We start from the raw sequence: 115,343 nt of genomic DNA, 5'->3' as shown, positions 1-115,343 counted from the left end.
CATCCGAATAAAATACCGATAAAAGCTGTTCAGCGTCTTCTCATACTTTTGTAGCTCTCCTTTATCATCCAAAGCATGGCCATCTTTCAAGTAATGTAGAAACTGCATTAGGGACGGAGAGGCTAATGATATGGCTTCTTGAACAACAGCTTCTTGGGATGCCAACTTTAATCGACGAGTTATTTCCTCCAAAGTAAGCTGGCTGTCCACATTTTGATCCGAAAACACCTGAAAATATCGGTCTAGCGGTAGTAATGGAGCTCTGATTAGAAAAAAATCACATGCACTAAACCATCTTTCATCCCGATCTCTCACTTCATTATGTAGTTTATGCGCATCAGTGTAATGCAGTTGTCTCTTCACAACTGACCACCTCCAAGTTTTTAGGAAATATATTCAACTTGTAACCGATTCCATGACATGTTACCAGAATTTTTGGATGACTTGGATCATCTTCTATTTTCTCTCTCAATTTTCGGATGTGCACATACACCGTATTAGACGTAGTAAAAGCATCCACTCCCCAGACTCTGTCTATAATGTGATCAATCGTAGAAGCACACTCTTTTGTAGTAAGAAGATACATTAATAATCGGAATTCCATCATAGTCAGCATATGCTCATGCCCTTGCTTCCAAATAACCTTTCCAGTAGGATCAAAAATGACATTGGGTGATAAACTAATAGCCTGCTGTTCTCTTTCCATTCCATATTCAGATGAAGCCATTGAAAACAATTGTTTGAGGAGATCCAATTGCCGTTGATCATCACTATGATAGGAAAGAAAGATAAATGGAACCGTAAATTTTTCTTTAATGCTGTGCCAGTAAGACAAGTCCTCTAGCGTTACATGATCCTGATTCAAAGCTACACCGATACACTGCTCATCAATCTCCGGTAGAGCCTGGTAAAGCGAATCATAAAACATGATTCGAATGTTTTCTGGAGTGCTTAAAGTCTCAAAAAAATGCTTAATCTTCCTAAAAGATGATATAACCATAAATTTTTGTTTCATCTAATCCCCCCAAAACCAATGCTTCAGATAAAGCAATAAGGTAGCACCCTTAAGAAATTAGAAACAATTCACTCCATCTCCCTGAATATTTAAGATGTTCTTTCCCAATTCCATAGTCCAGCAAACTTAACGCAATCCCTGTTGCTCCTTGCAGTATTCCTACATTATGAACATGAGTTGTCCCCTCCAAATCCTGGTATCCAAATGGGAGCTCTTCATCGTATAAATTTACTAACTTTAAAGCTATCTGATCGGCAAAGCGTAACGCTGCTAGATTATCGGTTAAGTTATAGAATCTATGAGCTATATGAAGCAAACCAGCCAACCCGTGACAGAAAGTAGGGGATAGCGCATTTAGTAGCTCATCATCTAAGCAAAATATGGATTCCATAGCTTTTTCCGCTATCTTTTTCCATTCTTCATTACTGCACTCAATTCCTGCTCTGAGTAATGTCAAAGCTATTCCAAAGGTTCCATGACACCAGCCTTCAATTTCTCTCATCCCTACTTTTTTCACTCTCTTGTTCATTGAAGGCGCTTGAGAGTTTACAGGCCAATACCAGCCATATTGATCCTCCTGAATTTGAATAAGCAAAAAATCGGCTATATGTTTTATAGCCTCTTGTAATCCTTCAACTTTGATCTTTTTTTGTAGGGCAGTGACAAGCAGTGCAAGTATTCCGGTGATACCGTGCGCCAAACCTAGATGGATTGAAGCCGAATCTTCCCTTGACGACAAATGTATATATTCAGGTATAAAGTGCGTAATGGTATCTAATAATTGACGGGACAGATCACACATCGTGTTGTCTTCAGTAACCTCCAGTGTGTATCTGCCCACTCCAAGCAGTCCATTGATGATATCCATTTGGGTACTGAACTCTGTAGTTGTACCAATTACAGGTAAATCTCCCCACTTTACTTCAATATACTTATTAAGCTGAGAGATTAGTTTGTTATAATTAGCTCTGTTATTGGAAGCTAACAATATGCCATAAGCTACTCCGGTTGTTCCATAATAAAGAGAAATACGAGGCAATAATAATAGAGAGTTAGCATCTAAGTACCGTAACTGACTATGCACATGCTCTGCCCAATTTTGATCAGGCTCCAGGTAACCCCATTCAGACAACAGCACTAACACACCCGGAATTCCATCGGCAAGCGAGCTAGGATTCCAAGGGGACTTTCCACGTGAAGGTGAAAGGTTGTTTGTATGATTAACTATCTTTTCTGTATATGATAGGTCTATTAGCTTTTGTGCTATATACTTACTGATTTCAACTGATCTCCCCTTCAAATCTTCAGCCATAGATCCTTCCCTCATTTTCATAACTGGAAAAGACACGGTTATAGAAACCGTGCCTTTTTTCCATGTATTTTCGTTATTAACACGTTTTGCAGAAGGTAAGACTAACTTGACAATTCAAAGTACCTGTTGCACATGAAGGAGTACAGATAAGACCACTGGCTGGTTGAACCCCTTTTGGAGCAACCTCATTTTTGGCTACTTGCAAGTCCAGATCAAATTGATTTTTCATCTTGTTACCTCCTTTTATTTTTTACAATTTTATTGTAAGTTATATAATCTTAACTAGACTTTATATATTTCTTACATTTATCTTAATTTCAACGAGTACATTTAAGATAAACCTTTATTACTTTTTAGTATTTTTAAGGACAGCACACTAGATTTTAGTGACAATATAATGAGGGAAAAAATAATGGAGGCTTTCATATGAAAATTGATAGTTTTGTTATACAACAATCCGACCAAGTTCGTGCAAGAGATATTAGTAAAAAAATTGCTTTACGTCTGTGCGAGCCCGAATCCGTCTATTCAGCAGTCCATTCGGAACACAATGTTTCGCCAGAAACAAAGTACCACCCATGGGGAGAAACCTCACTTTCGCATGGTTATCCTGGTAACATTCATTTACTATCGCAATGGCGTGCTACAGACCTTTCGTATGATTGGAATAGAGCCACACATTTAAATATGGCTCAGATCCAATCCTCACTTGCTATAATTGGTCTTGACGACCTCTCTCTTTACAGTGGCTGGGCAGGCATCGCTGCGTCCGTAAGAGAGGCTTCTAATTATGGAGAATACTACAGCAATTTTTTACAGCAAATACATCAATGGATGATGCCTCTAACAGAGCAATGGCTTCAGTCGAACACAGAACAATTAAGCCTTCACGAAGGTATGCCCATGCAATCCTTTGACACCATTTCGGGAGCTTCCGGGATTGGAAGATATATTTTGATGAACTCAACCGATCCTATTTGTACTCCTCTTGTTGAGCCAATTCTTCAATTTCTTACTGATCTTACACATCCCATACATATTCACAATCATTATGTCCCAGGGTGGTACTCCCCACAAAAGTTTCAATTTTTAGATCGGGATAAACGTAACTATCCTCTGGGCAATTTCAATTGTGGAATGGCACATGGCATTCCTGGACCGTTGGCTTTATTATCTGTAGCTTATAGTTCTGGAATTGAAGTAAAAGGCCAATATCAAGCGATTGAAACCATTACGGAATGGTTGCTTAAGTATAAATATGAGGATGAATATGGTAGCTACTGGCCTCATATTGTTCCATTTGAAGCTGAAACAGGCTCTCTACGGTTTGATTTGGAACGAGCAAGAGAAGCATGGTGCTACGGTACACCCGGCATCACCTGTTCCCTATTTCTTGCCGGAAAGGCTCTCCATAATGTGGAACTGCAAAAATTAGCTGTGAAAGCTTGTGTCGGTGCAATCTCCTATGAGATAGCTAAGCGGGAAATGGACTCTTCTGCACTCTGTCACGGTCTTGCCGGATTACTTACCATCTCTTGGCGAATGTGGCGTCACAGTAAAGAGCCTGCATTTCTCCCGCTTATTCAACAGTTAACGAATTGTCTGCTTGATCGCTTTCAAATGGATAGCCCACTTGGATATCTAGACCCCGAGCCAAGGTCAGATGGCTCTTTGACTTGGCTGACAAAAGCAGGCATGCTTGAAGGCGTTGCTGGGATTGCAGCTGCTTTATTAAGTGTTTCTGAGAACAAAGAGATCGGTTGGGATTACATCCTCATGCTATCCTAACTACAACCAGTCCCTATTCACAAACATCTTTCTCCCACCATACAGATAGGCTAAAAACGTAAAAATGACAATCAATCCGAGACTGTAAGGCTCAACTCTGGGTGCATAACTCGCTGTTTGCGGCATCATAATATAATAAGGGATCGTAAAAGGAAACCACGCACCTATGGAAGAATGAAAGCCTGTTATGACAATATTAGGAACCACACAACAAATAGACATTCCCAAAGAAGCTCCAAAATTCCGAATTTTTATCGAGAGGATAAGCTGTAATGCTGCCAGGGGAAAAATCCCGAGCCACCCTCCCAAGCCGGTAGAAAGAACGACAGACCAAGGGATTTCTCCTGGAGCACCTGCTATATTTCCACTTACAAAATAGCCTACTATAAATATAAGCTGATCAAGACCCAGTATGAGAATGAGCAATATATATTTTGCATAATAAATTTGCTGACGAGGATACGGGCTGCTTAATAAAATCTTCCATCCCCCATCCCGATGCTCATACGCACACAAAAGAGAAGCGATAATTCCACAATAGAGCGGATAAAAAAACATAGAGTGAAATTGCGCTGAATACGTATATAAAGTTAACCAGCTGGGCGAAAAAAACTGCTTCAAATCGTTCAGCTCCAGGACTCCCATTAAAGAATTTATGACCGCATCTAATATAATGAGAATCCATACCATGATCCATTGAAGCTTTATCGTCTCTACGCGTAAAATAGAGCCCATGTATCTTCTCCTCTCTATTTGAATTCATGCTTGGTAAACTGTAATGTACCAAATCCCGTAAAGATGACTCCCGCACTTAAAGCAACGATTACCCAAATCATGTGTTCCTTCATCAGAGGACTTGATAGTGCAGGGTACGACCAAGGCAATATTTTAATCCACAGAATACTTGTGCGTGCCAAAAACAAGCTTGCAATAGAACCGAATATACCAAACGCTAATGGGAATGCCTGATTAGTGAAAAGCGTAGACAGCCAAAGTTGAATTGCAAGTACTGGTAGGGTAGCCAAGCTTGCATTAATCGGCTGTAACAGCATGATCCGCCAAGGAATGGGTTCGCTTGTATATAACACCCAGATGAGGCTCATACCTGCTACAGTGATCAAGGCAGTACCCAACTGCAGAATCACGATCCATACGATTTTGGATAAATAGATATAGCTTCTGGGAACAGGCATGGCCATAAGCTGCTTCCATGTTTGAGTATCATGCTCTGTACCGGCCATAATGCTCGCCAAAAGTGTACCGCCAAGCAGCATCACAAACGAAAGGAACATAAACATAACGGCAAAACCAGCATAGACACCTCCTGGTCCTTGCCGAAAGTAAAGATACCATTCCACGGCAGTCATGCCTGTAAGTACACACCCCTGTATAAGAGGAATCCACCAGCATATTTTCTTCAGCTTAAGACCCTCTGCCTTTATAACCCGGAGTATCATAAGCTTCGCTCCTTACCTGTCAGTTCCAGGAATATCTCCTCCAAGGTTTTTTTCTTCTCTGTGACCCGATAAATGGGATGATTGTGTTCCACAAGCACCTTGATCATCTCCGAAGATTGTTGCCGATCTACAATAGGAGTCACGACCTCATTTTGTTCAATCGATTCAGCTCCGGCCGTCCAACCATACTGAATCAGTGCACCGGCAGCCAGAACAGGATCTGGGGTTTCAATGAATAATTGAGGCTTGCTTTTGGCGGTGAGTTCCTTCATCGTTCCCTGGAAAATCATTTCACCCTGATTAATAATTCCTACATAGGTTGCAATCTGCTCAATTTCGCTTAATAAATGACTCGAAACCAGTACCGTCATTCCGTAAGCGCCAGGAAGGCTCATAATTAACTCCCGAATTTCCTGAATACCAGACGGGTCCAAACCATTCGTCGGTTCATCAAGTATCAATAATTTGGGGTTCGCAATAAGCGCCATAGCAATCCCCAGTCTTTGTCGCATCCCCAAGGAATATCCCTTTACCGGACGATACGCATCCTTGCTTAATCTCACTAAATCCAGCACTTCATGAATTCTTCGGGTCGGAAGTCCACGCATGGTTGTGACGATTTCCAAATTTCGATATGCAGATAAATGGGCATAATAGGCAGGTGATTCAACCAAGGAGCCAACATCCTTCAATATTTCCATACGCTGATCCTTTAGCTTTTTCCCGAAAATCTCAATTTCTCCAGATGTGGACTTAATCAGCCCAAGCAGCATACGAATCGTGGTTGTTTTACCCGCCCCATTAGGTCCTAAAAATCCATAAATCTGCTGTCCGGGTACCTGGAGATTTATTCGTTTTACAAATTCCCGTTTTCCAAAACGCCTAGTTAGCTGCTGTGTATGTATTACATATTCAGACATTTCCTGATCTCCTCTCGACTTCTAATACTGAATCTTAAGTTACATACAGTTTACTGAAGTAAAGTAAACATCAGGTAAACAGTCTCTAAACAACAGGCAAAAAAATCGAGCAAACTCCAAAATGTGAGGTTAGATGTTAAAAAGTTAGATGTTTAGCGGCAGTGAAATCTCCATCCTTGTACCCGCTTTACTGCCTGGAAGGATATGAAGTGTTCCGTTATGCGCTTCAATAAAGCTTTTGGCAATAGGTATTCCATGCCCTTGGGAGTGAGATACCTGCATGAACTTATTGGGATTCATTCCTATTCCGTCATCTTCGATAGAAATATGAAGCTTATCGTTCGCTTTGTTTACTTCCATGGAAACGTGTGTACCTGGAGGATTATGAATGATTGCGTTAATCAAAAAATTCTGCAGCGCTCTGCCTAATAACTTGCTATCGAAGGACATAATACAAGCAGCCTCCATGGACGTAAAAGAAAATTCGTATGGCTCGGCTGAAGGATGGTTAGCAATATCTATGACCGCACTACGGAGAAACTCTACAATGTCCTCCTTCTCCAATTGGATTGGCAATGGACTTTCTTTAAGCTGCATAGAAGCATTCAAATCCTGAATCAACTGCTTCATTTCAGTCACTTTCTCACTGATACTCATACTAAAGCTTCTTCTTTCTTCATCAGACCAGTCATACTCTTGAGCAGTCAGCATGGCCGCATATCCCTCAATATAAGATAATGGTGTTTTGAGATCATGGCTTACACCTGCTACCCACTGCTGTTTTCGTTTCTCTATTTCCACTCTCTCTTCCTCATTGCTGCGCAATTGAGCCGATAAGATGCTCATTTGTTCAAAAACTTCTTTATACAATTGATACGGAGGTTTATAACTATTTTTCTGATTCTTTTTGCCCTCCGGCAGTTCCAGTTCACTTAGCGGCGCTTGGAATTCCCCCGTCGCAATATTTCCAATCCATTTAATTACATACACCAAAGGTTTGCCTATATACCATCCGTAGGCAGCTATGAACACAACACTCTGCACGATACCAAGTCCTGTCCAGAATAGATCAATATTTATATTTTGAGATGCTCCAAATATACTTTTTATAAAAATATATAAGATCGTGCAAATAACAAAACATAGGACATAGGCCAGTACAAAGCATAACGTTACTTTCATAAAACGAAAGGACATCTTAACCAGAGAGTTCATTCTTGCTCCTCCATCTTGACTGACATCATCATTTTATAACCAAGTCCTCTTACATTGATTAAAAATTGGGGGTGCTTGGGATCAGGTTCAATTTTTTTCCGCAAACGGGAGATATGAATCACTACAGTCTTCTCATCACCCAAGTAGGCCTCGCTCCATATCGCCTCGTAAAGCTGCCGTACACTGAAAATACGATTAGGATGCTTGCACAAAAATACCAGCAGTAGCCATTCACGTGCCGGACACTCGACCTGCTTGTCCTTCACAAACAACACACCGGATTCCAGTTCCAGTCGGAAATATCCAAAATCTAAAGTTCGTAAGGTCGGTTTCATGGCCACTGTCGAAACTTTCCGATATTTCATTCGAGCCTTCATACGGGCAACGACTTCCAGTGGGTTAAACGGTTTGGTAATATAGTCATCCCCTCCGATACCAAACCCCATTAATTTGTCTAGGTCTGTATCCCTTGCCGTCAAAAAAAGAATAGGGGCATCCGTATATAGGCGCATTTGGCGACATACCTCAAACCCATCGTTATCAGGCAGCATAACATCAAGTACAATCACATCCACATGCGATTCCATCACGACTTGCAGCGCTTCCCGACCTGTTGCAGCATGCTTGACTTGAAGGAACCCTTCTTTTTTTAACACCGTTGTCAGCATATCCCGCAGTCCCTGCTCATCGTCTACTATAAGTACTGCAATTTCTTCCATAACCCAAGGTTCTCCATTCTTTTTTTACATTTTTTACTTTCATTATAAAAGCAAACGGGCAGAATTTAAATCGAGTTCCATCACATATCGTTCATCCCCGTGAATATACTTAATAACCAACAAGGCCAAACTGTGCCGTGTATCCACTTGGGGGGTGCCTAATAATGCCGGAACCACGCCAGCCATATTCATTCGTCGTATCCCGCGAAGATTGGTCGCTGCATCGCAAAGGGTACCAGGACCAGCAACGTCATCAGCAGAAGGTCAAAGATGTCATTAAGCAAAATCTACCCGATCTGATAACGGAAGAAAATATTATTATGTCGGACGGTCAACAGATTATTAAAGTGCCGATTCGCAGTCTGGATGAATATCGCTTCATTTATAACTATCAAAAGCAAAAGCATGTAGGCCAAGGGGATGGAGATAGTCAGGTGGGGGATGTCATCGGACGTGATCCTGCCTCCCAGAAGCCTGGTAAAGGTGAGAAAGCCGGCGACCAGCCGGGACACGATATTATGGAAACGGAAGTCAGCATAGAAGAACTGGAAGATATGCTGTTCGAGGAAATGGAATTACCGAATTTACAGCAAAAAGATAAGGATCAAATTGAGGTTGAATCTATCCTGTTCAATGATATACGTAAAAAAGGCATGCAAGCGAACATTGACAAGAAACGAACCATTCTCGAAAATCTGCGCCGCAACGCCCGTGAGGGGAAACCGGGCATTCATCATATTAGTCCGGACGATCTTCGCTACAAAACATGGGAAGAGAAGACTATTCCCCAATCCAACGCGGTGATTATAGCCATGATGGACACATCAGGCTCGATGGGCTCATTTGAAAAATATTGCGCTCGTAGCTTCTTTTTCTGGATGACCCGCTTTTTGCGCCGTCAGTATGAAAAGGTGGAAATTGTCTTTCTCGCGCATCATACCGAGGCTAAAGAGGTTACGGAGGAAGAATTTTTTACCCGCGGAGAAAGTGGCGGCACGATCTGCTCTTCGGCTTATCTGAAAGCACTAGAGATTATCGACAAACGATATCCTCCTTCCAGCTACAATATATATCCCTTCCATTTCTCGGATGGCGATAACCTGACCTCGGACAATGAGCGGTGTGTGAAGCTAATCGAGGAACTTATAAAGCGAAGCAATATGTTCGGCTATGGAGAAGTGAATCAATATAATCGTAGCAGCACGCTGATGTCAGCCTACAAGAATATTAAAAAGGATCAGTTTATGTACTATGTCATCAAGGAAAAAGGTGAGGTATACCAAGCCTTACGTACCTTTTTTCGCAAACGGGAAGGGGGAACGGTGGGATGAGCACCGACCAGAAGGAGCTAGAATATGCGATATCAGAAATTATGGAGATTGCAGATGGATTCGGGCTCGACTACTACCCGATGCGGTATGAGATTTGTCCGGCGGATATTGTATACACGTTCGGAGCCTATGGTATGCCCACGCGATTCAGCCACTGGAGTTTTGGAAAAACGTTTCACAAGATGAAAATGCAGTACGATTTTGGATTGAGCAAAATCTATGAGCTGGTCATTAACTCCAATCCCTGCTATGCCTTCCTGCTGGAAGGAAATTCTTTGGTGCAGAATAAACTGATTGTCGCCCATGTACTGGCACACTGTGATTTTTTCAAACACAACGCCCGCTTTTCAGCTTCTAATCGCAATATGGTGGAGAGTATGTCGGCCACAGCAGATCGAATCAACAGCTATGAAATGGAATACGGTTCAAAGGCTGTGGAATCCTTCATTGACTCTGTACTGGCGATACAAGAGCATGTGGATCCACAGATCATCAAACCAAGGCATCTGGATAAGCAACGCTACATGGAGCTCAAAATTCGGGAGCAGAAAGAACCTGGAAAACGCCAGCGTCCCCCTGGGCCTTACGATGATCTGTGGTCACTGGACACAGTGAAGCAGCATGATCCCGCCGAGACCGAGGGCATCAAGGTACGCAAGTTTCCACCGGAACCTGAAAAAGATATCGTCTGGTTTATTCAGGAATTCTCGGAGGTGCTGGAGGACTGGCAACGGGATATTATGACGATGCTACGGGACGAAATGCTGTATTTCTGGCCCCAAATGGAGACCAAAATCATGAATGAAGGCTGGGCCTCCTATTGGCACCAGCGAATTGTAAGGGAACTGGATTTGACCGGGGAGGAAACCGTTGAATTTGCGATGCTGAACGCTTCTGTCGTACAGCCTTCCAAGCAAAGCCTGAACCCGTACTATTTGGGGCTGAAAATATTTGAGGATATTGAAAAACGATGGGATAACCCAACCCGTGAGGAACAAGAGCGACAAGGACGCAAACCAGGCGAGGGTCGAGCTAAAATGTTCGAGGTACGAGAATTCGACTCGGACACCTCTTTTATACGCAATTACATGACCAAAAAACTGACAGAGGATTTGGATCTGTACGTGTTTGAGAAACGGGGACCCGATTGGAAAATTACCGATAAATCCTGGGAAAACATACGGGATCAGCTCGTGTTTTCACGTGTGAATGGAGGCTCCCCTTATATCGTCGTCGAGGATGGAGATTACCTGCATACGGGCGAGTTGAAGCTCAAGCACCAGTACGAAGGCATTGAGCTGGATTTAAAATATATGGAGCGCACACTTCCGTATGTGTATCAGCTGTGGGGGCGCACCGTTCATTTGGAAACATTGATTGAGGGTAAGCTCGCCTTATTCTCATATGACGGTAAAAAACATCATCGCAAGTTTGTATAGATATATAAAATCAATAGCCATCCTAATTTAAAAAGGTGCATTCCGAAAAAACGGATATGCACCTTTTTACTACTTACTTAATAACAGCTCTAAGCAATCACCATTTCTTACGGACTGGATGGACATATTTTTCCAGAAACTACTTCCTCTTAAATTCGACGATGTAGCTTTGATTGAGCTGTTTTCCACCTTCCGAAATGTTCTGGTACATGGATAAAAACCGGGCGGATGGGCTCCATATCGTTGGGCTGTCATAGGATTGGATATCGGTCGTAACCGGAGTGGTTTTACCCGTGGACTGGTCAAACACATACAGCCCTCTCATGCCTTGCTGATCCTCATCATAAATGGAAAAAGCAAGCTTGGACCCGTCACTGGACCAGCTTCCACGACTCATTAAAGTACCTTGACCGACGATTCCTTTCTCTTTGCCCTGTTCATCCAAAATGATCATACGGGCTGGTTCGGATGTATTCCATTTCCGCTTTTCAATGGCAATAGACTTACCGTCAGGCGACACGGCAAAGGACATGGCACCCTCTGCAATGGTCACAGCCTGAGGATGATTGAGGGTGAACCGATTCAGCACCGGATACCCTTGTTTATCACTGCCTGTATAAAATATGGCGTTACCCACTTTTTCGACATGAGACATCAATTCAGAGCGATTCGGATCTTGAAAACTCAATTCTTCAGCCTTGCCGTCCAGACCAATCAGCTGGATTTTACCATCCGGTGTGCCTGTAATGAGGTCATTCTCATCGCTCCAGCTCACTTCGTTAGTCATATCCAGCTTGCCAATCGATGTAATCTTACCACTGCTTAGTTCCAAAATGTAGCCCTGGATATCATATTTGCTGCTGGTGCTACCTTCAGTAAAAAAGACATGGCGCTGATCCGGTGATACCACAGCAAGTAACTGTGGAGCCTTACGACCTGGTGTTAAAATCCGCTCCTTGTTTGTCTCTACATTATGAATCCACAGCTGGGTTTTACGCTCGACAATCAGCTCTTCGTCGCTCAGCCAAGACCTCGCGTAGACATCCCCCAGCCTGTCGATAGACGATACCACCAGCTCGTCCGTTACTTGCTTCTGGGCTGTATCTGTGTCAATCACAGTAAGCTGTTGGCCCGGTTTCATACCGAATGCTGGATTTGTCTCTTCTGCGCTCTTCATGCCGCAACCGCTGAACAATCCCCCGGCGATTAAGCCGGTCATGAGCACCCCCGTGGCTTTCTGACTGAAAACTCTGGTACGGGAACCTTCGCGATGAGAGAAGCCGTTTTTATGCCTATAGCTGTCTATGTTTTTCTTTATCATGTACAACGGCCTCCTTGTTAACGATACCCCCAGTTTAATGCCAGAACATCTCATGAATACATCGAATTGTTTCCAAGTTGTAAACAAGACATCATTCTATCTAGTCCTGTGCTAACAATCGGCCGTTTACAGGAAGCTATCGTGAACCAAGAGGGGGAGTCTAAGCGAAAATTCATTACCACTTTCATTCGTATGGCCGTTGTCATTTTCCAACCCACTATGATCTGAAGCTGTAAGCTGCAACTCTCCCCCCATGCGCTCCGCCAGTCTGCGCGCCAGAGGAAGACCGAGTCCCGTACCGCTGTCCTGACGAGATCGATCACGACTTAAGGTAGCGAACGGCTCAAAAATCATGTTCCATTGCTCCCTGGGAATCCATGGACCGGAATTACGTATATACACCATCACAGTGTCCTGTTCTACCCGATTCGATAACGTAATCCATCCACCGTCCCGATTGTACTTCACTGCATTATCTAGCAAATTCAATACAATATGCATCAGATGCTTAGGGTCTCCCCACACCTGGGCAGGAACAGTATCTATCGAAAAATTCAGTCTACGCGCTGCCGCTCTTCCTCGAATACGACTCCCTGCATCTTCCAGTAACGAATGCAGTTCCACAGCCTCCGTATGCAATTCAAAATCATATTTATCCAGCACAGATAGCCGCAGCGAGTCCTCGACAAGCTCGTACAACCGTTTTGTTTCCTTACTGATGCTTTCTCTCGCTTCACGCACCAGTTCAGGATCATCCCCATACATATCCAGTAAATCAGCATAAGCTTGAATAGAGGTTAATGGGGTCTTTAGTTCATGGCTTATATTTCCAATAAAAGATTTTTGCTGCTGCTCCAGCTCTCTCAAACGCTGAACCGCTTCTTCCAGCCGGAGCTTTTCGTTTTCCAGCGCGGTAATGCTCTCCCGGATCACATGACTCATCTGGAGCATTCCTTCATCCAGTCTTCCCAGCTCATCCTGCCGCCGCAGCAGTCTGGCTTCCGGATAATGCCCTGCCGATATCTGTTCGGAAGCACGAGTCAGTCGTCCGATGTCCCTCGTCTGGCGGCTGACATAGCCTAAACCCAAAATAAAGCTCAATACCAGCACCGCACCCCCCGTCCATAAAAACAAGTGGGCAATGGCCCCGTAGAACTGCTGCTGTGCTTCTGTTGAGCTGTGAAGCTGTACCACTCCCAGTAAGCCGTCTGGACCTTGAAGCGGAGCCAAATAAGTGATTGCGCTTCCTTCCGTAATATACGCAATTTTGCCTTGGATCGCATAGGAGAGCGCCTGGCTGACATCTGTTCTAAAAGCCAGCGGTAGAGAATTGCCAACCTCATGCCCCTGACCATCATATAAAATAACACGCATATTACTGGATACGCCCAGTTCCACTGCGAGCCCAGGTGCCTGCTTCTTCATAAAGTCTTCCGGTGATTGGCGCACTCCCAACAGGTAAGACTGTTTTACACGCATTTCTACAATTTCGGCCTGACGCTTTAAGCTGCGTTCCATTTGATCTGTCTGGTTAGCGCGAATACCAGTAAGCACGAGCCAGCTCAGCACACCGACAGTAAACAGCAGCAAAGCCGCCAGTACCAGCGGAAATTTCCAACGCAGGCTCAAGCCTGTAGGTTTGCGTTTGCGCTTCTGTTGGTCGGTGGACCGCAAGCTTCCTTGCTGATGGAGTGAATGATGTTCGTTCACGTTATTTTCTCTGCCTTATAGCCGATACCATACACGGTCTGCAATATCGCCTGGTGTGGCTCAAGCTTCTTGCGCAAACGCTGGATATGAATATCCACCGTACGCGTTCCGCCCACATAATCGAAGCTCCATACCTGCTCCAGCAGCTCGTCCCGTGTATATACCCTCCCGGCATGAGACACCAACAGCGCCAGCACATCAAACTCCTTGGGGGTCAGATCCAGCGCTATGGCTCCAAGTTCAGCTGTTCGGCTGGACGGACGTACCCGTAATGGGCCGAGGACCACTTCTGTTCCTTCCGGGGCAGGCGCTCCTTCTCGCTCCAGTCTCCGTACCAATGCTTTAATACGAGCGAGCAGCTCCCTCAGGTCAAACGGTTTGCTCATAAAATCGTCCGCACCCAGCTCCAGCCCGAGTACCTTATCAACGATATCGTTTTTGGCCGTCAGCAGTAAAATACCGATGCCCTTCCGATTTTCCAGACGGCGGCACACCTCATATCCACCCAGTTTGGGCATCATCACATCCAGTATGAGCACATCTGGATGGAACAAACGCACTTTTTCCAAGGCGTCCTCCCCGTCAACGGCGGTTTCCACCAAAAAACCCTCTCGCTTTAATGCATAAGCCAGCGCATTTCGAATGCTCGCCTCATCGTCCGCTATCAGTACTTTTTTATCCATGTCCTGCCCTCCCTGCATAAAAAAACACTCCAGCTACCTATGTTCTCGCAAATAATAATGAATCAGACATGTATGGCATATAAACTGCTCACGTGGATCGTTAAGATCAAAATCCGTCATATCACGTATTCGTTCCAATCTGTATTTTACTGAGTTGCGATGTATAAAAAGATAATTGGCTGTATCTACCAGACTACCTCTGTTTTCCAAATAATAAAATAACGTTTTGAGTAAGTCACTGCCATGTGAGCGATCATATTGCTGAAGTCTCCCCAGCTTGCGTTCAAATACATTTGAAAATTCCTCTTTGTCCATCGCTTCTCCAAGCATATAATGCATCTCTATATCGCTGTATTTACATACACGTTGATCAGGATACAGCCGCTGGGCTACAGTAATGGCACGACGTGCTTCATTGTAGCTTTGCAGCAGCTCCCATAACTTTTTGGCACTTCCGATGCCTACATAATAATCGGCGGTCCCCCAGGCCTTCTCAGTCGACCAGTTTTTCAGCGTATCACTCCAGGACATTTCCTGATCAGAGCCAGGTACGTTCTGGTAATCATTCGGCTGAAGAGTCGGCAGAAATAATATCGCCCGATTTGAACGAAACTCAATATGAGACACCACACGCCGTCGGGTCGATTCCATACTCAGTAGCCCAGAAAGAATCTCTTCTGGCGGAGCCGCAGCACTTTCCAGTACAGCCACCTCCCAGTCATATTCCGGATTGAATCCCAATTGACGGCCTCTCCGCTCAACCTCATGCCGCAACGGCAACGGAGGTGTCATTAGCTCATCTATAAAGTTCCCCCGTAGTCGGCTTTCCGTATCTTCTACTGCCTTTTCACGCATGAGTTCCAACGCCATCACCAGCCGTGCCTGCTCAATACCAACCTGCTCCATATCATCCAGCTCATTGCGGGCAATGACCAACTTGGCAACTGTACGTTTATCTACGCTAATGGGAAAATGACGAGCATCTTGTACCATCGTCCAATCCCATTCTTGTGGTGAAGTGACAATGGCTTGACCTCCATTATCAATCAAAGCAACCGGAGCTTTAAAAAGCTCTGCTATATTATCGCTTACAGCCTGTATGCCACTGTTCTCCAGCACCATCGTCGTTAACGTTCGATAGATTTCTTCCGAACGTCGCAGCAGCTCTGCCTGTCGGTTCAACACCATATCCATGACACGCTGCGTAATATCCGTATAGGGAATATCGGCTGGAATCTCAATCACAGGAAGGCCGCAGGCATTGCTTTCTTCCAGCGCACTGTGGGGAATTCCCGTGAGAAAGCGGGTAGGCTTGATCACAAGCGCCGCCGCTCCGCCCTGATGCAGTAATTGAATAATTTGGCACAATACCTCAGGCTCATGACGGATCGAATAAGCCGTTGTCATCAACAATACACCTTCCCGGACCCAGCCTTTCAGGTCAGGGACTTCCATAATGTCAATAAACCGGACAACCCGGCTTAGCCCCTGTTCTCCGCTTAATACCTTCGCCTCCTTCAACACGGGTATTGCCATGAGCTCTTGAACTGTTACACCCGGTATTTTCATAAAGACAGACCACCCTGCTATTTATTTTGCAAAATCCTTACTTCATCTAATTTTCAGGATAGTGTACCAAAAAAGTGTACAAAACAAAACCTTTTACCGCTTGGTCAAGTCTATCCACACCAGCCCATTCCTATCTTTAGGAGCTCAATGGAACCTAAATAAACCGCCTTTCTAAAGAAGGCGGTTTATTCCAATATTGAACTATTTATGATGAAGTTTAAGATTATCCTGCCTGTGCCCCGTCACGAAGCAACTGCTAGCGTAACGAAACGGCTGCACCCAACGCCACAATCGGATCAATAGCCCGAATACCCAGTGTACGCTCCAGCTCTGGCGCAAAGTTCATCGTTACAAAACCTGTGCAGGCAAGTACGATTACCTCAGCTCCCTTCTCCTGAAGCCGCAACGCTGCTGCCATAGCCGCCTCTTTACCTTGTGGAGTGTTCAAGTCCAGTGTCGTCTGCACACCTATGGGACGCTCTGTACCGATATAGGAATTGCCCAAAATGTGGCGAATCAGCGGCGGAGCCTCCTCCAAAATGGTCAACACGCCTACACGGCTGGCCGATGTCAGAGCCAAGAGTGCCGCACAAGACCCCGCCCCGTATACAGGTACAGATACAGCTTGACGAGTTTCCTCTAGCGCCGGATCAGCCGCGCAGCTAATACCGATAGACGTACAGCCTTGTTCAACGAGTTGTTGCGCCGCAAGCACAATTTTAGGCACCGCTTCCCGGTCTGTGATATCATCGTAGATTCCTTTCGGCTGATCAGGGATACATACACTGGTGACAGGCAGCCCGTAGCGCTGCTCAATGACCCGGCCGTGAAGGTCGATAGCTGCTTTGTCCTGCATGGTAAGCACTCTGATCATTCCAAGCATGATAACTTCCTCCCTTTTATCTCTCTAGCAACTGACCAGCCTTCATCATCAGACGATCATCCAGATATACATCCGGTTTTTGTACGACTCCGTCAATATGTACACCCGCAGCGACAGTTCCCCCGAAGGTATTATTGCTGCCAAAAGCGACATGAATCGTGCCATACACTTTCTCGTCTTCTAACACAACACCTGTAATGCGGGCTTTATCATTCGTTCCAATACCAAATTCGGCCAGCATTCTACCATCGCCTTCGCCGAGCATATCCAACAGGGACTGTCCGGCTTCCCCTTCTGCGGCGATTAATCTGCCATTTTGCACCGTCAGCAGCAGCGGCTCTTGTAAGGCACCGATTCCTGCTACAGAACCGTCCACCACAATCTGACCCTGTGCCGTTCCTTCCAGTGGAGCAATATACGCTTCACCGGAAGGCAGATTGCCCGATTCGCCAGGATTCAAATACATACCTGTGCTGGGAACGCCGTTGCGCCCTTCTATGGTAAAGTTCAGGCTATATCCATCCTTTTCAATCCGTACCTGCTTGGCAGCAGTCAGCAATGCGGTTACCTCTTCGGTCAGCGCCTTGACCTTCGGATAATCAGCAGCGATTGCTCCATTCATGAACATATCGTCTGTCATACCAGGCATGGTCGCCAGGCGTGCTCCAGCAGCTGCGGCCTGCTTACGGGCACTTGTATGTGTCAGCGAATACCGGGTGACACATACAACAACGTTGGAGCGAAGCATGGCTTCGGCAACAGGGACTGGAGGCTCCTCGCCCGATTTGGAGCGAACCTTCATCGTCAAAATAGCTGCTTCTGCTCCCAGTGCCTTGCCAGCCTCATATATGGACTCGCCCAATTCTTTTTTATCATCGTCGGTTACGACCAGAAGCGTCTCCCCAGCGGTAAGTCCCAAACATTTTTGCAATACATTTTTACTGATTTCAATACGTTGTTGACTCATAGTTCTTACCTCCAATTTTTAGCTCCTTACACCATTTCCGATACCAGTTTGCCAATCAAGGCATTGGACAATACAACGGGAATCCCTGAGTAATGCGCCGCTAGCTCTCGATGCGTTTCCGTATAGCCCATGCAATCCAGCACGATCAGATCGGCTTGATTCTTGAACTGTCCGGCTGCTCGGCAAAATTCTTCCTCACTGCCACTGTAAGGCGAGGCCGCCGCAAACTCTGGATTCAATCCATAAGGACTGAATTTAAGCTTGAGGTTATTCTTCTGTTCTTCGAGCGGTCCAATGAGACCCAGTCTTCTTCCGCTGGACATGGCCTTTAGTACAGGAGGAAGCACTTGATCTGGCTCAATTAGAAAAGCGCTTTGGGTATGTAATCCAGGAAACACACCGGTACAGAGTAGCAAAATCGTACGTATGCCTTGCTCCTCCAAATGTGTGATTTTTTCCTGGAGCAGCGGCTGGATTTTTTCGCGTGAAATGACCACCGACTCCCCGGTCGTCAAGCGCGAGGTTAATACATATTCTCCCGGTGACGGTGATAGATGCTGTTGTATATAGTCCAATGAGAGCCCATCCAGCGCACCGGCCTGTACCAGCTCTGCCCGTCCTTCCAATGCCCTTTCTACGATAGGGGCCACATCTGACCGAGGGGCTTGCCCAATCGTAATCATCCCAAGCTTATACATTTTGAACCCCTGCTTTCGCTTCATTTTATTTTACGCTCCTGGCGACAAAGGGCAAGCCCGCGGTCTGCCCTTATTTCGGTTCTGGTGAATAGTTTTAACTTATGTTACTGCAACTTTCCTAACATAAACAATGTTCGTTCTGACCAAAACAAAGGCTTATTTGTTGTGCATAAAGGATAAAAAAACAAAATCATAGCGCTATTATTACATTTTATCCCTCTTTTAATGTCAAGAAATATAACGCAGTATAAATATCTCTTCCCTCACTGCCCTGCGCTTTGAAGTGTCTTACCTGTCCGTATATGCTAAAATACTTCCGTATCGGCTATTCGCCTACAGGAGGGCATGATCATGAAACAATCTATTTTGATCGTAGAAGACGAAGAAAAGATTGCCCGGCTTCTAGAGATTGAACTTCAATTTGAAGGCTATCAAGTATGTAAAGAAAAAAACGGAATTGATGGGCTGGAGACGTATTGCAAAGGCAATTGGGACCTAGTGTTGTTGGATATTATGATTCCCGGTCTCAATGGCATCGAGCTACTTCGGAGGATTCGTAAGCATGATGCGAACGTTCCTGTCATTTTGCTGACGGCTAAAAGTTCCATTGCAGATAAGGTCGAGGGACTCGATTTGGGAGCCAATGATTATGTTACCAAACCGTTTGTGATCGAAGAGCTGCTTGCACGTGTACGGGCCGCACTCAGAGTGGGTGCAACGAAAGACACGGCTCCACAAGTGGTAGATAAATGGCTTAGTGCCGGGGATTTACGTCTCCATGAAGGTACTCGCGAAGTTCTTCGGGGAGAGCACAACATTGAGCTTACACCGCGAGAGTTTGACTTGCTCGTTCATTTACTCAGACACCAGCGGCAGGTACTTAGCCGTGAACAATTACTGGAGAATGTATGGGGCATAGATTATATGGGCGATACCAATGTGGTCGATGTGTATATTCGCTACGTGCGCAATAAAATCGACCCTACGCGCCAGCTCCCTGAGCTGATCCATACTGTACGTGGAATTGGTTATGTTCTGAAGGAATCCTTATGAAGCTACAAAACAAAATCCATACGTATACCTCGTTATTATTCGGGATTTTACTTGTGGCCATTAACTTCTCAGTCTATTTCCTATTCAGCCAACTTTCGATAGACAGTCGAAAAGACCAGGTAGAGGCCGCAGCAGAAAACATGATTCGTGGGATTCAACGTGCTCCGGTATCCGTAGCCGCTGAGGATCTTCTCCGAGCCTATGTACCGCTGGATGGCATGCTTCGGCTAATGAAACCAGAAGGCGACTTTCTTCCCCCTATCACCTCTTCTTCCGAGCAATCTCTTAGCTTGATGAAGGGCGTTTTTGATGAAACACGGCAGGTTCGCATCATTACCTATGAAAGCAACCGTTACATTCTTGTATCGCTCCCCATGATTTGGACCAATGGCGAGGTTGTCAATCTCCAGGTGACCGAAAGTCTGCAACCGACGATGCAGACGCTACAGGTACTCAGAATCGTACTTGTTGCTGTCACTGGAATTGCGCTCATTCCTGTCGTGGTATCGGGAAGACTGCTCGGCAGACTGATCACACGTCCAATTACATCTATGATTAGCACGATGAAAGAAATTCAGCGCAGCGGGAAATTTAAACGTCTTCCACTCCATTCATCATCACGCGACGAACTGGTCGAAATGGGTGAAACATTTAATGACATGATTGAACTGCTGGAGCGGAATTTCGTCAGGCAAGAACAATTTGTATCTAATGCGTCCCATGAATTGAAGACGCCGCTCACCATTATTGAAAGTTATGCCAGCCTGCTCAAACGGCGGGGGTTGCAGCATCCCAAGATTTTTGCCGAATCCGTTGAAGCGATCCATTCCGAGGCGATCCGAATGAAGGACATGGCAGAGCAGCTTCTTTTGTTGGCCAGAAACGAAGAACAGTGGAATGTCGTGCTGGAGCCTGTACGCCTGACCAGAATAGCGACAGAATTAAAGGCTACATTTGAAAATGCGTTCGCCCGACAAATTCAACTGGATGTACAGGCAGACTGCATTGGCTATACCGATGAAAATAAGCTGAAGCAGCTCCTATTTATCTTTTTGGATAATGCACGCAAATACAGTGACGAGCCGATACACCTGATGATTGATACGATAGGCGATACAGCTCAACCCTGCATAAGAATCACAGACCAAGGAATTGGAATCCCGGAAGAAAAGTTATCTAAAGTATTCGACCGCTTCTATCGTGTGGATGAAGCCAGAAGCCGCGAGGAAGGTGGAACTGGACTAGGCTTATCATTGGCTACAGGAATTGCACAAGCTATACATGCTCAAATTGGGCTAGAAAGTGTAGAGGGGAGCGGAACAACGGCAACGATCATCCTCCCTACCGTTCCAAAATAATAAGCCAAAGGAGGGAATAACGATGAAAGCCATCTATGTGTGGATGATTGGGGGTACGCTGGCGGCTGTATTGATTACAATTTGTCTTTTACAGTGGCCTTGGGCACGGTCGTTAGCATCTTCTCCATTGGAAGAAAAGGCCGTCATCCAATCCGTTTTGCATCAGTATCCCGGCGAGGTGCTCGAATCCCAACGCTTGGGTGATTTTTATCTGATCAGGCTGGAACGCGCCAAAGGGAAGTACGATATAAAAGCCAATGCCTATGACGGTGTCATCGACTCCATTAAGCGGACACAAGCTTATACAGATGTGAAGCAGGAGCCCCAAGACCACAATCCCGGTAACTCACCAACCAGAGACACATCGAATCCAGCTAATAAACCTGACCCGGTTTCTCTCGTTATTACAGAGAAAGAAGCAGCCAAGCTTGCTGCCAAAGCAGTTAACGGAACATCCGATGATATTGAGCTTCACCGCAACGACAAAGGCCTCTATTATCTGGTTGAGGTTGAGGTGAAAAATGGGCGTGAAGCAGTGGTACAGGTCAATGCAGTATCGGGCTCTATCGACTCTATAACGTGGGAAAAAGCAAAACAGGAGCACGACGAATCATGACGACTTCATGATCATCATCTCAGCTCATGTTTTCTCATGGTTTTCTCATGATTCTATTATGTTCCTCTCATGTTTAAGAGATAAGCTGTATTCATGCTTATAGCACAAGGAGGAACAATGTAATGAAAAAAAACTATACATTTGGAATTATGGCAGCTACGGTTCTGCTTGGAGTTACGGTTACGGGTGTCTCAGCGAATGCCGTATGGGCCGCTAAACCTACGGGCCTTATTGGAGCGACCGCCGCTGCCAACATTGCCAAGAAGGCTGTGGGGAATAATGCACAAGTTGAAGATGTCGAACTGGAGCGCAAGAACGGAAAAGTCTACTATGAGGTGGATCTCCAGCAAGGGGATAAAGATTGGGATATAGATATTGATGCTCATACCGGGAAAACCATCCGTTCCCATTCTGAGCTTGATCATGACTCTAATAACGAGTCCTCCCTTAACAAACCAAATCACATCACCCTGACAGAAAAGCAGGCTGGACAAATCGCGCTTAAGCACGTGCCCGGGAGTACCCTTTTGTCTTCTAAATTGGATAAGGAAGATGGACAATTCATCTACGAGGTAAAGGTACTCACCAACGAAGGAACCGTTGAGCTTGATATCCATGCATCATCTGGCGCAATCGTGGATACAGACGACGACGATGATGACAACGAATATTAATTACCCAGGTCATAATTAGGGTAACTAAGTACAGAGCTAATTAAAACGGAGCAGCGAACTTTCGCTGCTCCGTTTTTTTGACCAATGTGACACAGGAAAAGAACGAAGATGGCTCCATAAAACTGCACCTATTATTTCTTCATGAATAGACTGATAACTAACAGAGGATTACCTTTTTTCTTCAATCCAAAGTCAAGTGAGGTTCTTATGGCGAAATCCTATACTAAAGCACAGATTCGCAAAATCACCCGTCGTTTCGGCCTGATCCCGTTAAAATCAAGCTTAGTCTCATCATTATACCGAAAAAATGCAGTGATCCAGGTGAAAACGAAAAAGGGAACTTATGCATTAAAACCCTTTAGTCGTACAAAGATGGTCCGTTCAAATACGATTCAACAGATGGAACGAGCTGCGAGCCATATCAGGCTTTTGAAAAAGAGAAAGTATACCTACATGCCCGCATGGCTCCCCACTCATTCCGGCAAGTTATGGACTCTATATCAGGGAACGCCATTTTATGTAAGTCAGTGGATCAAAGGACGGGGACTGGAGACCGCTGAAGATTTCGAAAAACTGGGGCGGGCACTTGCCACACTTCACGCCACCTCCACCGGCTTGCATCATATGGATAAAGGAAAGTCCCCTCCGACCATTCAACAATTGCGGATATGGAAAAACCAGGATCGTCTTTTTCAAAGAAAAATGACAAAAACCAGTCGACATGATAAAACGTACCGTAATTGGTACAATGCTCACGGCGAAGACTGCAAACGTTTATCCAGGCGAGCATGGAAGGATTTGCAGGATGCATCCATTATAAGGCTGCTTCGGATGGAACATCGGCATCCCTCCTTGATACACAGTGATATCACTACCCCGAATGTCATTATTTCGGATGACGGTCATCTCAAAATCATTGATTGGGATCGGGTTAAGATCGGCTCAGCCTATGCTGATTTGGCAAAGGCCCTTATGAATACGACTCAATTCAACCCTGAATTTGTGCAATCCTTGCTGAAGGGATACCAAAAACGCAAACCGCTAAGCCGTACTGAACGGAAGATTGTTACAGCTTTATATAAACTACCACGAGAAGCCTGGCATGCTTCCCGACACCCGAATCGTTCAAGAGATCGCGAAATCCTGGACAATTGGGATCAGTCGTGGCCTCTTCGATTACAAATCATCCATATTTTGCAGGATTGGGCTCATGTATAAAAGAAAGTGAGGAGCAAAATGTCGATTTTATCGAACGTTGAGCAGATGTACGGAATCAAAATTCAGCGTAGCCGTCAAATGAAGGACATTCACAAGATTGAGACCGCTAATACGACTTATTGCTTAAAACCCTACAAATTCCCGGAAGAAGAGATCCGTTTTATTACACGTGTCTTGTCCTACTTGGATGAGCGCGGGTTTACACGCAGCCAAAAGGTCTATCCAACAGTACAACAAGCGGCTTACATGACCTATGAAGGTGTTTCGTATACATTAACCAATTGGGTTCATGGACTCAGACCAGAATTCACAAAAAGAATAGACTTCAAAAAGGGAATTGCTACTTTAGCCAAATTCCATTCCAGTGCCGTGGGCTTTCCTGTCACTGAAGCTCCGCCATCCAGAATCCGTTATGAAGGCTTGAGCGATGAAATAGCTGGATACAAAAAACGCCTCATCCCATACAGAGGCACAGCACATCTCGTAGCTCTTTGTGAGGAAGTGTCCCATCGCCTACAGCAGCCCAAAGTTAGAGAAGCCATTGCTCAGGAGCAAAAAGCCGCCGCATTTATACACGGCGACTATAATTATCCCAATCTGATTAAAGACAAACAGCTCAAAATCCATATGATCGACTTTGAAAATTGCTCCCTACATGTAAGGATGAAAGATCTCTCCCATCTTCTTCATCGGAATTGTCTTTGGAATGGGACAAAGATGCTGCGCGCGATAGATTACTATCAACGATATCGTCCATTGAGCACCCATGATTTGCATCTGCTTCACGCACTATTGATCTCTCCCTATCATGTGGTCCGCAATATCAGAATAGGCGGCTTCCGTTCTGCCAAGCGAGTCATTCCGTCGTTCGCGCATTTGAACAAATACCGACGTGAACTTAGATCACTCTTATAATCTGTCAGCTTGGAACTAAACAAAAAAACAGACCCGATGAAGCGGTCTGTTTTTTTGTGTTCTGACAACCAACTACAGGAAAAGCGCATGCCGCTAAAGCCAATCGAATTGCTGACTGTACCGGTACAACCAAAAATATATAGCATTGTAAACAGCACTTCCCCCTTCTACAATGATGCTAAGACTCAATGCTTATGGTTTCGATAAGAGAATTTGGGAAACTAACAATAGAGGTGATGGTACATGTACACCATGACAAAAGAAGAAATAAAAGCTTATTTAAACAGAATCGGAATTCCCGAAATTCAGCCTCCTACCCTTTCCTATTTAGTTGAACTGCATAAGGCTCATGTAAAACATCTTTCATGGCAAACATTGGACATTTTTGCAAGGAAGCCGGCAGCCATTGGCTTTCAAGAATCCGTTCAACTCATTCTACATGGGAGAAGTGGTTATTGTTTTCATCTGAATGGTGCCTTTAGTGCACTACTATATTCACTAGGGTACAAAGTCTCTCTGCATCGTGCCGGGGTACAACCTCTGGGAGCTGAACCACGCATTAATTCATTTCATCTTGGACTAACAGTGAACTTGCTAAATGAGCATCATGAAGATGAAGTATGGATCGTTGATGTCGGGCTAGGCGATATGCCATATGAGCCTCTTCCACTCCGTATGGGGACTTATGAACAAGCCCCTCTTCATTATAAAGTTATGGAATCCGGAGTTGTTACAAAAGGTTGGCGCTTAGAGCATGACTCGCTTGCTTCATTTGTTGGCGTTGATTTTGCCCCTGCGGTTGTTCAGGATTTGGAAGAATTTATGCCGAAACATCATTTCTATAGCCGCTCAGCGGAATCTCCATGGTTTAATCTGTTTCTGATTCGGCAAAGGCAAGCATTAGAGGCGAATGAACTCAGAGGATGTATTTGGAAAAGACGCGGGCTACACAGTTTGGAAAAAATAGAACTGGATAAGAAGTCGCAGTGGCTGGAAGTGTTGGCAGATGTATTTGGCGAGCCGCTCGTTAACTACAGTCGCCAGGAACGGGACGAGTTATGGAAAAGAGTACTTGCGGCTCATATAGAATGGAAAAAGTCTATGACTGAATCGTTACAGTAGTGAAGCCTCCAACGTAAGGATAGCCTTCAAGCCACATCTTACACCTTTAGCATTTCCGAGGAGTGCTGCAGCATTTCCAATTCCTTCACCATGTTTTCGATCAGCTTTGTGAACGAAGCCAATTCCTCTGAGCTGGAAGCCTGTTGCCGGGCACTGGCTGTTGTGACAGCTGTTTCGGATTGCACACTGTCAAGCATACGGGCAATATCCAGCACCTTGCGCTGAATTTGCTCCTGTGCTTGCTTCGAATTAGATGCAAGCTTTCGCACCTCCTGTGCCACAATTTGAAACCCGCGCCCTGCTTCCTGCGCATGGGCAGCTTCAATCGCCGCATTCAGTCCCAGCAGATGAGTCTGATCGGACAGTTCCCGGATCGTACCACTCATCTGCTCAATATGCTTAATCTCGTCACTCAAATGCTGTACCAATTCCTCTGTATGTTCCTGCGAAGAAGCAGTGTTGCAGGCACTCTCCGCGATATTATCCGTATTTTCCCTAAGCTCAGCAATCATCCCGGTCAAATTTTGCGCAATTCGGGACACAACGGTCAGCACCTGCGTTTGTTCGTCGGCCAGCTCGTTGATTTGTTCCTTTTCCTTTTCCTGATAAGCTTCCAGTACAAGCTGGGAATCCAGGTTGAACATTTTGGAAAGAGCATGCACAATAGAAAACCAATCCTCTATCCCCGAACGCTTTAAAATGTCGACTGCAATATCAAGATAAGCAATGTACGTGCCTAAATAATAATCGGAAGACAATCCGATTCGGGAATGTACCTGCCCCACAAAAAGACGGTGTTCGATAAACTGATCATCTATTTTTCCATCTGCGAGAGAAAGCCAGTATTCACGTTGTGTTTGTTTTAGTCGTTCAATATTCGACCATTTGGAAATAATCGACATGAGATGCGGAACCTTTTCTACATGCTCATAAAACCGATCGACCACCTCATTCACAATAGATTGGAATAGTCCCTGATAATGATGCAATAAAGCCAAATCATCATCAGTAATACCAATATATTGTATCTGTTTTAATCTACTCTCCGCGACATGAATCATAAGTTCCTCCAAATAATAGTTTACATAGATTTTACATTACCATATTTATCGGCAACTTTTTAGAAAATGTTAAAAAAGCAGAAGATTGATTATGATTTTTTTCATAGCAATTTCAGAAAAATTATATATAAACTCAACTGCTTAATGATACAAAAAAAAGAATCCGGCAGCACCTGAAATCCCCTGTGCTTGCCGAATTCCCTCTACGAAACACGTTCATCGGATACCTCACAACCGTATGACACCATCCAGATCAACCCATGGTTTCACCATACTGTACTTGTTTATTATTCGTCTTACCGATTCAGGAGGCTACCTACATACCTTAACAGATCGTTGGCGCTGGCTCCTGTGTAGCCGTGCTCCTCAATCAGTCGCTTAATCACCTCATTCATCCGTTTGAGCTGATTAGCGTCAGGCGTTTTGGTCGAAGTCGTAATCTTCACAATATCCTTCAAATCGGCGAACAGCTTCTTCTCAATGGCTTCTCGCAGCCGATCATGATGATGATACTCAAACTTTCGTCCCTTGCGAGAATACGCGGAAATACGGATTAATATTTCTTCACGGAACGCTTTTTTCGCATTTTCCGATACCCCGATTTGCTCCTCAATAGAGCGCATGAGCCGCTCATCCGGGTCGAGTTCCTCATCTGTGAGCGGATCGCGAATTTTCGCCCAATTGCAAAAAGCTTCGATGTTATCCAAATAGTTGTCAAACAGCGTCTTGGCTGATTCCTCGAAAGAGTACACAAAGGCCTTCTGCACTTCTTTTTTCGCCAATTCGTCATATTCCTTACGAGCCACGGAAATGAAATTCAGATACCGCTCCCGTTCTTCCTTTGTGATGGAGGCATGTTGATCCAGACCATCCTTAATTGCTCGTAAAATGTCTAGGGCATTGATGGATTCCACATTTTGCTTAATCAATGCACTAGAAATACGATTAATGACGTACCGCGGGTCTACCCCGGACATACCTTCCTCCAGAAACTCACTTTGCATTTCCTTCAGATCGGCTTCCTTGTATCCTTCGACCTCTTCACCGTCATACATGCGCATCTTTTTGACCAGATCCATCCCCTGTTTCTTCGTCTCCTTCAAGCGGGTAAGCACGGAGAAAATGGCAGCCGTTCTCAGCGCATGAGGCGCAATGTGGATATGTCTCATATCACTTTGATCAATGAGCTTGGCGTAAATCTTTTCTTCCTCAGATACTTTCAGGTTATAAGGAATCGGCATTACAATCATCCGTGATTGCAACGCCTCGTTCTTTTTGTTTGCAATAAAGCTTTTATACTCGGATTCATTGGTGTGAGCCACGATCAGTTCATCTGCACTGATGAGCGCAAACCGCCCAGCCTTAAAATTTCCCTCTTGGGTCAGAGAAAGCAAATTCCACAAAAACTTCTCATCGCATTTCAGCATTTCCTGAAACTCCATCAGTCCACGATTCGCTTTGTTCAATTCTCCGTCAAACCGATACGCACGCGGATCGGATTCCGAACCATACTCTGTAATCGTGGAAAAGTCGATGCTGCCCGTCAAATCAGCAATATCCTGTGACTTCGGATCAGAAGGGCTGAACGTACCAATACCAATCCGGTTTTCTTCCGATATAAATACCCGCTCCACGCGGACCTTTTCAATATCACCATCAAATTCCGTGCGCAATCTCATCTGGCAGGATGGGCAGAGATTTCCTTCAATCCGTACACCCAGCTCCTTTTCAAAATCGGGACGCAGCTCATGGGGAATCAGATGCAGCGGGTCCTCGTGCATGGGGCAGCCTTCAATCGCGTATACGGCTCCCTGATCCGTTCTTGAAAATTTCTCCAGACCACGTTTTAACAACGTGACCAGTGTCGATTTCCCCCCACTAACGGGTCCCATCAAAAGAAGGATACGCTTGCGAACATCGAGCCGCCTGGCTGAGGAATGGAAATATTCCTCCACCAATTTTTCCAGCGCTCGATCCAGTCCAAAGATCTCCTGCTCAAAAAATTTGTATCGCTTATGTCCCCCAACCTCTTCTACACCAAAAGATTCAATCATCTTGTAAACCCGTGCATGAGCTGTCATCGCCGGCGTCGGGTCTTTCTTGAGTATCTCAATATACTCTCTAAAAGTGCCGCTCCAGGCCAGACGGTTGTTTTCCGCCCGGTACTCCGCAACGCGTTCAAAAATATTCATGCTCGGTTCCTCCCATGACTGCGTAATGACTATCCTCCACTCCTGATGATTATGGCTACACTCGTCACGCCTTTCAGGATATGATGCAATCCCCTTAAAAAAAGTGTAATACATACCTATGCAGATTGATTTCAGAATTGACCTATTTTTTGTGACAGGTCTCTCTGCTTTTTCGAAAAAACCAAGGGATACACTGTGCTAAAATATACAACAACGACGCGGACCTGACGCATTATGGTACAATATAAGCTCGGAATAATGGGATAAAGGAGCGGGAGAAGTCATGGCGGTTCGGCATGAGACGGAGCTGTACGCTCCAGTGAAAGCCTTTTTTGAGAACTTGGGATATGAAGTCAAAGGAGAGGTGCGCAACTGCGATTTGGTGGGTATCAAGCCAGGGCAACAGACACCATTGATTGTGGAGATCAAAAAGACGTTTAACCTGGCGCTTGTGCTGCAAGGCATGCAGCGTTTGAAACTAAGCAGCAATGTATATGTAGCTGTAGAACGAAATCGTGCCAAAAAAGGGGCCGTGAATCAACGCTGGAACGAGCTGGTCGGACTGTGCCGCCAGTTGGGACTTGGCTTGCTCACCGTCACCCATTTTAAAACGAAGCCGCCGCTCGTTGAGGTACTGTGTAAGCCTGCGGCGCATAGCGACAATGTCCACAATGCAGCAACGGTACGCCACGGCTCGCGCAAGGAAAAGCTGCTGCGGGAATTTCACGCACGCAGCGGTGACCACAATACCGGCGGCAGCACCCGACGCAAGCTGGTCACTGCCTACCGGGAAAAAGCGCTGCGCGTAGCCGCAGCCTTGCAGGGCTTGGGGGAAGCTGCCCCGGCGCAGCTCGCTCGCATAGCAGCCGTCAGCACAGCTGCTGCCGTACTTCAGCACAACTACTACGGCTGGTTTGAGCGCGTATCCCGCGGCCGCTATCGACTGACTCCGTTTGGCGAAGCTGCCCTGAACGAGTATGCGGCAGTACTGCAAGAGCATGGCATAAAAACGGCCGCTGAAATAGACGCAGAGCTTGACGAGGACAGTGGACAGCTCCAGATTGCGGAAGCGCCAATCACTTACTCCACCGTTGTTGTGGAAGCGGAGGATGACTGACATGGGGCGATGGTTTTCGCTAGCTCCGCGCAGTAAATTCGCTAATCGTCTCACCGATCAGATTCATGCCCATAAGCAATTGCTCACGGCCCGGATGGCTAAAATTAAGGCGAATATGGGACGCGCCTTCACTGCCAACCGCACATAGTGCACCTGGCATAAAGGCTACGCCTTTGGGTAACGCCGCCTTTAGCAGCAATGCGCTGTCCAGCCCATCGGGCAACTGCACCCATACATACATGCCACCGGACGGAATATGATACGTCACGTCTTTCCAAAACGGGCGCTTGAGCAGCTCCAAGATTAATTGAAGTCGAGTCGAATATTCCTTGTTCAGCATCGCTAAGTGCTCGTGCCATTGAAAACGCGAGCTGGTCAGCAATTGGAACAACAACCGTTGGTTCATCGTACTGGATTGCATATCAGCCAGCTGCTTCAAGGCGTACATTCCTTCAATCAGCGGCGCAGGACCAGCAGCCCAACCCGTTCTGAGCGCAGGAGCAACTGTTTTATTGAACGAACCGATATAGAGCACTTGGCCGCCCTGACCCGCATGATCCAGCGCAAATAGAGAGGGGTAAGTCTCTGCAAATTTTCGACTCTGACCATGTGGACTCTTGTCATGGAACTCATTTTTTTGCTTCAAATGCAATTCACCATAAGAATCATCCTCAACTACTAACACCTCATGATGCCTGCACAGGTCCAAAATTTCCTGCCGCCTAGCCGCGCTCCATAAGGAGCCCGTCGGATTCGTAAACGTCGGCGTGGCAAAAAAAAGCTTGGGTCGATAACGGATCATTAAAGCTTCAAGCTTATCAGGAATGACACCTTCCCCATCTGATTCTACAGGAACGATCTGAGCACCCTGCATAGATAGCACTTGTAAACATCCAGGAGACGTAGGGTTTTCGACCAATACCGGATCACGCTCATCCACCATCAGCCTTATGATCAGGTCAATGGCCTGCTGACTGCCTGTCGTGAGGAGGATTTGACCTGGTGGTACTCTTACTCCTTTACGCTGTTCCCACTCTCCCGCAAGCCATGCTCGCAAAGGGAAATAGCCCTCCGGTTCACCATACTGGAGGGCGTCAGGGCCGGAGCCAAACACATCATGGGCCGCTTCTTCCAGCAGCTTCACCGGAAACAGCTCTTGTGCAGGTAGTTCTTCAGCCAGAGATATAAAGGAGTGTCTTCTCGCATTTTCCCGGATATGACGCACTGGAGAAGCCAACATCGCAGCCGTTCGTGAAGCAAAGGAATATTGCATGAACATCCTCCTTCTCCTGAAAAATAGGTCATGATCTCCGGGCTGACGCATCAGGCATATAGCTGCTTCATCTGACGCGCATATAAGGCATAACGTTCAATCGCCTGCGCCCGGCTGGACACGCCTAATTTCGCATAAATTTTACGTAGATAATTATCAATGGAGCGCCGGCTAACTTCGATCTCGATAGCAATTTTGTCATATGTAATTCCTTGTACAATACGTTCCATAATAAACACTTCGGTTTGTGTCAATTCGTCAAAAGGCTCGGATGCCATTAACGGTATAAAGGGCCAGTTTCCACACCGAATCCAATCCATTGGTAAAGAAGCAAATCCTTCGCGCAAACCGTTGATCAAATGGATTAACTGGCTCGGTGATGCCTGTTTGGATAACATTCCATTTGCTCCAAGCGAAATTAACTGCTGAAACAACGTAATATTATCCTCATCCGTCATAATAACAATATGGCTGTCCGGAGACAAGGCCCGCATTTGTGTCAAAAATGGTTCCGCCGTTCCCTCAGGCAACCTGTAGTCCATTAAAATGATTTCCGGTCGAATGGAGCAAGCCAGCTCCAAGCCTTCCGTTCCGGAGGAAGACATCCCTCTGACAAGCAAATCCTGCTGGTCTTCCAAAATAAGCTTTGTTCCCAGCATACTTGTAGGATGGATATCTATGATGACCACCTGCCATACTTTTCTCATATCTAAACCTCCTGAGTTTACAAAAAAATACATAGTTAGTAGCGAAAATAATTCTAAAATTAGGGATTGCATATGTAGAAATTGCGCGAATATGAACGTATAGGAAGCGAAAAACGTTTAAGGAAATTGTATCCTAGGACTTCCTTCCGATGCAATCTCTTTTTCCAATATTTTTATACGACTATTTCGCTTTTGCGAAATAAATAGGCCCATGATAGAATTGGTACTGCAAATAAAGACTGGAAATTTGACTTTACACGGGAGTTGAAAATCGTATGCAAGCTTCACCTGAACGTCCTCCTGCCGAAGCTCGGCGGAGTAATTCAAGAAAGGGGTTACCCGTAAAGGCTTTTCTGCTATTTTGGTTCATTCTTATTATATTAGGTGCTCTCGCAACCTATCTGTATAGCAATCACTTGAAGCAGCAAATGCTAAACGAGATGCAGACCCATACAGACCAACAGATTCAAGCACTCAAATCTGACTATGAAAAGCAACTGACTGCTCTTTCCAAGGAAGTTAGCGGATTGCAGGGAAAAGTCCAGTCCTTCAATGAACTACTGACCTTTACTAAGGATAATGCAAACAATAAGACCGATAACAGCAACAAACTGTATACCCAATTAAACGAAGTCAAGCAGCAGCTCAATACACTTCAGAAAAAAATGGACTTGCTAAAATGAATGTAGACGCAAAACAAGTGAACCGGTTCTTTATGTTGGCCCTTGCTCCTTTTATCGGCTTGTTGGGGTATATTTTGTTAGTGCATCCCTCATTGAGCTTTCCTGGGTCTACTTCTTTGAGTTTGCAAAAAGCTGAAGTCACTCTACAAATGCAATCAGTAGGCAAGCAGCTTGATGAAGCCAAGCAAACGGCAACATACACCTTGTCTACAATTCGCCGGACTTCTGAGCTATACAAGCAAACGACTCAAACGATGAATCAGCTTGTCGTGACTGCCTCTACGCAGTCCAAGCGGCCCGCGATCATCTATGATCGACGCATCACCGCCAAACTGGGGGTTCCCTATGAGCGGGTAGATAGCAATCGGATTACCATTGAATTATTTAAGGTAAACCCGGGAATTTATCATGGCTACGCTATGAAGGTCAAACTTAAAGATCCTACTGCTATGAAAATGTCTTTGGGAAGTGACAAATTGGGTGGCTCGGAAACCACCATGCGTGCAGTCTTGAGACACGGAGCTATTGCAGGCATCAATGCAGGCGGCTTTGCGGATGGAGACGGCAAACGCTATCCATTAAGCACTACTGTCTTGAACGGCCACTACCTTACTGGCTTTCAGTCCAGTTTTAAGGATTTGTCCTTCGTCGGACTGAGTAACGATGGCAAGCTTATCGGTGGCAAATTTTACAGTCAAGGTGCTCTTGACAGCTTAAAGCCTGCCTTTGGTGCTACCTTCGTTCCCGTCCTGCTGCAAAGAGGACAAAAAATGCCTATTCCTGACAAATGGAAAGTCTCCCCCAAGCGGGCCCCACGTACGGTCATTGGCAACTATAAAGATGATCAGTTACTCATTATTGTCGTAGACGGCTACAATGAAAGCGGGGGTTCGGGCGCGACGCTCGAAGAACTGCAAGGAAAAATGTACAATCTAGGTGTTCAAGATGCCTATAATTTGGACGGAGGCGGTTCCTCGTCGCTTATACTTAACGGTCGAGTCGTAAACAAACCGTCAGATGGTAATTTGCGTCCAGTCCCTACTCATTTTTTGTTCTATAAATAGCTATGTGTAGTCTGCTAACAAATTAAATATGCTTGCCGACGTACGGCTCTATCCGAAAAAAAGCATCACGAACGAATGTCGTGATGCTTTTGCCTCATTTAGGAGGAATACTGTGTCATTTCTGTCAGGCATTGAGCACAAATATAACGGTCTTTGAAATCGTTCACTTGTTCTACTGACCCGCAGAATACACATTTTGGACGATAACGCTCCAAAATAATGTGGTCACCCTGAACCAAAATTTCGACAGGATCTCCCTCATTCATTTGATATCTTTTACGCAGTGACTTAGGCAAAACTATTCTTCCCAGCTGATCAACTTTACGTACCACACCGGCAGGTTTCATCGTGATCGTACACCTCTCCTATTAAGTAATAACTTACAATTTTCTTTCCATGCGAAAAACTAGGTACAAAGACACTATTCTTTATGTAGTATTCGCTGTCTTTTTGTCGAATCCTGCTGATCACAGGAAATTTTATTACATTTTTTCATAAAATCATGAACCATATCAAAGTATGGTACAGAATGTCTATAATATTTTTATCGACCGGAAAGCCAATTATCATTAGCCCTCGCTGAGAAATTTCGCAAATTTTTGACCGTACAACCTTTATTTAAGTTCCACTATCATATAGATTTGAGCAATATAGGTGAAACTTTTATTACCAACTAAGGTCCTGGTTCTTTATTCGCATTTATACTTGTTCACTCGATGTTCTTTACGATAAACCTGGAAAATCCATTTGTCTCAACGCTTCATATACGATAATCGCAGCGGAATTCGACAAGTTTAGAGATCTTACTTTATCTGACATAGGCATCTTGATGCATGTATTTGGATTAGCAGCTAGCAGCTCTGGCGGCAAACCTTTCGTTTCTTTACCAAATACCAAGAAGTCTCCATCCTGAAATGCAATATCACTATATCGCTGATTCGCTTTGGTCGTCGCATAAAAAAAGCGACCTTCCTGATATTTCTCCTGCACTTCAGCAAAAGACTCATGATATTCAATGTGGACAGCATACCAATAATCAAGTCCGGCCCGTTTTAACGTGGCATCGTCGGTACGGAAGCCCAGTGGCTTTACCAGATGTAGATGAGTTCCGGTTGCAGCACACGTTCTAGCAATATTCCCTGTGTTAGCCGGGATTTCCGGCTCGACAAGCACAATATGTAATGGCATCACGTTTCGTTCCCTTCATTTTAAATTCATCAGACAAATAACCTACAGTTTAACCAAAGTGTATACATTGAAAACATACACATTCTTTTATTTTAACAAAATCAGACAGATATGAACATCAAACGACAAAAATTTCAACCCACACCACTAAAAGCCTTCCCCTATACACATTCAGGGAAGGCTCTACATTTACATTTTCGATTTCAAATATCGTGTATCGAAATATATGTCCGTGTAATCAACTGTTACGTTGCTTGAATCCGTCCATAAACTCGGCTAATGCTTGACAGTTCTCCAGTGGAACAGCATTGTAGATCGAGGCGCGAAGCCCTCCTACACTGCGATGTCCCTTCAGTCCGATAAATCCGGCCTGTTCGGATTCCTTAATAAATTGTTTTTCCAGATCCTCATTCGCGAGGCGGAAGGTTACATTCATGATAGAGCGATCAGCGCTGTCCACACAACCACGATAGAAGCCTTCGCTACTGTCAATACGGTCGTATAGCAAAGCAGCTTTCTGCTGGTTCACACGCTCAATGCCTTCCAAACCGCCTTCTTCCTGAATCCATTTCAGCACTTCATTCACCATGTATATGGCAAAGGATGGGGGAGTATTGTAGAGAGAGTTATTTTTTTCATATGTGCTATAACGCAACATCGTAGGAATATTGTCCGGTGAGGAAGTCAGCAACTCTTCACGGGCAATCACGACCGTCACACCAGAAGGTCCCAGATTTTTTTGTGCGCCAGCATAAATCAATCCAAATTGAGTAACATCAAAAGGCTTGCAAAAAATATCACTGGACATGTCCACAATCAAGGGTACGGAACCCGTATCCGGGAATTGCTTAAATTGTGTACCTTCAATCGTTTCGTTGGACGTCATATGCACATAAGCAGTATTCTCAGGCAAGTCCAAGGAATCCACATTCGGAAGACGCATGTACTTCTCATCAGCGGAGGATGCAGCAACATGAGCCTTGCCCAGTAGCTTGGCTTCTTTATATGCCTTGTCCGACCAGCTACCTGTCATTACATAGCTCCCAGTCTGTCCTTCGCGCAAGAAATTTAAAGGCAGCATCGCAAACTGCGTACTTGCACCACCTTGTAGGAATAACACCTTGTAGCCTTGTGGATTGCCCAGCAGAGATAACAGGCGTTCCTGCGCCTCATTATGAACAGATTCATACACAGCTCCACGGTGAGACATTTCCATGATCGACATCCCTGTTCCCTGGAAATCTACGAATTCAGCTTGTACACGTTCTAGTACTTTAAGCGGCAATGCCGCTGGTCCTGCATTAAAATTGTAGGCTCTCTTACTCAACAAATTCCCATCCCTTCTCTACTCTGGTGTGGATATTATCGCTATGATAGCAGTATTCATAAATGCGTTCAAGACTTGTATAAAAATGTTTTCAATTTCATTTATGATGTGACAGAGTTGTGAATGTCAATATATTTAACATCTTTATTCTGTGATTTTCACTTTAATATTAAAAGGTCCCCGGCATAAGACCGGAGACCTATTTTGAATAACAACTGTTACCCGTAAGCTAATGCTTGTTATTCAAAGCAGCTATGCTATCGACTTATTAGCAGTCAAAATACAGGCTGTATTCGTGTGGATGAACACGGATATTCACCGATTTAGCTTCAGAACGTTTGAGCTCTACATAGTTATCAATAAAGTCCTTCGTAAATACGCCGCCTTCAGTCAAGAATTCGTAGTCAGCTTCCAGAGCGTCCAGAGCCTCATCCAATGAGCCAGGTACGCTACGGATTTTACCTTTTTCAGCGTCAGACAGCTCGTAGATGTTGCTGTCAAGTGGACCATATCCCAATTCGATTGGGTTCAGTTTGCGCTTGATGCCATCCAGACCCGCCATCAGCATTGCTGAGAAGGCAAGGTAAGGGTTAGCTGTGGAGTCCGGTGTACGGAACTCGATCCGACAGCCTTTTGGAGTAACAGCTGCTACTGGAATACGTACAGCCGCAGAACGGTTACCTTTGGAGAATACCAGGTTAACTGGTGCTTCGTAGCCAGGAACGAGACGTTTGAACGAGTTGGTGCTTGGGTTGGTCAAAGCGATCAACGCAGGTGCGTGGTACAGAATACCGCCAATGTAATGAAGAGCCATTTCGCTCAGATTAGCATAACCACCTTTTTCGTAGAACAAAGGAGTGTCGCCATCGAAAATAGATTGGTGAACGTGCATACCGCTTCCGTTATCCCCAAAAATCGGTTTCGGCATGAATGTTGCCACTTTACCATATTGACGAGCTGTGTTGTGTACAATGTATTTATAAACGAGCAGGTTGTCTGCTGTTTTCTTGAGTGTATCAAAACGGAAGTTGATTTCCGCTTGGCCTGCCGTAGCTACCTCATGGTGATGGCGCTCAATTCTCAGACCTGCTTCTTCAAGCAAACGGCACATTTCACTACGGATATCTTGTTGGGTGTCTACTGGCGCTACAGGTACATATCCGCCCTTCACCCCCACTTTAAAGCCCAGGTTACCGCCTTCTTCCTTACGGTTCGTGTTCCAAGCTGCTTCCTCGGAATCTACGAAGAAGGAGGAGCTGTTCATGCCGCTTTCGTAGCGTACATCATCAAAGATGAAAAACTCGGACTCAGGTGCAAAAAATGCTGCTGTGCCCACTCCTGCCGATTGCAGAAATGCCTCAGCTTTTTTTGCGATGCCGCGAGGATCGCGGTCGTATTTTTCGCCGTCTGGCGTAGCAATGTCACACAGGATATTCAGTGTAGGATGCTGAGTGAAAGGGTCGATAAAAACCGCTTCTGGATCGGGCAGCATAACCATGTCGGATTCCTCAATGCCACGATAGCCGGGAATGGAAGAACCGTCGAAAGCAACACCGTTAACAAATGTCTCTTCATCTACTTCGGAAGCTGGCAATGAAATATGGTGAGCACGACCAGACAAATCTACAAAACGAAAATCTACCCACTCAATATTATTTTCCTGAATTGTTTTCAATACGTTTTCAACGGACATGTCTTCTTCCTCCCAATTTTTCCGAACATTAAGTCTTATACAACCCTGAAATGTTCATGATCGAATGTTTTTTTCTGTCGTCATTATAAATCTCAAACATGACACGGGTCAATAGCTATGTAAGGTATTTTTTAAACTAATGTTAGATATGCTTACGCCCTTGATAACATTTGAATAGCACAAAAAGCCCGAAACATCGGGCTTTTAGGCAATTTAAATCTAATTACTGCGTTGCAGCAAAACTTTTATGCATTAATGTTGAATATTGGTTTTAAGCAATGGTAGTAGGCGTGTGAAATGTTTTCCCCACAGCAGGAGCCAATATTTCCAAATCTTTTAGCAAATCTGAAAATTGATCTGGGAACAGGGATTGTACGCCGTCACCCGTCATCGAGTTGTCAGGGTCTGTATGCATCTCAATAATTAAACCATCCGCTCCGGCAGCTACCGAAGCCTTCGTCATAGGAACAACCAGTTCACGTCTACCTGTGCCATGGCTAGGATCGGAAATGACCGGCAAATGGCTCAACTGTTGCAAAACAGGGATCGCGGACAAGTCGAGCGTATTTCTAGTGTAGGTTTCGAATGTACGAATACCGCGCTCACACAACATAACATTCGGATTGCCGCCTGCCAAGATGTACTCAGCAGCATTCAAGAACTCATCATAGGTCGAGCTGAAACCGCGCTTGAGCAATACTGGCTTGCCGCAAGTACCCAGCTTGCGCAGCAAATCAAAGTTTTGCATATTACGTGTTCCTACTTGCAGAATATCGGCGTATTCCGCGCAGATGTCTACGTATTCAGGTGTCATGACCTCTGTGATGGTCAAGAGATCGTGCTTTTGCCCCGCCTCAGCCATCATGATTAAACCTTCTACACCCGTTCCTTGGAAGCTGTATGGCCCTGTACGCGGCTTAAAAGCCCCCCCACGGAGAACTTGCGCGCCTGCAGCTTTGACCAATCCGGCAATTTCATCTATCTGTGCAGCAGACTCAACAGCACATGGTCCACCCATAATGACAAGCTCGCCCCCGCCGATATTTACATCTTTAATAGAGATAACCGTATTTTCCGGATGAAAATCACGGCTGGCCAATTTATAGGACTTCGATATTTTAACCACATTTTCTACGCCTTTCATTTGACGCAGATGTTCAGCCAGCTTGGGTTCTACGCTACCGATCAGTCCGATGATCGTGCGATCCGATCCCCTTGATACATGAGCCTGCAATCCTTCTTTCTCAATAACTTCAACAATAGCTTGAATATGCTCTTCAGGTGTTTGAACACCAGCGATAACGATCATTTTTTTCTTCCTCTCTATGAAACATATTTTATAAACCAACATATAGGTTAATATTATGGCACTTAGACGCTTGTTCGCTTTTAAGCTTTTATTCGTTAAAGCAACTATACCTGTTTTAGCTATACTCGTCAAGGCTTAATTATCCCGATTTATTCAATATTCTAACTTAATGAAGCTAACCGGATAATATCTACAAATTAAAACAATTTAAAAAGCCGCTATCCGGATGGTTGTATCCAAATAACGGCTGTAATCAATCACATACTATTTCGTTGTTTTTGACTTCTCTCGTACAGGAGGCAGCAGTTTTTTCATATCTATGGTTCGCTGAATCTCCCACGTATCCGGGTTAGCCGCGTCATACTGCTCCAAATACGTAATAACCTCTTTGGTAATCAGTGTCGGCGTTGAAGCCCCAGAAGTCACAGCCACTTTGGCTACACCTTCAAGCCACTCTCTCTTCAGCTCGGTTACATCAGAAATACGATAAGCTGTTGTACCAGCAATCTCCTCCGAAACCTGAGCCAATCGGTTTGAATTGTTACTGCGCGGATCACCGACAACGATCACCAGATCCGCCTGTCCAGCCTGCTCAGCTACCGCTTCCTGACGTACCTGCGTCGCCAAACAGATTTCATTGTGTATCTCAGCACCCGGGAACTTCTCCAGCAGCTTTTTCATAATGTGCTTGATGTCCCATTGGCTCATGGTCGTCTGATTCGTGATAAGAATTTTGCCAGCTGGCAACGTAAGACTGTCAATCTCTTCTTCTTTTTCAATCAGATGAACATGATCAGGAGCAATACCGATAGCTCCTTCTGGCTCTGGATGATTCTTTTTGCCAATATAAACAATCTGATAGCCTTCGGCAGACTTCTCCCGAATCAGATCATGCGTCTTTGTGACGTCAGGGCAAGTCGCGTCTACCGTAGTCAGCCCCTTGTCTCGTGCCAGCTTGCGAACCTCTGGTGATACGCCATGAGCAGTGAAGATAACAGTGCCGCTCTCTACCTGGCTTAAAATCTCCATGCGGTTCGGGCCGTCCAGTGTAATAATCCCTTCGTCTTCAAAGGAATTGGTGACATGACTGTTATGCACAATCATGCCCAATATATAAATAGGCCGGGGTAAGTCCAGATTTCTGGCTGCCTGACGAGCCAATACCATGGCATCGACTACGCCGTAGCAGTAACCCCGGGGCGAAATTCTGAGTACTTCCAAAATGAGCCCCCGCTTTCTTCGACACAGTATACAGCTCCGATAACTCGGTAGCTGTGGGCATCCTAGCCTTTACCGGCCAATTCTATGATGTAGTTGCCTTCCTATTATAGCCTATTCCAAAGGCGCGGAAAAGCTGACCGGAAGCCAGATGACAAATGTCGTTCCTTCTCCTTGGCGCGTAACCACTTCCACAGACCCGTGATGTTCATCAATAATCCACTTGGCAATAGATAGCCCCAACCCAATTCCCTCTGTCACCCCGCGTGATTCATCTGCCCGGTAAAAGCGGTCAAAAATAAAGGGAACCTCACTCTTGTCCATTCCAATGCCCGTATCACTGATCCGTAGGCCCACCTGTCCTTGATAAACAATGGCATCAAATCGGACTGTGCCCTCAGGTGTGTATTTGAATGCATTATCAATGAAAATGAATAGCATTTGCTGCAAATAATCCTTGCTGCCATCCATATAAATACCATTCAGCAATGAAAAATCTCCCACATTCCATTCGGCCGTTCGCTCTAAAAACTGAGCACGACGGGCAACCTCACTTACAAGTGGTTCCAGCGCAACGGGAGTCTTATCGAACGTTTTCCCTGTGTCCGCTCTCGCGAGTGACAACATATCACTCACTAAACGGCTCATCCGTTTGCCTTCATCCGCCATGTCATTTAATGCCTCCATAGAAAGCTCGCGAATCATCTCTTCATCCATATTCGGTCGCTCTCCTGGTTCGGTAGTCCACATTTTGAGCAAAAAATCAACGTTGCCACGGATCGTCGTTAGCGGCGTACGAAGCTCATGGGAAGCATCAGCCACAAAACGGCGCTGTGCACCGTACGCATCTTCCAGCTCCTTGTAAAACACCTCTGTGCGCCCCAGCATGTTGTTAACCGTCCCGATTAATTGGCCAATTTCATCATGTGGTCCGTCATATTCAATCCGAACACTCAAATCATTACTGGATTGAATCTGATTAGCCCCCTCAATGACCTTGACCAGCGGCTTCATAGACTTGCGAGCCAGAAAGAGACCTGAAGTCGCAGCAGCGAGTAATGCAAACAACGAGCCGTATACAAGCACATTTTGTAACCTGTTCATGAGTCGGTCCTGAGAGCCCGTGAATTGTCCTACCTGTAGCAGCCCGACCACCAAGCCCAGCTCCTCGGATTTGATCGGCTGTTGAATAATCATAAAGGAATCCCCATTGACGTTCACACGTCGAATTCCCTCATTTTGAACTGCTCCTGCCGCTGTAGATGGAACAGGGAAGGTGATACTGAGGTCTTTCATATTTTGGGTCGTTTTCGTTACACCAGACGTATAATTGTAAATTTGTACATAGAGCTGTGAGTCATCTATTCCACGTCCCTGCTCTAATCCCAAATCCAGGTTGGGGACTTCAAACAATCCCCCTTTTATAATAAGGCGTAATTGCTTGTTAATCTGTGGCGCCTGAGTCATAAGCTGACTTTTCACTTCATTATATGTGTAGTAATATACTAGTCCGTAAGTAACCAGACCAAAAATGACTAGTACTATAGCCAAGATGCTCGAATACCAGGCCGTCAGCCGCCACCGAATAGACATATTACATATCACCTCTTAAAATATAGCCAGCTCCCCGAATTGTACGAATGAGTCGTTTACCGCCATCCTGCTCCGTTTTTTGTCGTAGCATGGCAATATATACTTCCAGCACATTCGATTCTCCGCTATAGTCATAGCCCCAAATTTTGTCCATAATCAGATCACGCGACAGAACACGCTTCGGGTTTTGCATGAACAAATGGAGCAGTTCAAATTCTTTGGCCGTCAGTTCCAAACGTTTGCCGCCACGAACCACTTCGCGGGATTCGTTATCCAGTTGTAAATCCTCGAAGGTAAGCCGATTTCCGTTATTGTCCTGTTGTTCGGTTTTACGCCGCAAAAGCGCTCGCACTCGCGCCAGCAGCTCCTCTAGAGCGAACGGCTTGACGAGATAATCATCGGCCCCTAGATCCAAGCCCTTAACCCGATTCTCAACCTCATCCTTGGCTGTAAGCATCAGGACAGGTACTGTACTTCCACCCTCCCGCATACGACGACATACCTCAAAACCATCGACCTGCGGCATCATTACATCTAGCACGACCACATCAGGCTCAGCTGTCAACATTTTATTTAATCCTTCTGCTCCATTGGCGGCTGTCAGCACTTCATAGCCTTCAAATGCCAGCCCTCTGCGCAGCATGGAAACAATTTTTTCATCGTCATCAATGATTAGAATAGTAGAACGCATACACGATCGAACTCCTTTATCTCTTCTTTTCCTTCTATTGTAGCAGGAGTAGACGCGTGTAGCATCTGGCTGCTTCATACAGAAAGAAACGGAAGGGATCTTCCTTCCGTTTCTTACGTGCACTTGTTCATTTTTGAAGAGTTTTCATCTATTGCTGAAGCGTCGAGCTAAAGTCATTTTTGTTGCCAATTTTCAGCTGAACATCTTTTTTCTGCCCAGCTCGTTCGATGTTAAGTGTCAGCGCTGTACCCACTTTTTGTTTTTGAATGAACTGGATCAGCTCTTGTGATGTGCTATAAGGCGTGCCATTCGCTCCGATAATCACATCGTAAGGACGCAGATCGGCCTGATAAGCTGGTGATTTGTATATAATATCCCGTACAACCGAGCCTTCGGTCAGAGATGTACCCAGTTCTTTGGCTACTTCAGGACTCAAATTTAACAGACTTGCACCAATGAAAGGTACAGGTTCTTTCGGGATAGGCTGGTTATTTTTCAGCTTATCGACGACTTCCAAAATCGTATTGGACGGAATCGCAAACCCGATCCCCTGTGCGTCTGCACTAACAGCTACGTTCATACCGATAACCTGCCCTTGCAGATTTAATAGCGGTCCGCCAGAGTTACCAGGGTTAATGGACGCATCCGTCTGAATGAGATGCTTGTATTGCGTCGGTTTTCCAGTCGATTCACTATTAATGGTGATCGTACGTTCTTTCGCACTTAGCACCCCGGCTGTTACCGAATGTTCAAAGCCTTCAGGGTTGCCGATTGCGACCATCCATTCGCCGACTTTAGCGTTATCGGAGTCACCCAAAATTACTGTCGGAAAGTTGTTTTTGCCTTCAATTTTAAGTACCGCCAAATCAAGATCAGCATTTTTGCCCAAGACTTTGGCTTCATAAGGCTTATTAGTTCCCTCTACTGTAACCTGAACCACACTCGCGCCTTCAACAACATGGTTGTTGGTTAGGACGTAACCCGATTTATCAAAAATAAAACCAGAACCAATACCAAGCGGAGTCAGCTGCCCGCTGTTGCTACCTTCATTTTCATTACTGTTACCGCTGCTGCCACTGTCACCATACTGATTACCGAAAAAGTATTGATACAGCGGGTCATTGTAATAAGGGCTGCTTTGTCTGCCACTGCTACCACTGGTTTGTTTGGCAAGCGTTTCGATTTTAACGACTGCCGGCCCAGCCTTTGCCACAACAGATTGAACATCAGCGGTACCTGAAGGCATCACAGCCGGAACTGCGCTTGGAGTCGAGCTGGTGGTTCCTGAATTAGTCGTTTCTCCGCTTTCAGCTGCCGCCGAAGTCAACGCCGTCTCGGGTGTGAACATATTTGTTCGGTCAGCTGTATACATCAATACCGTAATGACCAGCATCCCGGCCAAAAAAGATAAGAATATTGTTTTCACCTGCGACTTGGGCTTATTCGGTTTGAATTGCCAGTTGCCACCATTCCGACCCGAACCATCCTGTTGCTCAGGCATAGCCCGATGGTAAGAGGGAGGAAGAGGTCTCACTGCCTGCGGTGGCGTAATCTCAACATCCTTTTCCACCGGCTGCCCTTCCTTACGTTGTCCGTCCGATTGAACTGAAGAAAAAGGGCCGTAAGAATAATAATATGAGGAACCGTTCGAATCGTTTTGCCGAGTTGCGTTATCGGTATCAACCTGATCGTTGTCGTTCCGGCGTCCGGAGTTATTATTTTTAAATTCGTCCATTGTATATCTCCTCCCAAACCCTATGCTTCAAGGTGGTGTTGTTTAACTGACTTTATTTTGCGCTTTAAACCTTAATTCCACCTTAAAAAAAATTAAAAAGGAGATAAAACCTTAGACCTATTGTACCTAATCACTTTCACTTAAAACGAAATGCCCCGGATATAATCCGGAGCATTATCGATTGTATATGCTTTTTTATTTCGTGTTAAAGTTTTCGTCGAACTTTTCGTTCGGTGTTTGAGCATTGTTTTGAATTTTGTTGCGACTGGAGTTTTGAACTTTTTGCGCTACTGCACCTGTACCGCCTTGATCTGTTGCAAATTCTTCATCATACTTCTCATTTGGTGTCTGGAAGTTGTCTTGAATTTTATTTTGTTCAGACTGCTTTACCTTTTGTGAAACGACACCTACCGTATTGTCTTGTGCAAATTCCGCTTTGAACTGATTTCCTGTGCTTGCCTTGAAGTTGTTCGTGAAAGAACTTCCGCCTTGATTTGGCATAATTCTCAACCTCCCAGTATGTTTTGTGGGATAAGCTTATCCCGCAACATAGTATGTGATGTTGGAAAAAACAATATTCAAGGATTATATGGAAGCATCCAGTGTCGCACTCGGAATGGTTTTATGCGTTTCTATCGCTTTTTGGAGCGATTTTACCATCTTTTCCGTACATTTTCCGTTCCCTTTTTTTATAATTTGAACATCCACATCTTTCTTGCCCCATTCAGAATACACCTGCCGGGTTGTTTTAAAATACAAGTCAATTTTATTGCCCTTAATCGCAGAACCTGTATCTGCTACAATCCCGTATCCATAACCTGGAATGTACAATATGCTCCCCAAAGGAAACGTTTTGGGATCAGCCGCAATCGTAGACAGAGTGTTCTTGTCACGACGCACTTTTACACCGGAATACGTAATACCGTAGCCGGGATGACTTGGCCGTTTGCCAGTCGATTCATAGCCTGCTGTATATCCTGTTGCCGTGACCGTCATGGTCGTAATAACCTGCTCCTCGCGTGGAGCCAAAACAGGTGCGGACTGCCATTTTTTATGCTGGACCGGTTCTTTGTGACCGTAAACTTCATTGCCGGGCAATACCAGACAGGTTGCAATTAACACGGTTCCCAAAATCCGTTTCCATACCAACATGGATCTCATAAAAAACCTCCCCTTGAGGCAAAGGCTTTCCAGAAATCCATTGGTTTATACGAAAAGATTATTATTTTTGAACATCCTGACCTGGATAAAGTCTGCTCAGCTTCACTTTATCTTCAAAAATATGCAGGAGTGTCCGCACTATGGGGGTGTGCTCATCGTCTGTGTGCAATATAATGGAAGCAGGAGAAATCGAAATAAGGGTGCTTACGATTCGATCTTCGACCTCCATTTCTAGTTCAATGCCTGGCATCTCGACAATGATGTCATCTGCATCAGGAGTCGGTATGGGTACCATGGCACTATCCAGAATCGTAAAATTATGTCCGCCTTGGTGAAGTACGTGTACGAGCGGAACTTTGCTTTCCTGAAAAAAAACAAAATATTTAAGCAGCCCCATAAATTCTTCGTATTGCCGATCTGCCCAGAATTCTTCCATGGCATAGTCGACGATTTCTTCAAGCTCTTTTTTATACGCATGGAGCCTAAATTGAATCAGTCCTTCCAAATTGATCACATGAAGCTCCTTAAAATCCTTCTCCAGGAGAGTGGTCAGCTTACCATGACGCTTCAAACGGCCTCTCGGGCCATCATCGTTTAACAGTGAACGAATCATACTGCGAATTTGCTCTGTATCCTCTTTCTCCAGCAGCGAACAGGCTTTGGTGAGAATGAGATTGAGCAATCCCCACTCCTTGACTTCGATAATATAATCCGCTATTGCCGAAGACATGATGCTGTATACACAGGGGAGAAAGCTTTCAAACGCCGAATTGCTTTCTGTGCCCTTGCAGGTCCATGCCACTTTGTTGTCCAGCTGTCTGAAAGTGAATCGAAATCCGCGCCGTGACATATGTAGTCCCTTTGTTCTACTTTTGACCACTTCATAAAACCGGTCGGTTTCCTGATCTCCGTCTGTATTGGTCCACACTGTAAACAGTTCCATTGGCTCACTCCTTTCGATCACTGCTTTCAGTATATGGCGGCCTCTAAAGGGTTATACGAAGTGAACGACTGGAAACAGAAAGACATATCCAAAAGAGGATGATCAAGTTTCAAAAAGCCGGTTGGCGTGTTATAAACAATTACTGTGATATGGAAAATAACGAAAGACGTTTGAATATTTAGGGTGGGGTATGTTAAGGTTATAGTAATATGAATTTTTCACAAGAGGGAGGAGATAAGATGTTAACGATGCTGAACATGCTGCGTACATTCATGATCGTCATATTGAGCCTCGTTCAGATTTTGTCCCTTCCTGTGACGTTTCATGCGGAAGACACCACTCAATCCCTTCAGTTTACTGTGGGATCTTCTGTTGTGCCTCATGCTGATGTTTCCTCGTTAGAAACAGATTCTCACAGTCTGGAGCACCATTCCAAACCAGCTATACGCAAATCCTCCCCTTTACTTCATCTGGTGATCGCTGCGGCCAAATCACTTCCCTTTGTCATTTTGATAGCGCTTGTGCTGCTATTGAGCATCCCTAAACTACGTCTGCCTTTTATTCCTGTCATTTGCAAACTAAAGAAGCAATTGTACTTGTTCCCCATCAAATTCACCTCTAGTTATGTGGCTTAACCTCCCTTTGCTTGCACATCACCACATTTGCATGTCTATTTGTTAATATTTTCCAATAATTGTAATACGTAAGTGTATGTACCAGGTTTTTTACGTTAATTCATAAAATTTAATACAAAAAGAAAGTTTCCATGTCACTCCCAAAGTATGTGATTTATTTCCCATACCATTCATTTAAATAACGTATCGTACAGGAGGCTTTACAAATGGATATTCGAGAGTCTATTTTGCCAGGAATCGGGATTAAGTATCGAATAGATGCAGAGAGTGGCGACCGAATTGTCATTATTATTCATGATGATGGCAGGCGCGAGTTGTATCACTTTGATTACGAGGATCTGGAACAAAGTATTTCTATGACAACCCTGAATGATCAGGAAGCGCGATTGGTAGCCTCCATCATCGGGGGTATGACATATAAGCCCAAACAGCTTGAAAGTGTAGAAATGACGTTTGATGATTTTATTATCGAATGGTATAGAGTGGAATCCCACTATGCAAGTGTCGGCAAATCCATCGGTGAGCTGGATGTAAGGCAAAATTCGGGAGCCACTGTTATTGCCATTGTGGAGAAAAAAGGAATGAAATATGTAAATCCTGGTCCTGAAGTGATTATTAACGATGATGCCACTGTAGTCGTTGTTGGGGAACGCGATCAGCAAAAACGCTTTAAACAAATCCTTATGAACGGAAGCGGGTGATTGGATGGATCATCTGGTATTTGAGGTTGGATTGGCAATTGCTCTCATCGCTGCAGCTGGACTTATTTCCTCCAAACTGCGCTTCTCGGTCATCCCTTTTTATATCCTGATCGGAATGGCAGTTGGGCCGCATGCGATGGAGCTATGGCATTTTGATTTTCGCTTTATCGAAAGCGCCCCATTTATTGATTTTATGGGAAGAATCGGAGTGCTGTTTCTTCTCTTCTACTTGGGTCTCGAGTTCTCAGTAGGTCGGTTAATTAAATCAGGCCGTTCCATTGCCGTGGGCGGCACCATTTATATTGGCATCAATTTTACACTGGGGCTGGCTCTTGGCTTCCTGAGCGGCTTTCCTGTAGCAGAGACACTGGTTATCGCCGGAATTACAACAATATCATCCAGTGCTATTGCTGCGAAGGTGCTGGTAGATCTCAAGCGGACTGCCAATGCAGAAACAGAAATGATTTTGGGCATTATTATGTTCGAGGATGTTTTCCTCGCCGTATACATCTCCATCCTCTCCGGATTGGTTCTTAGTGATTCATCCTCGCTCGGGGGTGTGCTGCTATCAGCGCTAATCGCGCTTGGCTTTATGCTTGCAGTCATTATTATCGGCCGTAAGGCCGTCCCTCTGTTAAATCGGATTCTCCGTATTCGCTCCAATGAGGTATTCGGACTTGTTGTTTTTGGCTCTCTGTTTCTGGTGGCTGGTTTTTCGGAAACGATTCATGTGGCGGAAGCTATCGGCGCCCTGTTGGTCGGTCTGGTACTGGCCGAAACGGAACATGCCAAACGAATCGAGCATTTAATTGTTCCTTTCCGCGATTTCTTCGGTGCCCTGTTTTTCTTCAGCTTTGGACTATCCATCGATCCACTGTCCCTGGGAGGAAACGCGATATGGCTTGCACTGGCAGCAGTCGTCCTAACGTTGTTTGGTAACATTTGGGCAGGAATGCTGGCTGGGCGTACGGCCTCCTTATCTCCCAAAGCGTCAGCAAATATCGGTCTGACCATTGTGGCACGAGGTGAATTTTCGATTATCATGGCCAACTTGGGCAAGGAAGGCGGTTTGCTTGATATTGTTCAACCCTTTGCAGCTATCTATGTACTCATACTGGCGATTCTTGGACCACTTCTGACAAAGCAGTCAAAACCTATCTTTAATATGTTAAACAAAATATTTAAGTTCAAGGACCCCCGCCTACGAAAGGAAGAAAGTAACTCGGCATAACTGCAAAAGCTGGATACGACAATCCATAGGAGGGAAGGCTATGCCGCACGCTGTAAAACATGCCGAAACTCTATGAGGCGGCTTGTGAAGTCCGCTTCAGGAGATGCGAGCAGGTTCCCTGTCTTTTATACGGTGATTGGTGGAATTACAGCATCCGTCGGTCTGGAATTGTTTTTACATCCGCATGATATGATCGCTGGAGGCGTCACGGGGATCTCCAGACTGATGTCGCTTTATACACAGGAGCATTTTGGGTTACTGCTATTCGTTTTGAACTTGCCACTCATGTTGCTGTATTCTCTGTCTACTCACAAACCCATGCTGCTTCGAGCACTACCCGGCTTGTTCGCCTTTTCGGGCTCAGCCATTATTCTTTCGCCTTTTCCGGCAGTGAGTGGCCATCCGGTCGTATGCGCTTTGGGCGGCGGAGTCTGTATCGGTCTTGGCGCAGGGCTGGCAGCTCGTCATGGTGGTCTGCTCGATTCACTAGGACTTAACGAATCTGACGATGGCCGTCCATCCACATTGTTGCTAACACACCGTAAGATTCCATTAATACAGATTGTTATGCTGTGTAATGGTCTGCTGCTCATTACCGCCGGCTTTGTGCTAGGCTGGGAGCCAGCTCTCTATTCAGCCTTATCCTGCCTCGCCGCCTATGAAACGACCCGGCTGATGTTTACCGGTCTGACGCGTATGGTTTGTGTTGTCAGCAAGAAACAGCAAACCGTCGAGGATGCCATATATCGCAGGCTGCGTATACACAGCACACCTGTTGGAGGCTCTGCACAGATAGAGGGTAAGATTAAAAGCGAATCTGAGGATAAAAAAGAACAAATGGTCATCGTTTACAGCGTTCAACTGTTGGATTTGCAGCGTTTTAAGGCAGTCATCCAAATGGCTGACCCGCAGGCTGAGATCATGTATATGAAACGATGGAAAACATAGCAAAGTAACACATCAAAAAACGCTTATCTACACTAATCCTTATACATAGATTAGTGATGGATAAGCGTTTTGTAATTAACAATATATTAACGGATATTAATTTTGCATGATAAAATCATGTTCAATACTGCTGGCACTGTCAAAAGTACGAATAATATCATAACGGGTATTGCGCTGTGCCGGAATGTGACCCGTCTCGCGGATCAACTGTAAAATGGATTCGATGTTTACCTTATATGTTGCGCCTGCAGCGGAAACTACGTTTTCCTCAATCATGGTGCTGCCAAAATCATCGCAACCGTAGTATAACGATTTTTTACCGATTTCAGGTCCCATAGTTACCCATGAGGATTGAATATGCTTAATGTTATCCAATACAAGACGACTGATCGCAACGGTCTTCAGATATTCTTCTGGCGTCTGGCGTTCCTTCTTCAGATTGGTGTTGTCTGGCTGGAAGGTCCAAGGAATAAAGGCCAAAAATCCTTCAGAATTATATTTGTTTTCAATGCATTCGTCCTGAGCATCACGAACCCGCAACAAATGCAGCGCACGCTCCTCCATCAACTCACCAAAGCCGATAACCATCGTAGCGGTTGTGTTCATCCCAACCTTGTGAGCCGTTTGCATGACATCCATCCAATCACGCCAAGAGCCTTTGAGACGGCTAATTTTGCGGCGTGTGCGGTCATCCAAAATTTCTCCGCCTCCACCCGGAAGCGAATCCAATCCAGCTTCATGAATGGCTCGAATCGTATCTTCCATGGATAGACCGGATTTTTCCTTCATTTTGTGAATTTCAGCTGGCGAGAAGGAGTGCATCGTAATATCGGGAAAACGCTCCTTAATAGCTTTCAGCAAATCCGTATAATAACTGAACGGCAGATTTGGATTCACACCGCCTTGCATTAGAATTTCGGTGCCACCTACCTCCTGCGTTTCCTTGATCTTCTGAAAGATCACCTCATCCGGCAAAACATAACCTTCATCGGAACCCGGTCTACGGTAAAAAGCGCAGAAGCGACAGTATACGTCACATACGTTCGTATAGTTAATATTTCGTCCGATGACGAAGGTTTTAATGGGATCGGGGTGCATGCGATTCATGACTTTATTCGCCGCGTGACCTATTTTTTCTACCTCGTCTGATTCGAACAAAGCAACGGTATCCTCTAAATTCAGGCGTTCGCCGCGTAGGGCTTTATCTAAAATATGGTCGATTACACTCATGGTGTATCCTCCTTCGCTGTCACAGGGCGACGAAATGAACGACAGGACTTATGAACGAGAATGCTTTCACAAACCTGCGTTCGAACCCTGCCGTAATGTATGTTCATGACTGGCCTTGTATGTTGTCTGTGCTATTTAGCATAGTAAAACCTAATGATAATACTAACATATCTTTAGGTAAGGGACCATACTTATTCCCGCTTCTTTCTGCTTTTCACCTAGGAAAACAAGCTTATCTCAACATTGCGTATAGCCAAGAAATAACAAAACAAGACTGAAAGTACCTTTTTTCACACTGTCCTTCATGTCATTCTTATAGAAAACAGCAAGCCTCCTGAAATACTGGAAACTTGCTGTTTAGTGCTGTACATATTTGCTCCCGGCGTGAAAACGACAAAGATGCTGCGGATGTGCTAACGCTCTAGCGCTCTATCGCAGCGCCTCATCCAGATCACTGATCAGGTCATCAATATCCTCCAAACCTACGGAGAAACGAAGTAGTCCGTCCGTAATCCCGCGCTCCAATCGTACACTATGGGGCATAGCCGCATGTGACATCATCGCCGGATACGACAAGATGCTTTCCACAGCTCCCAGACTCACCGCTACAATTGGAATACGTACGCGACTGAGGACTTCTTTTGCACGCTCACCAGAACCCACATCAAACGATATCACTGCACCATAACCGCTGGATTGACGCTCATGAACTTCACGCCCTGGATGATTTTCCAGACCCGGGTAGTATACTGCCTCAATGTCGTTGCGCTCGTTCAGCCAGTTAGCGAGCTTAGCTGCACTCTTTTCGCTGTGAGCCATACGAGCCTCCAGTGTCTTCATACCGCGCATGAGCAACCATGACTCCTGCGGAGCCAGCACGGTACCCAGTCCATTTTGGAGCTGCTTGATTTGTCTCCCGAGCGATTCGGTACGTGCTACCGCAAGTCCTGCCAGCACATCGCTGTGTCCGCCCAGAAACTTGGTCGCACTGTGCAATACAATATCGACTCCTTGCTCAATCGGACGTTGATAATAAGGTGTCATAAAAGTATTATCCAATAAAGTTAAAAGTCCGTGATCCTGTGCCCAAGAGGTTATTCCTGCTACATCGGTAATTTTGAGTGTCGGATTGGACGGGGTTTCCATATATACAGCCCTTGTATTCTCCTGTAACGCCTCTTTCACAAGGTTAAGGTCCGTCATGTCGACGAAGGTCGTTTCGATATTCATCCGTTTCAAAATGGAGGTCAACAGTCGATATGTTCCCCCATATACATCCTCGGAAACAATGACATGATCTCCAGCGGATAAGAGCATAAAGGTAGTGGAGATGGCCGCCATACCTGACGCAAAGGCAAAGCCGCACGCCCCGCCTTCTAATAAAGCGATATAATCCTCCAAAGCTTGTCGTGTCGGATTACCTGAACGGCTATAGTCATGCTGTGGAGGATTAAAAATATCATGATGGTGAAAGGTAGAAGCTTGATAGATCGGGACGCTCGAGGCCCCCGTAACGCTGTCAATTTCAGAACCAAAATGCAGCAGCTTGGTAGCGAACTTCCGCTCTTTGTTCAAATCCTGCCCGATCCTTCTCGCATCCTCTATCATTGCAGCTCTCCTCCTTCTACTTCTTGACGTGCCGCTTCCAACGCCGAACGCAAATCTTCAATGAGGTCGTCTGTATGCTCAATGCCTACGGAGAAACGCAACAGCCTGTCATCTACCCCGACTGCATCCCGAATTTCTGCTGGTATGTCCGCATGTGTCTGCACAGCGGGATAGGTCATTAACGATTCCACACCGCCGAGACTTTCCGCAAACGCAATGAGCTTAATGTGACGAAGCAAAGGTTCCACATAACGAGCATCCTTTACTTTAAAGGAGAAGATACCTGTATTTCCGCTGGATTGTTTATTTTGAATCTCACGACCTGGGTGGCCTTCGAGAGCTGGATAGAATACTTCTGCCACCGCCGGATGCGTCAGTAAATAGTTAGACAGCACTGTTGCATTATGTTCATGTCGATCCATACGCAGCGCTAACGTCTTCATCCCCTTCATCAACTGATAGCAGTCACTCGGGGAAAGCACGGCCCCTATGGAATTGTGCAGAAAGGAAATTTCAGCTGATAGCTCTTTGCCTTTGGTTACGATTAACCCTGCCAGCACATCGTTGTGTCCGCCCAAATACTTGGTTGCGCTATGTACCACAATATCCGCGCCGAGTTCCAATGGCCGCTGGAAGTATGGTGTTAGCAGCGTATTATCTACAATGGTAAGCAGCTGATGTTGTGATGCCCATTCAGCCACCGCTCGAATATCAGTAATCATCATTAACGGATTTGTAGGTGTTTCTATGAATACAGCTTTGGTATTCGGTCGACATGACTGTTCGAGTGCTTCAAGATCGTTCGTATCCACATAACTGGCTGTTACACCAAATTTAGATAAAATACGCTCCAGCAAACGATATGTCCCGCCATACAGATCCAGCGATACTATGAGATGATCTCCCTGTCCAAACAATGCAAATACCGTTTGCAGCGCCGCCATACCTGAGCTGCATGCAAAGCCTGCATCACCAGATTCAAGTGCAGCAGAAGCCTCTTCCAGTACCTTTCGCGTGGGATTGATCGTCCGAATATAATCAAATCCTGTGCTTTGACCCAGACGGGGATGGCGGAACGCCGTAGATTGGTAAATCGGGTAATTAACAGCCCCGGTTACTGGCTCCTCTACTGAACCGATTTGTGCCAATCTACTTTCGATTTTCCACTGTTTCTCACTCATATGAATCCTCCTGTTAACTTCCATAGTGGGTGCTATAACCAATCCTGCAAAAATGGATGTCAAAGACTATACTGCTGCGCTACTGCAAGGTGGTACTGTACAAGGGTAAACTACAAGCCCCTTTTTTAAATCTGGGGCCCGATATCGTAAGGTGTCTCTTGGTATACATAATAGTTCAGCCAATTCGAGAATAATAAATTGGCATGCGCCCGCCAGATTGAGGGCGGTGTGCGCTCAGGATCATCATTAGGAAAATAATTTTTGGGAACTTCAATATCCATTCCTTTGGCCACATCGCGGTCGTATTCCCATTTCAATGAAAGCGGGTCATATTCAGAATGCCCAGTTACAAAAATTTGTTTACCGTCAAGCGTGGCTACGAGGTACACTCCAGCTTCCTCGGATTCGGATAAAACTTCTAATTCGGCGATATGATCAATATCTTCCCGCCGAACCTCCGTATGTCTGGAGTGAGGGGCATAAAACAGTTCATCAAAGCCGCGTAGCAATTTTACTTTAGGTTTAATCACGGTGTGTGGAAATACGCCAAAGCATTTGTAGTCGAGCCCGTATTTCGGGACATTGAAATGATGGTATAAACCTGCCTGTGAGGCCCAACAAATGTGCATGGTCGAAGTTACATTCGTTTTCGTCCATTCAAAAATTTGCCGGATCTCCTCCCAGTAGTTCACATCCTCAAACTCAAGCTGTTCAACCGGAGCTCCTGTAATGACCATGCCGTCAAAACGACTGTTCTTAATCTCGTCAAACGTTTTATAGAACATATTCAAATATTCTTGCGATGTATTTTTGGATACATGAGACTTCATGTGCACCAGCGTGACGTCCACTTGCAGCGGCGTATTGCCGACCAGGCGCAATAGTTGGGTTTCCGTTGTTTCCTTCGTAGGCATCAAATTCAAAATGGCGATGCGCAACGGACGAATATCCTGATGATAAGCCAAGCTTTCATCCATTACGAAAATATTTTCGCCCTCCAGCACTTCCTTGGCAGGTAGTGTATCTGGAATTTTAATCGGCATGTAAACTCACTCCTTGTTCGGTAAGTTTTGCGAAAATCGTCCTGCTGAGATGCCGGGCATATAATAAAAAGACCTTTCTCTGGTTAGAGAAAGGTCATATTTGTATCCATATGCGCCTCTCTCATCTGTCAGGGCAACGCTCTTTGTACAAAGCGCGCGTCCTGCAAGAATTAGCACCGTGCGATTAAAATCGCCGGTTGCCGGGTATCATCGGGCTAGTCCCTCCACCTGCTCTTGATAAGATTTCGCTATATTCATTTTGGGTTCACAAAGTTCTTGTTGTTCACTTTAATGCATCGGCTGGGCTTCGTCAAGATGGGACTTGTAAATTTGTGCCCTGCAATCACATTTTGTCTACCTTTTCCATAGGTTAAATCATATCCCTCCTTTCGCTGAAGCTCTTGCCACTACTGTTGATTTAGCCCATGATTTTGCGCTTGAAAGGCCGTAGGCCGAGCGTTATACTATACAAGTGCTATTAGGCAAAAATATGGAGCAGTAGTGCAGATTTGAGTGTTTCCTGCGATACTGTGGCAATCTAAAAAAGAACATTTGAGAGGTGAATCCGGAATGGAAGGCGACCCGAGTCCGAGTAGGCGGCGATCCCTGAACAACAGCATAGGAATGACTTCAGCTTGCCGAAAGACGGGACGCCAGGCTCTGCATGCTCCAAAAGCCTCCGGCTTTTGATGAGAATGCACGCTTACCCGCACCGGCTAACTGGCTAACTGAGTTCATTCCTTATGCTTAAGGTAAACGTATTTCCGTTACGACGGAGCATAAGGAGTGACATATATGAAAATCCGTTTGGTCAACAACGGGGTTTTTACCCCTGTCGAAGAAATTGAAATGGCGCTTACTGCACCGGCAGAAGGTTTTTATTGGATTGATGCCGATGTCGATGATTTGGCAGTGCTCCAACCTTTATTTTCCATGCATGATCTTGCAGTAGAAGACTGTTTGAGTGAAGAGGAACAACGTCCGAAGATCGAAATTTATGAAAGCCATTATTTTATCGTTGTAAATAGCATTCGTTTTGATGATGAAGAAATATTTTTGCGAGCTTTGAACATTTTTCTCGGCCGCCATTTTATCATTACGGTGACCAAGCAGAAAATCAATGAGCTTCGTACCCTCAAGCCTATGCTGTGGGAGCAAGAAGTCAGCCAGCCTGACCGTTTTATGTATCTGCTGGTCGACTTGATTGTTGACAACTATTTTCTGGTTGGTGACCGGATTGAGGTCCGCATTGAAAAGCTGGAAGAAGATATTCTAATGCATACGAAAAAGTCGCATTTGAACGAAATCATCGGCTTACGAAGTGAGATTCTGTGGCTGAAAAAAGTGCTGGGTCCGCAAAAGGAAGTCATCAATACCCTGAACAAACGGGATTTGCGACTCATCGACGATCAATTGCAAAAATATTTCAGCGACATTTATGAAAATGCTGTGAAAATTTCGGAGACTTTTGAAACTTACCGCGATTTGATGGGTAACCTTCGAGAAGCTTATCAATCCAGTATCGCCAATCGTGCCAATGAAATTATGCGTGTGTTTACGGCAATAACGACCGTATTTATGCCATTGACGGTCATTACCGGAATATATGGGATGAACTTCGATAATATGCCTGAACTTCATACACGTTATGGCTATTTTGTCGTCATTGGTATTATGGTGGCACTAGGTGTCAGTATGTTCTGTATTTTCCGCAAGAAAGACTGGGTTTAAAAAGAAAAGGGGAAAAAGTACGGAGTTGGATACCTATTTCGATTTTCAAGCTTGATCATAAAAAGCAGCAGCCGTGTCCTATGAGGAACTGGCTGCTGCTTTTTAGTATGTTGGACCCTGAATGTACTTAATACTTTAGCTTTATCCAATCAGTTCTATATTATCCAACATGTCGGTCGGGTACCTGCTGATGGCGAAACCGTATACGGATCAGACGCAGACGCTCATAAATTTGATCCAATCCTGTTTCTGTCGCCTTTTCTTCCCCATACACTTTCAGCATGACAGGCTTGAGCAGCGTATCCCCCAACTCTTCATAAGCAGACCAGATGACTGCCTGCTCCTCCTCAGATACATTCACCAATTCCTTGCGGATCAGCTTCTCCATATCAATACCATCCCTGTCCAAATGCTCCACAGCTTCAATCATTTCTCTACGATGCAAACCTGTCTTCATCCCGATATGCTCCAGTGAAAGACCGTCCGAAATGCCTTCGATAATCGTTCTAGTTAGGCTGAACTTATTCAGCTCCTGCCTGTATTGGTTCTCTTTTTGCTTGTATAGCCATGACAAAAAAACTTCTTCTTCCAGCGTCTCTGTTACCCAGTTCAACGGAAATGGCGTGGTCCGGTCATTTTGTGTCGTAATAGCCAATAGCTCCGTCCCATATTGCGACACCTTACCCTGACCCATACCAGGCAGCTCCAACAATTCTTCTTCGGTATGGGGAAGATAGACGCTAATGAGTCGAAGCAGCCGATTCGTAGCGATAAAATAAGGCGCTTTTCGTTCCGTTGCTGCTTTTTGCCGTCTCCACATCGTCAACTGCTCATACACTTCATCACGTGGAAACAAATCACTGTAGCAATACAGCTTTTGCAGCGTTTGTCCTCGTCCTGATGATCCTTCTTGCTCATGAAATACGCCATGGATTAAGGGCCTGTAGCCCTCAGCCATTTTGAGCGCCAGCTCATGACGGTATACATGCAGTAATTCCTGCCACAAGCTGCCCTCATACCAAAGGTCGTCTATACTTTCATCCGGGACATGTTGTGTGCTCCACCCTGCACTCCATCCCCCTTCATGTTGCCCAATCCATACCTGAGCAAAGTCCTCATAGCCCTGTTCATTCCGTTTGGACAAGCGATTTAAAAATACAATCTCCATGATTTCTTCCTCCCTCATATCGTTGAAAGACAGTCCCGCACAACACAAAAACGCAAAAAAAGCACCTATCCTGCGTATTCGCAAGAAAGGTGCTTCCCTTTTTGAGCCGTACTATGCTGTTGCCTATATAATAACCGTACCTTGGAGTGCCGTCAACCATAAATTCTAATGATTCAGCTTTTCCTTTGCCAATGCCAGAGCACCGCACAATCCAGCATTGTCACCCAATCCCGGAGATACGATATATTGCTCAATATCTGTCGTCAGACTCGAATGCTGTACGTATCCGTTCAAAAGTTCTTGAAGCTTGGTACGAATGAGCGGGAACAGTTGGTCCTGCTTCATTACTCCCCCACCCATAATAATTTTTTGCGGTGACAGGATTAATACATAGCTCATTAAAGCCTGTGCCAAATAGTACGCTTCCATTTCCCAGGCTGCGTGATCGACAGAAAGTTCATGTCCTTTAACCTTCCATCTTTTTTCGAGCGCAGGACCTGCTGCCAGTCCCTCCAAACAATCTCCGTGATAAGGACATGTCCCCTCGTAAGTATCTTCTGGGTGACGACGTACCAGAATATGCCCCATTTCCGGGTGGGATAATCCATGTATCAGCTTTCCACCAACCAAAGCACCCGCCCCGATGCCTGTACCTATCGTAATATACAGACAGTTGTCCAATCCCTTGGCGGCACCCCAAATAGACTCACCAAGTGCTGCTCCATTCACATCCGTGTCAAACCCCATAGGCACATCAAAATGCTGTTTCAGTTTGCCAATTAGATTGTAATTTCCCCAATGTGGCTTTGGCGTTGTTGTAATATAGCCATATGTATCACTGCCTTCGATAGGATCAATCGGCCCGAACGAGCCTACACCCAATGCTTCAATGCCCTTGCCTTCAAAAAATGCGATGACATTCTCCATTGTTTCTGCTGGGGTGGTCGTTGGAAAGCTTGCTCGTTCCAGTACCTCCCCATGTTCGTTACCAATTCCACATACAAATTTGGTACCGCCTGCCTCAATTGCTCCCAATACTGTCATAGTTGCTGTTGTCCCCTTTCAATAATCCGGTTCTCTCTCCACTATATTCACCTGAAATGTGCCCGAGGTCAATCCCCTTATCGCAATTGTATATAATCCTTCACATGACTATACAACTCCCTTGACATAACGGTATAAAAATAAGGACACTAACGCACCTAGCGTCAGCATCCCTATAAACTTACTTCACTTAAATTGTCCGTATCAAGCCTAACAGCTTCATTATGATCCGGTTGCGACACCCATCAATGTACACAAGCTTTTCATTTCAAGCTGCTCAAACTTGTCTACAATTTGCACGTGATCCAGCGTCAGCAGACAGCTATCCAAAGCACATGCTACAGGTACACCGCAGTGAATTTCAGCAAGCTTGCGTGAAAGATGCAGCATATCCAAATCACTCTCAATTTTTTTACGGACCGAGGGTGTTAATTGATCCAAATTCTCCAGAATGCCTTCAATAGAGTCATATTCCTGCACCAGCTTGAGTGCCGTTTTCTCACCAATACCTCGTACTCCTGGATAATTATCGCTTGCATCCCCCATCAGGCCTTTAAGGTCCACCACTTGGCGTGGCTTAAGCCCTTTTTCAGTCAGCAGAGTCTCCGGGGTGTATACCATATAATTGCCGTGCCCTTTTTTCATAATAATGACCCGTGTCCGATCATCCACTAATTGAAGTAAATCATGATCTCCCGAGAGAATCATTACATCCATGTCCTCATTTTGCGAATAATGGCGTGCAAGCGTACCGATACAATCATCGGCTTCAAAACCTTCCGCTCCAATGTTGGGAATGCCGAGGCTGTCCGTCACTTCCCGAATCAATGTAAATTGGGGAATCAAATCATCTGGTGCGTCGGCTCGGTTTCCCTTATACGCAGCAAAATGTTCCCCACGAAATGTCGTTCCGCCCATATCCCAGCAGCAAATGACGTGTGTAGGATTAAATGTTTGGACTGCATCCCAAAAATATCGAATAAAACCATATATGGCGTTCGTTGGCACTCCAGCTTTTGTACGACGGATATAACCGTTTGCGGCGGTTGCATAATAAGCGCGAAATAGCAGGGCCATGCCGTCAACCAGCATTACGGATTGTTCATTGCGTTGTGTCACAGATTGTATTGCTCCCATTCATCATAATATTTAACCCCCACAGTATAACATATCGTGGGGGTAAATTGGGCGTTATTGAGCTCCCCATGTGCCCTCAAATGTTTCCTCTTTGAATCCTACCGTTACTTTGTTACCGTCGGTTACAATCGGGCGTTTGATTAATCTTCCATTCGAGGATAAAAGCGAAATTTGCTCTTCACGGCTCATGTCCCCAAGCTTATCTTTCAGCTTTAACTCTTTGTACACCTCACCGCTTGTATTGAAAAACTTTTTCAGCTCCAGCCCGCTTTTGCGAATCAAGTCCTCCAATTCCTCCGGGCCGGGCGGTTGTTCAAAAATAGGAATAAGTTCCGTCTCATGTCCCTTGTTTTGCAGCCATTTCACTGCATTACGACAGGTACTGCATTTAGAATACTGATATACTTTCAGTTGGCTCATCGCTAGATTAACCTCCATTTGATTTTCATCGCTTATTTATATTTTATTCTGAAAGATATTGCGCTCTTAATAGCTCCTGCATTTCAGCCATATCGTCAGGTAGCGGAGCATAGAACGTCAGCCGCTCCCCGGTAACAGGATGCTCCAAGGATAGCTCTGAGGCATGCAGAGCCTGTCGAGGCATCTTGGCATCAAGCTGATCATATCGCTCACGTTGCGCAGCATCATCAGGTGTAATCCGATACATTTTATCTCCGATCAACGGACAACCGATATAAGTCATATGCACTCGAATTTGGTGCGTACGCCCGGATTCCAACTTTAGCCCAATGCGACTTCCCCCGTTCCACACTTCCTCCAGCTTATACAGCGTAAGGGCAGGATAACCATCCGGGGTCACCATACGTAAATGCGGATCATCCGGGTTGCGGTCAATCGGTCCGTCTACCTTTCCTTCCTGCAGCTCAGGCCGTCCATGCACCAGAGCTGTATAGCGCTTATCCACCGTTCCCGCAATCATTTGCTCAGAAATATGCTGGTGTACATACGGATTTTTGGCTACTACCAGCACACCCGTCGTCTCCTGATCAAGACGATGAACAGGACGAAACCGGAACAGTTCTCCCTTGGCCTGCCAATAATGCACAACCCCATTAGCCAGCGTTCCTGTGTAATGACCGTGAGTCGGATGGACAATCATGCCCGCCGCCTTGTTCACCACTAACAGATGTTCATCCTCAAACAATATCTCAAAAGGAATGGGTTCAGGTAAAATATCATCAGAACGCTCGCGCTCCATGCGAATTTCTACTCGATCCCCGGACTTCACCTTTACGCTGATGTACACACGTGTCCCGTTTAGCATAATACCTTGCTCGGTCAGCTTGAGTTTGGATATTAACTTTCGAGAAATGTTCATACGTTTTTGTAAAATAGTCTTCAACAGCATGCCCTCCTCCTCAGGAGGGATCGTATATACGATAGGTTCATAATACAAGCTCATCACAAATTCCCGGTTGCCTCCTTATTTGCGGAACACTTTTTTGCTGCGCACATATTCGACATCGGGCACGCCTTGACGGACATTCGCCGTGCGAGCGACGGCAAAGAAATAATCAGAAAGGCGGTTCAAATACCGACGTACCGCCGGATTAATGTCCGTATGTTTACCTAGTGTAACAGCACGGCGTTCCGCGCGTCGGCAAACTGTACGGCAAACATGAAGCGTTGAGGATAATGTGCTACCACCCGGTATAATAAAACGCTCCACCTTCGGATTTTCCTCCTGACATGCATCAATCCAGCCTTCAAGACGCTCTGCCAGCTCGTCTTTCACCTTATATTTGCTTTCACTAATTTTAACAAACGCCAAATCCGAACCACAATCAAACAGCTCCTGCTGTATTTCTTCCAATTGAGTCCGAATATCCGTAAACTCTTCCCCTTCGGCAAAGCTGATCGCTTGTCCTACAAAGCTGTTCAGCTCGTCAATTGTACCGTATGCCTCCACACGATCATCATCTTTGGACACTCGACCGCCGATCACAGAAGTTTGTCCTTCATCACCTGTTCTAGTATATATGCCCATTTCATTCCATCCCCTTTATCATTCCGTAAGTGCTTTCAGCACCTTGATGGCTTCTTCCTTATTGCTTGTACGAGGCGGCACGGTAGCAAATAATGTTTTGGAGTTATATTTTAGCTCCTTAAACATCTTCATCTGCTCCACCGGAATTCCGAACAAATGAGTTTCCTTGCTTACATCTGATCCTTCTTCCTCCTGCCCCTTCTTCTTAAATACGCCGCCCTCGAACACGCCCCGAGCGTACGTCTTCTTGTCAAAAGCATCATCTAACGGCAGATTCGAGCCATTCTGTCCATACAGCTTCATGTCCTCTTCCGGCAAAAGAAACAGATCATGCTCCCCGGCCGCATATTCTACAACCAGCTTCTGCTGGTTATACAGCGGACTGACTGAAATCTCAATAGTCGGAGCCTGTTCGCCTAGCTTATCCTTAAGCTTTTGTGCCAGCTCTTCACGGATGACTGAAGCATCCCCTTTATCCATAATAAAAATGGAGAAGCTGTCCTTGTCCCGTCCCCCACATCCAGCCAATAATACAAGTGCAAGCATTCCGATGATCCATGGCGATAGCCTTTTTAGCCCTGCTCTCATATGTACGCCCCCTCTTCCATGCCATTAATATATCATAAGTTGTGAACGCAAAAAAAGAAGGCCCGACGGCCTTCTTCTTGCATTGGCTGACTTCATACGGTTAAACCTTGCATTCCGTACCATACAGCTTCATATATTCATTGATTTTCAAATCGAGCTTGCAACTGATCTGGATAACAAGATCAGAGGTGAAGGACTGCTCTTCCTGAAATGTCCGCATCATCTCATTGCGCAGGAACAAAATTTCATCTTCCAGGGAAATGTCGTATCCTATTGAATTAGATGAATTATATCCAACATATGACATGAGCATTCCTCCTACAATTGAAAAATTGAACTTCCTGCTTCCGATTTCAAATTATAGCATAGAAATTTAGAAATAAAAGACTATTTTTTATGAATTACCCATAAAAAAATAATTTTAACCTTCTTTTCTTACTTTTTCTACAAAATGACCAATCCGATCCAGTGCCTCCGTCAGCTGAGCAACAGAAGTCGCGTATGAGCAACGAAGATAGCCTTCGCCTCCCAAACCGAACACATTACCCGGTACAGCCGCAACTTTAGCCTCTGCCAAAAGACGCTGTGCAAATTCATCTGAGCTGAGTCCCGTGCTTTGAATACTAGGGAAAACGTAAAAAGCCCCTCTTGGCTCATGGCACTCCAGGCCGATTTCCCGGAACCCTTCAACCATCAGACGGCGACGCTGATTATAGGCTTCTACCATACGATCTTTCTCACCCAAACCATTCCGCAAGCCTTCCAGTGCCGCAACTTGACCCATAGAAGGCGCACACATTACGGTGTACTGATGGATTTTGAGCATAGCGGCAATCAGATCTGGATGCCCGCATGTATATCCAATACGCCAACCTGTCATGGCGAAGGCTTTGGAAAAACCACTGACGAGAATCGTACGATCCATCATACCAGGCATAGCGGCAAAACTGACATGCTTTTCTCCATAATTCAATTCAGCATAAATTTCATCAGAAATGACGATCAAATCATGTTTTTCCACGACTTCGGCAATCGGAAGCCAATCTTCATAAGTCATCGTAGCCCCAGTTGGATTGCTCGGATAGCATAAAATCAACACCTTGGATTTAGGTGTAATTTTTGCCTCCAGTGCTTCAGCCGTCAGCTTGAATTCATCCTTAGCAAATGTTTCAATACCTACTGGAATCCCGCCTCCAATCGAAGTGATTGGAGAATATGAAATGTAGCATGGCTCGGGCACGAGAATTTCGTCGCCAGGTACAATTAAAGCACGCAAAGCAAGATCAATCGCCTCGCTTCCCCCAACGGTCACGATAATCTCATTTTTGGGATCATACCGGACTTCAAATTGCTCATTCAGATAATCACTAATCGCTTCACGCAGTTCTGGCGTTCCCGCATTAGACGTGTAGCTGGTAAAACCTCGCTCCAATGAATAGACACAGGCTTCCCGCATATGCCAAGGGGTTGTAAAATCCGGTTCGCCCACACCAAGGGTAATAATATCCTTGTTGCCACCCACCAAGTCAAAAAACTTACGAATACCCGAAGATGGGATCTCGCGCACCAACGGGGACAAATAGGAACTCATGGCTTTGTTACTGTCAGTAAATGCTTCTGTTTTGAGATTCATCATGATCTTCCTTTACGGCGAAATCATCAGACGATTATCTTCCTGATGGTCCTCAAAGATAATTCCGTCCTGCTTGTATTTTTTAAGCGTAAAATTAGTCTTGGTAGACAAGACCGAATCAATAGGCGACAGTTTTTCCGACACAAAATTAGCAACCTCACGGAGATTGCGGCCTTCAACCTCTACCAGTAAATCGTATGCTCCAGACATGAGATAGACCGATTTAACTTGCGGATACAAATAAATCCGTTCTGCAATCCCTTCAAAGCCTCTTCCACGCTCGGGTGTAATCTGTACTTCGATCAAAGCGGTAACCTTTTCGTCGTCGACTTTGTCCCAATTGACTACAGCGGCGTATTTGACGATCACATGTTGGTCTTCGAGCTCTTTAATTGAGGTGCGAACATCCTGCTCGTCAACCCCCAGCATAGTAGCTAATAGAGTCGGTGTTCTTCTTGCATCTTCTTTTAACAATTCCAGCACTTTTAATTTCAATTCATTCAGTTCTGTCATTCTACATAAGGCCTCCATCGAAAGAGATTACTATACATCATACAATACGCACTTTAAACCTGCAAAGAAAAACCGTCCACTCCGGTAAACCCGGCAGATGGACGGCTGTTATGGGAATCTGCTTCAAAAACGAAAAATCCCGTTTACATATAATAAGGGTTGTTTTGATGAGTAGACTGGCCTTGCTGGTGCATAGATTGGCCATATACTCCCGCGGATGCCGACTTTTGCTGAATGAACTGTTGGCATTCTTGTTGGGTCTTGCGAGCTTCTTGAATCTGTTTGTCTAAATCGATGCGCAGTGCTTTAGTCGGAGTGGCATACATATTGTTTTGGCTCATCAGGTGATACAAATCACCTTGCAGACGCAATGTATCATTCGTAAGGTCGGTGAACATCTGACGCACAGACGGACAATTGGATTCTGTCGTCGCCGTTGTGTACTCGCGCACCGTACGTTTCATATCAGCAAGAATGGTATAGAGCAAATCTTCTTCGGGCATAAATGACATATTGTTTTGTGAATACATTCTGTCAAACCTCCTTTATTGTAAATCCAAATTACTGCTGCGGTTGCATTGGGGCAAGCTGCTGATGCTGTTGAAGAGCATTAGAAAGCAGATTCAAGTGGTGCTCATGAGTTCTTGCCAGTTGCAAACAGGCTTGTTGGATGGCTGGGTGCTGAATAGAAGCCGCTGTCGCCGCACTTTGTTTGAGTAGTAGTTCTTCATTGGAAATGGAGTCCACGATGTACTCCAGCTCTTTGCCTGACAAGGGTTGCATGTTCGTAGATTGCATAATCTCTGTGCCTCCTTGAATGTTTTGTTGCACGCTGGTTATCTTGTCCGTTTGGCGAAATACTATGTACACCTAAGAAATATTACATATTACCTTATGAGGAGTGCTATTTATATGGAATTGATAAGCGGGAATACATATTGGCCCAGTACCTTGGAGAAAATGTTGGATTTCCCGCCTTTGGCAGAGGATTTAAATTGTGATGTATTGATCATAGGTGGCGGCATGGGTGGATCCATCTGCTCCCGACTGTTGGGAGAACGACAGGTAGACGCCGTGGTTATTGACAAACGCAAGCTAGTACATGGAAGTTCTTCGGCCAATAACGGACTGCTGCAATATAGCAATGATAAGACCTTAACTTCCTTCATCAATACGTTTGGTGAAATGAACGGTGTACTGTTTTACCGTATGAGTAAAGATGCTCTGGATCAGTTGGAAAAACTGTCTACCACGCTGGAAATTGATCCGTCTTTTTCACGCCGAAGTAGCCTGTACTATGCAAGTACATCGGAGGATGTGCAGACACTTCAGGAAGAGTACAAACAGCTAACCCGGTTTGGATTTCCCGTCGAATACTGGGATGATCAACAGATTGCTGCCCGATTTCCTTTCCGAAAACCAGCAGCCTTATATACACGCGAAGATGCCGAGGTTAATCCATTTTTGTTCGCCCAAGGACTGCTGCGATCTGCCAGCCGTCTTGGTGTTCGCTTATACGAGAATACAGAAGCTGAGCATTTTGAATTCAACGATAATGAGGTCGTTTGTCATACCAGCGGTGGGATTATCCGAGCGAAAAAAGTTATTTTTGCAACAGGTTATGAAACACAAGAGATTAAAACAGACCGCGGAGCCGTTCTGGAAAGCTCATATGCTATCGCCACCAATCCAATCGGAGATACACCCTTGTGGCATGAACAGTGTCTCATCTGGGAAACCGCTCGTCCTTATCTATACATGCGCTCCACACCGGAAGGACGCATTATTATTGGTGGTTTAGACGAACCTGTACTGGACGCCAATCAACGTGAAGTCAGGCTGCTGCACCAACAGCAAAAGCTGCTACAAACGTTACAGGAATTTTTTCCGGGTATACCATTTCAGATCGACTTTGCATGGGCTGCTGTATTCGGCTCCTCTCAAGACGGTTTGCCGTATATTGGTCCACATCCGCGTTTTCCCAACTGCTACTTTTTGGAAGGTTACGGGGGAAATGGAGCAGTCACGAGTATGATGGCCGCACAACTTTTGGCTGATGAACTGACAGGCACACACCGACCTGAAATGGAGCTTTATTCTCTGACCCGTACTACCAAGCCCTCGCCCGAAACAACGGAACCGATGGTTTAACGTGTGGAAACAAAAAAAGAACCTCCTTTCCCTTTAAGTGGGTCTGGAGGTCTTTTTTTAAATGTATTTTAAACTATAAACTATTCGGTTTGCTTGTGCCAGCGTTGTGCGTGGGAATGAGACTTGCTCTGCTTTGTCTTTTGTTCCATTTTCAGCACACTTCGCATAAAAAACCATCCTAGCACTGGCATCAATGCCAGTCCAATCAACAACCAGATCATCGCCGTGGGAGCCTTGCTGATACTTAGGACACCCAAGAAAATGAGTGTTCCGGTCAATCGGCCTACCATTAAGCATAGTTCGCGTAGTACAACCAGTTCCACTCTCTGATTGGCGTCTCCTTTACTCGTACCCATTAAATCAAAGCTGGCAGAAATCATGGGAATTAAATACAAGGGCATAAATAAAGCGGTGCCGATCCCCATAATCAGTAATGTACTATACTCCATACGCCACAATAACGGTAAAAGCGCGATCACCAACAACACGGCACCCAACAGCATACCCGCCGAACGATAGTGTGGCTTGAGCCATTTTCCGACAGCCCAAAAGCTGAAAAATGAAACCGCCGATGTAATAAGTGAAAACTGCGCCAGCTTCCATTCCTGTTGAGTAGCTACATACACGAGCAGCGTAATCAGGAAGGCAAATACCCCTTCACGGATGCCCTGGGCAACAAGCGATAACGACAACGGACGCCACATACTCCCTTTTTGTGACAATCGCTGCTTGGGCTCCTTCCAATTGTAATTTCCTGTCGGCTTGCGCTTGCGAAGAAAGAAACTAAGCACCACTCCTACGACATAAAAAGCCAAGGAAATACTGAATATCACGCGGTAACCTGCGTCATCCTCCATACGGGCAATAATCCAACCGGACAGCCAAGGTCCCACTATACCGGAAAACGAGCCTAGCAGACCCACCCATCCGTTAAAATGATCACGACTTGCCTGATCCGTGACTTCGAAAAAAATCACATTAAACGCCAGCCAGAATAAACCTAATGCTGCACCCAGCAACATCCCGAGCGGCCATATGTAGTTCACAGCCTGCGGTCCCGTATATAACACGATCAGATAAAATAGGCCGGATAATGCGGTCCCCACGCGCAGGGCATTCATTTTGTTATGTTCCTTGACCCACTTTCCAGCCACCCAGACCATAATTCCCAGTGCAATTTGTTGACTGACATTAAACCAGCCGATCATCGCGTAATCCTGCCTGCTTTTCCACAAATACACGTTAAGAAATGTGCCTGACAATGCTGCTGCAAACACAAACAATCCATTCAAGCTTAATAGCAGAATGGATTGTCCGTTCAGGTTTGATTTCAATGCAGTTCCCCCTAACCGAAAAATCACCAATCAGCTTATTTCAAGCCAGCTTGTTCAAAGATTTCTTCGATTTAAGATGCCCGTATTGAGCTTGGGCCTATCCGGGGGATTGCTATTTAATTGTTGGAAATATTGCTGAGCTTCTCCAGCATCCGCAGTCGGTCATTCTCTGACAGTGTCTGCTGTACATGGAAGCAGCTAGGACACACATAAACATTCAAGACGAACGGCAAATCCAGAACAGGCTTACCAAGCGCTGGAGACATCGACGGTTCAAAGCCTTCTCTGGTTACGGTTTGCGAACCCGCATGCAGCATGTACTCTCCACATTGGGAACATTCAAGAACCTCATCTTGTCTGTCGAGTATTTGTTCAGCACCTTGTTCATAAGCCATCAGATCCGCACCGCTTTCTTCGAATTTTTGCAAAGTATGCAGCACAGGCAGCTTATGAAGCTCATTATCCTGCAACAACGGTGCATCAACCGGTTTTTCAACTACGATTTCATCCTCTGCCTCATATAAAATATCCTGCTCCTCATCATCACCGAGCTGAATACTCAATGTACGATAACCCTTCAGGTCTTCTTTTCCATGAGAGTGGGGCGCCGGGGTGACAGAAGCCACATGATCATGTTTCGTCTCTTCATGTCCATGCTCACCAGCATGTCTATGAACAGGTGGAGAAACAGACTCATCTTCATCATCGGTGATGTCAGAGTACCCTTTCAGATCATTATGGCAATAAGGACACTCTTCCTCAGGTCCTAATTCTTCATCCCAAATAATTTCCATGTTACACCATGGACAAATAGTCATTTCCAAGCTTTATCATCCTTCCGTTCCAAGCGTATACCAAGCTCTAGTATACAAGATGTGTCAAGTTACACTGGCACCGATCACATAAGATAAAGATATGGAAATAATCATGGAGAACAAGCCGACAGCACGATTATCCTCTTTAATCTGTTGATCGATAGAAAATACTGGTGTCAGAAACTCAAAAAGAAAGTACGCCGCAAGTAGCAGTAAAAAGCCAACGAACGACCAAATCATCGTATCATAAACACTAGATTTGGCTTCCATCGCAAAGCGGAGCACGTTGCAAATACCGAACATTTTCCCTCCCGTAGCCATGGCTACCGAAACATTGCCGCGCTTGATCTCTTCCCAGCATTTATAGCGGGTTACCAGCTCAAAACACGACAAAAATACAATTAGCTCCAGCACCGCCACCGAGAAATAACCCAGCATCATCCCCAACGGATGTGACAGCAATTCATCAATCGCCATCTTCACTTCGTCCCTCCCGTTCTACCAAGCGTTCCCGGGCAAAGCCGGCAACCCATAGCTATTCCAATTCAGCAACTGTTACGCCTGTGCCGCCTTCATTGTAATTACCGATACGGTAGCTTTTCACATGTTTATGCTTGCGGAGGTACTCCTGAATACCGGTTCTCAGGACACCTGTACCTTTGCCATGTATAATGTGTACCTGACCCAGATTGGCCAGAAACGCTTCATCCATGAAGCGGTCCACTTCCATCAAGGCTTCCTCCACGTTCGCCCCCCGAAGATCAAGTTCACTTCGTACGTTATCATCCCGTGTCCGCTTAACGCCAGTCACTGGTTTTTGAATTCTTGGAGTCGTTGTTTGTGCAGGTTGCAGTAGTTCCAGATCATCCAGACTGACCTTCATCTTCATGATCCCCAGTTGAACCACAGCTTCCTTGGTACCGGACAGTTCAACCACGTGGCCTTTTTTATTCAGACTGTGAACGGATACTTCATCGCCAGCCATGATAGAACGAGTACGTGTAGCGGCCGGGCGTTTGACGGTACTTTTCTTGCGTTGCTTCGGTTCAGCCTCATCCAATTCTCTGCGAGCTGCAATCAGCTTATGCTCCTTAACCGAGGCCCCTTCTTCCTGAGCCAATTTACGCAAATCAGTAATGATTTTCTCTGCTTCACTACGAGCCTTATCCACGAGAACTCTTGCTTCGTCCTCAGCTTTTTCCAGCATACGGTCCCGTTGGGACTCCAGCTTATCCAACTCCGTCTGATGACGGCTACGCAATGCTTCCATTTCCTTACGCAGCTGCTCCGCTTTTTCCCGTTCTTGCTCAGCGGTTAAACGGTTCTGCTCCAGTGACGCGATCATGTGCTCGACGCGCTGGTCTTCTTCCGTTACCTCACCACGGGCATAGTCTAAAATACGCCCTGGCAATCCCAATCGCTCGGCAATAGCAAATGCATTACTTCGTCCGGGTACACCGACCAGAAGGCGGTAGGTCGGGCTTAATGTAGCGACATCAAACTCCATGCTTGCATTAATAATTCCTTTGCGCTCATAGGCATACGCCTTCAATTCACTATAGTGAGTCGTCGCAACCATGCGGCAACCCATGGCATGTATATGCTCCAGAATGGATACAGCCAGAGCCGAACCTTCCGCGGGGTCCGTTCCTGCCCCCACTTCGTCAAGCAATACAAGACTTTTGGGCGTCATATTTTTCAGGATGCTAATGATATTGGTCATGTGACTGGAAAATGTACTCAAGTTTTGCTCAATGCTCTGCTCGTCACCAATATCGGCATAGATTGCATCAAATACACACAGCTGGCTTTCATCCTCAACAGGTACAAACAGTCCAGACATCGCCATCAAACTAAGTAGGCCGATGGTTTTCAGGGTAACGGTTTTCCCCCCTGTGTTCGGTCCGGTAACGATAATGGAGGTGTATGAATTGCCTAACTCCACATCAATGGGAACAACCTGTTCCAACGGAATTAGGGGATGTCTGCCCTTTTTCAGCTTCAAGTACCCGCGGTCATTCATTAAAGGTAAGGTTGCCTTCATTTCACGGGCGAGACGCGCTTTTGCAAAAATAAAATCAAGATTACCCAATATGTCCACATCATACAACAACATATCTGCTTGTTCTGCGACAAGTGCGGTCAGCTTCTGTAAAATGACTTCAATTTCACGCTCTTCTCTCAGCCTTGTTTCCCTCAGCTTATTGTTCATGGCTACAATGGATTCAGGCTCGATAAACAATGTTGCGCCAGACCCGGATTGATCATGAACAATTCCGCCAAAATAAGAACGGTATTCGGCCTTAACTGGGATCACAAACCGATCTCCACGAATCGTTATCAACTGATCTTGAAGCATTTTGGATACAGTTGAGGAACGAATCATGGAATCCAGCTTTTCACGAATACGCACTTCTCCCGAGCGCAGCTCCCGACGGATTTGAGAAAGCTCTGTGCTGGCAGAATCCAGCACCTCTGCATTTTCATCAATACAGCCTTTAATGGAGTTTTCTAAACCTCTCTGCTCCGAAAGCTGCTCGCTCCAATACAGCAATGTTTCGACAGGATTTTCCTCATGCAAACTTGCCACGTATACCTGTATACGGCGTGCGGCCTGAACTGTTGTCCGAATGCCAAGCAACTCCTGCGGGCTTAACGTTCCGCCAATACGGGCACGCTTCACTGCCGGAGTGATATCCACTACTCCGTTAAATGAAGGCACTCCTTTGAGTCGATCAGCAGCATAGGCCTCATCCGTACCTTTCAGCATTTTCTTGATATGCTCCAAATCATCGCTGGGCTGTAGTCGAAGGGCTGTCTGTTGTCCCGTTGCCGTTTGGGCATAGTGACTTAGTTTATTTAGAATTTTTTGATATTCAAGGGTTTTAAAAATTTTAGAGTCCAACTTCACTACTCCTTTCACATATATCTATATTATACCGAAAGCAGCAAACTTACGCTATTTGCCAACTCCTTTTTACACATAAGAAAGCTCTTCATGCCACACACTAACCTTTGTCTAACCCTGTAAATTCAAAAAACAAAGGAGGTTATTCCGTGAGCATTCTCGGGCACATTGTACGTTTCATCGTTGCCGCTCTGGTGCTGATGGTCGTAAGCTGGATCGTTCCCGGATTTAGTGTAGGCGGCTTTTGGAGCGCACTGATTCTTGCCATTGTCATTGCCTTGGTTGGTTACATCATCGAGGCAGTGTTCGGCCGACGCGTTTCTCCATTTGGACGCGGTATCGTAGGTTTTCTTGTGAGCGCTCTGGTGATCTGGATCGCTCAATATGTGGTGACCAATGTCAGTGTTTCCGTTCTGGGCGCATTGCTCGCTGCGTTGGTTATCGGGATTATCGACCTGTTTATTCCGGTATCGACACCGTTTGAAGCAGGTCGCAAAGACGGGAAATAACTTCAATAGAACTCCCGACAAAGCTGTCCCGAAGCAGATTTCGTCTGCCAAAGGACAGCTTTGTGTCATATAACCTCTGAGTGGATACAAAAGCAAACAATCCCCGGCGATGAGCAGCCGGGGATTGCCTTACATTTTTAATCCGTATCTACTGATCCTGTTCGATAAGTTCAATCCATTCATTGTACTCCGTTTGAAGTTTAGTGTATTCTTCCTGTAATTGACGTAATTCTGTAGAAATCTTCTCCGTATTTTCCCGATCTACGTCCTGTTGTACTTGTAACAGACGAAGCTGATGCGCCGCCATTTCATATTTTTGGCCCACTTCGTCCAATTCAGACTGCAAGGCCATTCGTTCCTGCTCTATGGACTGCTGTTCAGCTTTCGCTGTTTTGGCAGCTTCAACCGCCAAACGAGTCTCCTCCTGAAGCTGTTCCTTTTGTTCAACAGTTACCGCTATTTCCCGTTCCCAAGATGCAAATTCTTCCTTACGGGCAGCATCTTCAGCTTCCAGACGTTCCGCTTCTGCCTTCAACTGATCGTATTTAAGTTGCCACTCTAAAGATTCTTCCTCAGCACGTTCCAGTTTACTCCGCCGTTCGTGATCTTCCTGTTGAAGCTGCTTAATATTCTGCTCCAGCTGTCCAGCTCGGCTCTTCATGCTTCCATATTGCTCCTGAAGCGATTGATACGCCTTAGCTCCCTCTTGCTCTCGGACTTTGGCTTTCTCAAGCTCATCCTGAACGCGAATCAGCTCAGGTGAAAGCTCCTTGATTCTCGCTTCAAGTTGAACTAGCCGTTGCTGTTGTGAAGCAAATTTATCATTAATAGCTTCGAGCTCAGCCTCTGCGTGCTGTAATTGCTCCTGTATCGCTTCCTTCTGTTCACGTGCTTCCAGCAGGGAGAGCTCCAGCTCATCAACTGCCAACTGGCGTTCTTCTGCAAGCTTCTTCCATGACTTCTCGCTTTCAGCTAGCGTAGCCAGCTCACTTTGCAGCTTGCGAGAAGATACGTGAGCTTGCTCCAGCAGCTTCTGCATCCGCCGCTGTTCTTCCTCCAGCTTAGCCGTCTGCTGCTGCGTAGCCTTAGCTTCAGCTTCTAATTGATCATATCGGCTTTGCAGTTCTTCACGCGCAAGCGTATCTGCCTGCTCTCGCTCTATCGCAGCCTGTCGCTGTGTTTCCAGCACAGACTCCAGCTCGGACTGTTGTTGCTTCAGTACTCTTGCTTGTTCTTGAGCCTCTCCCAGACGAGAAACAAGCTCTGTACTGCCTGCTTGTACTTGTTCTAATTGTTCCTGAAGCTCCTCAACCCGAATCTCCTGCTCCAGTGCAGCTTCATCAGCTCGCTTCTGCGCTTCCTGATGCTGGAGCTTTTCTTCATTCAACGCCAATTCAGCCTGTTTACGTTCCTGCTCCAGCTGCTCATTCAGCCCTGAGCACTTGGTCTGCCATTCGCTTACCTTCTTACTATGCTCTTGCTGCAAAGCAGATCGCAGCTTGTCCAGTTCTATACGCTTTTGCTCCTGATGAGTCTTCTCTGCAGCTGACAGCTTGGCTTCAGCCTGTTTAGTCGCTTCAGCTACTTCCTTCTTCATCTGCTCTTCTATTTGTCGGATACGGGCATTAGCCGCCTCCTGCTGCTCTTTCAGCTTGCGAGAAGCTTCTTGACGAGACTCCTCCAATTCACGTTTAGCTTGTTTTTGTCCATTTTCAAGTTCAGTCGCTTTTTTCTCCTGCTGTTCCAGCTTTGCCTTCAATTGGGCAATCTCTTTGGCTGATACAGATTCGGTTTCCATCAGCTTCTTCTGCGTTGCTTCCTTTTCTTCCTTTAGTTGAATAAAAGATTGATGCAGATCTGTATTTTTTTGCTGCTGTTCTCCTAGTGCCGTCTGGAGTTGCGCCAGATCTCCCCGGAGTTCTGCTCGTTCCGCTGCTAAGCGGTTCATATGACTCTGAATTTCCTGGATTTGTACAGCTTCTTCTGCCATATGAACCGCAGCCAGCACGGCAATTCGGGGCATATCCAGACGCGAATGAGCTTGAGAAATGCTGTGCATGCGCTCATCCACGTAATTGGCAACCTGCTTCATATAATCGGTATTGCTGCCGACGAGTTTATAAGAAGTACCGTAGATCTCTACAGTGACGCGAGTACGATCTGGTGTAGTCACAATTATGCCCTCCTTCAATACTACTGTATGTTGATTCTAAGGTGTGTCCGGTACTATGGTAACCCGCCTTCCGTGAAGCGTTCAACCTTATTAGTCCGGCTTCCCCGCAGCGGGTAAATATCAGAGTAAGAGAGCTTCTATGATGATAGGCCAAAAAGCCGTATCGAACCTCTGTCACTAAGATTCGATACGGCTTCCCGCATTTCCTGCTACTTTCTCAATTCCGCTCCAAAAGTTTGTTCCAGAGACGTAACGACAGGAGTATGCGCCGCATTGATCTCTTCATCCGTCAACGTATGTTCCCAATGACGATAGGTCAGAGAGATAGCTACGCTCTTCTTATCTTCACCAAGCTTACTGCCTGTAAATACATCAAACACTCGTGCATCCTGCAACAGCTCTCCGCCTGCAGCGTGAATAACACGAAGCAGTTCACCTGCCTCGACGTCTTTATTTACCACGAGGGCAATGTCACGTTCCACGGATGGGAAGCGAGCCAGCTCTCTGAACTGAATATGAGAGTTGGCGTGTTCAACGACCTGTTGCAACGCAATTTCCGCTACATACGTATCATTCAGCCCATAAGATTGTTGAAGCTCCGGATGAATCTGCCCAATGGTACCGATCCGTTGAGAGTTTCCATTCACATCCAGCCATACCGAAGCAGAACGGCCCGGGTGATAGCTTTGTGGTTGGTCAGCCACATAACGAATGCTGGCACTCAATCCGAAATAGTCAAACACCGTTTCAAGCGCGCCTTTAATATCAAAGAAATCAACCTTTTCAGCACCAATATTCCATTGTTTTTCACGGCGTACCCCAGTCAGCAGTAGACTAAGCACTTGAATTTCCTGCGGCTGACGGGTTAATGTTTGTTCCTCTGTATAAAATACTGTTCCCATCTCAAAAATCGCCAGATTGTCTTGCTTGCGATTCATGTTGTACACCGCTGTATCTAGCATCTGTGGAATGATACTCGTACGCAAAACACTACGGTCTTCGCTCATAGGCATAGCCAAACGTACCGGATGGCTACCTTCTGTCAGGGCATTAAATAACCCTGTACTTTGCGGATGTACAAAAGAGTAGCTGATCGTCTCCTGCCAACCACCATGAGCCAGCAATCTGCGCAGGGAGCGGCGCAATGATTGCGATGCTGTCAAAGCTCCCGGAGTTGTAGGACCTTCAATCGGCGTGGTCGGGATATTGTCGTAACCATACAGACGAGCTACCTCTTCGATTAAGTCCACGTCAATGGTAATATCTCCACGGCGTGTAGGAACTTGAACTTCCAGTACACCTTGCTCTGCGTCGCCACATCCGAAATGAAGTCTACCGAAAATCGTTTTCACCTCAAGCAGCGACAGTTCGGTTCCCAAATATCGGTTTATTTTATCTAGCGACAGCTTGATAATGCGGTTTTCAGCTTTTGCAGACGCTGATTCTACGATGCCCTGGTGTACAGTGCCTCCCGCATAACGCTGAATCAGCGCAGCTGCACGATTCACAGCAGGCACAACAGCGCCTGGATCAACCTCTTTTTCAAAACGCAGACTTGCTTCTGAACGCAGTCCAAGTTGACGGGATGTTTTGCGAACTGTACCGCCGTCAAACTTGGCAGATTCCAGCGCAATGCTGACCGTCGCATCCGTAACCTCGGAATTGGCTCCACCCATCACGCCTGCCAATGCAATGGGTTTCACACCGTCTGTAATCAGCAGCATATGCGGCTCCAACTTACGCTCCTGATCGTCAAGTGTAATCAATGTTTCGCCTGCACGAGCGAGTCGAACTTCAATATTTCCATTTTCCAGCTTATCCGCATCAAAAGCATGCAACGGCTGACCGTATTCCAGCATAACGTAGTTCGTAATATCTACGATGTTGTTGATCGGACGAACACCTGCCGCCATCAGACGGTTTTGAATCCATAACGGGGAAGCCCCCACTTTTACACCTGTGATATAACGGGCCGCATAGTGCGTACACAGTTCAGGAGTATCTACCTTCACAGACAGATGATCTGCCGCTGCATCGCTAATTTCAACCAGATCCTTAGCCGGGTCAGCCAGCGAAATGTCACGTCCCAGAATCGCACTCACTTCATATGCTGCTCCGTGCATGCTCAGGCAATCCGAACGGTTGGGTGTCAGATCAAAATCCAGCACCTGATCATCCAGCGCCAGCAGCTTCGTAATTGGCATACCAATTTCAGCATCCTCAGGCAGCACCAAAATACCTTCTTGCAATTCCTTTGGAAGCAGCTTGTCATTCATGCCCAGTTCTTTGGCCGAGCAGATCATGCCCATGGATACAACACCACGTAGCTTGGCCTTTTTAATGTGGAAATCTCCCGGCAACTTTGCACCTACAACTGCAACAGGAACCTTTTGACCTGCATCCACGTTTTTAGCACCACACACGATTTGCAGATCCCCCTCTTGACCTGCATCGACAATACATACATTCAGCTTATCAGCATCTGGATGCTTTTCCTTGCTTTTAACATAGCCGACAACGACACCAGTAATTCCTTGATTGCGCTGCTCGACTTCATCAATTTCTATGCCCGAACGGGTGATTTTCTCTGCTAGATCCTCCGCGCTTACCTGATCCAGCGATACATAATCGGACAGCCACTCGAATGATACTTTCATATGGGTTCACTTCCCTTGATATAGTTGTTTATTGACGCGCAAACTGTTTCAGGAACGACAGGTCACTGTTATAAAAATGGCGAATATCGTCGATACCGTATTTCAATATAGCAATCCGCTCTACACCCATACCGAATGCAAAGCCGCTGTACACCTCGGGATCAAAACCGCCCATCTCCAACACTTTCGGATGGACCATGCCACAGCCTAAAATTTCAATCCATACACGCTCGCCATTTTTCTTCACAAAAGTCACGTCTACTTCAGCGCTCGGCTCTGTGAACGGAAAGAAGCTTGGGCGCAAACGAATTTCGGTCGATTCTCCGAACATTTCGCGTGCAAATTGAAGTAAGGTTCCTTTCAAATCACTCATACGAATGTCTTTTCCAATGACAAGCCCTTCAATTTGGTGGAATTGAAAAGAATGCGTTGCATCGTCATCATCACGTCGGAAAACCGTACCTGGACAGATAACCTTAATAGGCGTTTCGCCCTTCATCGCTTCCATTGCACGAATCTGAACCGGTGACGTATGGGTACGCATCAACAGATCCTCGGTCAGGTAAAATGAATCCTGCATATCCCGTGCTGGGTGATTTTTAGGCAGGTTCAATGCTTCGAAGTTATAATAATCCGTCTCTGCCTGTGGACCTTCAGCCACTCGATAGCCCATACCTGTAAAAATATCCTCGATTTGCTCAATTACTTTGTTGAGCGGGTGCAGTCCACCTTGCGGCAACGCGCGTCCAGGCAGCGTAACGTCGATCTTTTCCGCTTGCAAACGTTCATTTGTTTCTGCTTTCGTGAACTCGTCCTGCTTACGGTTAACGACTTCTTCAATCGCCTCGCGCACCTCATTGGCTACCTGTCCAACAACTGGACGCTCTTCCGCGCTCAGCTTGCCCATACCGCGCAAGATTTCAGTCAATGCGCCCTTTTTCCCCGAATATTTGACCCGTAAATCAGCCAGCTCCTTGGGTGTTGCCACCTTCTCCAATACTTCCAGTGCTTCTTCCTTCAAGGCCAGCAAATGTTCCTTCATTTGGATGGTTTCGCTCATCGCCTGTTCAGTCCCCTTTCTTCATTTCCAGCTTTTCAGACAACAAAAAAAGGTCTTTTCTCCCGGTAAGGGACGAAAAGACCGTGGTACCACCCTCGTTAGACAATAAGCTCAGCTCACCCAGCATTCTGCCTTATGGCAACTAGTTACAGGTGATTTTCATGCTATGCATCATCGTCTCGCTCTACACGTTGTAACGGTCGTGAACCGGTATCCCCTACTTGCACATTCGCCATTCACATGGCGCCTGAGGTTCAAGGAACTGCTCCGGAGCGAACTTCAACAGCCCAGTATTTGCAGAAACGCTCTCAATCCTACGGCGCTTCCTCCCTGTTCAATCGGACACTGTCTACTCTTCTCCATCAAGACATTTTCAAAAATTCGAACTATTGTTCATTATTATATGCAAACTACCGCGCTTTGGCAAGCAGGGCATACGTTTCATTTCTTTAGATATCGAGATCATCCAACCGCTCCAGATTTGCACGAATGCGCCTGATTTCGCTCAACAACTTCTCGTTTTCGTCATTCGTGCCCGTCATTCCCATCAACTCTGTAAGACGCAATTGTAATCGAAGCCGTTCCTCACGCCGCTCCTGGTCTTCTGGCTCCCGTTGACGGCTCCGCTCATCTTCTTGCTTTTCGTCAGCTGTCCCCTCATAGATTTCATATCCGCCCCCCGGCTTCATATCCAGTAACCGAGTTGCCGTGCACCTCACCAGCTCCCGATCATGTGAGACGAGCACCAGTGCTCCATCATAGTTACGTAAAGAATCCTCTACAATTTCACGGGTTTCAATGTCAAAATAATTCGTGGGTTCATCCAGCACCAGCAGATTGGCTCCACTAAAGTACAGACGCAGAAAAGCTACCCTGCATTTTTCTCCCATACTGAGTGTCCCGATCCTTTTAAATACGTCTTCTTTCGCAAAAAGAAAGCAGCCCAACACCGTTCTCGCTTCTGTTTGAGTCATCGTCGGGAGTGCAAGCAGACTGTCCAGCAACGTTTGATCCTCCGGAAGCTGCTCCAGCTCCTGTGAAAAATATCCGATGTTCAACTGTGGGTTGGTTGTGATTTTTCCTGTCTGCGGCTCCAGTTGACCTGTTAATAACCGAAGCAGCGTGGTTTTACCAATTCCATTGGGCCCCCGAACAGCCAGACGGTCTCCACGTGCAACGATCAGATTTAGATTTTTCACAATGCTACGGTCGTCGTAGCTAAAGTCAACCTGCTCAGCACGCAGCAAATATTTTGCCTGAAACCCGCTGTCACTTAATTTCATGTGCAAAGACGCAGCCTCACGCGGTTGCTCTACTCTATTGGCTTCCAGTCGCTCCAGTTCCTTCTCCTTCGCATGGTAACGGGAAATATTTTTTTTAGCCTTGGCCTTATAAAAGCTCTGCGTAACGGCCATCTCAACCTTGGATGCGCCACGATGCGCCTGATGAAACCATTCCCTGTAATTTCGAATCGTTTCCTCCAGCGCCTGTTTCGCCAGCTCCTGCTTCCGATAGTTGGCTTCCTGCTCTCGCAGTTCTCGCTGCTTTTGCGCTTTATATTCCTTATAGCCGCCTTTATAGCGCCCAATACCTGTCGATGTGAGCTCAACTATACTCGTAGCCACCCGATCCAAAAAGGCTCTGTCATGCGATACAAACAGCAGTGTTCCTGGATACGTGGACAGCCACTGCTCCAGCCAAAGCAAGCTTTCGGCATCCAAATGGTTGGTCGGCTCATCCAGCACCAGCAGCTTCGGCTGCCTGACCATGAGTCCCGCTAATCGCACTCTCGTCTTCTGTCCGCCACTCAGGTCACCATAAGCAATGGACCACGTCTGGACAGGCATTCCCATTCGAGTGAGCGCCTTTTCCACCTCAGACTCCCAGGCAAAGCCTTGCAGGCGTTCGTATTCATCCATCAGCTCGCCGTAACGCTCCAGATGATTCTCCATCTCCTTCCCAGCATTGGCTAGGTCAGCTTCCAGCTGTCCCAACGCTTGCTTGAGAAGCCAATGCCGAGGGCTGGCCTGCTGTGCGGCCTCCAGTGCGGTTCGAGACCAATCCACCGTATCCTGCTGCTTCAGCCAGCCCCGCTCTTCCAGTGGCAAATCATGCTCTACTTGACCAGAGGTTGGCGCTTCATCTCCCAGCAATATTCGCAATAGCGTCGTCTTACCTGCTCCATTTCTTCCAAACAGTGCGAGCCGTTCTCCTTCCATCACATCCAACGACACATTCTCAAATAAAGATGTCCCGTTCCAATCCTTTACTACATTGCGAATACGTAAAATCGTTCTCATACCGCTCATCCTTTCCCAGACCGGTTTTTTGACCCCGGAAGCAATAAAAAAAGCCGCAGAAGGCTGCGGCTTGCATACAAGGAATATAGAATGACTGTTATGAATCGTCTCAGAACATACGCTTATGAATAATAATACCGTAAACGAATAAGCCAAATCCCGTTCCGGAATATACGCATACGTCCCTACATTCATTTTCAGACACACTTCTCCCGTTGCAGCTTACAGCCGCCTGCCAGTAACTGTGCAGTTAAGTGGGAAAATCAGTGTGCTTACTTCATCGGACGTATGGTTACCTTCCTTTTCATGGGATACTTACTTGCAGTCAGTATAGCAGATCACAATGCATTTGCAAATAACCCGCGTTATTTTCCAAATACCAAAGTTGTATTGGACGAACCTGCATATTTCGTTACAAACTCTTTAGTATATTCAGGAGTCTGAACCTGATAGCTATAGTTTTTGCTTGGATTCCAGCTGGTTACACGCGATTTTTGGTTGTTGATGGCGGGAAAACTCCCCACATCTTTAAACTCGCCATTGGCTTTATCATCAAGAATACCGCCCTTTTCACTACCTTTTCCAAAGTAGTTGTACTCAGAATAGATTCTTGCATTCGTAGCAATGGTGTAAGCAAGCTGGAAATTATTAATATAATTATTTTTAACATGAAAATATCCATATCTCATAAGCCCTGGGCCACGTACAAGTAAGTTTTCAAAGTAATTATTGGCGATCGTGATATGGGGCATGCCATCATAATTTTTATTGCCATCATCAGGGTATCCCAAAATGAGACCATATTTATGATTAGCAAATTTGGAGTTACTAATGGTTACATAATCAGCCGATTGGCCTATGTACAAAAGTTTGTCCAGATCCGAGCCATTCGCATTATAACTGTGACCTGCAAATGTAATATGATCAATCCAATAATTTGTACCTGCAGTGAGATAAAGTTGGATGTCATCGTTACCGTTAATGTTGGCACTGTGCTCAAAAGTTAAATTTTGAAAGATCACATTTCCCGAATTATTTGTTGTTTTCAAATGAATGTTAACCAGCTTGTGTTGCGCGTAAGAACCAATGAGTGATTTGTTGGAACCAATGTTAACCACGGTTTTAGAGGAGGCAGAGATATTTTTTTCGATTACCAGAATTTTAGGAGTTGAATCCCCTAACTGGTTTTTCAAATCGTTTAGATTATTGATATAAATGACCTGACCGCCTTTTCCCCCCGTTGTGGCAGGCTTTGTAGCTCCATTTTCACTTTTAGCCTGTCCGGCAAAACCAGTCATTCCATTCGTCGACGTATTTGGAAAATCAGCAGCGGCGAACGTAGAACTTGCTGAAAAAGTAAACAGCATCAAAGTTAATGCTAAAAACAGAAAAGAAATTTTCCTCATTGCAGCTACACCATCCTTTTTTAAGTTAAATCCCGACAATCCGACTATACATATTTTTTAGTAATTGGTAAATAGTTCTTTTTATCTGTTTATTTATAGCATCTAAGCTAAATATTTTATATTTTATTTTTGTGCAGCCATGTAAAAATAGTTCGTAAGAACGCAAAAAGCCGTGATACCCCGTCGGCACCCCGGCTATAATGCATTTATCTAGCTCCAAACAAAACAAAAACCCCTGTGTCACAAGGGTTCCGAACTTCTTAAAACAGTAAGCGGGTGATGGGAATCGAACCCACGCTATCAGCTTGGAAGGCTGAAGTTCTACCATTGAACTACACCCGCATTTTATAACATCTCGATTCTTATGTATGACACGCTTAACCTATCGTCAACCAGCTGAATCAGGATGTTATTTAGTATAACTTACCTTTCAGCAAAATGCAAGCATACTACATACTATCCTGAGCCAGCCAATTCATAGGTTTACGTAAAAACAATTTTTCAAAAACTTCTGCAGGAATGGGGCGACTAAAGTAATATCCCTGACCCTCATGACAATCCTGTGCCTGCAAAAAATGAAGCTGCTCCTCATTTTCCACTCCTTCAGCCGTAACCTTCAGCTTCAAATGGTGAGCCATGGAGGCAATAGTAGATACAATTGCCGCATTTTTGCTGTCGACCAGTACCTCATTTACAAAGGAACGGTCAATTTTTAGACGATCAATCGGGAGATTCTTCAAATAATGCAATGAGCTATAGCCAGTTCCAAAATCATCAATACTGATTGCGACACCAATAGCCTTTATTTTTTTCAACTGTTCAAAGGCCCGATCCTTATCAAAGGTCATACTTTCGGTAATCTCAAGCTCTAGATAGCGTGCTTCAAGTTCCGTATAGGTCAAAATGTCCCGAATGACATCCACCAGCTTTTTTTGCTGAAATTGGCGCATGGATAAATTGACCGAAATCGGGATGGGTGGGTACCCGAGCTCCTGCCATTGCTTATTTTGCAGACAGGCCTCCCTTAATACCCATTCCCCCAAGGGCACAATTAAACCACTTTCTTCAGCCACCGGAATAAAATCGCCCGGCATCACCATCCCACGATGAGGATGATTCCATCGCACCAGCGCCTCCAAACTCGTTAGCTCGCCACTTTGCAGGTGGACACGTGGTTGATATACCAATGAAAATTCCTCATTTTCAAGCGCTCGCCGCAGATCATTTTCCAGCTGGAGTCTTTCATGCGCTCGCATCTGCATCGCGCTAGCATACCGCTGAAAATTCACTCCCTGCTCTTTGGCACTATGGACAGCCGTATCCGCCTGCTGAATAAGCTGTTCGCTCTGATTCGCATCCAACGGGTATAAAGCTATACCAACACTCACCATCACATGATAGGATTCGCCATTAATATCGAAAGGCTGATCGAACAGCTTCACCATATCATCAATACGATTTCTCATAGCATCTGTATCTTCGTATCCCGTTAGAAGAAAGGCAAATTCATCTCCGCCCATGCTAAAGACAGCTTCCCCTTCATGGCTAAAATGCCCCAAGCGTTCGCCTACCGCATACAGCAAATAATTCCCTGCCATATGTCCAAGCGAATCATTAATCGCCTTGAAACGATCAATATTCAGCACTAAAAGCGCTACTGTCTCATCCGATTTCAATGATTTGCGCAATATTTTATCTAAGCGTTGGGAAAGGCGACGACGATTGGGGAGTCCTGTTATATCATCATTATAGGCAATGTGATTAAACTCAGATTCTGCTGCCTGCTTTTCACGATAAGGAACCAGAATCATCAACCGAACCAGCCCGCTCAACATATTATAAAATGCTACCGCGTTGGTCAAAAGTCCCAAAAGGTGATTAATATCGCTCATTTGCTCAGAAAATAAATAGAACAACTGACTCACAACACACAGCCCAATCCCACGAACAATAAGCAACATGCCCAACTCCGCCGGGCGGGCTTTCCGATATTTTCGTACCCCGAAAATAAAAGTGAGCACAAGCAGTAACATGACAGCCAGATTTAATGTCCAGCCCAGGTTGCCTATTTCGTATCGTATACGTAGATCCGGTAAGTCTGCACCAAATGTCTTAATAACTCCTAGAATCAGCAAAGTGCAGCCTATCCCTGCCCACAAAGCCACTGTCTTGTATTCAGACTTCGTCTTGCTAAACGGGAGGAAACAAACACATAAGAGCAAGACAGAAGTAACGGCACGATTTACAAATAGCAGCCATAACGAAATGCCCGGAGACAAAGCAAAGTCCGTCAGGCTTACGAAACTAAACGAAACAATATGAACAAGGTAAAGCAGACCAGCCACCAAAAACGTCGGGGCAATAAAAAGTCTCTGCAAGGATAACTGTTCCAGTAAAACGGACCAGGACTGATAAAAAATAGAAAAACAAATCGCAGCACAGGAAAATCCTACAATCGGATATAACAAGAAAAAAACATTATGGGAGTATATCTTATTCAAAGTTACGTGAAATAACTGAACCAAGACAAACAAAACTATCGAAGCAATGCCGATACCTATCGTTTTTTTTACTTCCAGCCGTATACTCATTCAGCCTCTTCAGCCCCCTGCATATCGGAGATTCCGATCATCTAAGACGTTTGACAGCTTTGGAAGCCGTTGTTTAAGTCTATAGTATCAAAAATAATGTTGTATTCTGGTATATAATAGCATTTAATCTGTGAAAGGTGAATCATTTTTTTGTCTTAAATTCATGAATTAATTTTCGCATTTACGCAAATAACCGAGCTTACAGCACCAAAAAAGCGCATCATCTTGTCAGATTATGCGCTTCAGACAACCTTTTCCAAAAAGGTGATACCTATACCCCAACGCTGCACAACATAAAAGAAATAGTATGTACAGGACCCCTCTGCGAAAACCTCCCCATATTAAACTACAGGAAGCGTGATTTTGAATTGTGTGCCACTTCCATGTTTACTGTCTACATGTATGAAGCCTCCGTGATTTTTGATAATTCGATAGCTCACAGCCAATCCCAATCCGGTTCCACTTTCTTTTGTTGTAAAAAAAGGATCAAATAAACGCGCCAATGTATTGTGATCCATACCTAATCCGTTATCTTCAATACAAATGTGGACATAATTACCCTCAAGCACTGTATGGATATCGATGAAGCCCTCTCGTTCCCCACTGATGCTTTCAATGGCATCCATCGCATTTTTAATCATATTGAGGATAACCTGCTTAATCTGCTTCACATCAATGGAAACCTTCATGAGCTCATCATTTTCGTCCAATGCAATCTGGCAACCCTTCATTAATGCTTCGCTTTCTGTCAGCATCACTACCTCTTTCAGCAAGCCCATCACAGATACAGCTGTTTTTTGCGGAGCCGAAGGCTTGGACGAATTTAAGAACTCATAAATAATGTCGTTCGCACGATCAATCTCTGTTAATATAATGCGGGCATACTCGTCCCTGCCCAACTCCACCAAATGTGGCCGAAGCAATTGAATAAAGCCCCGAATTGCGGTAAGCGGGTTACGGATTTCATGGGCGATAGAGGCAGAGATGCGTCCCAGCATCGCCAGCTTATCGTTTTGATACGCCGTCTGCTCAATCTGCTTATAATCCGACACATCCTTGACGCTAAACAAAAAATCCCCATCCATCTGATCACCATAGGTCACTGTTATCAACCAATGCCGACCATACTCATCAATCAACTCGTGATAGCGCTTTCTATGAAAGATAGTTTCTTTATAAATCCGCATGATTTTCTTCTTCTTAAACCGACTTAACTCAGGATGATGCAAAATTTGCATCAAATTGCGACCTGCTAGCGAACTCCGTGGTAGCTCCAGCAATTTCGCCATTTGCACGTTAATAAAGGTCAGTACCCCGTCACTGTCAAACAGCATGATACCACTATCCAGGTTCTCCAGCACATTTTCATACTTGTTATTGGCGATCTGTGTGGAAGGACAAGCTCCCACGGTATCAAGCAAGGCTTCTTGGAATTCACTGATCATGCCAGGCTTCCCCCTTGTTTCGGAATGACAAACTGGCCGTTTCGGACGCGTAATAATCTTGAAGAAGAGAAAGGCATCTATCGACTACCCTTCAATGATGTAGAAAACAGTTTCACAGAAATCCGACCATCTCTTTCCAATTCGAGTCTTATTTTATGATAGACAAGATTAAGGATCGCAGTCAATCGGAAAAAGTGTCGAATCCACATTTTTATCCTGTTTTCTTTCGTCATAATATCTGCGCAACATTACCAAAATGAAAGATTACGTTAGGAACAAGCGCCCTACACACCAAAGAAGCTCTCCAGAATTGAGAGCTTCTTTGGTGTGTAGGATGTCAACTGCCGCTCTTATTATGTTGAAGTCGGGATCGTCTTTGGCTCATAACGGCCAGTCTTCTCTTAAGCTCTCCCTGCCATTTTTCATCATTCATCTGTTTGGCTACCATCAATAAATCCAGAGATATGTCAATTTGACGCTTCACAATTTCAAAGGCATCTTCACTTTCACGATTCACACAATTTTCAAATATCGTATCATCGTCTTCCATGACATAATCCTGAAAATCAATCTCGGTTGCCCCATCTCCATGTGCATATTCAGCCAGAATTTCATACTCATTTTCGACTTTATAATGAACTTCAATGCGACGACATACCGGGCAAAACAGCAAAGGAACATTATGAACTTGGGTGCGGTAATGCTTCAGCGTTCCCTTGGTTCCTACCATGCTTGCTCCACAGCAATAACTCATCCGGGCTCAGCCTCCTCTGAACAAAACCTGTTCTGCCTTGTTTATCTTCTACAATACCTTATTCGCTTTCATCAGGCAAAATTCCTCCAGAACACAACAACATTTCCATAATTATTTGTTACTTCACTCTATATTGTCTCATTTAAACAGGATATCCTCACATCTTGCGCTGCACAGAGCAGGCAAGCAAGCCCCCAATAACGGCAAAGTAACCGCTAGTTGGGGGCTTGCTTGTTTAATTTCAACTTGTGAAGCTTATATTACAGATTTTGATCGCCTGGTTTCCAGTTCATTGGGCACAAGCCACCGGATTGCAAAGCTTGCAGTACACGCAAAGTTTCTTCCACACTGCGGCCTACGTCGTTGTGGTTAACCACTTGATATTTCAATTCGCCTTCTGGATCAATGATGAACAAGCCGCGCAATGCAACGCCTTCTTCTTCGATCAGAACGCCATAATCGCTTGCTGTTTTCTTCGTGATGTCAGAAGCCAATGGGAAGTTCAGTTTGCCCAGACCATTGTTTTCTTTAGCTGTGTTGATCCATGCTTTGTGGCTGTGCACGGAGTCTACACTGATACCCAGAATTTCAGTATCCAGCTCTTTGAATTGGTCAGCAGCATCGCTCAACGCTGTAATTTCCGTAGGGCACACAAAAGTGAAATCCAGTGGATAGAAGAAAAATACGAGCCACTTGCCACGGTAATCGGAAAGCTTCACCGAACCAAATTCTTGACCGTCTCCAGTCACTGTTTCCAATGCAAAATCAGGGGCGGGTCTTCCTACCAATCTTTCTGCCATAATAATGAAATCCTCCTTTAAAATATGTAAGAAAAACACCGAATGTGTTTTCCTCAATCATCTGTATTGTAATGAACAACTTACTTGATAAATGTTATCATTCACTGAAATCAAAGTCAACATTATAACCATTACTTTTTTATAATTATTTTAAACTAGCTTAAAAATTCACGGTTTATTCACATTTTGAACTTTTGAATATACAAGTAGCTCCTGATTGCTCAGGAGCTACTGTTCTAAACATTTGACAAAAAGGCTGTACTGTATAACCTTACTATATAATAGGAAGCTTTTTTTTAGAACGGGTACATTTACGGAGTTTTTAACGAATAGCTGCTGCGATCAGATCGCCCATTTGAGTTGTCGAGATCGCTTGAGATTTATCCACCGCAATATCCGCCGTACGGTGCCCCGCATCCAATACCTCAGCTACCGCTTTCTCAATGGCATCAGCTGCCTTCTCGTACCCGAAGGTGAGACGGAACATCAAAGCAACGGACAAAATTGTTGCAATGGGATTCGCCAGCCCTTGACCTGCAATGTCAGGCGCCGAGCCATGTACCGGCTCGTATAGGCCGAAGCTGCCTTCTCCAAGTGATGCAGAGGAGAGCATGCCGATGGATCCGGTCAGCATAGCCGCTTCATCACTGAGAATGTCACCAAACATATTTTCCGTCACGATGACGTCAAAGCTAGATGGACGACGCAGCAATTGCATGGCGCAATTATCAACCAATACATGCTCCAGCTCGACATCCGGGTAGTCTACAGCAACCCGGTTAACTACTTCACGCCATAAACGGGAGGTTTCCAGTACATTAGCCTTATCCACCGATGCTAGTTTCTTGCGACGTTTTTGTGCAATTTCGAAAGATTGGCGCACTATACGCTCTACTTCTGTTACATTATATGCACAAGTATCGACTGCTTCCTCACCCTGAGGACTTTCTCGTCTGAACTTCTCACCGAAATAAATGCCGCCCGTCAGTTCGCGCACCACGATCAGGTCCGTTCCTTCCAACACTTCCGGTTTCAATGTAGATGCGTCCTTGAGACAGTCAAAGACGACAGCAGGACGAAGATTCGAAAACAGACCGAGCTCTTTACGAATGCCCAGTAGTCCAGTTTCAGGACGAAGTTCCTTTGGATTGTTGTCCCATTGGGGTCCTCCTACGGCTCCCAGCAGAACGGCATCTGCAGATTGACATACTGCCAGTGTTTCTTCCGGCAATGGTGTGCCCTTCTTATCAATCGCAATCCCACCAAACAGCGCATGCTCCGTTGCAAATGAAAGGCCGAACACTTCTTCCGTACGTTTCAAAATTTTCTCTGCCTCTGCGACCACTTCCGGTCCAATTCCATCTCCCGCTATTACCGCAATCTTTTTAACGTCTGCCATCACGTACACTCCTCTTGTTATACAGCTATACAACCGTATTTTTCATACCTTCTTTGTAACATACATGGCAGGGCTTTGACCAAGATATAGAATCTATCAATTCAATAGGCACAGCCTATAAGCTGATTTTTTCATCAGAGAAAAAAGAAAACAGGACCGGAAACATCCGATCCTGTATATATCCAACTCTTAAGTCCGATAAAATTAAGATTTATAATCTACGCGGTTACTGTAATTTTTACGCTTGTCGATCAAACCATTTAGTGCATCTACGTAAGCCCGAGCACTTGCTTCCAGAATATCGGTACTTACCCCGCGTCCCTGCACAGACAGTCCGTTTTGCGTCAGCACTACATGGACTTCACCCAGGGCGTCCTTACCATGGGTAACTGACTTGATGGAGTAATCTGAAAGTACAACGCTTTCGCTGCTGGCTTGGTCAATCGCATTGTAGATCGCATCGACTGAACCATTTCCTTCAGCTTCTGTCTCGATAACCTGACCTTCATCGTTAACCAGACGCACTTGTGCGGAAGGCGTAGCTTTGTTTCCATAGGTAACAAAAATCGTTTCCAGCTTGAAGACTTCAGGTGCATCGGCCAATTTTTCTTCCAGCAATGCCAAAATATCATCGTCCGAAACTTCCTTCTTCTTATCAGCCAGATCCTTGAACTGCCCAAAAGCGCGATTCAGACCTTCTTCGTTCAATTCGTAGCCCAACTCGATCAAACGCTCACGGAAAGCATGCCGTCCTGAATGCTTACCCAGTACCAGCTTGCTTTCTTTCAGACCGATACTTTCTGGTGTCATGATTTCATAAGTCGTTTTCTCTTTCAACATGCCGTCTTGATGAATACCTGATTCGTGCGCAAAAGCATTGGCTCCAACAATCGCCTTGTTGCCCGGCACTACCATCCCCGTCAAACGGCTAACCAAACGGCTTGTGCGCGCAATTTCAGACAATTGCAGAGATGTTTTGGCCTGAAAAAATTCTTGTCTCGTCTCCAGTGCCATGGCGATTTCCTCAATGGCCGTGTTTCCAGCGCGTTCACCGATACCGTTAATGGTTCCCTCGATCTGATCCGCACCGTTCAGGATGGCAGCGAGTGTATTAGCAGTAGCCATTCCCAGGTCATTGTGGCAATGTGCACTCAATTGAATCTTCTCCACATCGACCACATTTTCCTTAATGTGTTTGAATATATTCCCATACTCGTAGGGTGTCAAGTAACCTACCGTATCTGGAATGTTGACAACAGAAGCCCCTTCTTGTACAGCCATGGTGACCATTTCAACCACAAAATCAAGCTCTGTACGACCTGCATCCTCCAAAGAAAACTCCACTTTAGGCAAATATTTCAACCCATAGCGTATGGCAGCACGAGCAGTTTCCAATACCTGTGCCTTCTCCATCCGCAGCTTATGCTGACGGTGAATAGGAGAAGTTGCCAAAAAGATATGGATACACGGGTCCTGAGCTCCCTTGAGTGCCTCGCGAACCGCATCAATATCCTGTTCCCTTGCACGCGAAAGACCAATAACCGTCGAATTTTTCACAGCTTTTGCTACTGCATTAACAGCCGCCAGATCACCCGGAGAAGCAGCCGGGAACCCAGCCTCCATACGATCGATTCCCAGCTTCTCCAACTGATGAGCGATCTCCACTTTCTCACGAGTATTCAAGTTCACGCCAGGTGACTGTTCTCCGTCTCTCAACGTTGTGTCAAATATATATATTTTGCGCAACCTAACGCACCTCCTCAGGATTAGGACCCTTAAATTACAATGCGGCTCACGCAATAAGCAGGGCCGCATTGTAATTAATATTTATAAATAATTCATGTTGTCGAGTTCATAGTACAAAAGATTATTACTTTTTGATCCAATGCATCATTTCACGCAATTGTCCGCCCACCACTTCAATCGGATGGTTAGCCTCATTACGACGAGTAGCCGTCAGGAATGCACGTCCAGATTGATTTTCAAGGATGAAGTCACGAGCAAATTTACCTTGTTGAATGTCAGTCAATACATCCTTCATGGCTTTCTTCGTATCTTCCGTTACCACGCGTGGTCCAGTTACATAATCGCCATATTCCGCTGTATTACTGATGGAATCACGCATCGTTGCCAATCCACCTTCATACATCAAGTCAACGATCAGCTTAAGCTCATGCAAGCATTCAAAGTATGCCATCTCAGGAGCATAACCTGCTTCAGTCAATGTTTCAAAGCCCGCTTTTACGAGTGCGCTCACGCCGCCACACAATACCGCCTGCTCACCGAACAGATCCGTCTCCGTTTCTTCACGGAAGGAGGTTTCAATTACGCCCGCACGTGTACAGCCAATGCCTTTTGCGTATGCAAGACCGATTTCTTTGGCTTGACCCGTTGCGTCCTGCTCAATTGCGATCAACCCCGGTACTCCAAACCCTTCTACATAGGTACGACGTACCATATGTCCTGGGGATTTTGGAGCAACCAGCAATACATCGCTATCTTTAGGAGCTACGATTTGTCCAAAATGAACGTTGAAACCATGGGAGAACAAAAGAGCTGCGCCTTTTTTCAGGTTAGGTTCAATTTCATTTTTGTACACAGAAGCTTGAGTTTCATCAGGTAACAAAATTTGAACCACATCTGCACGGCTTGTTGCATCAGCTACGTTCAGAACTTCAAAACCGTCGTTTCTTGCGACATCAGCTGATTTGCCTTCACGCAAACCAATAACAACATTCACACCACTGTCACGCAAGTTTTGTGCTTGAGCATGTCCTTGGCTACCGTAACCAATAACGGCCACTGTCTTTCCTTTCAATACGCTGAGTTCTGCATCTTTTTCGTAGTACGTTGTAACTGCCATGGTTAATTTCCTCCTTTTAATTGGACCCTTCATAATGAGCGGGTACCCCAAGAGACTTTCCCTCGTGCTCAGTATCCAAAAATCTCTTCGAGCCCCCGCTCTTATGCGGGCGGTTCTTTATTGATGTAATGCGCTATAAGCGGTAATTCGTTAAAGCTCCATATTAAGCATTGCCACGTATCATAGCTGTAACCCCGGTTCGAGTCAACTCCCGAATACCGTAAGGCTTCAACAACTCGATCATGGCATCAATTTTTTCTGTATCGCCAATGACCTGTACGATCAAGCTCGTCGTTCCAACATCAATTACAGCTGCTCTGAATGTTTCTACTACACCCATAATCTCTGGCCGCTGAGGCGGTTCTGCCTTTACCTTTATCATCGCCAATTCCCGAGCTACCATCGGCTTGGAACTGAGATCGATGACCTTGATCACATCAACCAGCTTGTAAAGCTGCTTTTCAATCTGCTCCAAGTTGTTCTCATCCCCTACAGTCACAATGACCATACGGGATAATCCAACTTCTTCCGATTGTCCCACAGTTATGCTCTCAATGTTAAAGCCTCGGCGACCGAACAGGCCGGACACACGTTGCAAAACGCCGGGTTGATCATTTACCAGTACAGCAATGGTATTTTTTGTTGTCATTTTACTCGTCCCCCATCAGCATTTGATCAATTGTCGAACCTTGCGTCACCATCGGATATACATTCTCTTCCTTGCTGACTACAAACTCGACAACGACCGGTCCGGGTGTATCAAGCGCCTCCTGCCAAGCCCGACGTGCCTCTTCCTTATTCGTAGCACGCAGTCCTTTGACTCCGTATGCTTCGGCAAGTTTCACAAAATCCGGACTTCCAGCCAGGTCAATGTGACTATACCGATTGTTATAGATCAATTCCTGCCATTGGCGAACCATTCCAAGAACCTGGTTGTTGATAATTACGATTTTAACCGGAATGTTATTGATTGCACAGATGGCTAATTCCTGCGAACACATCTGCATACCGCCGTCCCCGTTAATCGATATTACTAATCTGTCGGGATTGGCCATCTGAGCACCGATTGCAGAAGGGAAACCAAATCCCATCGTACCGAGTCCACCAGAGGTGACCCATGAACGTGGCTGATTGAATTTGTAATACTGTGCTGCCCACATTTGATGCTGTCCCACGTCCGTCGTTACGATTGCGCCGCCCTTGGTCGTTTCATCCAACAACTCAACAACCCATTGTGGTTTAAGCACCGTTTCAGAATCCTTATATGAATAAGGTTTCTCTTTCTTCCAATGCTGAATTTGCGCTCTCCATGCATCAGCTCGATCCGCACGTTTCACATCCTGATTCAGCAATTCCAGCACTGCCTTCACGTCACCCACGATAGGAATATCCGCTGCAACATTTTTTCCAATTTCAGCAGGGTCGATATCAATGTGGACGATTTTAGCTTGAGGAGCAAACCCATCCAACTTGCCTGTTACCCGATCATCGAAGCGGGCTCCGATACAGATCAACAGATCTGACTGTTGAATCGCTTGATTGGAGGTGTATGTTCCATGCATCCCCGGCATCCCCGTCCACAGTTCATGTCCACTTGGGAAACCACCCAATCCGAGCAATGTTGTCGTAATAGGAATTTCCGTTTTACGAACAAACTCGTAAAGTGCTTCATGTCCACCGGAGTATACAACTCCTCCACCTGCCAGAATGAATGGACGTTCTGCTTCGGAAATAGCTTGAGTTAGCTTGTCTAGTTGAATTTTGTTGGGTATCACTTTCGGGTTATAACCCCGCATGGTCACAGGTTCCGTTTGTGGAACAAACAACGTCTGGGCTGCAGAAATATCCTTCGGAATATCAATCAGCACCGGTCCCTTGCGCCCTGTGTTGGCAATATGAAATGCCTCATGGATGATTCGCGGCAGATCCTCCACATCTCTTACCAGATAGCTGTGCTTCGTAATCGGCATTGTAATTCCCGTGATATCGGCTTCCTGGAAAGCATCCGTACCGATCAGGGAAGATATAACATTACCCGTGATGACCACTAACGGCACCGAATCCATAAAAGCCGTCGCAATACCAGTTACCAGGTTTGTCGCTCCAGGTCCGGAAGTGGCGATACAGACACCCACTTTACCGCTTGCCCGTGCATAACCATCTGCCGCATGAATAGCTCCTTGCTCGTGACGAGTGAGGACATGCTTGAAATCCTTAAAGCCATACATGGCATCATAGATATAAAGCACTGCACCACCAGGATATCCGAAGACACAATCTACTCCCTCCAGCAACAGGCTACGGAGTAAAATTTCCGAACCTGTAATCACTTCAGGCTTCATCCACTTTTCACGTAATTCATTGGTTGACCTAACTTCAGGAATTTGTGCACTCATTGGTCATCCTCCTTTACAAAATTTACATACATCTGACATTTGTAAAAACAAAAAAACCTTTCATCCCTAGAACAGACTTGCTGTTACTGAGGGACGAAAGGCTGTAGCTTCCGTGGTACCACCCGTGTTTGCCCGATATTTCGCAATATCGAACCTTGGCAGGTACAGAAATCACAAAGGATCTCCATATCTGGCGTCTGTAACGTAGACCGTACGATTTTCCCTAATAGGTGATTCAGCGCACCGTTAATATCATCGGGCCCAAATACTTTTCAGGAAAACAGCTCCAAGGTGAGCTCGTTAAAAAGGGATTTTGGTGAAGCTTGCAGCTAATGCCTCACTCTCTGAACAAAAGAGCCCTAATCACTTCGTCCTCTTCATTGCCGTTGAGTTCATGTCATTCTTTCAAATGTTTAGACACATTATATGTCTCTCATCTGGGATAGTCAATACCCATATTTCATAAAAATTTATGTTTCTTTTCTGAAGCACCTCAGAGTCGCACGCTTGTAAGAGGTACCCGCATATTATAAAAAAGACCACACGGTGAGACAGTGCACTCCTCCAAAGCCACGTCTTATCTTGTTAAAAGGGTAGAAAAGGAGGCCCGTTTATGATTCGAAAACGCAGCTCTCAAGATGACACCATCATCTTTCGTCTCATCGAGCAAGAGCTTGTCCCCCTATCGCATTTAAGTGCCCAGGAAATGGAACAAATACGCAAAGAATTACCCCGGCGCTTAAACCGGGGCATCACTTTTGTAGCTTGCAGACCGGATAATGCACAGGTTGTTGGCTTCATTCATGTTATGCTGCATGGCGAACTATTATACATTGATTTGATCGCAATCTCTTCGGCTCATCAAGGTATGCGATACGGAAAAAAACTGCTGGAGCATGCCGAACACTACGGACGACTGCGTCGCTGCAAGCGGGCTAAAGTTATGGTGGACGAAGACAATATCAGGGGGATCCATTTTTATCTGCGTCATCAATATCAAATGCTGCGCTACGTAGCTCTGAGCCGATGCCACGAACTCGAAAAGTCACTGTAAAAAGTATCTTTTTCGAGCTCAAGATTTTGTATGACTAAAATAAATTAGGGTAATACGGATATCCTACTCCGGGGTACCCCCCGTCTGTATACGGGCCTGGCTGCGGACCATATCCTGGTCCTCCATAACCTGGACCGTAGCCACCATATCCCCCACCATAGGCACCAATGTATGGAGCTGTGCCGATGGCAAGCAAGTCAAACAGCACCAGAGGAATAATCGCCTTCGTGTTTACTTTTTTCTTGCGGTTTGGTTGAAGAACCAGTCGGTTACCCGAAATGCGAATCAGCTTGCCGCTGACCTGGGAACCATCCTTGCGAGTAGCAAAGATGACTTTGCCAACAAGCTTCTCCACCTGCTTTCTGGTTACTGCCTGTTTCATCGTATTTCCTCCTTCTTTCTCAACGGATGGACAGATTGAACGGCTCCTTGATAGCTCATCACCACCACAAAATAGACCGGAGCTGACAGGGGCCGAGCGTCCCGTCCAATCTGCATAGCACAGTCTATTCCATTCATGCCAGTGGCGTATGTTTAAATGCCTGCACAATATAAAAAAATCTGGTACCTGCACATGCAGATACCAGATTTTTTATACACCAATGTACATTTTCAAAACATACACATCAGCTATTTATAAGTTTTAACGCTTGCTTGGATCATAAAGTTGACCCAAAGCGGCCGGAGCACGTGAACGTCCGACAGCCGCTACCAGTACAATAATCGTCAGGAGATATGGCAACATAAAAATAATTTCCTGGGGAATACTTTGGGACCATGCGAACAGCTGCACATAGTTGCGAATGGCTTGTGAAAAACCAAAAAACACTGCTGCGCCAAAAGCGCCGAGCGGATTCCATTTACCGAAAATCATAGCGGCAATAGCAATATATCCCTGCCCCGAAACTGTATTGTGCGAGAACATGTTGGTTGTAGTCAGAGTGATTGTAGCTCCACCAATCCCAGCCAACGCCCCACTGATCATAACACCAATATAACGAAGACGATTTACTTTAATACCCACTGTATCGGCCGCTCCTGGATGCTCCCCAACGGAACGCAAACGCAAGCCAAACGGTGTTTTATACAAAGTAAAATAGCCAATAATAACTAATAGAATGGCTAAGTATGTCGTTGGATAGGCTTGGAAAAAGGCTTTTCCTGCAATCGGGATATCCACAAGGTAAGGGATGGATATTTCGTTGAAACCCTGAATCCGACCCGTGTCACCATCACCCTCAAATAAAAGCTTGACCATGTACAGTGTACTACCTGCTGCCAAAAAGTTGATAACTATACCACTTATTACCTGATCAGCTTTAAACGTAATAGAGGCTACAGCATGAATTAGCGAAACCAGAATACCGAACACCGCAGCTGACAGCACACCTACCCAAGCCGCAGAGGTGCCTCCTAGTCCAGCTTGCTCGGCATAAAATCCGCCAACACCCGCTGCAAACGCTCCAAATACCATAAGTCCTTCCAACCCGAGGTTCGTTACACCGGATTTTTCTGAAAAAACTCCGCCGAGAGACGCAAAAATAATCGCCGTCGCAAAAACGAGCGTTGTATGGATTAATTCACCAAGTGTTAACCAACTCATTTTACAACACCTTCTCTTTCTTCCGCTTGGAGTAGAGCGGCTTCACAACCCAACGTACAATACCTTGGGCCGCAATGAAGAAAATAATCGAGCCAATGACAACCCGGATAATTTCGGGCGGTACATCTGCGCTAAAGCTCATCCCCGCAGAACCATACGTAAGCGTTCCGAACAAAACAGAACCGAGCAGCACACCGAATGGGTTATTCATCCCAATCAGAGCTACAGCGATACCGTCAAAGCCGGTTCCCGGTGATCCTGCCATGACAGATTGATAATGGAATACTCCTAGTACTTCAAAGGCGCCTGCCAATCCGGCAAAAACTCCACTAATGAACATCGCTTTTATGATATTACGATTTACATTCATACCTGCATAGCGGGATGCATCCTGATTAAATCCGACAGCCCGTAGCTCATAGCCTTGCTTTGTTTTCCACATGAAAATGTAGAAAAAGACTGCCGCCAGCACAGCAATAACCGTACCCCAATGTACCCGAGCATTCCCCATCATCTGGGACAGCCATTCGATGGAAATTGAAGCAGAAGGCTGAATATCCACAGAACGATTTTCACCATCCATAAGTGCGAACTGATTGATCACCAAATTAGCCAAATACAGACCGATCCAGTTCATCATAATACATGTAATAACTTCATTCACGCCTCGTTTGGCCTTCAAATAGCCAGCAATCGCAGCCCACAGGCCTCCGAAAACTGCACCTGCAATCACAGCCAACGGTGCATGTATGATAGCTGGCAACCCATGGAGTTTAATGCCCACAATCGAAGCAGCTGTCATACCTACCAGAAACTGACCTTCGCCGCCAATATTAAACAATCCGGCGCGGGCCGCAAAAGCAAATGCCAACCCCGTTAAAACCAGCGGAGTCATCTCACGGATAGCCTCTCCAAAGTTATAAGAATCTCCGTATACACGGCTAAACAAAGCAGAATAGGCCACAATAGGGTCATACCCGCCAATCAGCATCACAATAGCACCCAGAAGGAGACCCAAAATAATAGAGACCAGCGCCAGTACAAAGGAGTCTTTTGTGAATATTTTCAATAGATTAGCCATTCTCTACTCCTTTCTTCACTGCACTTCCTGCCATCATCAGTCCCAGTTCCTGGTCATTCGTTTCTTCTGGCAGCACTTCTCCGACAATCTTGCCCTCATAGATGACAGCAATTCGGTCGGATACATTCATAATCTCATCCAGTTCAAAAGATATGAGCAACACAGCTTTACCTTGGTCCCGCTGGGCAATCAGTTGTTTCTGGACAAATTCAATAGCTCCGACATCCAGACCTCGTGTAGGCTGTGCTGCAATGAGAAGGTCTGGATTTTTATCAATTTCACGCGCAATGATAGCCTTCTGCTGGTTACCACCAGATAACGCTCTTGCCTTCGTGTGAATATCCGGTGTCCTTACATCAAACTTTTCGATAAGACTTTTGGCCTGTTTCTCTATAGCATCTTTGTTCAAGAAGCCATTTTTACTGTAAGGCGCCTGGTAATACGTCTCCAGCACCATATTTTCACTCATAGAAAAATCGAGCACCAGCCCATGCTTATGACGGTCCTCCGGTATATGTGAAACGCCTGCCTCTGAAATTTTGCGTGGTGGCTGATTGGCCACCTCTTGTCCGAGCAAACGGATGCTTCCGCCATCCACCTTGCGTAAGCCTGTCAAAGCTGCAATCAGCTCACTCTGTCCATTTCCATCTACTCCGGCAATCCCCAAAATCTCGCCCGCCTTGACCTGCAGGTTCAACTCATTTAGAACATTAATGCCATCCTTGTTTTTAGAAATTACATTGTTCATTTCCAGTACTGTTTGTCCTAGTTGCGCAAGCTGCTTGTCCACTTTAAAGGACACGCGACGGCCCACCATTTTCTCGGCCAGCTCATTTGGTGTTGTTTCAGACGTCTTGACCGTATCAATAACCTGACCTCGGCGAATGATCGTAACGGTATCTGCAATTTGCATGATTTCTTTAAGTTTATGAGTAATAAGAATAATTGATTTGCCTTCAGCGACCAAGCGCTTCATAATGTCCAGCAACTCAGTGATCTCCTGCGGTGTCAGTACAGCTGTAGGCTCATCGAAAATCAGAATATCTGCACCGCGATAGAGCGTTTTGATAATTTCTACACGTTGCTGCATACCAACAGATATATCCTCAATTTTGGCATTCGGATTTACCTGAAGACCGTACTGCTCAGACAACCGCTGTACTTCTGCGGCAGCCTTTTTATAATTGATTTTCAGACCCTTACGTGGCTCCGAGCCCAGGACAATATTTTCGGTAACGGTAAACGGCTGTACGAGTTTAAAATGCTGATGCACCATGCCAATCCCCAGATCAATCGCCTTATTTGGACTATCAATCTGTACGGGTTTACCTCCGATTTCAATTGTCCCTTCATCCGGCTGATACAGTCCGAAAAGAATATTCATAAGCGTAGATTTACCCGCGCCATTCTCACCCAAAAGGGCATGAATTTCTCCCTTATGCAGCTTGATGCTGATGGAGTCGTTGGCAACGATGCCGGGGAATCGTTTTGTAATTTGCTTTAACTCAACGACGGGGGTCGCTGCATCCATGAGATCACCCTTATACACTTTATAGTATGTGCTCCAATGAGCTGATTTTGCCCGTTATAATCCATATAACTCCAGACGTAAGAACAAGGCTAGTCTTATGAACCAGCCTTGTCGCTACTTCTATGTTCTTCAAGCCAAAACTTATTTCGAAGGAACTGTAATTTCGCCCTTAATAATTTTTTGCTTGTATTGTTCTACAAGATCAAGCACGTCTTTAGGTACGTTTTTCGTTGATGTGTCTGCCAAACCAATACCATTATCCTTCAGAGCCAGTGTCTCGACACCGCCCTTAAATTTACCATCAATTACTTCTTTAGATACGCGTTTTACAGCTTCATCTACACGTTTTACCATCGAAGTCAATGTTACGTCGTCACCAAACTCAAGTGATTGGTCTTTATCTACGCCAATAACCCATACTTGCTGACCTTGTTGCTTACGTGCGAGTGCTTCATTAAATACACCTGTACCAGATCCGCCAGCTGCATGGAAAATAATATCCGCACCGCTGTTATAGATCGTCGCAGCTGCTGCTTTACCTAGGTCCGGCTTATCAAATGCACCTGTGTAGTTAACTTCCAATTTTGCATTTGGATTTACAGCTTTAATTCCTGCTTCGAATCCTTTTTCAAAACGTTTGATCAATGGGCTGTCTTGTCCACCCACAAAACCAATTTTGTTTGTTTTGGTAAGCTTACCAGCTACAACCCCCACCAAGAAGGAACCTTCATTTTCAGCAAAAACAACCGATTTTACGTTAGGCGCATCCACGACACTGTCAATGATCGCCAAATTCTTGCTTGGGTTGTCTTTCGCTACTTGTCCAATCGCATTCGCCAGATTAAAACCGATTCCCCAAGTCAGGTTAAAATCACCCTTAACAAATTGGTTCAGGTTAGGAATATAATCTTGATCGGATTTACTTTGCAGGTATTTAACTTTAACGCCCGATTCTTTCTCAGTGGCTTGTAGTGCCTCCCAAGCAGATTGGTTAAACGATTTGTCGTTTACTCCACCCACATCTGTAACCATGCCGATTTGGACATTCGATGTTTTGGCAGAACCACCTGTGTCTCCGCCATTTGCGTTGGACGCACCTTGATTTTTGTTACCGCAGCCTGCGAGAATGACCGAGATCGCCAGCAGCATAACCAAAGACATACTGAACATTTTCTTCATGCTGATACTGTTCCCCCTTAGTGTTAGATCCCTGGACTGTCTCTTTTCTTTGAACATGTACATGCATGTCATTTACTGACGAGACAGATCGTACAGAAGACTTACTTTAGAGATTATACAATTATGATCGGCTAAAATCTAGACAATTAATAACCTTGGGTCAATTTTTTTTAAAATCTCATCAATGTAAGCGTTACAAAACTAAAAAAAACATACATTCTTCCATCTCACGTCATATTTATTCGTATTTTGGAGAAAACGAAGTCTTTTCCGTAACATTGAGTATGTACAAAAAAAGGCATCCCTACACAGCGTACTGCTTGGGATACCTTTTTACCGCTTTCGCGGTTTCCACGCCTTCATTATTAATAATTAAGCGTTGATTTTGCCTTTAGCAACAGTTGCCAAAGAGTTGAATGCATTAATATCATTGACTGCAAGATCAGCCAAGATTTTGCGGTTAATGTCCACACCAGCCAATTTCAGGCCGTGCATCAATTTGCTGTAAGACAAACCGTTCAAACGAGCTGCTGCGTTGATACGCACGATCCACAGTCTGCGGAAGTTACGTTTCGTCTGACGACGGTCACGGTATGCGTAAACAAGCGATTTCATTACCTGCTCGTTAGCTGTTTTAAAAATGCGGTGTTTGGAACCAAAATAACCTTTAGCAAGCTTCAATACTTTTTTATGACGACGACGAACGACGAATCCGCCCTTTACTCTTGCCATATCAATAGACCTCCCAAATAATGTTTATACTTCATTCATTGCAGTGCTAGTGCTATTTCAGGTTAGCAAGACCTTGTTTCAGACGCTTAACGTCCCCAGGTGCCATCTCAGGGTTAGTACCCAGAACGCGTTTTGCACGTTTGGATTTGTGGGAAAGCAAATGGTTTTTGTAAGCTTTGTAACGCATTACTTTACCAGTACCGGTAATTTTGAAGCGGCCTTTAAGGCTGCTATGTGTTTTCATTTTAGGCATTGAACTTCCTCCTTAATTTGTCATTGACTCTTTGGAGCCAATATCATAATCATGCTGCGTCCTTCGAGCTTGGGTTGGCGCTCCACGGTACAAAGATCAGCAACTTCCAATTTCACACGTTCGAGAATTTTTTGACCCACATTAGCATGGGTAATTTCACGACCGCGGAAACGAACGGAGCATTTCACCTTGTCCCCTTCATTCAGGAACTTTACCACATTGCGAAACTTGGTTTGGTAGTCATGTTCCTCGATGTTGGAACGGAACCATACCTCTTTGATGTCAACGATCTTCTGGTTTTTACGGGCTTCCTTTTCTTTCTTCTGTTGCTCATAGCGGAATTTACCGTAATCCATAATCCGACACACGGGCGGCTTCGCTTGAGGCGCCACGTTTACGAGATCCAAGTTTGCGTCAATCGCCATTTGCAAAGCTTCACGCGTCGGTGTAATCCCGATTTGTTCCCCATTCGCACCAACTAGACGTACTTCTCTCACCCGAATCTCATCATTGATCATATGTTCCTTACTAATAACCCTCCACCTCCAGAACCTGTTATTGTTGTATTGTGTTTAAGCACAAAAAAGGGATGACGACTATACAGCCGACATCCCTGTCTGATACTCAATTCATCATGAAAGTTCAATTCACAAATCATTGGATCATGACCAGCCGGCAATACCGGGCAGGTGAGAAGTCGGACCTTCTACTTGTTAATCCATACTTTTCAATTAACATACTCGAATATCTTATCACGGTGCAATCGAGGTGTCAACACTTTAATAGAAAATGAATGACACCGATCTTCAATCCTATTTCACCGTCCAATTAACCTTGCTTGCTCTGAACCTCTTCCAGGCGAACGACACGCGTGTGCTGGGTATGGCTCCATTGCTTGTTGTTCTGTGTAAAGAACGCATAGAACGTAATCGGATACCACGAGACCAGATATACCGGGAATAGCAGCAGGTACAGATATACTTTTTTGAACGTGACCTTTTCCAAAATCATCGCGATCACAAAGGTAGTAATATTCAGACCCACAGCTATAACACCAGTCCAAGCCGGGAATTGTACATAAATATTTTCGATATTAGGTCCACCAAATAACGCTATATCTATCCACATAGCTACTGTCATCAAGAAGGTGAGCAGTACGATATACACGTTTAGACCATAAAGAGCCATATCGAATTTAATCAGGCTTCTATGCTTGATACTTTGCCACAGCAACGGGAAGAAATAACGTCGAGCAACCGTGAAATGACCTTGCATCCAGCGCAGACGCTGTCTGGACGAAGCTTTGAACGTCAACGGCTTTTCATCATATACCTTGGCATCGTAATTAAATCTTGGATATACGTTGCGTTGTGTGCAGCGCATGGTGAATTCCAAATCCTCTACGAGACTTGTCGCACCCCAGCCCATTTCCTTAAGCAGATTTGTTTCAAAGCACATGCCTGTACCACCGAGGAAATTAGCCATGTTCAGATTGTGACGTGACAGCTGCCACAAACGGTTGATGTACCAATAAGATACCCCGTATGCCGCTGTAATCCAAGAATCCTCAGGATTCTTAGTATCAATGTACCCCTGAATAACACGGGCACCTGTGCACAGATCATTGTTCATTTCACTCAAGAAATTGGTATGCGCCAAATTGTCAGCATCAAACATGACAATGGCATCATATTGGCGCGGCATAGCCCATAATTCCTTGAGCATCCACTCAATAGCGTAGCCTTTACCACGCAGATTCGGATTCGTACGTTCACAAGCATTCATGCCGTGAGCGCGAACGATGTCCGCAGTCTTATCTGTACAGTTATCACAGATTACGAACACATCGTAAAGTTCCTTCGGATAATCAAGTTGCTTCAAATTTTCCATCAATGCTCCGACAACCTGTTCTTCATTGTGGGCAGCGACTAAAATGGCAAATGATTTTTCTGGAGCCGCGTGCTCTTTCCTTTTCTTGCGAACCAATCCGAACAAGGAGAATGCAAACTGATAGACTGCGATCACCGCCAGTATAATCTGGAGTGTCACGAAAATAGCGTCTAACATGATCTCTTGTTACCCCCTTTTTTATACCCCTTAAAATCTTGCGTTTGTTTGTTTTCTATCTGTGTAGCGCAAGTTGCGGCGCTTTGCGCGCCTTTTCTGTAGTTTTTGACCCGACCCTTGCTTTCTTCATTGGCTGTGTGCAGCCCCCTTTTGGCTGACACAGGAATGCCATTACGATTTTCGTTGGTTTTCAATCTTTTGTCAAAGCCCTTAAACCGGTCTCAGCAGCAAAAAAACACAACAAACTCCCGTTTGAACCGGGAATGCGGCGCTGGTCTTCTCATTGATGACGCTTAAGTCTTATTTTCATCCATTTGCTAACTTTTTATTTCTTTGGTCCCTCCTTTTTGTGGGCCAATTAGCAACCACTTCTAAACACTCTATCTTATTAGACGGATGAACGCAAAGAAAGTTATACAATTTGGCTTATATTCCATTAACATTTTTGTGTAGAATTGAACCAAGTAAGTTTGAATCTTTAGTGATTCTTGAAATGAACAGCGTTTAAAAATATGATGAGAGCAAGAGAATAATTACTTATGGTCTGATTATGTCAAAATGACTCAAAATATTTGCCGACTGACCTGAACCGGCAACCGGAGGAAACCAAATGCAACGTCTAGTCGTAAAACTTGTAAATCTGGAGCAGCAGTTGTTCAAATGGATCAACGGACGCTTACACAACCGTTTTTTGAACTTCTGGCTTTATTATCTCACACATTTAGGCGGGGCTACCTTTACTATAGCCTCCACACTCCTTATTTGGTGGCTCGCTCCGAATCCGTGGAAAGATACCGGTATGAAGGGAGCCATCGCTCTCGGGGTCAGTCACATCCCCGTAGCTATCGTTAAAAAGCTGTACCCGCGGATTCGCCCGTATTTGGCTCTACCAGGTACAAATACATTCCGCAACCCCTTGTCGGACCATTCTTTTCCCTCAGGGCACACGACCGCTATTTTTTCAGCTACCGTGCCTTTCATGCTACAGTCACCGATGCTAACATTGCTGCTGTTGCCTGTAGCGACAATTGTTGGTTTTTCTCGAATTTATCTGGGTCTTCACTACCCAACGGATGTACTCGCAGGAGCGGTCATCGGAACGTCTGCAGCAATAGGAACGGTTGCATTCTGGCCTTAAAGCCGATATGGTATGATTGAGAACATCCCAGCAGGAACAGGTGAAATGAGAGTGGCTAAAAAACGAGTGTTATTATTATCGGAAGGTTTCGGTGCCGGACATACTCAAGCTGCCTACGCGCTCTCAAGCAGTTTGCGGAAGCTTTCTCCGAATGTGCAGACCAGAGTGCTGGAGCTGGGGAGTTTTTTGAATCCAAGAATGGCCCCGCTTATTATTACAGCATACAAGAAGACTGTTGTATCGCAGCCTCGTCTAGTCGGATTGGTTTACCGTCATCAGTACAAAAAATCATTAAACCGTCTTACAACGCTCGCTTTGCACCGTCTGTTCTACACGCAGACCCGAAACATTCTCCGGCAGCTTCGTCCCGATTTGGTGGTATGTACTCATCCCATCCCAAGCGCGGTAATTTCACGTTTGAAGCGCTTAGGCTTACATGTTCCGCTTTGTACTGTCATTACAGACTACGATGCACATGGAACATGGATTAGTCCCGAGGTTGACCGGTACTTTGTATCTACGCCTGAAGTCATGCGTAAGCTGCGCGCACGCGGAGTACCCGTCTCGAAAATCCAGGTGACCGGTATTCCCGTTCATCCAAATTTTTGGGAACATCCTGGGCATGATGAAATTAGAGAACAATTTGGACTTAAACCCATCCCGACCGTACTCGTTATGGGTGGCGGCTGGGGCCTTATGAATGACGAAGTCATACATCGTTCGCTTACTCAGTGGAGAGATAACATTCAATTTATTTTTTGTTTGGGGCATAATGATAAAATTCGTCGTAAAATGCAGTTGGATCCCAGGTTTAATCATCCAAATATTCATATCTTCGGATTTACACGGGAAATCGACAAATTAATGGAGGTATCGAATCTGCTCATCACCAAACCCGGCGGAATGACATGTACCGAGGGATTGGCCAAAGGGATTCCGATGCTGTTTCACAAACCTCTCCCTGGACAGGAGGAGGAAAATTGTCAATACTTTACGGCTCAAGGCTTCGGAGAACCGATTACTTCGCTGGATGTTGTCGTTAAATGGATGAACCGACTGCTACACGATTTTCCAGAAATCGTCCGCAAGCGACAGGAGCACGTCCATAATGTAGCGCGATATTATCCTCTTCAGAGCGCACAGAGTATTTTGGATATACTGGAACCGAACAGGGTGCTTTCCTAATAAGGAAGCACCCTGTCTTATTTTATCCATTTGATCTGTTTTTATTTCCCGTACTTTTCAAGGCGTGTTTTTCCGTACTCTTCCAAAGCATCTTTGCCGATCAGCACCTCGACTCGATGAATATTCATACCTTTGCCCATAAACTTTTGTTCATATTCCGTCATGACATGCTCCTCGTTAATCCCCTCACGATGAAGGTTTAATGAAATATTCGTCATCTGCAAACCACTATCGGCAAACGAATTCAGAGAAAACTCAAACAGTGTCTCCGAATCGGTCTTAAAATGAATTTGTCCTTTGCTGTTCAAAAGCTGACGGTACTTGTCCAAAAAACGCGGATGCGTCAAACGACGACGTGCATGTTTGGCTTTAGGCCAGGGATCACTAAAATTCAGATAAATGCGTTCAATCTCTCCTGGTTCAAAAACATTTTCGATCTGTTCGATGTTTGCCAGTGCCAATTTGATATTAGGCGGCGTATCAACCTCTGAATTACTCCAGGCCAGACGAGACTTTTCTGTTGCACGGCGAACCAGCTCATCATACATATCAAAGCCAATATAGTTAACCTCCGGATTCCGGAAGCTCATTTGGCTTATAAATTGCCCTTTCCCCATACCGAACTCTACATGAATGGGACGATCATTACCAAAAAGCTGCTGCCATTTCCCCTTATACTGTGCTGGCTCCAAGATGACTAGGTCCTGCTGTTCTTCCAGACTTTCCCGAATTCCTTTTCTTCCGCGTAAACGCATGTTACTCCTCCATATACTCTGTTATCAAGGAAAAAGGAATTTCACCCCCGCTTGAAGATACGGAAATGAAATTCCTTTTTCAATATATTTGGATTGGGGTCCAACTAATTTAATTGTTCATAGTCTACCCCATCAGCAGGTGAAAAATCAATTGTCTTTTGGCAAGCCGCTCTGATTTTTTGACGTGCGGTCGTTCCAATCTGACGATCCTGCCCAAAACGGACACCAGTCAATGCCAACGCCTCATCAAAGGTTAACTCAACAGTAACTTTATCCATACGCGTCTTATCCTGCGCATTCATAAAAGATCACCTCACGGGTTATTTGTGATGGAACCGACGTGCACTTACCCTAAAACAGGCGATAGAAACAGCAAAGCTGCCTCCCTGAAGAATAATCATTAGCAACGGATAACTTTTATCTTCAGGATCGAAAACAGTCCTTTTATTGTATGTCTGGTACCGCTTACAATATAACACATTGTGTAACCTTTTTCAATCCGCAACGCCATAAAATACGCACATTTTATTGACTTGTTCGGTCAAATGATTCCCAATGAAGACTGATTTTTGTTACAATAGGGTGATCGTAAAAAAAGGAGTACACCCATGAAAACAGATTTATTGCCTGCTCCTCTCCTGTGGGGAGATAAACGGTTCCATACTTGGAATTACGAAATGCGTGAGCAATTTCAAAATAAAGTGTTCAAAGTCATGCTGGATGCGGGTTTTACCTGTCCGAATCGCGATGGCTCCATCGCTAAAGGGGGTTGCACCTTTTGTAGCGCACGCGGATCGGGTGATTTTGCCGGGCGTCGTCGTGATGATCTGGTCACCCAGTTCAATACGATTCGGGATCGGCAGCATCTAAAATGGCCAAACGCCAAATATATTGGCTATTTCCAAGCCTACACGAATACGTATGCCCCGGTTGAGGAACTGCGAGAATACTTCGAAGTTATTCTGGAGCAGCCCGGTGTTGTCGGTCTGTCCATCGCTACACGTCCTGATTGCCTGCCTGACGATGTAGTAGATTACCTTGCCGAGCTAAACGAACGCACGTACCTATGGGTCGAAATGGGTCTGCAAACTGTCCATGAATCGACCTCAGAGCTGATTAACCGCGCTCATGATACTCAATGCTATCTGGATGCGGTGGAAAAGCTGCGCAAGCGGAATATCCGCGTGTGCGCCCACATCATTTATGGTCTGCCCCAAGAGACGCATGAAATGATGCTCGATACGGGACGGGCGGTAGCCGCTATGGATGTGCAGGGCATCAAAATCCACCTGCTGCATCTCATGCGCAAAACGCCCATGGTCAAGCAATATGAAGCGGGATTGCTACGCTTTCTGGAAAAGGACGAATACGTTAAGCTGATAGTTGATACGCTGGAGTTTTTACCTCCCGAAATGATCGTTCATCGGTTAACCGGAGATGCCCCACGCGATTTGCTAATGGGACCCATGTGGTCGCTTAAAAAATGGGAAGTGCTTAATGCCATTGATCATGAACTGAAGTCACGTGAAACGTGGCAGGGAAAATACTGGAGGCAACCTTAAATGGGCTTCCTATCCGTCCTGAGCTACGCTCATCAATTGGTGGCTGCACGGGTGCAGCCAGGCGATACTGCTATAGACGCCACCGTCGGCACAGGAGCAGATACGTTGTTTCTGGCAAAAGCTGCTGGCAAGCGGGGCCGTGTCTATGGCTTCGACATCCAACAAGAAGCACTGCATTGCGCCCGTCGTCGACTGGAAGAAAACGCTTCTCCTTCATTAGCAGAAGTATCGCTACTGCTACAAGGTCATGAGCAAATGCGGGAGGCCGTTCCGGACATGCTGCATGGCAAAGTCGCTGCGGTCATGTTTAACCTGGGCTACTTGCCTTCCGAAGGCGCCGATCCTACTGTCATCACCCAAACAGACAGCACGCTCGTCGCACTTGATGCTGCCTTACAATTGCTGCGACCACGCGGCATTCTGACTGCCGTGTTATATCCAGGACACGCCGGAGGCAGTGAAGAAGCAGATGCCGTTCTTCAATGGGCTTCTGCTCTCCCGGTCTCCAGCGGTCAAAGCATTATTTATCGTCAATTACAACGATCCGCTTCGCCTTTCGTAGTGGCGGTTGAGAAGAAATAATGTCGGATTTTAAACTCAGGTTATGAGCGGCTTTTTTAGCCGCCTTACATATATTATTTTTTAAGCTCGTTTGGGCACTATTCATCCCGGTTTATTGCCCCAGCGGCACGTTATTGATTTCCCTATTCTGTTAGGTCGCACTCATTACTCATTATGGAGGAGAGAAATTATGCTAAAGCCATACCCGCTGCAATTTCAACCTGAGTTCAAAGAGAGAGTTTGGGGAGGACGGGCCTTAGAGCAATTTGGTCTAACCCCACCAGAAGGACATATCGGGGAAGGATGGATGATTGCCGATCATCCAAACGGAACAACAACGGTTATCAATGGTGAGCTGGCAGGCAAAGGACTGGATGAAATCCGCGAGACCTACGGGCAGGATTGGCTCGGAGCCAAGGGTGTATCGGAAAAAGGCGGACGATTCCCACTTTTAATCAAACTACTGGATTGTAATGATGACTTATCCGTTCAGGTGCATCCGACAGATGATTACGCAGGACTTCCAGCCGGAGAATTAGGAAAAACTGAAATGTGGTACGTGCTTGATGCCAAGCCAGATGCCAAGATTATTTATGGTCTGACCGAAGGTGTAACCCGCGAGAGTCTGCGCACAGCTCTTGAAAGTGGGGATATCCTCGGCAGTTTGCGCCAGGTTCCAGTCGAAGCAGGCGATACGTTCTTCATCCCCGCCGGAACCGTACATGCACTGTGTGCAGGCGTTGTCGTTGCTGAAATCCAGCAAAATTCGGATACTACCTATCGCTTATATGACTACAATCGCCCCGGACTGGACGGCAAGCCTCGTGAGTTGCATATCGAGGATTCCCTCAATGTAACCTCCTACGAAGGTGCAGGCGCAACAACGATGAAAACGGACGGCTTACAGCCTGGAAAATGGCTCCAGTTGGCAGCCTGTGAGTATTTTGTTGTGGAAAAGGGTATCGTAGATGGAAGTTGGGCACTTTCTACAACGGAAGACAGCTTCACCATTCTCGTGATTTGTGAAGGCAGTGGGACCATAACATGGAACAATAATACCGAGTCTCTTTCCTGTAAAGCTGGAGATTGCTTCCTGTTGCCCGCTAACCTGAGCGGTTACACGCTGAATGACGGAATGACCGTACTTAGATCTTATCTTCCTTAAAGCTTAAAGGATGTGATGTCTAATTATGCGGGAATACACCTTCACCATCGCTGAAAATGACGGAACAGAGCTTTTTGCCTACCGCTGGCTGCCTGATCAGAATTTGCCCATTAAGGGGATTGTCCAAATTTCGCATGGTATGTGCGAGACGTCCTATCGCTACATCCGACTGGCCGAAAAGCTTACTGCTTGCGGTTATGGCGTGTATGCCAACGATCATATCGGTCACGGGCGCACGGCTGGTGATCCTGATAAGCTGGGTATGCCGGGAGCTAATGCGTTTAATCGAATGGCAAACGGCATGCTGGAGCTAGGCGAAATTGCGGCTAAGGAATTCCCTGATCAGTCTCGTTTTTTGCTGGGTCACAGCATGGGGTCCTTTTTAACCCAGAAAATTATGTATGATGATCGGCAAACGTATCACGGGTTTATTTTATCGGGGACCAACGGACGACGTGGTCTCCTAAAACTCGGAGAGCAAGTTGCTCTACTGCAAGCCAAGCTGCAAGGAATGGATCATCGCAGCATGCTGCTCAACGCTATGGTCTTTGGCGGATTTAACCGTGCCTTTCGTCCGGTGCGTACGGCGTTCGACTGGCTGTCCCGTGATCCTGAGGAAGTAGATCAATTCGTGCACGACCCATTATGTGGAGCTATATGCACGACAGGCTTTTTTCTGGATTTTTTCAGGCTATTACAAGAAATCCACTGGCCTTCCTCGCTGAAACACATCAATCCCAAACTGCCAGTTTATATTTTTGCCGGGGATCGTGATCCAGTGGGTTTGTTCGGTAAAGGTGTGTTGTCACTAGTAGAGATGTATCGAAGCTTAGAGCTTCAGGACATCGAATACCGCCTCTATCCTGACGGTCGCCATGAGATGCTTCATGAAACAAACCGCGACGAGGTGATGAGTGACATCGTGGACTGGCTCGACCGTCATGTTAACACAGGGGTGACCTCTGTTTCCGCGTTGCCTGGAGACTCCGAGGCACCTGGACATCAACCTAGCCCAAGTCATCAACCTTGTGAGGAAATAAGAAAAGAAACCTTTTAAAACCACGATTAACGTGGGATTGAAGGTTTCTTTTTTATTGCCTTATATTCATTTGGATATAGTTTTAAAAATCACCATGCATTCCGTTCTCTCAGGGAAGTAATATGAGCTGTGTGATGCTTGCCATGCCAGGCATAGATGCCGATGTTTCGTTCCAGGCGGATCGTCTGGCCCGATTCAGGATGAATAAATGTTCGGTGTAGCTGATCCTCTCCCAACGATCGTAACACGGTCACCCACCGTTCATGAAGTCCTTCCAGCAATTGCAACGAAGGTTCCAGTGGAAGCTCCCTGGCGTCTGGTATTTCGGCCCAACGCCCCTCATCATATGGCTTGATCGTCGGCGTATCCTCCGTCAGTGCCAGCTTAAAACGGATATAGCTGTTCATATGGCTATCTGCCACATGATGAACTACCTGCCGAATCGTCCAGCCCCCTTCGCGATAAGGCGTATTGAGCTGCTGCTCATTCAGTCCTTCGACCGCCTGACGCAGCTGTGCAGGCAATTCAGCAATGTCGTGAATCCATGCGATAAGCTGTTCTTTTGTAATGGTATCTGGAACAACGAATGATCCTATCGGATAGCGCAAGTCTTTGTCCAAAACAGTTCCCGCCCTTCTCTCATCTACTGCCTGTAATGTCAGTTGCCTTATGTTATAACTATGCAGGAAAAAAAGCAGACTCGCAAGAGTCTGCTTTTGTCATACACGTAAAGAGGAGATACACTTGCCCGATTTATTTTATCCTTCGAGTAACAATGATTCTGGATCTTCCAGCAATTCTTTGACCGTTACAAGGAAACGAACCGCCTCACTACCATCAATAATCCGGTGATCGTAGGACAACGCGATATACATCATCGGACGATTTTCCATGCGTTCCTCGTCGATGGCAATCGGGCGAAGTTGGATTTTATGCATTCCCAAAATACCCACTTGCGGCGTATTGAGAATTGGCGTAGACAGCAGGGAGCCGAAAATACCTCCATTGGTTATAGTAAACGTTCCTCCTTGCAAGTCGACTAGAGAAAGCGAATTGGAGCGTGCTTTGCCAGCCAAATCTGCAATACTTTTCTCGATCTCAGCAAAGCCAAGACGATCAGCATCCCGCACAACTGGCACGACCAAACCTTCCTTGGCAGATACAGCGATCCCGATATCATAGTATTTTTTCAGTACGATATCATCGCCGTTAATTTCTGCATTCACGGTAGGGAAACGCTTGAGTGCGCCAACCACTGCCTTTGTAAAGAAGGACATAAAGCCCAAGCCTACATCATGTTTTTCCTTAAACTTATCTTTACGGCGTTTACGCACATCGAGAATGGCGGTCATATCCACTTCATTAAAAGTGGTGAGCATGGCAGCTGTTTGCTGTGCTTCAACAAGACGCTTAGCGATCGTCGCTCTGCGCCGAGACATCCGCTGGCGTTCCACAGGCTTGCTGTACTCCGTTTGTGCTGGAGACGGAGGCGCAGGCTTGCTAGTAGCGGGAGACGCAGGTACAGATGCTGCACGTGACACTTCAGAGCTGTTATGCGTTTTTACGTCCTCCTGGAAAACACGTCCGAGCGGGTCCTTTCCCTGTACCTGCTCAAGATCAATCCCGCGCTCACGCGCCAACTTCCGGGCGGATGGTGATGCCGTCTGGCCATTCCCGTCCCCATTCGATGAAATAGGCGGTGCAGACTTTTCTTCTGCTTTACCGCCGCCTTCTACAGAAGACGGTGAAGTCGCTACGGACGGTGCTTCAGGCGCTTGAGTCGCTGCAACTTCTCCAGCACCGATTGATTCCGCACCACCACTGCCGCTTCCGATCAAGCCAACAGCTTCACCGATGACCACAGTATCTCCCTCCTGACGAAGGATTTTCTGGACCACACCTGCTTCTTCCGCACTAATTTCCAGATTGACCTTATCGGTTTCCAGCTCCAGTAGAACATCTCCCTGTCCTACAGAATCCCCTTCCTTCACAAGCCATTTGGAGATTGTTCCTTCCGTGATGGATTCTCCCATTGCTGGCACTATAATATCGCTCACAGCCGCTACCTCCCAAGTGTAATATTGTTTTTGGAATCCTGCTTCAACGCCGATTGAATAATTCGCTGTTGTTCTAGGCTGTGTACTTGCTGATAACCGCTGGCCGGGCTTGAACGATCTGGTCTGCCTGCGTAACGAATTTCCGCTCCCTGTGGCACAACATTCCGCAGACGAGGTTCAATGTAACTCCAAGCCCCCATATTTTTAGGTTCTTCCTGAGCCCATACGAACTCCTTAACATGTGGGAAGCGGCCGAAAATATTCCGAATTTCCTCTTCCGGGAAAGGGTATAGCTGCTCCACACGAATAATATGCAGACGCTCTTCTGCCTCATTCTTATCCTTTTCTAATGCTTCTTCGAGATCAATGGCAATCTTGCCACTGCACAGTACAATGCGCTCTACACGATCCGGACGTGCACCCAGACCAGGCTGTTCCAACACAGGACGGAATGCTCCTTCGCTGAATTCAGAAGCAGGCGAAGCGACACGATTATTACGAATCAGGCTCTTCGGCGACATCATCACAAGCGGGCGGGCTTCCTCACTTTCGCTTAATGCAGCCTGACGGCGCAGCAGATGGAAATACTGTGAGGCACTGCTCAAATTAGCGACAGTCCAGTTATTTTGTGCGGACAACTGGAGAAAACGCTCCAGACGTGCGCTTGTATGCTCTGGTCCTTGTCCTTCGCTACCATGCGGTAACAGCATCACTAGACTCGATTTCTGTCTCCATTTGGCACGGCCTGCGGAGATGAATTGGTCAAAAATAACCTGTGCACAGTTAGCAAAATCGCCGAATTGTGCTTCCCAAATCACTAACGTTTCAGGAGAATACACGTTATAGCCATATTCAAAGCCGAGGACAGATGCCTCAGACAATGGACTGTTATGAATACTGAATGAAGCACGTGCTTCCGGCAATGTATGCAACGGGCAATGTGTACGGCCTGTTTCAGGCTCATGCAGCACAAGGTTACGGTGAGCAAATGTAGCTCGCTCCGCATCCTGACCTGTCATACGAATAGGCTTGCCGTCTGCGAGAATGGTGGCCAAAGCCAGCGTCTCCGCCAAGCTCCAATCTACCTTTTCCCCTTCGTTCAGAGCGGTTTTTCTACGCTGTAAAATTCGATCCAGCTTCGGATATACATGAAAAGCCTGTGGCCATTTGAGTAAGTTTTCATTGATTTGGCGCAGCTTTTTCAATTCCACTGCAGTACGTACCATAGAATTCTGATTCTTTTTCGCCTTTACAGGACTCATTTCCGGCTCTTGTTCCGGTTGATTCTTCACATGCTCATGCGCTTCCTTCAGTCTGTTTTGGACCTTTTCAATGAGACCGGCACTAAACGCTTCATCCACTATACCCTGCTTCATCAGCTTTTGAGCGTACAATTTGCTCACCGTCGGATGATTCTTCACCTTACGGTATACCAGCGGTTGTGTTGTTTCCGGGTCATCGGATTCATTGTGACCATAACGAC

The 115,343-nt window shown here is 45.6% G+C and carries 107 protein-coding genes, 1 tRNA gene and 1 riboswitch (2 of these 109 running past the window's edge); of the genes, 27 read left to right on the top strand and 81 right to left on the bottom strand.

Annotated elements, in window-relative coordinates; all coding sequences use genetic code 11:
• The 4 genes from ACUYLD_RS02720 to ACUYLD_RS02705 all read right to left on the bottom strand — a co-directional run.
• Nucleotides 1-210, bottom strand: the 5' portion of a protein-coding gene (locus tag ACUYLD_RS02720; protein ID WP_446674575.1) for a lantibiotic dehydratase. 2,892 nt of this gene lie to the left of the window's left edge; 210 of the gene's 3,102 nt are visible here — the first part of the coding sequence; it begins with the start codon at nt 208-210; its stop codon lies off the left edge, out of view.
• A 127-nt stretch (nt 211-337) separates the two neighbouring features.
• Nucleotides 338-1,015: a winged helix-turn-helix domain-containing protein gene (locus tag ACUYLD_RS02715; RefSeq protein WP_446674362.1), complete on the bottom strand. Its 678-nt coding sequence runs from the start codon at nt 1,013-1,015 to the stop codon at nt 338-340.
• Between the two features lie 49 nt (nt 1,016-1,064).
• Nucleotides 1,065-2,327, bottom strand: a complete 1,263-nt coding sequence (locus ACUYLD_RS02710) for a lanthionine synthetase C family protein (RefSeq protein WP_446674361.1) — start codon at nt 2,325-2,327, stop codon at nt 1,065-1,067.
• 76 nt (nt 2,328-2,403) lie between these two features.
• The gene (locus tag ACUYLD_RS02705) at nt 2,404-2,556 is read right to left on the bottom strand and encodes an FDLD family class I lanthipeptide (RefSeq protein WP_103048208.1); all 153 of its coding nucleotides are present in this window, start codon (nt 2,554-2,556) and stop codon (nt 2,404-2,406) included.
• A 197-nt stretch (nt 2,557-2,753) separates the two neighbouring features.
• On the opposite strand from ACUYLD_RS02705, the gene ACUYLD_RS02700 reads away from it, so the two are divergent.
• On the top strand, nt 2,754-4,115 hold the full coding sequence (locus ACUYLD_RS02700) for a lanthionine synthetase C family protein (RefSeq protein ID WP_446674360.1): 1,362 nt from the start codon (nt 2,754-2,756) through the stop codon (nt 4,113-4,115).
• Here the strand turns inward: ACUYLD_RS02700 and ACUYLD_RS02695 are convergent, their stop codons facing one another.
• The 5 genes from ACUYLD_RS02695 to ACUYLD_RS02675 form a co-directional block, all read right to left on the bottom strand.
• Nucleotides 4,116-4,850 carry an ABC transporter permease gene (locus tag ACUYLD_RS02695; RefSeq protein ID WP_254326404.1) on the bottom strand — a complete coding sequence of 245 codons (735 nt, stop codon included), beginning with the start codon at nt 4,848-4,850 and terminating at the stop codon, nt 4,116-4,118.
• A gap of 14 nt (nt 4,851-4,864) precedes the next feature.
• On the bottom strand, nt 4,865-5,572 hold the full coding sequence (locus ACUYLD_RS02690; protein ID WP_446674359.1) for an ABC transporter permease: 708 nt from the start codon (nt 5,570-5,572) through the stop codon (nt 4,865-4,867).
• A complete protein-coding gene (locus ACUYLD_RS02685) occupies nt 5,569-6,492 on the bottom strand; it encodes an ABC transporter ATP-binding protein (RefSeq protein ID WP_165176096.1) in 924 nt (307 codons plus the stop codon). Before ACUYLD_RS02685 ends, ACUYLD_RS02690 begins: the two co-directional genes overlap by 4 nt.
• A gap of 144 nt (nt 6,493-6,636) precedes the next feature.
• Nucleotides 6,637-7,707, bottom strand: coding sequence for a sensor histidine kinase (locus tag ACUYLD_RS02680; RefSeq protein ID WP_446674358.1), 1,071 nt, complete (start codon nt 7,705-7,707; stop codon nt 6,637-6,639).
• Nucleotides 7,704-8,426, bottom strand: a complete 723-nt coding sequence (locus ACUYLD_RS02675; RefSeq protein WP_446674357.1) for a response regulator transcription factor — start codon at nt 8,424-8,426, stop codon at nt 7,704-7,706. Before ACUYLD_RS02675 ends, ACUYLD_RS02680 begins: the two co-directional genes overlap by 4 nt.
• A gap of 164 nt (nt 8,427-8,590) precedes the next feature.
• Between ACUYLD_RS02675 and yhbH the strand changes: the two genes are divergently transcribed.
• Nucleotides 8,591-9,757 (top strand): sporulation protein YhbH, encoded by a 1,167-nt coding sequence (yhbH, locus tag ACUYLD_RS02670; protein WP_446674356.1) that lies wholly within the window; start codon nt 8,591-8,593, stop codon nt 9,755-9,757.
• Entirely contained in the window at nt 9,754-11,196 is a 1,443-nt protein-coding gene (locus ACUYLD_RS02665; protein ID WP_069080728.1) for a SpoVR family protein, read from the top strand. The genes yhbH and ACUYLD_RS02665 overlap by 4 nt, the downstream gene beginning before the upstream one ends.
• A gap of 139 nt (nt 11,197-11,335) precedes the next feature.
• Here ACUYLD_RS02665 and ACUYLD_RS02660 read toward each other — a convergent pair whose 3' ends face one another.
• The 7 genes from ACUYLD_RS02660 to ACUYLD_RS02630 all read right to left on the bottom strand — a co-directional run bounded on the left by ACUYLD_RS02660 (nt 11,336) and on the right by ACUYLD_RS02630 (nt 19,051).
• A complete protein-coding gene (locus tag ACUYLD_RS02660) occupies nt 11,336-12,517 on the bottom strand; it encodes a WD40 repeat domain-containing protein (protein ID WP_446674355.1) in 1,182 nt (393 codons plus the stop codon).
• A 126-nt stretch (nt 12,518-12,643) separates the two neighbouring features.
• Nucleotides 12,644-14,227, bottom strand: coding sequence for a sensor histidine kinase (locus tag ACUYLD_RS02655; RefSeq protein ID WP_446674354.1), 1,584 nt, complete (start codon nt 14,225-14,227; stop codon nt 12,644-12,646).
• On the bottom strand, nt 14,224-14,910 hold the full coding sequence (locus ACUYLD_RS02650) for a response regulator transcription factor (protein WP_446674353.1): 687 nt from the start codon (nt 14,908-14,910) through the stop codon (nt 14,224-14,226). The genes ACUYLD_RS02655 and ACUYLD_RS02650 overlap by 4 nt, the downstream gene beginning before the upstream one ends.
• Nucleotides 14,911-14,943: 33 nt before the next feature.
• Nucleotides 14,944-16,479, bottom strand: coding sequence for a PucR family transcriptional regulator (locus tag ACUYLD_RS02645; RefSeq protein WP_250261939.1), 1,536 nt, complete (start codon nt 16,477-16,479; stop codon nt 14,944-14,946).
• A gap of 256 nt (nt 16,480-16,735) precedes the next feature.
• On the bottom strand, nt 16,736-17,362 hold the full coding sequence (locus ACUYLD_RS02640; protein WP_069291545.1) for an aspartate/glutamate racemase family protein: 627 nt from the start codon (nt 17,360-17,362) through the stop codon (nt 16,736-16,738).
• Nucleotides 17,363-17,378: 16 nt separating this feature from the next.
• Nucleotides 17,379-18,329, bottom strand: a complete 951-nt coding sequence (locus ACUYLD_RS02635; RefSeq protein ID WP_235307896.1) for an aminopeptidase — start codon at nt 18,327-18,329, stop codon at nt 17,379-17,381.
• A gap of 26 nt (nt 18,330-18,355) precedes the next feature.
• Nucleotides 18,356-19,051 carry an AroM family protein gene (locus ACUYLD_RS02630; RefSeq protein WP_235307895.1) on the bottom strand — a complete coding sequence of 232 codons (696 nt, stop codon included), beginning with the start codon at nt 19,049-19,051 and terminating at the stop codon, nt 18,356-18,358.
• 327 nt (nt 19,052-19,378) lie between these two features.
• Between ACUYLD_RS02630 and ACUYLD_RS02625 the strand changes: the two genes are divergently transcribed.
• From ACUYLD_RS02625 to ACUYLD_RS02595, 7 genes are all read left to right on the top strand, one after another.
• Nucleotides 19,379-20,080 (top strand): response regulator transcription factor, encoded by a 702-nt coding sequence (locus ACUYLD_RS02625; protein WP_069291542.1) that lies wholly within the window; start codon nt 19,379-19,381, stop codon nt 20,078-20,080.
• Nucleotides 20,077-21,438: a sensor histidine kinase gene (locus tag ACUYLD_RS02620; protein WP_061831415.1), complete on the top strand. Its 1,362-nt coding sequence runs from the start codon at nt 20,077-20,079 to the stop codon at nt 21,436-21,438. The genes ACUYLD_RS02625 and ACUYLD_RS02620 overlap by 4 nt, the downstream gene beginning before the upstream one ends.
• Before the next feature lie 22 nt (nt 21,439-21,460).
• A complete protein-coding gene (locus ACUYLD_RS02615; protein WP_446674352.1) occupies nt 21,461-22,054 on the top strand; it encodes a PepSY domain-containing protein in 594 nt (197 codons plus the stop codon).
• 122 nt (nt 22,055-22,176) lie between these two features.
• Nucleotides 22,177-22,728 (top strand): PepSY domain-containing protein, encoded by a 552-nt coding sequence (locus ACUYLD_RS02610; protein WP_446674351.1) that lies wholly within the window; start codon nt 22,177-22,179, stop codon nt 22,726-22,728.
• Between the two features lie 207 nt (nt 22,729-22,935).
• Nucleotides 22,936-23,946 (top strand): phosphotransferase, encoded by a 1,011-nt coding sequence (locus tag ACUYLD_RS02605; protein ID WP_446674350.1) that lies wholly within the window; start codon nt 22,936-22,938, stop codon nt 23,944-23,946.
• 18 nt (nt 23,947-23,964) lie between these two features.
• The gene (locus tag ACUYLD_RS02600; RefSeq protein ID WP_165176119.1) at nt 23,965-24,861 is read left to right on the top strand and encodes an aminoglycoside phosphotransferase family protein; all 897 of its coding nucleotides are present in this window, start codon (nt 23,965-23,967) and stop codon (nt 24,859-24,861) included.
• A gap of 243 nt (nt 24,862-25,104) precedes the next feature.
• Complete coding sequence (locus ACUYLD_RS02595; protein WP_446674349.1) at nt 25,105-25,983, top strand: arylamine N-acetyltransferase family protein; 879 nt, start codon at nt 25,105-25,107, stop codon at nt 25,981-25,983.
• Between the two features lie 38 nt (nt 25,984-26,021).
• Here the strand turns inward: ACUYLD_RS02595 and ACUYLD_RS02590 are convergent, their stop codons facing one another.
• Together ACUYLD_RS02590 and ACUYLD_RS02585 are read right to left on the bottom strand one after the other, a co-directional pair.
• The gene (locus tag ACUYLD_RS02590) at nt 26,022-27,044 is read right to left on the bottom strand and encodes a globin-coupled sensor protein (protein WP_061831409.1); all 1,023 of its coding nucleotides are present in this window, start codon (nt 27,042-27,044) and stop codon (nt 26,022-26,024) included.
• 296 nt (nt 27,045-27,340) lie between these two features.
• Nucleotides 27,341-29,236 carry a PrkA family serine protein kinase gene (locus ACUYLD_RS02585; protein ID WP_165176125.1) on the bottom strand — a complete coding sequence of 632 codons (1,896 nt, stop codon included), beginning with the start codon at nt 29,234-29,236 and terminating at the stop codon, nt 27,341-27,343.
• Between the two features lie 283 nt (nt 29,237-29,519).
• Between ACUYLD_RS02585 and ACUYLD_RS02580 the strand changes: the two genes are divergently transcribed.
• Entirely contained in the window at nt 29,520-30,353 is an 834-nt protein-coding gene (locus ACUYLD_RS02580; RefSeq protein WP_069291494.1) for a DUF2161 domain-containing phosphodiesterase, read from the top strand.
• Nucleotides 30,354-30,372: 19 nt separating this feature from the next.
• On the opposite strand, the gene ACUYLD_RS02575 is transcribed toward ACUYLD_RS02580, so the two are convergent.
• Both ACUYLD_RS02575 and ACUYLD_RS02570 read right to left on the bottom strand, forming a co-directional pair.
• A complete protein-coding gene (locus tag ACUYLD_RS02575; protein ID WP_061829165.1) occupies nt 30,373-31,626 on the bottom strand; it encodes an aminotransferase-like domain-containing protein in 1,254 nt (417 codons plus the stop codon).
• 50 nt (nt 31,627-31,676) lie between these two features.
• A complete protein-coding gene (locus ACUYLD_RS02570; RefSeq protein ID WP_220027414.1) occupies nt 31,677-32,333 on the bottom strand; it encodes a response regulator transcription factor in 657 nt (218 codons plus the stop codon).
• 275 nt (nt 32,334-32,608) lie between these two features.
• Here ACUYLD_RS02570 and ACUYLD_RS02565 point away from each other — a divergent pair, with 275 nt between their 5' ends.
• Nucleotides 32,609-33,016: a hypothetical protein gene (locus tag ACUYLD_RS02565; protein WP_013309441.1), complete on the top strand. Its 408-nt coding sequence runs from the start codon at nt 32,609-32,611 to the stop codon at nt 33,014-33,016.
• Nucleotides 33,013-34,080 carry a phosphodiester glycosidase family protein gene (locus ACUYLD_RS02560; protein ID WP_103048231.1) on the top strand — a complete coding sequence of 356 codons (1,068 nt, stop codon included), beginning with the start codon at nt 33,013-33,015 and terminating at the stop codon, nt 34,078-34,080. Before ACUYLD_RS02565 ends, ACUYLD_RS02560 begins: the two co-directional genes overlap by 4 nt.
• 98 nt (nt 34,081-34,178) lie before the next feature.
• On the opposite strand, the gene ACUYLD_RS02555 is transcribed toward ACUYLD_RS02560, so the two are convergent.
• The 12 genes from ACUYLD_RS02555 to ACUYLD_RS02500 all read right to left on the bottom strand — a co-directional run bounded on the left by ACUYLD_RS02555 (nt 34,179) and on the right by ACUYLD_RS02500 (nt 46,938).
• Nucleotides 34,179-34,427 (bottom strand): AbrB/MazE/SpoVT family DNA-binding domain-containing protein, encoded by a 249-nt coding sequence (locus ACUYLD_RS02555; RefSeq protein WP_013309439.1) that lies wholly within the window; start codon nt 34,425-34,427, stop codon nt 34,179-34,181.
• 376 nt (nt 34,428-34,803) lie between these two features.
• Nucleotides 34,804-35,268 (bottom strand): tRNA (uridine(34)/cytosine(34)/5-carboxymethylaminomethyluridine(34)-2'-O)-methyltransferase TrmL, encoded by a 465-nt coding sequence (gene trmL / locus ACUYLD_RS02550; RefSeq protein ID WP_061829161.1) that lies wholly within the window; start codon nt 35,266-35,268, stop codon nt 34,804-34,806.
• Between the two features lie 238 nt (nt 35,269-35,506).
• Nucleotides 35,507-36,598, bottom strand: a complete 1,092-nt coding sequence (gene serC, locus ACUYLD_RS02545) for a 3-phosphoserine/phosphohydroxythreonine transaminase (RefSeq protein ID WP_250261956.1) — start codon at nt 36,596-36,598, stop codon at nt 35,507-35,509.
• A 265-nt stretch (nt 36,599-36,863) separates the two neighbouring features.
• Nucleotides 36,864-38,288, bottom strand: coding sequence for a type I glutamate--ammonia ligase (gene glnA, locus ACUYLD_RS02540; RefSeq protein ID WP_061829159.1), 1,425 nt, complete (start codon nt 38,286-38,288; stop codon nt 36,864-36,866).
• A gap of 271 nt (nt 38,289-38,559) precedes the next feature.
• A complete protein-coding gene (gene aroF / locus ACUYLD_RS02535; protein WP_446674348.1) occupies nt 38,560-39,597 on the bottom strand; it encodes a 3-deoxy-7-phosphoheptulonate synthase in 1,038 nt (345 codons plus the stop codon).
• A gap of 264 nt (nt 39,598-39,861) precedes the next feature.
• Complete coding sequence (locus ACUYLD_RS02530) at nt 39,862-40,818, bottom strand: 4-hydroxy-3-methylbut-2-enyl diphosphate reductase (RefSeq protein ID WP_013309434.1); 957 nt, start codon at nt 40,816-40,818, stop codon at nt 39,862-39,864.
• Between the two features lie 111 nt (nt 40,819-40,929).
• The gene (locus ACUYLD_RS02525) at nt 40,930-42,408 is read right to left on the bottom strand and encodes a sensor histidine kinase (protein WP_446674347.1); all 1,479 of its coding nucleotides are present in this window, start codon (nt 42,406-42,408) and stop codon (nt 40,930-40,932) included.
• Nucleotide 42,409: 1 nt separating this feature from the next.
• Complete coding sequence (locus ACUYLD_RS02520; RefSeq protein WP_069291490.1) at nt 42,410-43,099, bottom strand: response regulator transcription factor; 690 nt, start codon at nt 43,097-43,099, stop codon at nt 42,410-42,412.
• Between the two features lie 148 nt (nt 43,100-43,247).
• Nucleotides 43,248-44,834 carry a S1C family serine protease gene (locus ACUYLD_RS02515; RefSeq protein ID WP_446674346.1) on the bottom strand — a complete coding sequence of 529 codons (1,587 nt, stop codon included), beginning with the start codon at nt 44,832-44,834 and terminating at the stop codon, nt 43,248-43,250.
• Nucleotides 44,835-45,029: 195 nt separating this feature from the next.
• Nucleotides 45,030-45,335 carry a hypothetical protein gene (locus tag ACUYLD_RS02510; RefSeq protein ID WP_446674345.1) on the bottom strand — a complete coding sequence of 102 codons (306 nt, stop codon included), beginning with the start codon at nt 45,333-45,335 and terminating at the stop codon, nt 45,030-45,032.
• Between the two features lie 84 nt (nt 45,336-45,419).
• Nucleotides 45,420-45,995, bottom strand: coding sequence for a 3D domain-containing protein (locus ACUYLD_RS02505; protein WP_061829151.1), 576 nt, complete (start codon nt 45,993-45,995; stop codon nt 45,420-45,422).
• A gap of 61 nt (nt 45,996-46,056) precedes the next feature.
• Entirely contained in the window at nt 46,057-46,938 is an 882-nt protein-coding gene (locus tag ACUYLD_RS02500; RefSeq protein WP_061829150.1) for a putative sporulation protein YtxC, read from the bottom strand.
• A 239-nt stretch (nt 46,939-47,177) separates the two neighbouring features.
• Between ACUYLD_RS02500 and ACUYLD_RS02495 the strand changes: the two genes are divergently transcribed.
• The 4 genes from ACUYLD_RS02495 to ACUYLD_RS02480 all read left to right on the top strand — a co-directional run bounded on the left by ACUYLD_RS02495 (nt 47,178) and on the right by ACUYLD_RS02480 (nt 50,453).
• Nucleotides 47,178-47,573, top strand: coding sequence for a hypothetical protein (locus tag ACUYLD_RS02495; protein WP_446674344.1), 396 nt, complete (start codon nt 47,178-47,180; stop codon nt 47,571-47,573).
• 206 nt (nt 47,574-47,779) lie between these two features.
• Entirely contained in the window at nt 47,780-48,274 is a 495-nt protein-coding gene (locus ACUYLD_RS02490; RefSeq protein ID WP_013309426.1) for a cation:proton antiporter regulatory subunit, read from the top strand.
• Nucleotides 48,275-48,278: 4 nt separating this feature from the next.
• A complete protein-coding gene (locus ACUYLD_RS02485; protein WP_023987794.1) occupies nt 48,279-49,505 on the top strand; it encodes a cation:proton antiporter in 1,227 nt (408 codons plus the stop codon).
• 84 nt (nt 49,506-49,589) lie between these two features.
• The gene (locus ACUYLD_RS02480) at nt 49,590-50,453 is read left to right on the top strand and encodes a YitT family protein (protein WP_446674343.1); all 864 of its coding nucleotides are present in this window, start codon (nt 49,590-49,592) and stop codon (nt 50,451-50,453) included.
• Between the two features lie 96 nt (nt 50,454-50,549).
• Here ACUYLD_RS02480 and mqnC read toward each other — a convergent pair whose 3' ends face one another.
• The 4 genes from mqnC to metA form a co-directional block, all read right to left on the bottom strand.
• The gene (gene mqnC, locus ACUYLD_RS02475; RefSeq protein ID WP_061829148.1) at nt 50,550-51,683 is read right to left on the bottom strand and encodes a cyclic dehypoxanthinyl futalosine synthase; all 1,134 of its coding nucleotides are present in this window, start codon (nt 51,681-51,683) and stop codon (nt 50,550-50,552) included.
• A gap of 429 nt (nt 51,684-52,112) precedes the next feature.
• Nucleotides 52,113-53,291, bottom strand: a complete 1,179-nt coding sequence (locus ACUYLD_RS02470) for an aminotransferase class I/II-fold pyridoxal phosphate-dependent enzyme (protein ID WP_061829147.1) — start codon at nt 53,289-53,291, stop codon at nt 52,113-52,115.
• The gene (locus ACUYLD_RS02465) at nt 53,288-54,472 is read right to left on the bottom strand and encodes a PLP-dependent transferase (RefSeq protein ID WP_043882120.1); all 1,185 of its coding nucleotides are present in this window, start codon (nt 54,470-54,472) and stop codon (nt 53,288-53,290) included. Before ACUYLD_RS02465 ends, ACUYLD_RS02470 begins: the two co-directional genes overlap by 4 nt.
• 125 nt (nt 54,473-54,597) lie before the next feature.
• A complete protein-coding gene (gene metA / locus ACUYLD_RS02460) occupies nt 54,598-55,515 on the bottom strand; it encodes a homoserine O-acetyltransferase MetA (protein ID WP_061829145.1) in 918 nt (305 codons plus the stop codon).
• A gap of 118 nt (nt 55,516-55,633) precedes the next feature.
• A riboswitch (SAM riboswitch) is annotated at nt 55,634-55,759 on the bottom strand.
• Between the two features lie 551 nt (nt 55,760-56,310).
• Between metA and corA the strand changes: the two genes are divergently transcribed.
• A complete protein-coding gene (gene corA, locus ACUYLD_RS02455; RefSeq protein ID WP_023987788.1) occupies nt 56,311-57,246 on the top strand; it encodes a magnesium/cobalt transporter CorA in 936 nt (311 codons plus the stop codon).
• 160 nt (nt 57,247-57,406) lie between these two features.
• Here corA and ACUYLD_RS02450 read toward each other — a convergent pair whose 3' ends face one another.
• From ACUYLD_RS02450 to ACUYLD_RS02395, 12 genes are all read right to left on the bottom strand, one after another.
• Nucleotides 57,407-58,414 carry an HRDC domain-containing protein gene (locus ACUYLD_RS02450; protein ID WP_446674342.1) on the bottom strand — a complete coding sequence of 336 codons (1,008 nt, stop codon included), beginning with the start codon at nt 58,412-58,414 and terminating at the stop codon, nt 57,407-57,409.
• Between the two features lie 165 nt (nt 58,415-58,579).
• Nucleotides 58,580-59,458 (bottom strand): ROK family protein, encoded by an 879-nt coding sequence (locus ACUYLD_RS02445; RefSeq protein WP_254326428.1) that lies wholly within the window; start codon nt 59,456-59,458, stop codon nt 58,580-58,582.
• Nucleotides 59,459-59,680: 222 nt separating this feature from the next.
• Entirely contained in the window at nt 59,681-60,577 is an 897-nt protein-coding gene (locus tag ACUYLD_RS02440; RefSeq protein ID WP_080710677.1) for a 5'-3' exonuclease, read from the bottom strand.
• Between the two features lie 72 nt (nt 60,578-60,649).
• Complete coding sequence (locus ACUYLD_RS02435) at nt 60,650-61,015, bottom strand: arsenate reductase family protein (RefSeq protein WP_069291482.1); 366 nt, start codon at nt 61,013-61,015, stop codon at nt 60,650-60,652.
• Nucleotides 61,016-61,058: 43 nt separating this feature from the next.
• Nucleotides 61,059-62,018 (bottom strand): RluA family pseudouridine synthase, encoded by a 960-nt coding sequence (locus tag ACUYLD_RS02430; protein ID WP_446674574.1) that lies wholly within the window; start codon nt 62,016-62,018, stop codon nt 61,059-61,061.
• A gap of 21 nt (nt 62,019-62,039) precedes the next feature.
• Complete coding sequence (locus ACUYLD_RS02425) at nt 62,040-62,603, bottom strand: cob(I)yrinic acid a,c-diamide adenosyltransferase (RefSeq protein ID WP_061829140.1); 564 nt, start codon at nt 62,601-62,603, stop codon at nt 62,040-62,042.
• Between the two features lie 18 nt (nt 62,604-62,621).
• A complete protein-coding gene (locus tag ACUYLD_RS02420) occupies nt 62,622-63,191 on the bottom strand; it encodes a hypothetical protein (RefSeq protein ID WP_069291480.1) in 570 nt (189 codons plus the stop codon).
• 100 nt (nt 63,192-63,291) lie between these two features.
• Nucleotides 63,292-63,498: an aspartyl-phosphate phosphatase Spo0E family protein gene (locus tag ACUYLD_RS02415; protein ID WP_069291479.1), complete on the bottom strand. Its 207-nt coding sequence runs from the start codon at nt 63,496-63,498 to the stop codon at nt 63,292-63,294.
• Between the two features lie 114 nt (nt 63,499-63,612).
• Nucleotides 63,613-64,824 carry an aminotransferase class I/II-fold pyridoxal phosphate-dependent enzyme gene (locus ACUYLD_RS02410; RefSeq protein WP_061829137.1) on the bottom strand — a complete coding sequence of 404 codons (1,212 nt, stop codon included), beginning with the start codon at nt 64,822-64,824 and terminating at the stop codon, nt 63,613-63,615.
• 12 nt (nt 64,825-64,836) lie between these two features.
• Nucleotides 64,837-65,337, bottom strand: a complete 501-nt coding sequence (locus tag ACUYLD_RS02405) for an Lrp/AsnC family transcriptional regulator (protein WP_013370105.1) — start codon at nt 65,335-65,337, stop codon at nt 64,837-64,839.
• Between the two features lie 143 nt (nt 65,338-65,480).
• Nucleotides 65,481-65,867: a spore coat protein gene (locus tag ACUYLD_RS02400; RefSeq protein WP_029516490.1), complete on the bottom strand. Its 387-nt coding sequence runs from the start codon at nt 65,865-65,867 to the stop codon at nt 65,481-65,483.
• 31 nt (nt 65,868-65,898) lie between these two features.
• Nucleotides 65,899-66,135: a hypothetical protein gene (locus ACUYLD_RS02395; RefSeq protein WP_061829136.1), complete on the bottom strand. Its 237-nt coding sequence runs from the start codon at nt 66,133-66,135 to the stop codon at nt 65,899-65,901.
• Between the two features lie 114 nt (nt 66,136-66,249).
• Between ACUYLD_RS02395 and ACUYLD_RS02390 the strand changes: the two genes are divergently transcribed.
• Nucleotides 66,250-67,488 (top strand): NAD(P)/FAD-dependent oxidoreductase, encoded by a 1,239-nt coding sequence (locus tag ACUYLD_RS02390; RefSeq protein ID WP_446674341.1) that lies wholly within the window; start codon nt 66,250-66,252, stop codon nt 67,486-67,488.
• A gap of 80 nt (nt 67,489-67,568) precedes the next feature.
• Here ACUYLD_RS02390 and ACUYLD_RS02385 read toward each other — a convergent pair whose 3' ends face one another.
• The 4 genes from ACUYLD_RS02385 to ACUYLD_RS02370 form a co-directional block, all read right to left on the bottom strand.
• The gene (locus tag ACUYLD_RS02385) at nt 67,569-68,822 is read right to left on the bottom strand and encodes an MFS transporter (RefSeq protein ID WP_061829135.1); all 1,254 of its coding nucleotides are present in this window, start codon (nt 68,820-68,822) and stop codon (nt 67,569-67,571) included.
• Nucleotides 68,823-68,938: 116 nt separating this feature from the next.
• On the bottom strand, nt 68,939-69,646 hold the full coding sequence (locus tag ACUYLD_RS02380; RefSeq protein WP_446674340.1) for a hypothetical protein: 708 nt from the start codon (nt 69,644-69,646) through the stop codon (nt 68,939-68,941).
• Between the two features lie 54 nt (nt 69,647-69,700).
• Nucleotides 69,701-70,114, bottom strand: coding sequence for a DUF350 domain-containing protein (locus ACUYLD_RS02375; RefSeq protein WP_013309402.1), 414 nt, complete (start codon nt 70,112-70,114; stop codon nt 69,701-69,703).
• A gap of 58 nt (nt 70,115-70,172) precedes the next feature.
• Nucleotides 70,173-72,542, bottom strand: coding sequence for an endonuclease MutS2 (locus ACUYLD_RS02370; RefSeq protein WP_446674339.1), 2,370 nt, complete (start codon nt 72,540-72,542; stop codon nt 70,173-70,175).
• 152 nt (nt 72,543-72,694) lie between these two features.
• Here ACUYLD_RS02370 and ACUYLD_RS02365 point away from each other — a divergent pair, with 152 nt between their 5' ends.
• Nucleotides 72,695-73,054 carry a phage holin family protein gene (locus ACUYLD_RS02365; RefSeq protein ID WP_023987773.1) on the top strand — a complete coding sequence of 120 codons (360 nt, stop codon included), beginning with the start codon at nt 72,695-72,697 and terminating at the stop codon, nt 73,052-73,054.
• Nucleotides 73,055-73,202: 148 nt separating this feature from the next.
• Here ACUYLD_RS02365 and zapA read toward each other — a convergent pair whose 3' ends face one another.
• From zapA to ilvB, 15 genes are all read right to left on the bottom strand, one after another.
• Nucleotides 73,203-75,227 (bottom strand): cell division protein ZapA, encoded by a 2,025-nt coding sequence (zapA, locus tag ACUYLD_RS02360; RefSeq protein WP_446674338.1) that lies wholly within the window; start codon nt 75,225-75,227, stop codon nt 73,203-73,205.
• A gap of 209 nt (nt 75,228-75,436) precedes the next feature.
• Nucleotides 75,437-77,884, bottom strand: coding sequence for a phenylalanine--tRNA ligase subunit beta (pheT, locus tag ACUYLD_RS02355; RefSeq protein WP_446674337.1), 2,448 nt, complete (start codon nt 77,882-77,884; stop codon nt 75,437-75,439).
• Between the two features lie 28 nt (nt 77,885-77,912).
• On the bottom strand, nt 77,913-78,944 hold the full coding sequence (gene pheS / locus ACUYLD_RS02350) for a phenylalanine--tRNA ligase subunit alpha (RefSeq protein WP_269321413.1): 1,032 nt from the start codon (nt 78,942-78,944) through the stop codon (nt 77,913-77,915).
• A 449-nt stretch (nt 78,945-79,393) separates the two neighbouring features.
• The gene (gene abc-f / locus ACUYLD_RS02345) at nt 79,394-81,244 is read right to left on the bottom strand and encodes a ribosomal protection-like ABC-F family protein (RefSeq protein ID WP_446674336.1); all 1,851 of its coding nucleotides are present in this window, start codon (nt 81,242-81,244) and stop codon (nt 79,394-79,396) included.
• Nucleotides 81,245-81,609: 365 nt separating this feature from the next.
• Nucleotides 81,610-82,611, bottom strand: coding sequence for a polysaccharide lyase family 1 protein (locus tag ACUYLD_RS02340; protein WP_254351431.1), 1,002 nt, complete (start codon nt 82,609-82,611; stop codon nt 81,610-81,612).
• Between the two features lie 310 nt (nt 82,612-82,921).
• A tRNA-Gly gene (locus ACUYLD_RS02335) sits at nt 82,922-82,992 on the bottom strand.
• Between the two features lie 107 nt (nt 82,993-83,099).
• Nucleotides 83,100-85,241, bottom strand: a complete 2,142-nt coding sequence (locus ACUYLD_RS02330; RefSeq protein ID WP_250267869.1) for a bifunctional diguanylate cyclase/phosphodiesterase — start codon at nt 85,239-85,241, stop codon at nt 83,100-83,102.
• A 341-nt stretch (nt 85,242-85,582) separates the two neighbouring features.
• Entirely contained in the window at nt 85,583-86,686 is a 1,104-nt protein-coding gene (locus ACUYLD_RS02325; RefSeq protein ID WP_061829128.1) for an ATP-binding protein, read from the bottom strand.
• Between the two features lie 337 nt (nt 86,687-87,023).
• Complete coding sequence (locus ACUYLD_RS02320) at nt 87,024-87,440, bottom strand: hypothetical protein (RefSeq protein WP_013309391.1); 417 nt, start codon at nt 87,438-87,440, stop codon at nt 87,024-87,026.
• A 260-nt stretch (nt 87,441-87,700) separates the two neighbouring features.
• Complete coding sequence (locus ACUYLD_RS02315) at nt 87,701-88,240, bottom strand: peroxiredoxin (RefSeq protein ID WP_023987763.1); 540 nt, start codon at nt 88,238-88,240, stop codon at nt 87,701-87,703.
• Nucleotides 88,241-88,562: 322 nt separating this feature from the next.
• The gene (gene leuB / locus ACUYLD_RS02310; protein ID WP_440722857.1) at nt 88,563-89,639 is read right to left on the bottom strand and encodes a 3-isopropylmalate dehydrogenase; all 1,077 of its coding nucleotides are present in this window, start codon (nt 89,637-89,639) and stop codon (nt 88,563-88,565) included.
• A gap of 204 nt (nt 89,640-89,843) precedes the next feature.
• Entirely contained in the window at nt 89,844-91,385 is a 1,542-nt protein-coding gene (locus tag ACUYLD_RS02305) for a 2-isopropylmalate synthase (protein WP_440722856.1), read from the bottom strand.
• A 124-nt stretch (nt 91,386-91,509) separates the two neighbouring features.
• Entirely contained in the window at nt 91,510-92,502 is a 993-nt protein-coding gene (gene ilvC / locus ACUYLD_RS02300) for a ketol-acid reductoisomerase (protein ID WP_013309387.1), read from the bottom strand.
• 163 nt (nt 92,503-92,665) lie between these two features.
• Entirely contained in the window at nt 92,666-93,151 is a 486-nt protein-coding gene (ilvN, locus tag ACUYLD_RS02295) for an acetolactate synthase small subunit (RefSeq protein WP_023987760.1), read from the bottom strand.
• Nucleotide 93,152: 1 nt separating this feature from the next.
• On the bottom strand, nt 93,153-94,898 hold the full coding sequence (ilvB, locus tag ACUYLD_RS02290; protein WP_061829126.1) for a biosynthetic-type acetolactate synthase large subunit: 1,746 nt from the start codon (nt 94,896-94,898) through the stop codon (nt 93,153-93,155).
• A 613-nt stretch (nt 94,899-95,511) separates the two neighbouring features.
• On the opposite strand from ilvB, the gene ACUYLD_RS02285 reads away from it, so the two are divergent.
• On the top strand, nt 95,512-95,952 hold the full coding sequence (locus tag ACUYLD_RS02285; protein ID WP_025724102.1) for a GNAT family N-acetyltransferase: 441 nt from the start codon (nt 95,512-95,514) through the stop codon (nt 95,950-95,952).
• 34 nt (nt 95,953-95,986) lie between these two features.
• Here the strand turns inward: ACUYLD_RS02285 and ACUYLD_RS02280 are convergent, their stop codons facing one another.
• From ACUYLD_RS02280 to ACUYLD_RS02240, 9 genes are all read right to left on the bottom strand, one after another.
• Nucleotides 95,987-96,334 (bottom strand): hypothetical protein, encoded by a 348-nt coding sequence (locus ACUYLD_RS02280; protein WP_023987757.1) that lies wholly within the window; start codon nt 96,332-96,334, stop codon nt 95,987-95,989.
• 261 nt (nt 96,335-96,595) lie between these two features.
• Nucleotides 96,596-97,555, bottom strand: a complete 960-nt coding sequence (locus ACUYLD_RS02275; protein ID WP_010349245.1) for an ABC transporter permease — start codon at nt 97,553-97,555, stop codon at nt 96,596-96,598.
• Nucleotide 97,556: 1 nt separating this feature from the next.
• Entirely contained in the window at nt 97,557-98,636 is a 1,080-nt protein-coding gene (locus tag ACUYLD_RS02270) for an ABC transporter permease (protein WP_039269736.1), read from the bottom strand.
• Nucleotides 98,629-100,167 (bottom strand): ABC transporter ATP-binding protein, encoded by a 1,539-nt coding sequence (locus ACUYLD_RS02265; protein WP_446674335.1) that lies wholly within the window; start codon nt 100,165-100,167, stop codon nt 98,629-98,631. The genes ACUYLD_RS02270 and ACUYLD_RS02265 overlap by 8 nt, the downstream gene beginning before the upstream one ends.
• Before the next feature lie 141 nt (nt 100,168-100,308).
• Nucleotides 100,309-101,346, bottom strand: coding sequence for a BMP family lipoprotein (locus ACUYLD_RS02260; protein WP_061829124.1), 1,038 nt, complete (start codon nt 101,344-101,346; stop codon nt 100,309-100,311).
• A 372-nt stretch (nt 101,347-101,718) separates the two neighbouring features.
• Nucleotides 101,719-102,078, bottom strand: coding sequence for a 50S ribosomal protein L20 (rplT, locus tag ACUYLD_RS02255; protein WP_007429517.1), 360 nt, complete (start codon nt 102,076-102,078; stop codon nt 101,719-101,721).
• A gap of 52 nt (nt 102,079-102,130) precedes the next feature.
• Entirely contained in the window at nt 102,131-102,331 is a 201-nt protein-coding gene (gene rpmI, locus ACUYLD_RS02250; protein ID WP_013309379.1) for a 50S ribosomal protein L35, read from the bottom strand.
• Between the two features lie 20 nt (nt 102,332-102,351).
• The gene (infC, locus tag ACUYLD_RS02245) at nt 102,352-102,849 is read right to left on the bottom strand and encodes a translation initiation factor IF-3 (RefSeq protein ID WP_013309378.1); all 498 of its coding nucleotides are present in this window, start codon (nt 102,847-102,849) and stop codon (nt 102,352-102,354) included.
• A gap of 310 nt (nt 102,850-103,159) precedes the next feature.
• Nucleotides 103,160-104,398, bottom strand: a complete 1,239-nt coding sequence (locus tag ACUYLD_RS02240; RefSeq protein WP_250261970.1) for a glycosyltransferase family 2 protein — start codon at nt 104,396-104,398, stop codon at nt 103,160-103,162.
• Between the two features lie 610 nt (nt 104,399-105,008).
• Here ACUYLD_RS02240 and ACUYLD_RS02235 point away from each other — a divergent pair.
• Complete coding sequence (locus ACUYLD_RS02235; RefSeq protein ID WP_061829122.1) at nt 105,009-105,536, top strand: phosphatase PAP2 family protein; 528 nt, start codon at nt 105,009-105,011, stop codon at nt 105,534-105,536.
• A 51-nt stretch (nt 105,537-105,587) separates the two neighbouring features.
• Nucleotides 105,588-106,721 (top strand): MGDG synthase family glycosyltransferase, encoded by a 1,134-nt coding sequence (locus tag ACUYLD_RS02230; protein ID WP_416145804.1) that lies wholly within the window; start codon nt 105,588-105,590, stop codon nt 106,719-106,721.
• Nucleotides 106,722-106,762: 41 nt separating this feature from the next.
• Here the strand turns inward: ACUYLD_RS02230 and trmB are convergent, their stop codons facing one another.
• Nucleotides 106,763-107,476: a tRNA (guanosine(46)-N7)-methyltransferase TrmB gene (gene trmB, locus ACUYLD_RS02225; RefSeq protein ID WP_013309374.1), complete on the bottom strand. Its 714-nt coding sequence runs from the start codon at nt 107,474-107,476 to the stop codon at nt 106,763-106,765.
• A gap of 104 nt (nt 107,477-107,580) precedes the next feature.
• Nucleotides 107,581-107,778: a hypothetical protein gene (locus tag ACUYLD_RS02220; protein WP_013309373.1), complete on the bottom strand. Its 198-nt coding sequence runs from the start codon at nt 107,776-107,778 to the stop codon at nt 107,581-107,583.
• A gap of 306 nt (nt 107,779-108,084) precedes the next feature.
• Between ACUYLD_RS02220 and ACUYLD_RS02215 the strand changes: the two genes are divergently transcribed.
• The 4 genes from ACUYLD_RS02215 (at nt 108,085) to ACUYLD_RS02200 (ending at nt 111,821) form a co-directional block, all read left to right on the top strand.
• A complete protein-coding gene (locus ACUYLD_RS02215; RefSeq protein ID WP_061829120.1) occupies nt 108,085-109,038 on the top strand; it encodes a TIGR01212 family radical SAM protein in 954 nt (317 codons plus the stop codon).
• Nucleotides 109,039-109,620 carry a class I SAM-dependent methyltransferase gene (locus tag ACUYLD_RS02210; protein WP_446674334.1) on the top strand — a complete coding sequence of 194 codons (582 nt, stop codon included), beginning with the start codon at nt 109,039-109,041 and terminating at the stop codon, nt 109,618-109,620. It begins immediately after the preceding gene.
• A 169-nt stretch (nt 109,621-109,789) separates the two neighbouring features.
• Nucleotides 109,790-110,764: a type I phosphomannose isomerase catalytic subunit gene (locus tag ACUYLD_RS02205; protein ID WP_023987749.1), complete on the top strand. Its 975-nt coding sequence runs from the start codon at nt 109,790-109,792 to the stop codon at nt 110,762-110,764.
• A 25-nt stretch (nt 110,765-110,789) separates the two neighbouring features.
• The gene (locus ACUYLD_RS02200; protein WP_446674333.1) at nt 110,790-111,821 is read left to right on the top strand and encodes an alpha/beta fold hydrolase; all 1,032 of its coding nucleotides are present in this window, start codon (nt 110,790-110,792) and stop codon (nt 111,819-111,821) included.
• A gap of 71 nt (nt 111,822-111,892) precedes the next feature.
• Here ACUYLD_RS02200 and ACUYLD_RS02195 read toward each other — a convergent pair whose 3' ends face one another.
• The 3 genes from ACUYLD_RS02195 to ACUYLD_RS02185 all read right to left on the bottom strand — a co-directional run.
• On the bottom strand, nt 111,893-112,423 hold the full coding sequence (locus ACUYLD_RS02195; protein ID WP_250267860.1) for a YfiT family bacillithiol transferase: 531 nt from the start codon (nt 112,421-112,423) through the stop codon (nt 111,893-111,895).
• Between the two features lie 138 nt (nt 112,424-112,561).
• Nucleotides 112,562-113,860 carry a 2-oxoglutarate dehydrogenase complex dihydrolipoyllysine-residue succinyltransferase gene (odhB, locus tag ACUYLD_RS02190; RefSeq protein ID WP_446674332.1) on the bottom strand — a complete coding sequence of 433 codons (1,299 nt, stop codon included), beginning with the start codon at nt 113,858-113,860 and terminating at the stop codon, nt 112,562-112,564.
• A gap of 5 nt (nt 113,861-113,865) precedes the next feature.
• A protein-coding gene (locus tag ACUYLD_RS02185; protein ID WP_250261977.1) for a 2-oxoglutarate dehydrogenase E1 component crosses the window boundary here: on the bottom strand, nt 113,866-115,343 show its 3' portion. 1,414 nt of this gene lie beyond the right edge of the window; the window shows 1,478 of its 2,892 coding nt (coding positions 1,415-2,892); the start codon falls outside the window, past its right edge; the stop codon is at nt 113,866-113,868.

The organism is Paenibacillus sp. SER-28 (assembly GCF_052906305.1).
Note: the sequence above shows the minus strand (reverse complement) of the source record. Positions and strands in the feature narration are given on the sequence as shown.

Bases quoted from the DNA above. Each gene is read 5' to 3' on its own strand.
- ACUYLD_RS02715 (WP_446674362.1), bottom strand. From the start codon at position 1,015: ATGAAACAAAAATTTATGGTTATATCATCTTTTAGGAAGATTAAGCAT.
- ACUYLD_RS02710 (WP_446674361.1), bottom strand. From the start codon at position 2,327: ATGGCTGAAGATTTGAAGGGGAGATCAGTTGAAATCAGTAAGTATATA.
- ACUYLD_RS02705 (WP_103048208.1), bottom strand. From the start codon at position 2,556: ATGAAAAATCAATTTGATCTGGACTTGCAAGTAGCCAAAAATGAGGTT.
- ACUYLD_RS02700 (WP_446674360.1), top strand. From the start codon at position 2,754: ATGAAAATTGATAGTTTTGTTATACAACAATCCGACCAAGTTCGTGCA.
- ACUYLD_RS02695 (WP_254326404.1), bottom strand. From the start codon at position 4,850: ATGGGCTCTATTTTACGCGTAGAGACGATAAAGCTTCAATGGATCATG.
- ACUYLD_RS02690 (WP_446674359.1), bottom strand. From the start codon at position 5,572: ATGATACTCCGGGTTATAAAGGCAGAGGGTCTTAAGCTGAAGAAAATA.
- ACUYLD_RS02685 (WP_165176096.1), bottom strand. From the start codon at position 6,492: ATGTCTGAATATGTAATACATACACAGCAGCTAACTAGGCGTTTTGGA.
- ACUYLD_RS02680 (WP_446674358.1), bottom strand. From the start codon at position 7,707: ATGAACTCTCTGGTTAAGATGTCCTTTCGTTTTATGAAAGTAACGTTA.
- ACUYLD_RS02675 (WP_446674357.1), bottom strand. From the start codon at position 8,426: ATGGAAGAAATTGCAGTACTTATAGTAGACGATGAGCAGGGACTGCGG.
- yhbH (WP_446674356.1), top strand. From the start codon at position 8,591: ATGCCGGAACCACGCCAGCCATATTCATTCGTCGTATCCCGCGAAGAT.
- ACUYLD_RS02665 (WP_069080728.1), top strand. From the start codon at position 9,754: ATGAGCACCGACCAGAAGGAGCTAGAATATGCGATATCAGAAATTATG.
- ACUYLD_RS02660 (WP_446674355.1), bottom strand. From the start codon at position 12,517: ATGATAAAGAAAAACATAGACAGCTATAGGCATAAAAACGGCTTCTCT.
- ACUYLD_RS02650 (WP_446674353.1), bottom strand. From the start codon at position 14,910: ATGGATAAAAAAGTACTGATAGCGGACGATGAGGCGAGCATTCGAAAT.
- ACUYLD_RS02645 (WP_250261939.1), bottom strand. From the start codon at position 16,479: ATGAAAATACCGGGTGTAACAGTTCAAGAGCTCATGGCAATACCCGTG.
- ACUYLD_RS02640 (WP_069291545.1), bottom strand. From the start codon at position 17,362: ATGCTTGGAATGATCAGAGTGCTTACCATGCAGGACAAAGCAGCTATC.
- ACUYLD_RS02635 (WP_235307896.1), bottom strand. From the start codon at position 18,329: ATGAGTCAACAACGTATTGAAATCAGTAAAAATGTATTGCAAAAATGT.
- ACUYLD_RS02630 (WP_235307895.1), bottom strand. From the start codon at position 19,051: ATGAAGCGAAAGCAGGGGTTCAAAATGTATAAGCTTGGGATGATTACG.
- ACUYLD_RS02625 (WP_069291542.1), top strand. From the start codon at position 19,379: ATGAAACAATCTATTTTGATCGTAGAAGACGAAGAAAAGATTGCCCGG.
- ACUYLD_RS02620 (WP_061831415.1), top strand. From the start codon at position 20,077: ATGAAGCTACAAAACAAAATCCATACGTATACCTCGTTATTATTCGGG.
- ACUYLD_RS02615 (WP_446674352.1), top strand. From the start codon at position 21,461: ATGAAAGCCATCTATGTGTGGATGATTGGGGGTACGCTGGCGGCTGTA.
- ACUYLD_RS02610 (WP_446674351.1), top strand. From the start codon at position 22,177: ATGAAAAAAAACTATACATTTGGAATTATGGCAGCTACGGTTCTGCTT.
- ACUYLD_RS02605 (WP_446674350.1), top strand. From the start codon at position 22,936: ATGGCGAAATCCTATACTAAAGCACAGATTCGCAAAATCACCCGTCGT.
- ACUYLD_RS02600 (WP_165176119.1), top strand. From the start codon at position 23,965: ATGTCGATTTTATCGAACGTTGAGCAGATGTACGGAATCAAAATTCAG.
- ACUYLD_RS02595 (WP_446674349.1), top strand. From the start codon at position 25,105: ATGTACACCATGACAAAAGAAGAAATAAAAGCTTATTTAAACAGAATC.
- ACUYLD_RS02590 (WP_061831409.1), bottom strand. From the start codon at position 27,044: ATGATTCATGTCGCGGAGAGTAGATTAAAACAGATACAATATATTGGT.
- ACUYLD_RS02585 (WP_165176125.1), bottom strand. From the start codon at position 29,236: ATGAATATTTTTGAACGCGTTGCGGAGTACCGGGCGGAAAACAACCGT.
- ACUYLD_RS02580 (WP_069291494.1), top strand. From the start codon at position 29,520: ATGGCGGTTCGGCATGAGACGGAGCTGTACGCTCCAGTGAAAGCCTTT.
- ACUYLD_RS02575 (WP_061829165.1), bottom strand. From the start codon at position 31,626: ATGCAATATTCCTTTGCTTCACGAACGGCTGCGATGTTGGCTTCTCCA.
- ACUYLD_RS02570 (WP_220027414.1), bottom strand. From the start codon at position 32,333: ATGAGAAAAGTATGGCAGGTGGTCATCATAGATATCCATCCTACAAGT.
- ACUYLD_RS02565 (WP_013309441.1), top strand. From the start codon at position 32,609: ATGCAAGCTTCACCTGAACGTCCTCCTGCCGAAGCTCGGCGGAGTAAT.
- ACUYLD_RS02560 (WP_103048231.1), top strand. From the start codon at position 33,013: ATGAATGTAGACGCAAAACAAGTGAACCGGTTCTTTATGTTGGCCCTT.
- ACUYLD_RS02555 (WP_013309439.1), bottom strand. From the start codon at position 34,427: ATGAAACCTGCCGGTGTGGTACGTAAAGTTGATCAGCTGGGAAGAATA.
- trmL (WP_061829161.1), bottom strand. From the start codon at position 35,268: ATGCCATTACATATTGTGCTTGTCGAGCCGGAAATCCCGGCTAACACA.
- glnA (WP_061829159.1), bottom strand. From the start codon at position 38,288: ATGTCCGTTGAAAACGTATTGAAAACAATTCAGGAAAATAATATTGAG.
- aroF (WP_446674348.1), bottom strand. From the start codon at position 39,597: ATGATCGTTATCGCTGGTGTTCAAACACCTGAAGAGCATATTCAAGCT.
- ACUYLD_RS02525 (WP_446674347.1), bottom strand. From the start codon at position 42,408: ATGTCTATTCGGTGGCGGCTGACGGCCTGGTATTCGAGCATCTTGGCT.
- ACUYLD_RS02520 (WP_069291490.1), bottom strand. From the start codon at position 43,099: ATGCGTTCTACTATTCTAATCATTGATGACGATGAAAAAATTGTTTCC.
- ACUYLD_RS02515 (WP_446674346.1), bottom strand. From the start codon at position 44,834: ATGGACGAATTTAAAAATAATAACTCCGGACGCCGGAACGACAACGAT.
- ACUYLD_RS02510 (WP_446674345.1), bottom strand. From the start codon at position 45,335: ATGCCAAATCAAGGCGGAAGTTCTTTCACGAACAACTTCAAGGCAAGC.
- ACUYLD_RS02505 (WP_061829151.1), bottom strand. From the start codon at position 45,995: ATGAGATCCATGTTGGTATGGAAACGGATTTTGGGAACCGTGTTAATT.
- ACUYLD_RS02500 (WP_061829150.1), bottom strand. From the start codon at position 46,938: ATGGAACTGTTTACAGTGTGGACCAATACAGACGGAGATCAGGAAACC.
- ACUYLD_RS02495 (WP_446674344.1), top strand. From the start codon at position 47,178: ATGTTAACGATGCTGAACATGCTGCGTACATTCATGATCGTCATATTG.
- ACUYLD_RS02490 (WP_013309426.1), top strand. From the start codon at position 47,780: ATGGATATTCGAGAGTCTATTTTGCCAGGAATCGGGATTAAGTATCGA.
- ACUYLD_RS02485 (WP_023987794.1), top strand. From the start codon at position 48,279: ATGGATCATCTGGTATTTGAGGTTGGATTGGCAATTGCTCTCATCGCT.
- mqnC (WP_061829148.1), bottom strand. From the start codon at position 51,683: ATGAGTGTAATCGACCATATTTTAGATAAAGCCCTACGCGGCGAACGC.
- ACUYLD_RS02470 (WP_061829147.1), bottom strand. From the start codon at position 53,291: ATGATAGAGGATGCGAGAAGGATCGGGCAGGATTTGAACAAAGAGCGG.
- ACUYLD_RS02465 (WP_043882120.1), bottom strand. From the start codon at position 54,472: ATGAGTGAGAAACAGTGGAAAATCGAAAGTAGATTGGCACAAATCGGT.
- metA (WP_061829145.1), bottom strand. From the start codon at position 55,515: ATGCCGATTAAAATTCCAGATACACTACCTGCCAAGGAAGTGCTGGAG.
- corA (WP_023987788.1), top strand. From the start codon at position 56,311: ATGAAAATCCGTTTGGTCAACAACGGGGTTTTTACCCCTGTCGAAGAA.
- ACUYLD_RS02450 (WP_446674342.1), bottom strand. From the start codon at position 58,414: ATGGAGATTGTATTTTTAAATCGCTTGTCCAAACGGAATGAACAGGGC.
- ACUYLD_RS02445 (WP_254326428.1), bottom strand. From the start codon at position 59,458: ATGACAGTATTGGGAGCAATTGAGGCAGGCGGTACCAAATTTGTATGT.
- ACUYLD_RS02435 (WP_069291482.1), bottom strand. From the start codon at position 61,015: ATGAGCCAACTGAAAGTATATCAGTATTCTAAATGCAGTACCTGTCGT.
- ACUYLD_RS02430 (WP_446674574.1), bottom strand. From the start codon at position 62,018: ATGAGCTTGTATTATGAACCTATCGTATATACGATCCCTCCTGAGGAG.
- ACUYLD_RS02425 (WP_061829140.1), bottom strand. From the start codon at position 62,603: ATGGGCATATATACTAGAACAGGTGATGAAGGACAAACTTCTGTGATC.
- ACUYLD_RS02420 (WP_069291480.1), bottom strand. From the start codon at position 63,191: ATGAGAGCAGGGCTAAAAAGGCTATCGCCATGGATCATCGGAATGCTT.
- ACUYLD_RS02415 (WP_069291479.1), bottom strand. From the start codon at position 63,498: ATGTCATATGTTGGATATAATTCATCTAATTCAATAGGATACGACATT.
- ACUYLD_RS02410 (WP_061829137.1), bottom strand. From the start codon at position 64,824: ATGAATCTCAAAACAGAAGCATTTACTGACAGTAACAAAGCCATGAGT.
- ACUYLD_RS02405 (WP_013370105.1), bottom strand. From the start codon at position 65,337: ATGACAGAACTGAATGAATTGAAATTAAAAGTGCTGGAATTGTTAAAA.
- ACUYLD_RS02400 (WP_029516490.1), bottom strand. From the start codon at position 65,867: ATGTATTCACAAAACAATATGTCATTTATGCCCGAAGAAGATTTGCTC.
- ACUYLD_RS02395 (WP_061829136.1), bottom strand. From the start codon at position 66,135: ATGCAATCTACGAACATGCAACCCTTGTCAGGCAAAGAGCTGGAGTAC.
- ACUYLD_RS02390 (WP_446674341.1), top strand. From the start codon at position 66,250: ATGGAATTGATAAGCGGGAATACATATTGGCCCAGTACCTTGGAGAAA.
- ACUYLD_RS02375 (WP_013309402.1), bottom strand. From the start codon at position 70,114: ATGGCGATTGATGAATTGCTGTCACATCCGTTGGGGATGATGCTGGGT.
- pheT (WP_446674337.1), bottom strand. From the start codon at position 77,884: ATGAAAGTATCATTCGAGTGGCTGTCCGATTATGTATCGCTGGATCAG.
- pheS (WP_269321413.1), bottom strand. From the start codon at position 78,944: ATGAGCGAAACCATCCAAATGAAGGAACATTTGCTGGCCTTGAAGGAA.
- abc-f (WP_446674336.1), bottom strand. From the start codon at position 81,244: ATGAGAACGATTTTACGTATTCGCAATGTAGTAAAGGATTGGAACGGG.
- ACUYLD_RS02340 (WP_254351431.1), bottom strand. From the start codon at position 82,611: ATGCTGTTTACTTTTTCAGCAAGTTCTACGTTCGCCGCTGCTGATTTT.
- ACUYLD_RS02330 (WP_250267869.1), bottom strand. From the start codon at position 85,241: ATGAGTATACGGCTGGAAGTAAAAAAAACGATAGGTATCGGCATTGCT.
- ACUYLD_RS02325 (WP_061829128.1), bottom strand. From the start codon at position 86,686: ATGATCAGTGAATTCCAAGAAGCCTTGCTTGATACCGTGGGAGCTTGT.
- ACUYLD_RS02320 (WP_013309391.1), bottom strand. From the start codon at position 87,440: ATGAGTTATTGCTGTGGAGCAAGCATGGTAGGAACCAAGGGAACGCTG.
- ACUYLD_RS02315 (WP_023987763.1), bottom strand. From the start codon at position 88,240: ATGGCAGAAAGATTGGTAGGAAGACCCGCCCCTGATTTTGCATTGGAA.
- leuB (WP_440722857.1), bottom strand. From the start codon at position 89,639: ATGGCAGACGTTAAAAAGATTGCGGTAATAGCGGGAGATGGAATTGGA.
- ilvC (WP_013309387.1), bottom strand. From the start codon at position 92,502: ATGGCAGTTACAACGTACTACGAAAAAGATGCAGAACTCAGCGTATTG.
- ilvN (WP_023987760.1), bottom strand. From the start codon at position 93,151: ATGACAACAAAAAATACCATTGCTGTACTGGTAAATGATCAACCCGGC.
- ilvB (WP_061829126.1), bottom strand. From the start codon at position 94,898: ATGAGTGCACAAATTCCTGAAGTTAGGTCAACCAATGAATTACGTGAA.
- ACUYLD_RS02285 (WP_025724102.1), top strand. From the start codon at position 95,512: ATGATTCGAAAACGCAGCTCTCAAGATGACACCATCATCTTTCGTCTC.
- ACUYLD_RS02280 (WP_023987757.1), bottom strand. From the start codon at position 96,334: ATGAAACAGGCAGTAACCAGAAAGCAGGTGGAGAAGCTTGTTGGCAAA.
- ACUYLD_RS02275 (WP_010349245.1), bottom strand. From the start codon at position 97,555: ATGAGTTGGTTAACACTTGGTGAATTAATCCATACAACGCTCGTTTTT.
- ACUYLD_RS02270 (WP_039269736.1), bottom strand. From the start codon at position 98,636: ATGGCTAATCTATTGAAAATATTCACAAAAGACTCCTTTGTACTGGCG.
- ACUYLD_RS02265 (WP_446674335.1), bottom strand. From the start codon at position 100,167: ATGGATGCAGCGACCCCCGTCGTTGAGTTAAAGCAAATTACAAAACGA.
- ACUYLD_RS02260 (WP_061829124.1), bottom strand. From the start codon at position 101,346: ATGAAGAAAATGTTCAGTATGTCTTTGGTTATGCTGCTGGCGATCTCG.
- rplT (WP_007429517.1), bottom strand. From the start codon at position 102,078: ATGGCAAGAGTAAAGGGCGGATTCGTCGTTCGTCGTCGTCATAAAAAA.
- rpmI (WP_013309379.1), bottom strand. From the start codon at position 102,331: ATGCCTAAAATGAAAACACATAGCAGCCTTAAAGGCCGCTTCAAAATT.
- infC (WP_013309378.1), bottom strand. From the start codon at position 102,849: ATGATCAATGATGAGATTCGGGTGAGAGAAGTACGTCTAGTTGGTGCG.
- ACUYLD_RS02240 (WP_250261970.1), bottom strand. From the start codon at position 104,398: ATGTTAGACGCTATTTTCGTGACACTCCAGATTATACTGGCGGTGATC.
- ACUYLD_RS02235 (WP_061829122.1), top strand. From the start codon at position 105,009: ATGCAACGTCTAGTCGTAAAACTTGTAAATCTGGAGCAGCAGTTGTTC.
- trmB (WP_013309374.1), bottom strand. From the start codon at position 107,476: ATGCGTTTACGCGGAAGAAAAGGAATTCGGGAAAGTCTGGAAGAACAG.
- ACUYLD_RS02220 (WP_013309373.1), bottom strand. From the start codon at position 107,778: ATGAATGCGCAGGATAAGACGCGTATGGATAAAGTTACTGTTGAGTTA.
- ACUYLD_RS02215 (WP_061829120.1), top strand. From the start codon at position 108,085: ATGAAAACAGATTTATTGCCTGCTCCTCTCCTGTGGGGAGATAAACGG.
- ACUYLD_RS02210 (WP_446674334.1), top strand. From the start codon at position 109,039: ATGGGCTTCCTATCCGTCCTGAGCTACGCTCATCAATTGGTGGCTGCA.
- ACUYLD_RS02205 (WP_023987749.1), top strand. From the start codon at position 109,790: ATGCTAAAGCCATACCCGCTGCAATTTCAACCTGAGTTCAAAGAGAGA.
- ACUYLD_RS02200 (WP_446674333.1), top strand. From the start codon at position 110,790: ATGCGGGAATACACCTTCACCATCGCTGAAAATGACGGAACAGAGCTT.